This is a genomic window from Paenibacillus sp. FSL R5-0810, assembly GCF_038002285.1.
GTDB classification, from domain to species: domain Bacteria; phylum Bacillota; class Bacilli; order Paenibacillales; family Paenibacillaceae; genus Paenibacillus_AQ; species Paenibacillus_AQ lactis.
This window is the reverse complement of record NZ_JBBOCF010000001.1, coordinates 3,693,328-3,808,670: the sequence shown is the minus strand read 5'-3', so window position 1 is coordinate 3,808,670 and position 115,343 is coordinate 3,693,328. Positions and strand designations below refer to the sequence as shown.

Here is a 115,343-nt window from a genome sequence, read left to right as displayed (position 1 = left end):
TGGATATCCGTTTGATGTCGCACAAGGAATTCGACCAGAAGATGAGCCTGATGTTTGCCGGCAACGATATCCCGGATGTTGTGGGAAATATGCGAGGCGGGCCTACGACGGCCTCCATGTCGGGCTCGGTGGAAGCCGGCGTATTCATGCCGCTTGATGATTTGCTCAAGGAGCATGCGCCGAATCTGATGAAAATGGTGACACCGGAGGCATGGGAGGAGGTGTCGTATAACGGCAGCATTTACGGCATTCCCTCCTGGCTGGAGAACCTGTCGCGCCGCGCTACATTTATCCGTACGGATCTGATGGAGAAGGCTGGCATCAAGGAAGCGCCGAAGACGGTCGAGGAGTACCTGGATATGCTGCGCGCGTTCAAGAAGCTGGGCGTTGAGCATCCGTATCAGTATCGCGAGAATTTCAAATATGCGGATACCTTCCTTGGCGCTTACGATGTGCTGCCGTTTCAATTCATGGAGCTGAACGGCGAGGTGGTGCCGAAGTTTTTCGATGTAGAGAATATGACCAAGGCGCTTCAAACGTACAAGACCATGTATGACGAAGGGCTGATCCCGAAGGACTTTGCCTCGCTCTCGCAGGTTGATTACAGGCGCAACATCAATTCAGGCAAGTCCGGCATGTGGGCTTCCAACGGCGAAGGGCTCATCGGCTTTCGCACGAAGCTGAAGGAAGTGGACCCTTCGATGAAAGTAGATATTTATCCGTCTCCAACCGGGCCGGACGGCAAAGGCGGCCTGGGCTTATACAGCTCGATCTCAACGACGTTTTACATCAACAGCAAGGTCGGCAAGGAAAAAGCGATCGAGATCATTAAGTTTCTGGACTGGATGCTGACAGAGGAAGCGGATATGTTCTTCTCGTTCGGGATCGAAGGCGAGAACTACACGACTGAGAACGGTAAAGTCAACTACACATGGCCGGTAAAGAAGGAGGAAGTGGATGAAGCCGGGTTCCGGGCCAACCAATTGTGGTTTGTGCATGAGCTGACCTACAACAAGAAGCAGACAGCCCTTACGGAAGACGGCCAGGACGTAGTGGCCGCATTCCGCGATGTGCTCAGCAACGAAGGGCGCGGCGGCATTACCTTTACGGCGAACCTGAACAGCTTCTCCAAGTTCCCGGACCTTGCCTCGACGGGAGATACGGGACCGAAATTCATTCTGGACAGCATGGTCAAAATGATCTACGGCAAGCAGCCGATCTCCGATTGGCCGAAGGTGCTGGAGGAATATCGGGCCAAAGGCGGGAACGAGATCATTAAGGAGGCAACGGAGCGCTGGAAGAACAAGGAGAATGTCGTGGATCGCACAAGATGACTCTACTGGCGCGCAGCCTCGGTACCCTGCAAAATAGCCGGCAGGACTTATCAAGCAAAGGCGAATTTTTCTATACAATAAAGCCGATATGTAAGCGTTTCACCTGATGTGGGCTGCGAAAAAAATAGGTATCCGCCGGTCAAGCCGCTTGTCGGCTGACCCAGGAGGGTACCTTCTCGTCCCGCCGGCGAGGTTGTTCATCGGAATCATTCGAATTCTTCTACATACAGGAGGCTGATAATAATGCGGTTGCTTATTGCTGATGATGAACCCGTCATTCGGAGAGGGCTGGTTAAAATGGCGGAATCTTACCGCCTGCGGTTTGACGCGATTGATACGGCCGTAAACGGCGAGCATGCTTTGTCGCGGATCAAGGAGGCCGAGCCGGACGTGCTCTTGACCGATATTCGGATGCCCAGAATGAACGGGCTGGAGCTGTGCCGGGAGCTTCATGAGCAGTACGGGCACATTCAGATCGTCGTCATCTCCGGGTATGGCGAATTTCAGTATGCCCAGCAGTGCTTGGCTTATGGCGTAAAGCATTATCTGCTGAAACCGGTGACGGGGGCGATGCTTCATCAGGCGTTCGATGCGATCATGAAGCATCGTCACAAAGGGATTGTGTCCCTTGCTTCCTATGTCGACTGGATCGAAAATATTGGACAGGAAATTTGGATGCTGCAGACGGAACGGCTGGATCAGCTGTTAAAAGAATGGAGAGAGCAGCTGCTGGCAGCCGGGCTCAGCGTCCAGCAGCTGCAGCAGCTGCTGGATGACGCGGTGGGCATGATCTACCGGCGCTTGGTGTCCAAGGGATACATGGAGCTGACGGCCATCAAGCCGCTGGGTCATGGGGCGGCTCCGGAGCCGCTGCTCCAAGCGTTTGAACTAAGGGTCAAGCAAATGACCGCGGATTTGATCACCCAGCGCTGGGGCAACTTCAAAAATCCGCTGGAGGAGGTGAAGTCCTACATCGATTCGCATCTGTCCGAGGAAATCACCTTGGAGGAAGTGGCTGAAATGGCGGGCTACACGCCCACGTATTTTAGCGCGATGTTCAAGAAGATGACGAACGAAACCTTTGTCCGGTACCGTATCCACAGACGGATGGAGCGGGCAAAGGAGCTGCTGGCGCTGCCGCATATGCGGATCATCGACGTCGCCGCGAATGTAGGCTATGAGGATTACCCCCATTTTACGAAGATGTTTAAGAAAGTGACGGGGCACACCCCGACGGAATACCGGTCCATGCTGGGGTTTAACGGATGAGCAGCAAGCTGTACCGCAAGCTGTTTCTGTACTGCGTGTCCATCATCGTACTGTCCTCACTTCTAATCGGCATTGTCACTTATTCCCGTTCATCGGCAGAACTGGACCAGCAGCTGGACCGGCATATGTCACAAACGGTACAGAATGCGCTGATTCATACGGATATGTACATTAAGTCGTATGACCGGACGATGATTACGCTGCTGACGAACCGGGAATTGAAAAAATTCGTGGATCTGCCGAATCCCGCCGACAACTACGAGTACTATCATATCAGCTCGACGATTAAGGAAATGGTCTTTCGCCCGCAGATGGATCGGGGGCCGGATTTGCTGACCATGTATATTCTCTCCAACGACGGCAATGCCGTCTACAGCTTCAGCTCCGACGTTGCGGAGCCGGTGTTCAGCGCGGAGGAGAAGTCGGCACAGCTTGCGGATCTGCGCAGGCTGACAAAGGATGAGAGCGGGCTGATGATCGATACCGCAAGCATCATTCCGGGAAGAGGCGGCAGCGTGGTTCGGATGACAAGACAGATCAAGGGCCTGTCCTCCATCGCGGAAAAGGGCGTGCTGGCCATGGAGGTACGGTCTCAAGAGCTCTCGACGCTTTGGCAAGGAATCGATCTTGGGGAGCAAGGATACTTCTACATCGCCGATGCCGACGGCCACGTGGTGTACCAGCCGGAGAGCCTGGTGGGCGACGCTTCATCACCTGCACAGGATCCGAAGCTGAGGGACCGGATTATGGATGCGGGCGAGGATTCCTTCCGGTACACGACGGCGGATGGCGAGGAGCGGGTATTCATGGCAAGAATGTCGCCTTATTCGGGCTGGCGTCTGGTCACCTCCATACCGCTGGAAGAGTGGCGCAAGCCCATCGCCAATATCCGCACCACCGTCTGGGGCATCGGCCTTGTCAGCCTGCTTGCAGCGTGCTTGCTCGCTTACCGGTTCGTGCGTTCCATCACCCAGCCGATCCAGACCATCATCCGGGGGATGCGGCAGACGGAGCAGGGCCGCTGGACGCCGCTTGAGCTTCCCGAGCGGGACGATGAATTGACCGAGATGATGCAGCGTTACAATTTGATGGTAACCCGTCTGTCGGAGCTCATCGAGCGGGTGTACGAAAGCGAGCTGCAGCAGCAGAAGATCATTATCGCCAGGCAGCGTGCGGAATTCCAGGCTCTTCAGCTGCAGATCAATCCGCATTTTATGTATAACACGCTGGAGACGATCGTCTGTTACGCAGAGGTCAGAGGCTCGTCCGAAATTACGGAAATGGTATCCTCTCTTGCTTATATGATGCGTTACTCCCTCCTTACGTCTCTGGAGGAGATTACAGTGGCTAATGAGCTGAACCATGTGCTGAGCTACATGACCATCATGAAGCATCGGCATGAACTGGAATTTGACCTGCGGGTGGAGGTGCCGCCTGAGCTGCTGCTATTCAGCATGGTTCGCTTGACGCTGCAGCCGTTGATCGAAAATGCGTTTCAGCACGCGTTTCCGGACGGCATCGACGAGTCGAGCTGGATCACGATTTCAGCAGGCCTGAGCGATGACATCTTCTGGGTCAGCGTGACGGATAACGGCGCAGGTCTGTCCGCTGAGAGGCAGCGTGAAATATTAGACCGGTTCTCCCATGCTCATGAGTGGGACGCTGCGACGGCAGAATCCTCGTCAGCTGCAAGCGGAGACGCGTGGGGCATCGGAGGGATTGGAGGCATCGGGCTGCTCAATGTGCACCGCAGGATCCAGCTTGTGTTCGGTGAACGCTATGGTCTTAGGCTGAGCTCGGAAGGCGGGGGGATGGGCACCACCGTCAAGATGATGATGCCAAGTCCGCAGTCTGCTTAAAGCCGGCTTCTCCTAGGAATCGAAAACAGGTGCGATCACCCATACCTCAACTTCTCTTGCCTTAAGGCTTCCCTCGGTTTCAAGCCGCTTAATCATGGTCGCACAGCTTCCTGCAGCCTCATGCAGCCTCATTGTAACGGATGTAACGCCAACGGCACATGCGGCTCCGTTCGTTTGCGATTGTGTTTTCTTAGGAGAGCATATTTCTTAAAAAAACACCCTGTCTCCGCAAGTTACGGCATGGCGTAACGGGCCGGGCAGCCCTACGATGGAATCATAATCCGCTAAGTGGAGGAAGGAGGAGCGCGTCAATTACGGATCGATCGTCAATCACGACATTAGACGAAGGATGGGGGATGAATGATGAAAAAGGCACGAAAGCGCGATGGATGGGAAAACCGCAGGATTGCCGTCCTGCTGCTGGGCGTTCTGCTGCTCTCCTTGGGAAATTTGCCGGTAAAAGGGGACGCGGCTTTGAATACCGGCGGCGCTCCCGTGAATCTTGCGCTCGACAAGCCGGCCATGGCCAGCTCTGCCGTAAGCGGGCAGGAAGCCGGAAAAGCCGTTGACGGCAGCAGGGATACCTATTGGCAGCCGGCAAGCACGGATCGCGAAGATATGAGCGTGCATATCCAGGTCGAGCTTGGAAGCGGACAGCCGTTGAACCAGGTCATTCTTGATTTGAACCGGGGGGATAACCTGAAGGCTGTGGAAATCGATTACTCGCTGGAAGGGGAGTCATGGAGCCGCGCGTTCACAAAGACCGAGGGCATTCGGGCGGACGGTCAAGAGCGTATTTCATTTGATGCCGTAACGGCATCTCAAGTCCGTATCACGCTGCAGCTGTCGCGGAACCTGAACGTGCAGCTGAAGGAGATGGAGATTTATATGCAGGATGGAAGCTCGGAGATTCCGGTCGATGTAACGGAGCTTGCCTTCGTGAAGGAGGACGGAACTCCATTTGGCAACAATGACGAGCTAAGCTTGGAGATTGGCGGTACCGCTCCTCTCGAGGTCCGAGGAAGAGGGGCGAACGGGGAGTGGGCGGCGCTGCCTCCTCATCAAATCCGGTATCTAGCGGATGGAGCCAGCTCGACGGTTACGCCAGACGGGACTGTGACCGGCCGCAAAGTCGGCGCGACCCGGATCTACGCCGAAGCCAGCGTGGGCGGCAAGACGGTCCGTTCGCCGGATTTATGGTTCGTCGTGAAGGATGAGCACGAATTCGAAGATGCGAAATATGTTGCCTTCACTTCCTTTCGTCATCCGGCATTGACGCAGAGAATCGGCGAGGCGGCGATTCTGGAGGAGACCAAGACCTTGCCGGTCGTCATGATTGCACCGAATCTAAGCGGAAGCGTCTCCGCGAGATGGCTGAGGGACGGCCAATCGAGAGGAAATCTCGGGACGAAAACGCTAATCGCTGGCGAGGATGCCTCCATACAGCTTCCAGGCGGTATGAAAGTGCCGGGAACCTATGAGATTCAAATGACGTTCCATATGTCGGACGGCGGGACGTACTACGACAGCCTGTATTATACCGTCATGCCCAAGAACGGGGTGCCTGACGGGCAGAGCCGGATCGCCTACGTCGGCAAAAACGGACGGATGGTTTACGTTCCCGACTATAAAGGCAATCGGATCATCGACTTCTCTCATGTCGGATACCAAGGGGGCGGCGTAAGGCTGCCGGATGTTCAGGCGGAGGTTGCCGTGGAGCCGACCGGCGGGGACGATACGGCGATGCTGCAGGCGGCGATTGATGAAGTGTCCCGGCTCCCGCGGGATGCGGACGGGTTCCGGGGAGCCGTGCTGCTAAGAAGCGGAACGTATTTCGTCGGCGGAACCCTGCGCATTCAGGCAAGCGGCGTCGTGCTCCGGGGCGAAGGCAAGGACGACAATGGGACGATCATCCGCGGCACGGGGACAGCTGCCCGAAACCTGATCGAGGTCGGCGGTACGGCCGGTCCGTCGATCGTGGAGGGGACGGAGACGGACATCCAGGACTTGTATGTTCCGGCGGGCTCCCGAACGTTTCATGTTCAGGATGCTTCGGGCTATAAGGCGGGGGATTCCGTTATCGTCAGACGGATCGGCAGCGAGCGCTGGATTCATGAAATCGGCATGGATCATATCTTTATGAGGCCGCTCACCGGCGGAACGAAGCAATGGACGCCCTTTAACCTTGATTTTGACCGGGTGATCACCGCAATTGACGGCAACCGGATTACGGTTGACGCACCGCTGGCCAACGCCATCGAGCGTCAGTGGGGCGGCGGCAAGCTCTTCAAAGCGACGGACGAGGAGCGGATCGAACAGGTCGGCATCGAGAACATGCGGGCCGTATCCGATTTTGACCCGAGCAAGACGGACACGAAGATGGATAATGACGTTCTGGATACGCCGTATTATTCGGATGAAGACCACGCCGAGCGCTTTATCATGATGAACAGCGTGAAGAATGCCTGGGTTCGCGAGGTGGAAGGATACCACTTCTCTTATGCCTTGGTGCAGGTCGGCCGGCAGGCCAAATGGGTAACGGTGCAGGACAGCGAAATGTACGACATGGTGAGCATCATCACCGGGGGAAGACGCTACAGCCTCTTCATTCAGGGGCAGTTAAACCTAGTCCAGCGAAACTATACCGAAACCTCCCGGCATGCTTACGTCATTGAGAGCCGCGTACAGGGACCCAATGTAATGTACGATAACAGGGCGACCCGGGAGTACAATACGAGCGAGCCTCATCACCGCTGGTCGACGGGCGGTCTGTACGACAATGTCAGCGCACGGATCAGCGTTCGCGACCGGGCTTGGCTCGGCAGCGGACACGGGTGGGCAGGCGCCAATTACGTCATGTGGAATACCGAGGGCGGGCTCGTCGCTCAGAAGCCGCCGACTGCTCAGAATTACGCAATCGGGCATGTTCCGACGGAGGACGGCTTGAACGTCAGGCCGCTCGTGCCGAACGACTACGACCCGCGTCCGCGGGAGGACGGTTATTGGGAGTCGACGGGTCGGCATGTTGCGCCGCAAAGCTTGTTTATCCAGCAGCTGAAGGATCGTCTCGGCCAGGAAGCGGTGGATCATCTCGCCCGTACGCCGGTGGGAGGCGGTGCTTTGGATGTACCGGAATTACCTTGATCTGATATAGGGGAAGAGGGGATGTTCAGCGATGTCTGGAGTCCCCTTTTCCATAGGAATGGGAGGCATGAATACGTATGGGCAACCAGGGCTCGAACATGGACGGGAGGCAGCGATTCGATGCAGAGGCTAAAGCAAGGATCATGGGGACTGACGAGGCGTCATTATCAGGAGCCGTTGAGCGGCCTCTGCGGTTATGGTATACCTCGCCTGCGGCGGAATGGAATGAGGCGCTGCCGATCGGCAATGGACGGCTCGGAGGGATGGTGTTTGGCAGAACCGGCCTTGAGCGGGTGCAATTGAACGAGGATTCGCTATGGTACGGCGGACCGGGAAGGGGGGGCAACCCGAATGCTATCCCATATTTGGGCGACATCCGGCAATTGCTTCAGGATGGCCGTCAAGCGGAGGCCGAGCATCTGGCCCGGATGGCAATGACCTCTTCGCCGAAATATGAGCAGCCCTATCAGCCGCTGGGCGATCTGCTGCTGAAATTCCTGAACACCGAAGCACCGGCGACGCACTATGAGCGGGAATTGGACTTGCAGCGTTCCATGGCGGCCGTGACCTACACATCGGGGGGAATCACGTACCGCAGGCAGTACTTTGCAAGCGCGCCGGACGGTGTGCTGGTCATCCGTCTGACGGCAGACCGCCCCGGCAGTTTGACCTTTGCCGCAAACCTGATGCGCCGTCCTTTCGACTGCGGCACCCGATCGATTGGGAATGACACCCTGACTATGAAAGGGGAGGCCGGGGCGGACGGCGTCTCCTTCTGCGCCGCTTTGCGCGGAGCCGCTGAAGGGGGGAATATCCGCATCATCGGCGATTTCATGTCCGTTGAAGGTGCGGATGCCGTAACGCTGCTGTTATCCGCTCAGACGACGTTCCGGTGCCGGAAACCGGAAGAGATGTGCCTGCAGCAGCTGGACCATGCGTCTTCGATCCCCTATGAGCGGTTGTTCAGCCGCCACGTGGAGGAATACAGGGAGAAGTTCGGCAGGTTTTCGCTGAAGCTGGAGGTGGACGCCGGCGCGCGGGATTATGCTTCCCTCCCTACCGATCAGCGGCTGAACCTTTTGAAGGAGCGGGTCAGGAGCAGTAACTCGGGGACGAATCCGGAAGGAAACTCAGGCGCAGATCCGGAGGGTAACTCTGGGGCGTATCCGGATGATGACCCTGGACTAATTGAATTATATGTGCAGTACGGCCGGTATTTACTGCTGTCCAGTTCCCGGCCGGGGTCCCTGGCAGCCAATCTCCAAGGGATATGGAACGACAGCTTTACGCCGCCGTGGGAGTCCAAGTACACGATTAACGCGAACATCCAGATGAACTACTGGCCCGCGGAGCTTCTTGGGATGCCGGAGTGCCATGAGCCGCTGTTCGATCTGATTGACCGAATGCTGCCGAACGGCCGGAAGACGGCCCGGGAGATGTACGGCTGCCGCGGCTTTGCGGCCCATCATAATACGAATGTATGGGGGGAGACCAGACCCGAGGGGATCTTGATGACCTGCACCGTGTGGCCGATGGGAGCCGCATGGCTGTGCTTGCACCTGTGGGAGCATGTCCGCTTCGGAGGAGATGCCGATTTTCTCCGCGACCGGGCATACCCCGTCATGAAGGAAGCGGCCATCTTTCTGCTGGACTATATGACGATAGACGGGGAGGGCAGGCGGATTACCGGGCCCTCCGTATCTCCGGAGAACCGCTTCATGCTTCCGGATGGTGCCGTGGGCAGTCTCTGCATGGGCCCATCCATGGACTCGCAGATTGCCCATGCTTTATTGCAAGCCTGTCTGGAGGCCGGGCGGCTGCTTGGGGAGGACACCCGCTTTCTTGACGAGCTTGAAGCAGCGATCCGTAACATCCCGGCTCCGCAAATCGGAAGGCACGGAGGCATCATGGAGTGGCTCGAGGATTATGAAGAGGCGGACCCGGGCCATCGCCATATCTCTCAATTGTTCGCGTTATATCCGGGGGAGCAGATCGACCCGTTTCATACGCCGGAGCTGGCCGAAGCCGCCAAGAGGACGCTTGAGCGGCGGCTTGCGCATGGGGGAGGACATACCGGCTGGAGCCGGGCTTGGATCATCAATTATTATGCGCGGCTATTGAACGGAACGGAAGCGTACGGGCATTTGCTTCAATTGCTTGCCTCTTCGACATTCCCGAATATGCTCGATTGCCATCCGCCTTTTCAAATCGACGGAAATTTTGGGGGAATTGCAGGCGTTGGCGAGATGCTGCTGCAGTCGCATGCAGGCGAGCTGAGGCTGCTGCCGGCGCTCCCGTCTGGATGGAGCAGCGGCGATGTGAAAGGGCTGCGCGCCCGGGGAGGCTGGGTCGTGGATATGCGATGGGAGGATGGGGAGTTATCCGAAGCGAAGGTGTGTGCATCGAGAGCAGGCCGATGCGCGGTGTGGTCCCGCACGCCCCTTGTTCCCGTTCCCGTGGAAGGGTCGGGCACGAACGAGGAGCGCCTCGATGACCCTTCAGGCAGCTATCGTCTTTCGTTTCTCATGAAGGAAGGAGAGTCTTGTATTCTGAGGAGGGACTTCGGAAAGCCCGGCGGTGATCCATCTATGCAAACCGTCCCGATATGAAAGGATGGCGCCAGCGCAAGCAGCAACCAGTAACTATGAATCCAGGCAGGGCAGAGGGGCCAAGCTTCTCTGCTTGTCTACTGCTCGGCGTCTTCTCTATTAGAAACGGCCTATTTAAAAACTCACAGGACAAGTCTCGCCAAGCGGTGGGATTTACGCGTTTTTGCTTGATTTTATCCTAATTGTGCCGCCCATCTGCATACATATGTTGTGTAGAGGAGCGTGAGATGCGATGGATGTGAAGTTGCGAAGATACTATCAACTCAAGCAAAAGCAAAAAGAGCTGGAGCAGGAATTATCGGAGCTGCGCGGGCAAATCATTGAGCATTGCCAGCAGCAGGGGGTCCAGGAGCTGGAGGCGGGGACGTATCGGGCTAAGCTGGTCCTTCAAGACCGGAAGGAGTTCGATGAGCAGAAGCTGTACGAAGCGCTGCCGGATCCGGATGTATGGCGGCTGCTCTCCAAGCCGGATGCGTCCAAGATTGCCGGGCTTATCAAATTGAACGTGATTTCCGAAGACGCCATCAAGGATACCTATGCGGCAAAGCGCATTACGATACTGCAAGTGGAAAAAAAATGAGGAAGGAACAATAAGCATGCACGGAGCCCCGCGATGTCGCGGGGTTATTGCATGTCTGGATACAAGCTTCGAGTAAAAATCGCCTATACCCATTCTCCCCCATCCGCGGCGGCTGCCGCTCCTGTACAATGACATCAAGGAAGGGACGTATGAACGTCCGGGCCTTGAAGGAGCCATGGAAAGGGGTGACGTTGTTGAATACGCATTTCATTCACAATCGGATACAGGAGAGAGGGCTCGGGATTTAGGGATATACGCTCGGTCCTCTCGCGCTGTCATGGGAGGAACGCTTGAGAAGATGATGAGGTTAACGACAATGGTTCGAGGTCTGGCCGGCGATACGGTGGCCCGCGAAATGGCGAAGCGATGGGAGCATGACGAAGGGACGATGAAGCTCTGGAGAGCAAGCACCAATTTCGTGTATGTGCTTGACCGTCAGGGCGTCCGGTATTTTCTGCGTTTTAGTTCGGATGAGGATCGTAGCATGGAACAGCTGACCGCCGAGCTGGATTATATGCGGTTTTTGGCCGAGCGGGGGTACCCGTGCGTACTTCCTGTGCCATCATCCGGCGGAAATATCGTCGAAACGGTACGGACCTCGGAAGGCACATACTACGGTGTCGTATTTAGCGCGGCCATCGGTGCCGTGCTGAACAACGAGACTGTGTCGAAGCGGCAGTGCCGGGATTGGGGGAGGGCGCTTGCACGGCTTCACAGGTTATCTTGTGAATACGAGCCGGGGCTATACCGGCGGAGAGGTCCGGAGCAGATCCTGCAGTGGATCGACGGGGTGCTGAAGCGGCATCCCGAAGAACGGGAGGCGAGGGAAGAGCTGTACCGCATCTGTCTATGGCTGCAGTTCATGCCTGCGTCCAGACAGAGCTTCGGTTTGATCCACTATGATTTCCAACTGGATAACGTATTCTATCAAGCGGATCAGCGCTCGTTTCAAGTTATCGATTTTGACGACTCGATGTATCATTGGTTTGCGATGGATATCGCATCAACGCTGGCGGATACGGAGTGCCGGATCCAGCGGGAGGCATTTCTTGAAGGCTATCGCTCCATCCGGAGCTTGGAGCCGGAAACCGAAGAGGAGCTTCCGAGGTTTCGGCGGTTCGGACGCCTGTATAGCTTCGCCAGAATCCTCCGCGCCTTGGAGCATAGCGATCTCGTTCTTGACGACGCGCCCCCTTGGTATAAGGGGCTTCGGGATAAACTGATTGCCTATTGCGACGACGATCGCGGAAGCTTCAGTGAACCATGGTAAATTGCAGCTCTGTTTCGCTGTGCTTCTCCCGGAGTGCGGTGTAATGCTGACTGTAGCACGATGATCAGCGTCAACTTCGGATTACAATCATGGGGAAGTGAAGGGCGCAACGCAGCGATTATTAGCAAGAGGATAGCCGAGACTTGTTACAGACAGGTCTTGGCTTTGTTCGTTAATAAGGAATCATACATATTAACCGTCTCGTTTCATATTGCTGGAATCCAAATAACGTTTGACTCTCCTCTTGGAGGAGGCTTTAGACTGATAGCTGAAAGGAGGTTAACCGCATGCTGTACACGGTAAAGGAAGTGTCGACATTGTCGGGCGTGACCGTCAAGGCACTGCATCATTACCATAAGATAGGCCTTCTTATGCCCGCCGAAATCAGCGACGCTGGCTACCGATTGTACGGGAAGCGCGAGCTGGAACGACTGCAGGAAATTTTATTCTACCGGGAGCTCGACATTCCGCTGGATAAAATCAAAGAGCTGCTGGACGGCTCGCAGAACCGTCGGACCATCCTGTCGGAGCAGGAAGAGCTGCTTGCAGCTCGCCTGGACCGCCTGGACACGATACTGGACACGCTCAGAAAATCAATGAAAGAACTGGAGGGAGGACAACCGATGAAACCAGAGGAAATGTTTAAAGGCTTTGATAGCGATGAAGCCTGGAAGGAAGCGTTAAAGGAACAGAATGATTACTTGAAGGACGCCTATGACGTTGATTTGCTTCAGGATGAGCAGATCCATGCAGCGGATCTGAACGAGCAAGCGGCTGAGGCCTCCGCATTCATGGCGGCGATGGCCGAGTCGTTAACGTCCGGGGTCAAGCATAACGATGAACGCGTACAGCGCCTGATCGGCAAGCATTTGGCATTCTTGAACGCCCATGGCCATTCGATAACGCCGGCGGATTTTGCGGCGCAGACGAAGTTTTTCCTGCAGGATGACTTCCATCTCCGGATGCTGGAGGAGCAGCAGACCGGTCTTGCGTATTATCTTCATGCAGCCGGGGAGCAATACGCAGCCCTTGCCTAATCGAAGCGGCAGAGATAGCAGAATAGACGAAAAAGCGAAACAAACAAGCGGCAGGAATGCCGTTTGTTTGTTTATTCCAGGATGTTAGGTAGACGCGGAAGAGGGGATCACCGCAACCGATTCCTTTTTCCAGCGTAATAAGAGGAAACCAATACGAAAGAAGGAATATTCCATGTTAATTTCAACAACATCCACCCTTGAAGGTTATCCGGTTCAACGTTATATCGGCGTCGTGACAGGCGAAGTGATTATGGGCGCTAATGTGGTGAGGGATTTTCTGGCCTCGATCACCGACATTGTCGGAGGGCGTTCGGGCGCATATGAGAACAAGCTGCAGGAAGCAAGGGACGCAGCCATCGCCGAAATGAAACAGCAAGCCGATCATATGGGAGCCAATGCGATTTTAGCCGTCGACATTGATTATGAGGTCATTCGCGAAGGCATGCTGATGGTCGCCGTCAGCGGAACGGCCGTAGTTGTTTAGCAGAGAAGATCCCGGGGCGGTTATATAACGATAACGCTGCTCGTTCCCGAGCTGTCTGCGGACAGCCAGCGGTTCGATTTCATTTTGTTCGGGGGCGGCTGCTAGGACAATCGGTGCATCTTTAATATGAAAGGGTTAGGCAGAGGGCTCGAAGCCCGATCTGCCTAACCCTTTTTTATCGTAATCGGTCCTAATCCGACGTTTATCCTGCCCCCATATAGAGCGTTATATCATTTGCGCTTTATTGCTCTAGGTCGTTATTGCTCTGAGTAGCAATTGGCACGGTTGAAACATGGGGAGGTCTTAAAAAATATTAAACTTGCAGTACCTTAATCAGATTCGTGTTGCCGGATTGGCCGATCGGCACGCCGGCGGATAATACAATAATATCGCCTTTTTCAATGTAGCCTGTCTTAATGGCATTCCGGGTTGCGGATTCAAACATTTCGTCCGTTGTCGTAACCTTGTCGCCTTTTACCGGAATGACGCCGGAGAGCAGGCAGATTTTCGCCAGCACTTCCTCGTGCTGCGTGACGGCGATAATCGGCGCCTTCGGCCGGTACTTCGAAATCATCCGCGCGGTAAATCCGCTCTCCGTCGCCGTAATAATGGCTTTCGCATTCAAGACAAGGGAAGAGCTGACCGCTCCCTGGCTGATGACTTCCGTAATGTTAGCCACTTGTTGTCTGGATTTGAAGGCGAATTGATCTTTGTAATCGATCATCGTCTCGGCGCGGCGGGCGACGGCCGCCATGGTGCGCACGGATTCCACCGGGTATTTGCCCGCGGCGGATTCCCCGGACAGCATGACAACGTCCGCGCCTTGAATGACCGCGTTAGCCACGTCACTTACCTCGGAGCGGGTTGGGCGGGGATTGACCTGCATGGATTCGAGCATGTGCGTGGCCACGATAACCGGTTTGCCGGCGAGGTTGCATTTATCGATCATTTCTTTTTGCATCATAGGCACTTCTTCGACTGGCACTTCGACGCCAAGATCTCCCCGGGCAACCATGATGCCGTCCGATGCTTCAATGATGTCATCCAGGTTCTGCATGCCCTCTTCGTTCTCGATCTTGGCGATGATCTGCACATGGTCCGCGCCGCGTTCTTTGAGGATGCGGCGAATCTCGCGAATGTTATCGCCCTGGCGCACGAAAGAGGCGGCAATGATCTCAATCCCGTTCTCCAGTCCGAAGCCGATATGCTTCACGTCCCGCTCGGTGACCCCGGGAAGCGTCGTTTTTATTCCCGGCAGATTGACGCCTTTACGCGGTTTGAGCACGCCGCCGCTAATGATTTTGCAATGGATGTCGTGCCCGTCGATATGCAGAACGTTCAGGTCCACGAGGCCATCATCGATGAGTATGCGGTCTCCCGGCTTGACCACTTGATGAAGCTCTGGATAGTTGACCGAGATGCGGCGGGCGTCACCTAGAATTTCCTCCGTCGTCAGGATGAGCTCCTGACCCGGCTCCAGCAGGCAGGAAGGCTCTTTCAGCTTGCCGATCCGCACTTCCGGTCCTTTAATGTCCATCATGATAGGCACATACTTGTTTAACTCGGACGCGGCCTGACGAACATTCCGGATCCGGGTCACGTGATCTTCCGGCTCCCCGTGGGCCATATTCAAACGGGCAACGGTCATTCCCTCTTGAATCATATTCTTCAACACCTCAATGGAATCGCACGCAGGTCCCATCGTACAAATGATTTTTGTTTTGAGCATGATTATTGGATCCTCCTTTGTATTCGTACTATTTTGTACCCTTCAGTCTGTTTCCGTTATACAAGTTCAATTCAAACTTTCCTAATGATGACATTGTAGCCTGTCTTGTCGAATCATGATAGGAACTATAATACAATGATTAGACTATAGTATCGTATAAGAGGTGGGTTATGGTCACTCCGATAGATGTAAGGCAAATTAACGGCGTCGATTGGTATGAAGAAGCAGACCCGGCGAAGAGAGCATGGCGGTTAAGCCTTGTGACATATGGAACATGCGTGTATTGGCTGAATGGGGATAAGCAGATCATGAAGAAGGGCGAGCTTCTGGTTATTCCGGCGGGCGTTCCGTTTTATGCCAAAAGCATCCCGACCGTAACGCATACGCAAATCGTCGTTGAATGGACGGAAGACGTCTCCCGGGCTTTACCCGTGCTCGTACGGGAAGACGTTTTGAAGCATAAACCGGGCTGTTATGAATTGCTCCTGGAACGTATGAAAGGGATCCATCAGCAGTGGCAGGAGCGCCCATCGTATTATGCCATGATGATAGAAGCATTATTGACAGAAGTATTGATTTATATCAGCCGCGAGCTGGACAGGGGGGCCATTCCGCCCGAAAAGCACTTGCATGCGGAACGGATGAAGTCATATATCGAGCGGCATTACCGTGAGAAAATAACGAAAGAGGAGCTGGGTGATGCCATTGGCAAAACCCCCAATTACGCGGCGGCGCTCTTTAAGAGCGTAACGGGGCAGACGATAAGCCAGTACGTGCACGCTCAGCGGATGAAACGGGCAGCCTATTTGTTAACCGAATCGCAGCTGACGGTACAGGAGATTGCCGTATTTTTAGGATATCAGGACCTCTCCTATTTCTATCGAACCTATAAGCGTGTCATGGGCACCGCTCCGTCGGATTTATTGCATGAGCGTCCACGGACGATATAGGCATTCTTGGGGAAGGACGATGCTTGGCGGATTAGCAGTCCGGTTGGAGGGGGACCGTATAAATTGACGAAAATATTGGTTTACGCTTTTAGCCGCGCGGGTCGCGGCTTTAATTATTATGAACGGAACATAGAAGCTTACGCGGACTTCATGATGCACAACTGTTTAATATCGATGGGTCCGGGTAAGAAATAATCGTTCGATCCATATCAATCCAACCCTGAAGGAGGACGACTTGATGTTTATTCACATGAAAGAACTTCAATACCGCGCAAAACCGGAAAGACCGGATCCGGTATTTGCCCGGAAGCTTCAGGAAGTGCTGGGTGGACAGTATGGCGAGATGTCCGTCATGATGCAGTATCTGTTCCAAGGCTTCAACTGTCGTGCGGAGCAAAAATATCGGGACATGCTGCTTGATATCGGGACAGAGGAGATCGCGCATGTCGAAATGCTGAGCACGATGATCGCTCAGCTGCTGGACGGTGCACCGGCGGATCAAGTCGACGAAGCTGCCAAGGATCCGGCTATTGCCGCCGCGCTCGGCGGTATGAATCCGCAGCATGCGATCGTGTCAGGGCTTGGCGCAATGCCGACGGACAGCAACGGCTATCCGTGGAACAGCAAGTATATTATCGCGAGCGGCAATCTGCTGGCCGATTTCCGGGCGAACCTGAATGCGGAATCCCAAGGGCTGCTTCAGGTCGTGCGACTGTACGAACAGACGACGGATCCTGGCGTCCGGGATATGCTGTCGTTCATGATTGCGCGTGATATTATGCACCAGAATCAATGGCTGGCAGCCATCGAGGAGATCGAAGCGATTGACGGTCCGATCGCACCGGCGTCGTTCCCTCGGGAGCGTGCGGTTACGGAGGCAACCCGGCAATTCATGAACTTCTCCGTAGGCGAGGAGAGCAGCATGGGACGCTGGGCGAACGGGCCGATGCCGGACGGTACGGGCAACTTCGAGTATGTGGCCAACCCTACGGCTTACGGGGAAGCGCCCGTTCTGAAGCCGGCTGCCAAGCACCAGCATTCGACGCCCGGAACCGGGCCATACGTCGTGAACGAAACCGTGAAGAATTAAATAATCGTACGAAGGATATCGAATGTTTCACCCCAGTGGGAATGGTTAAATATGAGACATAGCAGTAATCAATAAAACGACTAGGAGTGATGAAACATGGCTAACAACGATAACAAAATGAGCAGAGAAGAAGCAGGACGCAAAGGCGGAGAAGCAACGGCCAGAAATCACGACAAGGAGTTTTATCAGGAGATCGGCCGCAAGGGCGGCGAGGCCACGTCTAAATCGCATGATAAGGAATTCTATGAGGAAATCGGCCGTAAGGGCGGAGAGTCCCGCGGCAATAATAACGACTGAGGATTTCCTGCTGCGCTAAAGAAGCGTGGAATCAGGAAATGTTGAAGCCACAAGCAGCAGATGAAACCAATACAGCATAAATAAACAGCGGCCGTTCCCGATACGGGGACGGTCGCTGTTCTACGTTTCTTGCATATTTTGCACCGGGTGTGCTTTTGGCCGCAAGCGAGCCACGATGAATTCATGGCTTCTAAGAGCCTTTGCTCAATCGAGGCGATATGTCACAAACGGCTTGCCATGAACAAACGGTTCGCTGATTTCATCCAGGCTTCGCGCAAGTGAATCGTCCATCTTAATGTCCAAGCTCTTCAAATTATCATCAAGCTGCTCGGTCTTCGTTGCGCCGACAATGACGGTGGAAACCGCAGGACGATGGATCAGCCATGCCAGGGACAAAGCGCTTGGAGAGTGCCCATGCTCGGCAGCCAGCTGGGAGACCTGAGTGCCGAGCTTGAGATTGTGATCCTCAAGGAAACGCTGGAAGTTCGGGTCCGTATCCGCCCGGGAACCGGACGGCACCCGGTTGTCCTGATTATATTTCCCCGTAAGAATCCCCCCTGCCAGCGGAAAATACGGGATAATGCCGACGCCTTGATCCAAGCACAGCGGCACAAGCTCCCGTTCAGGCGTGCGGTCGGCCAGCGAATAGCTTACTTGCGTGGATACATACCGGGCATACCCCTTAAGCTCGCTGATGCCGAGGGCCTTCATGATCTCCCATGCCGCGTAATTGGAGGCGCCGATGTAGCGGACCTTGCCCGCAGAGACCATGTCGTCCAAGGCGCGCAGCGTTTCGTCCAGCGGCGTGTGCGGATCGAAGGTGTGGATCTGATAAAGATCGACATAATCGGTCTGGAGCCGCTTTAAGCTGTTGTCCAGCTCCTGCTGGAGATGATAGCGGGAGGAGCCGCGTTCGTTCGGGCCCGTCCCCTTTATCAACCCCGCTTTGGTGGCCAGCACGACATGTTGCCGCTTCCCGGCGAGCGCTTGTCCGATAATTCGCTCCGATTCGGTGCCCGCGTAGATGTTGGCCGTATCGATAAAGTTAATGCCGTGATCGAGAGCATGTTCGATAATGCGGATCGAGGTCTTCTCATCGGCTCGTTTGCCGAACGCATTCGTGCCGAGGCCAAGCTCCGACACCTTAAGCCCGCTGCTGCCAAGACGACGGTAGTTCATCATGATCGACTCCTTTTATGTACGTAAATTGTATAGTTTTTCTTTAGTATAAACAGTTTGGCCGAACGGGTTCAAATCATCGGGAGGGCCATGGGACTGAGGGGTTACCCAAAAAACATTCTTTTTTAGCGGCATAGGAAAAAATATAGATTAACTTCCATGTCATGAAATGGTAATATAGTCATAGGATAAAAGAAGTGGTTTTGTCTATCGGATTCCTACCTAAGAACTGCACGAGAATATGAGAGACTGCTGCTTTTTTCACTATGAATCATGGGACGTGAAATGGTGAAGATTTATTTAAAGAATGATGCGGGGGTCACCAAACGAGTGAAGCTGGGGTTTAGCTGGACAACCCTTTTCTTCGCGTTTCTTCCGGCTTTATTCCGCGGGGATTTGAAATGGGCAGTTATTATGTTTATTATTTCTGCAGTTTTTGGTTCATTTACGCTCGGGCTCGGGGCATGGATTAGCGGAATCGTATTTTCCTTCGTCTACAACAAGATTTATATCAAGGAGCTGTTGGAAAAAGGTTACCGCCCTGCTGATGATTCAGCCCGTACCGCTTTGGAACGCAGCCAAATCATCGCAAGAACGGCGGCGTAGTTACAGTAGAGCAATAAAGCTTGTATTTCCCCTCAAGAAAGAAGGGATACAAGCTTTTTATTTTCGATATCGACCGACTGAAATGTATCTCCCCTCACGGGAACACGCCTATTCTTGCGAACTCTATGGAATTTCGATAGGATAGTTACATACGATTAGAAAGGAGATATCAGATGATGAATGAAGCATTGCTGAATCAACTGGATTTTGCCAGAGCATCGACCCTTGCAGCGGCGAAGGATGTAACGGAGCAGGAGGCCGACATCGTGCCGGAAGGATTCGCGAACAGCATTCGCTGGAATCTGGGACATATCTACACCGTTCATGAACAGTTTGCCTTTGCGACGGCAGGCGAGAAGCCGCATTTGCCGGAGGGATTCGAGGCTTGGTTTGCAACGGGGACCAAACCGGCCGATTGGACCTCCAAGGCCCCTGCACTCTCTGAACTGATTGAGCTTCTGGAAGGCCAAATCAAGCGGATTCGGGATACCTTCCAAGGCCGCATGGACCAATCCTCGGCGCATCCGGTCACCATTGGACCGCTCACGCTTCAAACGGTTGGCGAGTTTCTTTCGTTCAGCTTGTTTCATGAAGGGATGCACACCCAGACCATTAAAGCCTATAAGAAGCTGATTCGAAAATAAGTTATACCGAGAGCGATAGTAGGGCTGCCTGACCGCAGTTGCCAACTATCGTTTTTTTATTTGTAGCTTGCCCCTTTCGTCTTTATAATTGAGGAACGATAGCAAGGGTTTAACGAGTGGAGGCGAATAGGAGTTATGGCGGTTGAAATCGAACGGAAATACCTGCTGGGCGAATACCCTGCAGCTCTTATCGAGAATGGGGCGCTTATCGTCGAGAAGGAGCAGCAAATCGAGCAGACGTATTTGGCGTTGGACGGCGATCAAGAGCTGCGCGTGCGCAAAATCATCGACATGAGGACCGGGGCGGTGGAGTTCACCCATACCTTTAAGAAGGGTTGGGGGCTGGCCAGGGAAGAGGTTGAGTATTCCATTTCGGAAGGGCTGTATGAACAGGTGGTGACGGCGCACGGGGCGATCCCGCTTACCAAGAGGAGAGTCACTGCCCGCTGGGGAGAGCGCATCGTTGAAATCGATGACTACAGCCAAATCGAGCTGCTGGTGCTGGAAGTGGAGTTTCCTTCGCTCGAAGACGCTGAAGCGTTCGTGCCGCCGGCATGGTTTGGCAGGGATATCAGCATGGAGAAGCAGTATAGCAATAAAAAGGTGTGGCGGGATCTGCAGGCACGCTCTGAAGCTTGATACCGGCACAGTCGATGCGGGCCGTTGAAGCGGAGGACCGCTGCGCTTCTCGCTTGGCATTTTTCAGTCGGCGCCCGACGAGGCTCTTTCAACAGGTCAGCTATGACCGGTGTGAAAGGGCCTTTTTTTGCGTTTGGCTGATGCAAAGGAGTGTCGTTTCGTTCAGGGGGAATTCGTGCAATCGATTAGAGTTCACTTCGTATGGCGTCACGCCACTTCTTGATGTTGTCGATCGCCATCGCTTCCCCGCCGATGTAAACATCATTGATCGTGCGCGTCCAGCTTCTCTGGCTGCGGGATCTCTCCTTACTTGAGAGGGGATTCGCTATTTTGCCTACGGTTTGAATCCGTTCGCGGTTTTCCCGTAATATCGTTGCCGCATCCCAATTGTTGTCATAAGCATCTCGAAATAAGTCGACTAACTGGTCGTACCCTGCATCGGTATAATTGGAAGGGTGCTGGATCATATAACAGGAGACAAGCCAGAAATGAAGGGCGTATAATTCCGGACCCTGATGCTCCCAAGCGAGAGGAAAGCCGAATTGTTCATAACAAGAGTACTGATCAAGCTCCATTGCCCCGCATTCCATACACCGTCCGTTCATCATGATGGTTGAATGGTCAACCATGACGTTCCCCTCCCATAACTGTTTTCATGAATATGTATGAATAGGATAAACGATGACGTAACGTTAATGTCCAGAGCGAGAATTGATTTTAAAATAAAAGTTGTAAACGTTTCATTTGTATAATATAATATTATCATGATAAATAATTATTATTTATGCAGTTATGACATTATACAATTACACTCAACAGAAAGGAGAACGTTCCATGAATGAGACCCGGCAGCTGCTCGAAAGCTATTTTCCGATTGCTTCGTTCATCGCGGCAATTATCGGGCCGAAATGCGAGGTGGTCGTGCACGACATCAGTGATCCGGAACGCTCCATCATTTTTATCGAGAACGGGCATATTAGCGGACGCAAGGTCGGTGATGCTTCAACCGACCTCGTATTGAAGATTCTGAAGGCGGAGGCATACCGCGAAGAGCAATTCATTGCAAACTATAAAGCCTCCGGTCCGAGAGGGCAGACTTTCAGGTCGGCAACGTATTTTATTAAAGACCGAAACGGCGGGCTGGTGGGCCTCATGTGTCTGAATATTGATGTTACGCATATGGATGTTGCGGCCGAATGGATCAACAGTATACTGCAAGGCGCTTCACTGACGCCGCCGACATCGATCGATGCTCCGAAAGAAGAGAAGCCGTCAACGGAATACCTGCAAGGAAACGTAGACGATTTGCTTCAGCACATCATCCAGTCTGTTCTTAGCAAAATCAGCATGCCGGCTGATCGGCTATCGTCCCAAGAGAAGATCGATATCGTGAAAGAATTGAATGAACAGGGCGTATTTTTGCTAAAAGGCGGAGTATCCAAAGTCGCCGCAGCCTTATCCATATCCGAGCCTACCGTGTACCGATATCTGCAGAAGCTGAAATAACCGGCTTTAGTCCATCAATCATCATGAATGAAAGAATAACAACCAAGGAAGGTGACATCATGACATTCAACTTCGACCATATTGTCAGCAGGTTTGGTACGAACAGTGCGAAGTGGGACGGAATGGCGCAAAGCTTGGGCAGCGACATGATCGCCCTCTCCGTAGCCGACATGGATGTGCCGGCGCCGCCAGCCGTTGTGGACAAGGTATGCGAGATGGCCCGCCACGGTATTTACGGATACACAGATCCGTTCCCGACTTATTATGAGGCTGTCCGTCAATGGATGGATCAAGCTTATCAATGGAAAGTAGAGAGGGATTGGATCGTCTATTGCCCGAGAATTATTCAAGCTGTTTCGGTATTGATCCAGAAATGTACGGAAGTCGGTGACAGGGTGCTGATCCACTCGCCGGTTTATCAGCCTGTTGCGAAAGCGGTTACGCTTAATGACCGTGTCCTGACCGAGAGTCCGCTGCATCTGGTGAACGGCCGGTATGAGATCGATTTTGCGGACATGGAGCAGCGCATGCGGGAAGGTGTCAAAATGGTTCTGCTCATTTCCCCGCATAATCCGGTAGGACGGGTATGGACAAGGGAGGAGCTGGAGCGCATCGGCAGGCTCTGTATCGAGTATGATGCATTGATAGTCTCCGATGATATCCATGCGGATTTCATTCATCAGGGACATGAGCACACGGTCATCGCCAAGCTGTCGGAAGAGATCGCGGAGCGGTCCGTCATCTGTACGTCGCCCGGCAAAACCTTTAATTTGGCCAGTCTCGAAATCGCTAACATTATAATTCCGAATCGCGATCTGAGGGAGCGGTTTAAGCAGGGATTGCTGCAGGCGGGCATCCACAATCCGACCTTTTTTTCCGTACCTGCGCTCGAAGCAGCCTATACCTCGTGTGAGGAGTGGTTAACGGCACTTCAAGGATACATTAAGGACAATATTGCTTTTACGAAACAATATATCGCCGAGCATATGCCCGAACTAAAGATTATTGAGCCGGAAGGAACTTATTTGCTGTGGATCGACTGTTGGGCCGTCAGCCGACGGGAGAGCGATCTGGTGGATTGGATCCAGGAGAAGGCCCGAGTAAGCGTCAGTTATGGCACATCCTTCGGCTCAGGCGGTGAAGGCTTCATCAGGGTCAATATCGCCGCTCCGCGAGGGATTATTCAAGAAGGCTTAGCGCGGATGGCTTCGGCATATCCGTTAAACCGTTAAAAAACAAACGTTTATTTACATCCAGGGGGAATTGATATGGCTAAGCCGAAAAAGGAACGAGTAATTAAGCAGCCTACCATGTTTCTTGCGCTGCTTCCGATATTTACGATGGTGATTCTGCTGTGTCTTGGTTACGTTTTATTTGAGCTGCCTCCGGAGCCGTTGATTATCACATCGGCCATTGTCGCAGGCATCATCGCGATCAGGCTGGGTTACAGCTATAACGACATATTGGAGTCCATCTCGCAAAAAATAGCGAAGACGATGCCGGCCATTCTTATTCTGATCGTCGTTGGATTCATGATCGGCGCATGGATGGTCGGCGGTACCATTCCGATGATGATATTCTACGGGCTCAAAATCATTGATCCGCAGTTCTTGTTAATTACCGCCTTTCTGGTCACATCCGTCGTATCGGTGTGTACCGGTACATCCTGGGGATCGGCCGGTACGATCGGAGTTGCCTTCATGGGCGTTGGCGCCGGTATGGACGCCAATCTTGCTGCCGTGGCAGGTGCGGTAGTGGCAGGCGCTTATTTCGGGGACAAGCTGTCCCCGCTCTCGGATACGACCAATATCGCGGCACTGTCCACCGGCGTTAACCTGTATGAGCACATCGGCCACTTGCTGTACACGACGCTGCCGTCCTTTTTCGTGGCGGGGATTGTATATGTTGTGACAGGATTGAACACGCATACATCGAGCAGCGGAGTTCCGGAGAAGGTCACCGAGATCATGAATACGCTCACCACGATCTACGACTGGAACTTGCTGCTGATTCTGCCTGTTCTGATCGTGCTATACGGCTCCATTACCAAAAAACCGACAATTCCGGTTATGCTGATATCCTCTTTTGTCGCGATGGCGAACGGCATGATCTTCCACGGATTCACACTGCATGACGTTGTAACCTCTGTGGTAAGCGGATTCGATATCGCGATGGTACACGTGAGCGGCTTTGATCCTCAGGCGGTCATTGCGGACATTCCGCGTCTCATTAACCGGGGAGGCATGAGCTCCATGATGGGAACGCTGCTTATCTGCTTCAGTGCCATTACATTTGCCGGCACGATCTCGCTAACCAAGTCGCTGGAGCTGATTGTCGATAAGCTTCTGAAACTCGTCCATTCCACAGGATCGCTGATTCTGGCTACCATTGCAACGGGTCTGACGATGATCGGGGTAACCAGCAACGGCCAGGTATCCATCTTAATGCCGGGCGAGATGCTGCGTGAGGCGTATATCCGGCGGGGGCTGCATCCGAAAAATCTGGGGCGGACGGTTGAGGATTCTGCCGCCATTACCGAGCCGATCCTGCCATGGACGGCGGCCGGTGCCTATATGGCAGGAACGCTGGGCGTGGCGACGCTGTCCTATCTGCCTTGGGCCGTACTGTGCTGGACCGGCATCATTTTTGCAACGATTTGGGGCTTTACCGGGTTCGGGATCGCGAAGCTGACGCCTGAGCAGCAGGAGGAAATGCTAAAGGAGTATGGGGGCGATCAAGAGCGAAGCCTCAGCAAGCCTAACGCAACCACCGCATCTGCCAATTAAGAATTACCCTGAAGGAAATGCACCAAGTACCATCAAAAAATATAAATGCGTGCTTAGACACGCTAATGAGGAGAGAGACAACATGACAGAACAACAGAGAACAACCATTTCCACAAACCAAGCTCCAGGTGCCATCGGCCCTTATTCGCAAGCCGTCCAATACGGAAATATGCTGTTTACCTCCGGTCAGCTGGGAATGGATGCAGACGGACAATTTGCGCAGACGGCCTCAGAACAAGCGGAACGTTCTTTGCTGAACGTCAAGGCGATTCTGGAAGCTGCCGGCTTCGGGATGGAGCATATCGTCAAGACCACCGTATTTTTAAAGGATATGAACGATTTCCAAGCAGTCAATGAAGTCTATGCTTCGTTCTTCGCGGAGCCTTATCCGGCACGCAGCGCTGTGCAGGTAGCGCGTTTACCTAAGGATGGATTGGTCGAGATTGAAGTGGTGGCGATCAAGTCATAATCGGATTTCTCTTTATATTGACCTCTATATAAGCGGACAAACGGCCGGGCATAATGCCCGGCCGTTGTTCGTATGATCCACCATGATATAGGGGGCCCCGCTATTTATATCTGCCGTACTGCTTGGCATAATAAATGACGCGGTTATACAGGCTCTTGTCCTTCAGCGTCAGGAGCGGGTAGACCTGCGGTCTCGTGTTCACCTCAAGAATCCATGGCCGCCCGCTGGAATCCAGCGCAACATCGAGTCCAAGCTCCTTAAAGCCTTTGTAATGACGGTCAAAATTATGGCCAGTCGCTACGCCGACCCGTTTCAGCTCGGTCTCCATCTGGGAGATGAAGGCGGGGTTGAAGCCGGCGCCCTCCATCGTATGCCGGAACGTGCCGATTTTGCCTCCCTGATTGTAGTTGGTGGCGACTTTGCCGGGACTGCCGACCTTTGTAAACAAGGCAGTTCCGACCCAGCTTCCCTTCTTGGTCTTCTGGACCATCACCCGGATATCGAACGGCTTGCCGTTGCTCTTCGCGAGGCGGATGCCTTTCTGAAGCAAGTAGGAACGGTTGCCGGCAAAACGCTTCAGCTCCTGATACAGCTGATCGATGCCGGAATAATACGTTTTTTTCGTTTTGAACTGCTTCTGATAGCCCCCATCGGTTTTGCGGATCCGAATAATGTTCATGCCGCCGGACCCGTCGGTCGGCTTAAAGAAGACGGTGTTATAGTCGTTCAGCATGGAGGTCAGATTTTTTTTGCTAAAGAGCAGGGTTTGCGGGACATAACGCCGAAAATAGGCGTCCTCTAACAGCCACTTCGTTTTCTTCCATTTGCTTTTGATGGTGCTGCTTTTATAGGGCATATTCTTAGAGGCTCACCTCTCTTTTTTGTTCAGCATATGCCGGGAAAGATGAGCAAGCCTCCACGTTGGCCTTGAGCCAAGCTGTGAGATTGAAAACAATTTTTTATCGGATAAGCGCAAGGTGATAACTAATGTCATGGCAATGAGCAGGAATCCTGCGGAAATGATGAACTAACCGTGCGGGAGTGACCGAACATGATCGAACACGAAAGCAGGAACAAATCATGGACAAGGATGGTAAGGAAAATTATGATGTAAGGTAGTCCCGAATCTATCGGTTCGAATGATTCTATGATGAGTCTATTTTTAAAAGAGGAGAGTGGTCGCTTGCGAGACCCGATTATGGCGTACTGCCTTTCAAAAAAGGGAGCCCTGGAGGATTATCCGTTCGGTCCGCTCCCGGTCGTCATGAAGGTCGGCGGCAAAATGTTCGCTCTGTTAACGATAGCGGACCAGAAGGTCAGTCATATTTCCTTGAAATGCGATCCGGTGATTGCAGCGAACTTACGGGAACAGCATGAAGCCGTCCAGCCTGGATACCATCTGAACAAGAAGCATTGGAATACGGTCACGATCGACGGTTCCTTGAGCGAAGCCGATCTGCAAGACATGATTGATCATTCTTACGACCTGGTGCTGAATACGCTGCCGAAGGCAAAGCGTCTGGCGATTACGCAGCGACTGGTGTCATTGGATGGAGAGGCTACGTAAGCGGTAATCTGCATAGGCGTCGCGCCTGTCGATCGCGCAGCGATTGGATTATCGGACAGCAAGGCAGTTTACGACGGTAGGCTGCATCAGGAGCCCTGCCCGTCGATCGCGCAAGGGTTGGCATTATGGAATTCAAGCCTGCGCACGATGGTAAGCTGCAAGGAGCACCGCCAATCTTCCGACCGGCGGTGCTTGTGTCGGGTTATCCCGCCAATGGAGGCGGTGGTTAGAAAGGTCTCATACCGAGCGTATCCACCTTTTCGCCCGTAATATCGACGCCCATCCGGGCGGTAATATCGCGGTAGTGCCCTGCCCGCCGCTGGACCGGACTTCCTTCGGTTTCACCTAAGTTTGCTTCCAGACCGTTCAAGACGATAATCGTTGTGCCGAAGCCCGGGTCGCCGAGGCCTCTAAATTTATCGAGTGCGGAAGGCTTCCATTTGCCGACCATGACGTCATGGGCCGAAGGCTTCGGATTCTGCGGCGTCATCCAGAATAGAATCGCGGTCATATAACCGATCTTGCCGTCGGCTGCGACAATCTCCGGCTGGTTAAGGAGCACGCTTTTGTCCCCGTAAATGATGGAGCTGAACAGACCGTAGTTGAAATTCCAGCTGAGCATGATCGGTCCGCGGCCGTAATAACGCTTGCCGGGCGTTCCCGGGTACAGCTCGGCTGACGCAGGATCGACGAAGGCGTCCGGATTGGCTCCCGTCCGGCCCGCGATGTTCTCATTCCAGAACAGTCCCCAGCGCAGCGGGCCTCCAGGCGCCGTCGCCCATCCGCCGCCCGTTTCATGCGACAGGTTGGCGAGGAAGGCGGCCAGCTCGCGTTTGCGGTCCTTCTTGAAGCCTTCTTTCAGAAACGTACCGCCATCAATGATAACGGTTTCAATCGGCTTGCTGCGATTCTCCGGAGCGTTAAAGTCTGCCGACCGCAGCACAAGCGTCTCGATCCGGGCCTCCTTGTCCAGCCGTTGGATCTCTTGAGCTGAAGGGGCTCCTTGTCTCGTGCTGATTTTGATCTTCAGATTCGATACGTCCGCGACCGCGGAAATAAGATTGTCATATGAGAAATAATCCGTCTGGTCGGCCTTATAATATTCCTTCCCCTTGGCGACCTGGAACCACGCTTCCGAGCCGAGCCGGTAAGGGAACAGCTGCTCAAAGTCTTCCTCCGACAGCAATGATTGAACAGCGGCGACGGCCTTCTCCGGTGCATAATCCGGATCCAGACCATCCCATTCCTGCATCAGCTCCTTACGGTTTAGAAAACGGTGTTCGCCAACATTCAGCAGGCTGCCCTCTATCACCGGTTCGTGTCCGGAAGGAGCAACCGGCTCGGCTTTCGCGGATTGGCTGGACGGGGAAGCTTCGGGACTTGGCGCGGAATTGGCAGCAAAAGCTTCAAGTGGAGAGATGAGAAGCGCCGTTCCCAGCACGGCGATCATACTGCGTTGAATCATCTTGGTGGATAACGGATATTTCCACACGGTCATACACATTCTCCTTCGTTCCATAATTTGGATTGGGAATCCATTGCCATCATATCTACGGTATGTTGGTTTGTACATAGTCTGTTGCGACTACGAAAGCCAGCCGGAGCGCCGCCTCATCCATAGGCAGATTCATATCCTTGGCGATTGCTATGACGTATGGCAGGGAACATGCTGCGGAATCGGGAGGGATGCCGTCGAAGACGGGCAGCTGCCATTCGCAGTCCCCTCCGTCTTCACGACTAGTTTTTTACCCCAAAAACATTATAATGTTATTATGTCCGCTCCAAATCTATGAATCTATCGCATCGTTTGCGTCATGAGTGTGTTTCGATTCCGATTGTTCTTTTCATTTTCTGCAATTCATATATATTTAAATAAAATAAATAGACATCTTATAGACGAAGAAGGGTAGACGACATGAGTTTATTTGTGCGCGAGAGCGGGTTTTACCGGCGATTTTTCTGGCTGACGCTTGTGATCGGGATGCAGAACCTGATATCGGTAGGAGTGAATTTATCGGATAATATGATGCTTGGCGGTTACAGCGAGACGGCTTTGTCCGGCGTCGCGCTTGCGAACCAGATTCAATTCCTGCTGCATATGCTCGTGATGGGAGCCTGTGAGGGGCTTGTCATCATGTCCTCCAGGTTCTGGGGGGCAAAGCGGATCGATTCGATTAAACAAGCCGCAAGCATCGGCATGCGGATGTCGATTGCGCTCGGCGTCATCATGTGGCTGGTGGTATTCTTCTTCCCGCAAGAGGTACTGTCCCTGTTCACGAAGGACGCGAACGTGATCGCCGCCGGTGTCGAGTATTTGCGGATCATGTGCTTCTCCTACATCTTCTTTGCCGTGACCAGCTCGCTGCTTGCCACGCTGCGGAGCGTGGAGACGGTGAAAATCGGCTTTATCGTGTCGTTATCCACGCTGGTGATTAATATTGTACTGAATTATATTTTGATTTACGGTCACCTGGGCTTTCCCGAATTGGGCGTTCAGGGGTCGGCGATCGCTACGCTGACGGCGCGCATCCTGGAATGTATCATCGTTTGCTTCTATATCAAACGATTCGACCGCAAAATCGGGCTCGCGCTTCGGGATTTCCTGCATATCGACCGGGAGCTGTTCAAGCAGTATATCCGGGTCGGCTCCCCGATTCTGATGTCCAATGCGATCTGGGGACTGGCCATGGCCGTACAAACCGCTATTCTGGGCCATATGGGGGAATCCGCGATCGCGGCCAACTCCATTGCGAACACGATCTTCCAGATGGTCACGGTCATCATCTACGCTTCAGCCAGCGCGACCGCGGTGCTCATTGGGAAGACGATCGGCGAAGGCATGATGGATAAAATCATAGCTTACGCCAAAACGCTGCAGATTTTGTATGTATTCCTTGGCCTCGCGACCGGCGCGGTCCTGTTCCTGCTGAAAGGCCCCGTCCTCGGCTTCTACTCCATCTCCGAAGAGGCGAAGACGCTTGCCGGACACTTCATGACGGTGCTATCGATTACGGTCGTCGGCACCGCCTATCAGATGCCGGCCCTGACAGGGATCGTCCGCAGCGGCGGAGATACGCGCTTCGTGCTGTACAACGACTTCATCTTTATGTGGCTCATCGTGCTGCCGTCCTCGGCGCTCTGCGCTTTCGCGTTCAGCCTGTCGCCGCTGATTGTATTCATTTGCTTGAAATCGGATCAGATTTTGAAGTGTTTTGTGGCGATCGTGAAGGTCAACCGGTTTAAATGGATACGATCCTTCAGCTCATAAGCGATGGAAGGATGCCTAAAGGAAATCGAAAAGTAAAAGGAACCTCGGGTCCACAGACCGCGAAAGGTTCCTTTTTTTATATATGTTACATTCACTCTTCCAGCAGATTTAACGACTGGGCTTTAACCAAAGCCTGCGTTCGGGTGGTCACCCCGAGCTTGCCGTACAGCCTGGATAAATACACCCGGATCGTTCCTTCGGACAGGCCCAGGGCAGCGGCCATTTGTTTATTGGCGGCACCCTGCCGGATCAAGCGCAGCAGATTCATTTCGTTCCGATTCAGCCCTTCCGGAAGAACCGGCATGGCCGGCTTGGCGGTAGAAGGATCCGTTAAGGAAAAATGCTCCATCAGCGTGCGCGCATAGTCAAGGTTCTGCAGGGCTTCCGAGTTCAAGCTATCTTCCTGCCCAGCCTGGTTGGAATACAGCTTCAGAAGCCGGTACATATCCGCACCTTTGTCCAGGAAGGTACGGACATAACCGTTTTGCGCTCCCACATGCAAAGCATGCCCAAGAAGCTGAAGCGACTTCCGTCGCTGACCACGCTGATGCTCCAGCAGCGCTTGAAGGCTCGTGATCTCGATGATGCTGGACCGCTGCTGCTCGCGCTCCGCCTGGGGCTTTAACAGGTCCAGCAGATGAAGCGCTTCGGCTTCCCTGCCCTGTCTGCCTAACAGGCGGATGAAAGCCAGGTATTCGGTTTCCCGGCTATAGGCAGGCCTGTCCTTGACCGAAACGTGAAGGGCGGAAATTTCCTTCCGGGCTTCGGATATCCGCCCTTCCCGGAGATAAAGCAAGCCCCGTACGGCCTTTAACGGAGGGAGCCATAGGTTTGATCTTCCGGAGAGGACAGCGGCCTGCGCTTCATCGAGCGCATAATGGGCAAGATGGAATTTGTCCTCCGCTGCGTACAGCTTGGCTTCGGTAATATGCAGCGGCACAAGCAAACCCATTGTGTCTTCGGCTGGCGGGGCGTTTCGAATGTGAACCAGCAGCTCACGGCATTCGGTAAGGCGATTCCATTCATAATACCCCTCGCACAAAGATTGCTTCACGTATAAATTCATAAGCGAATGATCCCAGCCATGGGATTCGAGCACGCCGGTAAACAGATGGGCAATTTTCTCCGTATCGGCCGATAGTGCACCCTTCATGCCTAGCGGAGTTCGTCTTACGTATGGCTCCCGCCGATTGTAATCGAACTGATAGTATATGGGATTGTCGGGCATCAGGTTATTGAGGAAGCCTTCGCTGAAGGCGAGCCATTTGGCGAAATCCCCGTTCAAAAACACGAGATTGGAGCGCACGAACAATATGCTGCTCTGGAGCTTCTCTCGTCGATCCGAAGGCGCGAGTGCAGCGCACGCTTCTTCAATCCGCGACAGCATGCGCTCGGAGCGAATCAGATCCCCTGTAAGAACCACGATAAAGGCATGCGCCAATGATAATTCGGGTGTCATCGGGTATTGAGGGGGGATTCGGTCAAACCATTTTAGGAGCGTGGCGATTTCGCCCCGTTCAAGCACGCTTTGCATATGCGGCTCCAGCAAATTCACGGCAGCCTCGAAGTCCTGCGCTGCTAACAGATGGTCGATGGCTTCATCCATGGAGCCGATGGCGGCGTAATATTGCCCGGCAAGCCGGTGACGCTTCGCATGCTCACCGTCATACTCACGCTGCAGGAGGTCCAGCAGAAATTGCGAAAACAGATGATGGTAGCGGAACCAGGCATGCTGTTCATCCAGCGGTACCAGGAACAGGTTCAGCTTCTGCAGCTCCTCCAGCATCGGGCGGCTGTCCCTGAAATCCGTTACGGCATTGCAAATCTGCGGATGGAGCTCTGAAAGGACGGCCGTCTGGAGCAGAAAGGAAAACACCTTGGAGGATTGCTTACTCACGACCTCCTGAAACAAGTATTTTGATAGCAGAGACGGATTCCCCCTCATATCATCCATAAAGGGTTCCGGTCCCATGCCGTTCTGAAGGGAAACGGCAGCCAGCTGGAGACCGGCAATCCAGCCTTCCGATTGGCTCCAGACGGTATCCAGCTGCATTGGAGTCAGGAGAGGCTGCTGCCCAGTGTCATCTGCGTGATGAAAAAAACGCTCCGTCTCATCCAATGTAAACTCCAGCTGCTTTATTCCGATATGACGGATCTCATGGTTAATCACGCCCTTGATCGTAGGGAACGGAAGCTCGGTTCGGGAGGAGATGAGGAGATGGAGATGCTCTGGGAGGTAGTCGATCAAGTAGGAAATCCCCTCATGGATGGCCGCATTGTGAATGCTGTGCAGGTCCTCGAGAATGAGATGGAGCGGTTCATGATGCTCGTATAATTCACTGATCAGCGTATCCAGAAAGCTTTCGACCGAGGAGCCCGGCAGCAGATGCGTATGGTCCAGAAGGCGATCTCCCAGCTGCTTGGGAAGCGCCGAGCCGAGAGCTGCGGTGACGTATCGCCAAAAGCGGACGGGGTCGTTATCCCGTTCATCCAGGGACACCCAGGCGCATCGTTTGCCGGCTTCATAAGCCCACTGGGCAAGCAGCGTCGATTTGCCGTATCCGGCAGGGGCGATAATGGTGGTCAGCTGTCCTCCTTGCCCTGCCGTCAACATTCGCAGCAGCCGATCCCGATGGATCAGATGCTTTTTCAGCCCGGGAGGGCTTATTTTCATTTTCAGAATAGGTGGGTCGGTCAGTAGTTTCATAGGATACCCTCACAATATACGAACGTTATTTTTACGGGAATTGAGTCGAGATAACTAGATTATATGAAAAAAAAGATGAAAAGTTAACGTTTGTCAATCGTTTTCCTGCGATAAGTTTGATACCATCCTTGGTGCCGCGGTCCCAATCGGGCTGTGGCTATAAACGCTTAATGAAACGAAGGAGGAGAATATGCTAAGGCGTTCAGTGAAAATCCTGCTGTGCATGGCGATGCTTCTGCTGCAGCTGGATTGGGTCGCGGGATATCGTCATGCGTTTGCGGCACCGGCCGCTGCACCGAAGCTTGTGGCCGGGTACTATCATACCGCTTCGCTCGTAAGCAGCGGTGAAGTTTATTCGTGGGGGTATGGAGACAGGGGACAGCTGGGTAACGGCACCTGGAGTGCCCGCACGACGCCGGTGATGGCGAAGGGGTTGAACCATGTCATCGACGTTCACACCGGCGTTCGCAGCACTATGGCGCTTCGGAGCGACGGTACCGTATGGACCTGGGGATCCAATGAGAATGGGCAATTAGGAATCGGGACGGTAACGGATATGAACGTGCCTGGCCAGGTGAGCGGGCTGAGCGGAATAAAGGCCGTTTCCGGAGGGCTTGGCTATCACAGCATGGCGCTTTCCGAGGACGGGAGCGTATGGACTTGGGGGAAGAATGACAACGGCGAGTTGGGCAATGGAACGACGTTACAACAAAATACTCCGGTTCAGGTCGCCGGTCTGAACGATGTGACGGCGATTGCGGCAGGCGGTTACTTCAGCCTTGCCTTGAAATCCGACGGCACCGTATGGGCTTGGGGAGTAAACGGGGACGGGGAGCTTGGCGATGGGACGACGACGGATCGGTACGTTCCGGTGCAGGTTGCCGGGCTGACTGACGTCATGGCGATCGCCGCCGGAGGCTCCCATAGTTTGGCCGTTACGCAAGACGGCACCGTATGGGCATGGGGAAAAAACACATACGGCACGCTTGGGGATGGCACACGAACCAACCGAACAAGACCCGTGCAAATTAAAAACTTGCAGCATATCGTTGCCGTTGCGGGCGGAGGCTACCACAGCCTTGCCCTGGACCGGACGGGAAACGTATGGAGCTGGGGGGATAACAGTCAGAGGCAGCTTGGCGTGGGCTCGAATGCATCCAGCCTCATTCCGGTCCCGGTGTCAGGCATCGAGCATGTTCGGGAAATTGCGGCAGGCGGTTTTCACAGCGTGGCAATGAAGAAGGATGGAACCGTCTGGGGATGGGGCTTTAACGGCGGAGGACAACTCGGGGACGGGACATCCAGCACCAGGGATACGCCGACGCTGACGAAGGCCGTACTGGATACAACGCCGCCGGATCCAGGCAGCGGGACTCTGAATCCGGACAGTATCACGACGGACTCGGTTGCTTTGCAATGGCCCAAGGCTGTGGACAATATGACGGAGCAGCACGAGCTGCAGTATCTTTTATATTCATCAGGCAGCCCGAATATCGGGGACGTCAGTCAGATGGAGAAGAACGGTAAGCCGGTCGGAAGCTATGCGGCGGATCAAACCGCCCTTGTGGTGAACGGTCTTTCTGAAGGCACGGACTATTATTTTAATGTCATTGCCAAAGATGCTGCCGGCAGAAAAAGCAGCTACCGTATGGTAAAGGTGACAACGAAATGGCCGAACCTTTACTCGTTAACCTATGACGGCAACGGACACACCGCAGGGAATGTTCCGGTAAGCAGCGGTTTGTTTGCCAGAGGAGACGAGACGTTGGTGGCGGATAATACGGGACAGCTGCGCAAGGATGAATTTGTCTTCGAAGGCTGGAACACGGAGCCGGACGGCAGCGGGAGCGATTATCCGGCCGGCAGCAAGCTGACATTCGGTACACAGGATGTCACGCTGTACGCCAAATGGAAGCCGCTCCAGTCCCCGACCGAGCTTAGGGCATTGTCGTATACGCCGTCTCATCATTCTGTCGGAGTGGAAAAAGACGTGCCCCTGCGAGTGGTATTTCAAGAAGAAGTGACAGCTGTCTCGGGCCGATTGATTACGATCAGGCAGAGCCCGGATTCGCATGTTGTGGAGACCATCGATGCGGCCGATGCAGGGAGAGTAACGATTCTCGGCAACACGGCGATTATTGATCCGCTGAACGATTTCGATGAGGGGATGGCTTATTATGTCGAGATCGATCCGGGGGCTTTTACCGGTAATCTTTCAGGTGCCTCCTTTGCCGGGATTCAAGGGGCCGATACATGGAGCTTTACGGTGAAGGAAGCTGCGGTTCCGGCGTACGACGCAAGCCTGCAAGGTTTGCGCTTTGAGTCATCCGAAGGCGAAGTCGGTCTTAGCCCTGCATTCGATCGATATCACTATGATTACAAGGCAGCTGTTCCAAAGGAAACGAATCGGATCACAGTGACGGCGCAGGTGTATGATGCGAGGGCGACGGTTGCGGCCAGCGTGTACGGCGTAGCCGGAGATTTGGTGTTCGGACCGATCGATCTCGTCTCCGGGCAAAAAAGCCCAGACCTTCCCATTGCTGCTGGGAACCATGTCATCGAGGTGGTTATTACGGCGCCCGATGGTCAGCAGCAGAAATATAGAGCGGCGGTGACGGAAGCAGCGTCAACCGGGGGCGGCGGAACTCCTGAAGCTCCTGGAGGCTCGGCGCCAGATTCGGGCCAAGGGCCGGCTTTGCCGAGCCAATCGAACCATGCCGCACCTTCGGAGAATCGCGTGAAGATCAGAGTTACCCTAAACGATGAGTCACAGGAAGGGATGGTTGCTGGTTTGTCCCATGAGATAAATGGACATACCGTCGTATCGATGAAATTGGATACGGCTAAGCTGGAAGCCCGTTTAAAGACAGTGGACTACAAGCCGGTAATCATTATCGCGCTGGATCAGCCTGCGGATCAGGTCTCCCTGGAGGCAAGCGGAGAAGCGATAGATCTGCTTAGCGCCAAGCAGGGAGCCGTTGAAATCCGATCAACGCTGGGCCATTTCCATGTTCCTGCAGCCGTGATGGCATCGTCTCGCTGGCACGAGCCGGACAATCCGAAGCTGCCGTTAGCGGCAGATCAAATGTCGGTGACCTTGAAGATGGCTGCTACCGATGCAGCTAAGGCAGAAGCCGTTAAGAAGGCTCTATCGGAATCAGGGGCTGCTCTGGTCGGTTCCCCAGTCGATTTCGATATAACAGCGAAAGCGAAGGCCCATGATAAGCCGCTTGAGCTGAAGCGATTCCCGCAATATATGGAGCACCGAATCACTTGGACGCAGGGAATGCCGGGCCGCATCACGACAGCTGTCGGAGTGGATGACAACGGGGAATTATACCACATCCCGACACGCGTTGAACCGAGGAAGGATGGCAGCGTTGAGGCCATCATGCACCGTTTGGATGAAGGAACCGTTGCTTTCGTTGCTCATCAAGCGAATGTTGCCGATGTTACGTTTCATTGGTCCAACGATGCGGTGAATGATCTTGCCTCACGCATGATCCTAAGCGGAAAGGGGAGCAGCGAGGATGGAGCTGGAGCGGGCTCAGGTGCAGATCATGCGACGCTCCATTTTGCGCCGAACGCTCAAGTGAACCGTGCCGAATTTGCCGCCATGATCGTGAGGGCTCTCGGCTTGCCTGAGGTGAAGGGTGAAGGCTCCGCGTTCCAGGATGTCCATGCAGGCGACTGGTACAGCGGCGTCATTGCACAAGCTGTGCAGTATGAGCTGATCCAAGGGGATGCGGTCGGCCGTTTCCGGCCAGATCAAGGCATTACGCGTCAAGAGGCTATGGCCGTTATGGCCAGAGCGATGAAGCTGGCAGGATTAACGACTGTAATGAATAAGAAGGAAGCAGATATTGTTCTTGACGGTTACAGAGACCTTCAAGACCTGTCCGATTGGGCCAAACCGGCAGCGGCCGTCCTTGTGAACGAAGGGATCGTCTACGGAGCCGACGATGCGCTTAAGCCGCTTTCGAAGCTGACCCGCGGCGAAGCGGCGGCGATGCTGCAGCGGTTATTGAGGGCGGCGCAGCTCATCGATTGAGATGCCTTTGAAGTAAGCTTGGATTCGGGATCAGTTGTTGTTTCATAGGCTGCTTCATTTTAATGGAAAGGGGATGCCGTGTCAGGCATCCCCTTTAGCATGAGGCCAATATCTAATTCTTCACGAAAGACTTTATCTTTTTGCTCAGTTCAGCTTCATCAAGAATTTGGGTAGGTTTTCCGGAGGATTGTTTAGCAACGAAGCTTTATCTTGAATATCTAGAAGCTCATTTTTAATGAATGCCTGTCTTTCAACTAGTTGATCCCCGATTACTTTATACATGTTTGATTCTTCTCCAGTGATCCAATATAAGTCAGGATACTCTTGTGTTATTGGTCCCACGGCTTTTTTCAGGAATAAAATGTATTCCTCATTCTCATTAAATATAGGGTTATCATTGAACAATATTTCATCGGTACCCTGCTGAATAATCTGGATAGATTCCAGCTCAACCTTCACATCGGATTTCTGAGTTTCTAATATCTGAGCATTAAATACCGTTTTTGGTACAGGCTCATTCAATTCTCCTGACTTTTTTCCTATTCTAACTTTGGCAATTAAATCAGATCGGTTAACTGCCTCTTCAAAAGGAAAAATCTGAATTTGACCATGCACAGATTTCGGTTTTGATGTTGATGTATCGATCCTCTTGTCTGCGGATGTATGGTCCGTCTGTGTAGCGATATTTGTTGAACCTTGTTTACTATTAACTGTACCCGTTGAATAGATCACCCCGCCAATCAATACGGAAAATGCCAAAATTATAGCCAACCATTTATTTTTCATTGAAATGCTTCCTCCTAAATGATGGGGGAGTTGGAGAGTTTTCTCCCTCTTTTCATGAATTATAAAAATCACTACTAAATAATGATCGTTCATATTCTTAATGCATAACAACTCATAAATGTTGCAAATAAAAACCATTTTTTAACTTGTATTTAATTCTCGTATTTAATTAAGAAAGGTTTTAGCTGGGACTAGATGCAATAATTGTGGTGGTCCTCTAAACAAAATCCATGGTCCTATGGTAAAGGAAGAAGTCCAAGTCGTGGTCTATTCTCCAATAAATTGCCTTCCTCTAGTACGGCCGAAGGTCTGGATGTATCTCTGCTTTGTACGATATAGAAATAATAAGGAGCGGTTGAATGCCGGCTGTTTTGAAAATAATGCGCTTTCACCCTGGTTCTATGGTAAAAACGACTGATCAAATGTTGGCATTTTCCGAACATTAATGACATTTTTATTAAGGAATGTTCTGTGATATATGCAGTTTTCGGCCAAATTTTTGCTAAAAAACACATTAAACTACATAAAACGCTAAAATTTTTGTTTTGACATCTGCTTGTCTATACCCTAGGATAATAGTATAAAACGTGCTCACTTAGGAGGATAAGCTCAGGACATGAAGAAGACATGGTCAATTCTATTAACACTCGTACTCTCCGTCGGACTGCTGGCAGGCTGCGGCAGCAATGATAAGTCGACCGACAAAGGCGCTGAAGCTGGCGGTGCTGAAGGGTCTAAAGATAAGAAACGCATTGCGCTCGTTCTTCCTGAGAAGATCGGCGTGAATCCATTCTTTGCCTTGATGGACGAAGGCTTGAAGAAAGCGGCTGCCGATTTCGACGTGGAAGTGAAGACGATCGAATCGACGGATCCGGCCTCGATCGAGCAAAATCTGCGCACCGCCGTGGCAGAGAAATATGACTTGATCATCACAACCACATTCCAGATGGAAGATGCGCTTAAGAAGGTTGCGCCGGAGAATCCGGACGTACCGTTCGCGATCATTGATACCGTTGTCGACTTGCCGAATGTTCGCAGCGTCGGATTCCGCGAGCATGAGGCGGCTTACCTCCTTGGAGCGGCTGCCGGATTGGCAACGAAAACGAACAAGATCGGCAATGTCGTGGCAGATGATATTCCGATTATGCACAAGTATATCAAGGGGTTTGAGGAAGGCGCGAAATCCGTCAACCCGAATGTCGAAATCTTCGTTAACTTCGTCGGCGGATTTGACGATCCGGCGAAAGCGAAAGAGCTTGCGCTCCTGCAAAATTCCAAAGGCGCGGATTTCGTAGCAGGCATGTCCGCCGTCGGCGACCTGGGCGTATTCGAAGCTGCGAAAGAGAAGGGCTTCTACACATCGGGCCAAGATACGGACAACACCGGCACCGATCCCGAGCATGTTGTCTTGGCTCAGCTGAAGGGAACGGACGCCGTTGCGTACGAGACAGTCAAAGACTTTGTGGAAGGCAAATTTTCCTTTGATGTTCGCGAGTATGGCTTGAAGGAAGGCGGCGTAGGCCTCACTTATGTAACGCATGAGAGCAAAACTCCGCTGAACCCGTTCATTGGACAAGACATTGTAGACCAGCTCAAGGTGATTTCTGACGATATAATCGCTGGAAAAATTAAAGTAACGAACGCATTGGAACAAAACTAGTTCTCACCTGGACCGGCTGCGCATAGGGCAGTCGGTCTTTTATTCAGAAGCGAAAGGAAGGCATAACCGACATGCTACTCCAGATGGACAGTATTACGAAAAAGTATGGCGAGTTTAGCGCAAACCGCGGCATTGATTTTTCGCTGCGCGCAGGTGAAGTTCATGCGATTGTCGGAGAGAATGGTGCAGGTAAAACGACGCTGATGCGGATTTTGTACGGGATGGAGCAGCCGACCTCGGGTACGATTCGTCTGAACGGCAAGGAAGTGTCCTTTGCCAGTCCCTTGGATGCCATACAGAGCGGAATCGGCATGGTGCATCAGCATTTCATGCTGTTTCCTTCCTTTACGATCGCGGAGAACATTGTTATCGGCAACGAACCGGGCGCAGGGGCCGTCTTTGACCGGAAGCAGGCCGTGAAGACGGTGGAAGAGCTATGCGAAACATTCGGCATGAAGGTGGATCCGCAGGCGATCGTAAGCAGCACCGCTCCCGGTGTGCAGCAGCGGGTCGAAATTTTAAAGGTGCTCTATCAAGGGGCGGACATCATTATCCTGGACGAGCCGACGGGGGTTCTCACACCGCTGGAGGTCCAGGAGCTTTTGGAGGCTATAAAACAGCTGTCGAAGCAGGGCAAAAGCTTTATTCTGATCAGTCACAAGCTGAATGAAGTGCTTGATGTGGCCGACCGCATTACCGTCCTTCGGGACGGAGCGGTGACGGGCGTGGTGGATAAGCATGCTACCGATGCGCATGAAATCTCCCGGCTGATGGTCGGACGTGAGCTGCTGGAGCTGGATCGCAAGCCGATTACGCCTGGAGATAAGGTGCTGGAGGTAACGGACCTTTCGCTGCGCGGCACAAAGGGCAAGCCGGTGCTGGATGCGGTTAGCCTGAGCGTCCGCGCAGGCGAGATCGTAGGAGTAGCGGGCATATCCGGCAACGGACAATCCGAGCTGCTTCAGCTCATCTCGGGTCTGGCCCAGCCGGACGGCGGCCGGATCGCCGTCGCTGGCAAGGACGTTACGGGCAAGGCACCAAGAGATATTCGGGAGAGCGGTCTTGCGCACATCCCGGAGGACCGTTACGTGTGGGGGGCCAACCGGACGGCCACGGTGATGGATACCGGACTGATGGGTCACCATCGTCGGCTGCAGAAGAGCGGCCTCCTCAAGCTGAAGGACATCCGTGCCCTCGTTTCGGGATGGGTGCAGAAATTCTCGATTAAGACGGGCTCGCTGGAGACGAGCACGCAGTATTTGTCCGGGGGCAATCTGCAGAAGCTGATTGTCGCCCGCGAGCTGGAGCAGGGCACGCCGTTCCTGATCGCGGCGGAGCCTACGCGCGGCGTCGACATTGGCGCCATGGAGACGATTCACGGCGAGCTGTTGAAACGGCGCGAAGAAGGAACGGGAATTTTGCTCGTGTCCTCCGAGCTGACCGAGATTTTGAAGCTCTCTGACCGGATACTGGTTATGTATGAAGGCCGAATTGCAGGCGAGCTGTCCGCGAAGGAAGCGACGGAGGAAAAACTGGGATTGCTGATGGCGGGAGGAACATTGCAATGAACAAATGGACAAAATTAACGCTTCCGCTGCTTCAGCCGGTCGCAGCCATCATCGTGGGTCTATTGGCTGGAGCGATTGCAATTATTATTGCCGGAGGCGACATTTTAGAGACGTATGCGGAAATGTGGAAAGGCGCGTTCGGAGGAATGTATTTCTTCACGAACACCCTCTCGCGGGCGACGCCGATCATTCTGATCGGATTGGGCGCGGCGCTTGCCTTCCGCGCGGGCTTCTTTAACCTTGGAGCGGAAGGTCAGATGGTGTTCGGGGCGCTCTGCGCCGCATTGGTCGGATTGTATATGCCGGGACCGGGCTGGCTCGTATGCGTTGCCGCTCTGCTCGCCGGCATTATCGCAGGCGGATTATGGTCGGTCATGGCCGGGTACTTCGATTCGAGATTCGGCGTGAACCTGCTGATCTCGACGCTGCTGCTCAACTATGTGGCCGTACTGTTTGCCGGCTATTTGGTTGCCTACCCGCTGAAGGACCGCTCAGGCTCAGCGGCGATGGCCCAGTCGGAAATGCTTGACAACAGCGTTTGGCTGCCGAAGCTGATCTCGGGCATGCCCCTCCACGTCGGGTTTGTGCTGGCCGTTCTCGCGGCTTTGATCATTTTCGTGGTGCTGAAGCGTACGGTGGTCGGTTATGAAATCCGGATGCTCGGCGGGAACCCGCTGTTCGCCTTGTTCGGCGGGGTGAAGCGGGGGCCGATGATGATCGGCGCCATGTTTGCAAGCGGCGGTCTTGCGGGTCTCGGCGGTGCTGTCGAGATCTTGGGCTCCCAGTATCGTTATATCGACGGCGCATTATCCACGGCGGATTATGCATGGACAGGCATTATGGCAGCCCTGCTGGCCGGATCGAATCCGATCGGCACGCTGATTGCGGCGATCTTTCTGGCCGCGCTGCAGACCGGCGGCATGGGCGTCGAGCGGAATACGGAAGTGCCGCTTGAGGTGGGGGATATCATCCAAGCCGTTCTGATCCTGTTTATTTCCGCCCGATTCACATATAGCTTCCTGAAGCGCAGAAAGGAGAACAAATCCGATGGAACAGCTGTTTGACCTTGCCCTGATTAACTCGGCGCTCCGGGTGCTGACGCCGATTCTGCTCGCAGCCCTCGGCGGCGCCCTTTGCTCGCGCGTCGGATTGTTCAATGTCGGCCTGGAAGGCTTTATGCTGCTGGGTGCGTTCTCCGCAGTGGTTGGGAATTACTACTTCGGCAACGTGTTTTATGCGATATTGTTTGCGATTGCGATTGTATCGATCTTTTCGTTGATATTTGCCTATTTGAGCATAAACCTGCGGGCGAACGTCATCGTCGTCGGGATCGCCATGAATGCGCTGGCGGCCGGGCTTACCACGTTCAGCCTGCGGGCGATCTTCGATGTAAAGGGCGCCTTTTACGACAACACGATGGTGGGGCTGCCGAAATGGAATATCCCCGTCATTGAGGATATTCCCGTGATCGGGCCGATTTTGGCGGGATTGACGCCGCTTGTGTACTTGTCATTTTTGATTGCGGGTTTGATGTGGTACTATTTTTATCGCACGAAGAGCGGATTCCGCTTCCTGGCTGCGGGTGAAAATCCGCTGGCGGCCAAGAGCGTCGGGATTCGGGTAGCCCGTTATCAATACGGCGCCGTACTGGCTAGCGGCGTGCTGTGCGCGCTTGCGGGTGCGCAGCTGTCGCTTGGACAAGTGACGATGTTTACGGAGGGCATGACCGCCGGTCGCGGCTTCATCGCGCTGGTTGCCACAATGCTGGGCCAATCCGGCCCGCTTGGCGTAACGGCGGCAAGTCTGCTGTTCGGGTTCATGGATGCGCTAAGCATCCGGTTTCAGGGACTGGCGCTGCCGACACATTTCACCCAAATGCTGCCGTATGTCGTGACGATCCTGGCGATGTTCTTCTTCAAGGATAAGAGCTTCCAGAAGGATGCGCTGAAGCAGGGCTCAAGCTCGCGATAAGCTTGATGCCCCGGTGATCTTTCGGAAATGGACCCGAGACTTTGCATAAGGAGATGAGCGGAAGGTGCATAAGAAAGCGGAACGTTTGAAAAAAATGAAGCCGGTCGCGGCCGGCAACCTGACCGAGGAGCAGCGGGTCAAGCTGCCTCCCGGACAGACGCTGACCGAGAAGTTCCCCATATTGCATGAAGGGGAGGTACCGGTTTATGACATGTCTGAGTGGACGCTGCGGGTATTCGGCGAAGTTGAGGAGGAGCGGACATTTTCGTATGAGGATATTTTGTCGATGAAGACGGTAACGCTCCAAACCGATATACACTGCGTCACGCGCTGGTCCAAATTCGATACGGTGTGGGAAGGGGTTCTGTTTCGGGATTTCCTGAAGGAACTGAAGGTCAAGCCGGAAGCCAAGTACGTCATGTTCCATGCGGATCCGGACTATGACACGAACGTGCCGATCGAGGACCTGCTGCGGGACGATGTGCTGCTTGCTTACCGCTTCAACGGAGAGCCGCTGACGGACAAGCATGGCTGGCCGCTGCGCACGGTTGTGCCGCATCGGTATTTCTGGAAAAGCGCGAAGTGGCTGCGCGGCATTGAGTTTATGGCGGAGGACCGGCCGGGCTTCTGGGAACGCAACGGCTTCCATAATGAAGCCGATCCGTTCAAGGAGCAGCGGTTTAGCGGCGAAGCGCTGGATATACCGGAAGACGAATGGACACGTAAGGAGTTTGATTGATATGTTGATGCCGATATTGCAAGTGAACTCTGAGGATATACCCGAATTCGTCGTGGTCTGCGGCGATCCGAAGCGTGCGGAAGTGATCTCCCGCAAGCTGGAAGGCGCGCGCGAGCTGGCGTTCAGCCGCGAATACCGGACCTTCGTGGGGACGTACGAAGGCGTGGAGCTGGCCGTGACGAGTCACGGCGTCGGCTGCCCGGGGGCGGCCGTCTGCTTCGAGGAGCTGATTCGCGCCGGTGCGAAGACGCTGATCCGCGTTGGCACCGCCGGCTCCTACCGGGCGGATACGCCGGCGGGAAGCCTGGTTGTCAGCACCGCGGCCATCCGTACGGACGGGCTGACGAAGCAGCTTGTGCCGGAAGGCTTCCCGGCTGTGGCGGACAGCGCGGTCGCTGAGGCGCTGTACGAATCCGCGCTCTCGTTAGGCGAGGGCGTCGTCCGCAAAGGGATGACGGTGACGCTGGATGTATTCTTTAACGGGGTGGAGGAATTCCCCCATCCGAAATATAAGGCGGCCGGCGCGCTCGGCGTGGAGATGGAAATCTCGGCGCTTTATGTAGTGGCCGCCCTCCGCGGCGTCCGCGCTGGTGCGATCGTGGCGATCGACGGCTTCGCGGACGCGGATCTCGCGGCGGAGTATGATCCGAACACGAATGTCGTGTCGGATGCCGTGGAGCGCGAGATTCATGCGGCCTTGATGGCCGTTGCGAAGCTGGCGAAGCAAGGGTGATGGATAAAAGCCGGTTATTCCCGAGGCGTGGGAATAACCGGCTTTTTGATGGGGGCGCGGGCGGCGCTTTGCGGCGCCCCCGCGGGGCCTGACAAGTCCCGAAAAGGGACTTGCAGCGATGGAAAGCGCGCCCGCGAGGCCAACAAGTCCCGAAAAGGGACTTGCAGCGATGGAAAGCGCGCCCGCGAGGCCAACAAGTCCCAAAAAGGGACTTGCAGCGATGGAAAGCGCGCCCGCGAGGCCAACAAGTCCCGAAAAGGGACTTGCAGCGATGGAAAGCGCGCCCGCGAGGCCAACAAGTCCCGAAAAGGAACTTGCAGCGATGGAAAGCGCGCCCGCGAGGCCAACAAGTCCCGAAAAGGGACTTGCACATCAATCCGGGACACACCTTGCCAGCCCTGGCCCGCTTGTCTAGATTCGCCCCTTATGCTCTAGGCGGTTGAACAATGAAAAACGGTAACTTTTCAATGCCGACCGATCTCGCGTAAGTAAACAATTGTCCCTTGTGGTGGATCTCATGGTCGACCATGTTGCCTAGCCAGACGGAGCCCGGGGCCACAAAGCCGTTAAAATCCAGCGGTTGCTCCAATTGGGCTTCCGTCAGTTCAGCAAAGCCTTTTTCCGTAGCATTGGTTGAGGCTTGAACGATCTCCCGGATATCGCTGATCGATTCGAAGCTTGTCGGGAACGTTGGCGGGGAGAAGGCCCCATGCTTGATCGATTGCAGGAACATATCGGAAGATGCAGCCATGTGGACTATCAATTTCCCTAATGTCATAGCATTCGGCCAAGGCTTATATTCCAGATGCTCGTCCCGTATTTCTTCAAGCAGCTGCTGCAGCACACCCCGATGGCGGAGCCATCGCTTTAACTGTTGTTCAGTTTCCATGTACATAAAAAGTCCCTCCTCATAATCGTCACAGTAGATTCGAACTGCTTCTGGTATTAACCTTGTTTGTCATATGGCCTGACTATGGCGCATGGGTGTAGTGGAGCAATAGTAAGTAAATTCGATAGTATGCATGAATATCCTTTATCTAGGCATGCTTAATAAGCATATAAAAGTGAAATGTCGAAAGGATGATTCCCCATCCTTGCCTGGACCTCGTTTTCTAGTTCAACTTAGCCCAATGGAAAATCATGAAAAATAACTGTTGCAATCGGACATTCTTTCGCATATACTGATTTCAGTTAGTAATTGGTCAATCAATAATAAAAATTAAAAATTAACTTCTGAAAGGAGTGATTCCGTATGCCGCGCGAAGCCTCCGCGAACCGACGTCAGGATATTGTTGCAGCAGCAATCGAGGTGTTTGCAGAGATCGGCTATTATCGTGCGACAACCGCACAGGTTGCCGAACGTGCAGCCATATCGCAGCCTTACGTGTACCGTTTTTTTACCAAGGAATCGCTGCTGGTTGAAGCGCTGGCCGTATCTTGGAAGCGGATTGTTCATGCCTTCCGTCAGGTGATTGATTCGGCACCGTCCCAGGAGCTCGAAGAGGGATTGATCCGTGCTTACGAGGAGATCATGCTTGCTCATCGTAGTGAAATCTTACTGCAGATGCAGGCACAGACGATCTCGGATGCACCTGTTCGAGCAGCGATGCAGCAGGGAATGGGAGAGGTAAAGGAGCTGGTGGAGAATGCCTTCATCCATGCCGGATTTCAGGATGCGGATGTGAGAGTCTCCAATTTCCTTGCAAGGGGAATGCTCTGTAATGCCGCAATGGCCATGGACATGCCGAGCATCATGCCGAAGCGTTAGGGGTTGCCGATGGCAGCGGGAGATGGTAAAGGTGAGTGCAGCCCAGCACTTTACACCATGGAGGCATCAAAGCATCGAGCCGTAAGGTCTGCCATAGTTGCTTGAGAGCAAGCTACATTCGCCGGGAATGCGCGCCCCGAACAGTGAGAGCACCAATCTTGCCTCGCCGCGACTGCCTGCCCCTTACCGGGAGGGGCGCCCCCGGATTGCCGCAACAGCTTATCGGAGAGCACAGCTAACGGCAGGTCACGTCTGCCCCACTGTAGTGTAAGAGCTCTGATTTTCCAGTCATTTGGAGTTAGGCATTATTTTTTTGAACATTAGTAATTGGTCAATCAATAACAAAAAACAAAGGAGATGTTTGATTATGAAAAAGGCGATTGTTCTGGGTGCAACGGGCGGAGTAGGAAATCCGCTGACTGCCGAATTGGTGAGAAGAGGGATCGAAACGATTGCCTTCGGCAGATCGATGACCAAGTTAAATGCACTTGCCGAGGAGATTGGCAGCTCCCCATTGTTGAAGCTCCGGACCGGGGATGCCTTTAAATCGGAGGACATCGTTCATGCGGCCGAAGGGGCGGATGTCATTTTTCACAGCGCGAATATTCCGTATCACGAGATGGAATCACGGCTGCTTCCACTCGGGGAATCCGTAATGCAGGCCGCCCAGTGGATGAACGCAAGAGTAGTTGTCGTGGACGGAATATATCCCTATGGGCGACGCAGAATGGAGAAAGCGACGGAGGAGCACCCGAAAATGCCTCATACCCGAAAAGGCAAGACCAGGCTTGCCTATGAGGAGCTTCTGTTTTCGTCACGTTGGAAACCCCGCACCCGCCCGTTGATCGCCCGGTTACCGGATTATTACGGCCCCTCGGCTCAAGCATCTTATCTATCCGTGACGATGGAGGCTATCGCAGCAGGTAAGCCTACGGCCTTCATCGGAAATATGACGGTTCCCCGCGAATATGTCTACTTGCCGGATGCGGCCCGGATGATTGTGGATATCGCCGTTCAGGAGGAGGCTTACGGGCAAAACTGGCACATTCCCGGTCCTGGCGTCATCTCAGGTCGTGACTTGGTACGCATCGCTCAGGAGGCGAGCGGGAGCCGCAAAGCCGTCATACCGCTGGGACGCATCGGGTTGTCCCTGATCGGCCTGTTCAATCCCGTAATGAAGGAGGTCGTGGAGATGCTGTATCTTACGGAAGAGCCGCTCGTGCTGAGCGGGGAAAAATACGAGCGTCTCATCGGACCGTTATCCTGGACGCCGCATGAAAAAGCGATTAAGGAGACCATTCAGAGGTTGATGAAGAAGCAGGGCGTGTGAACGGATTGTTCAAATAGCAAGCGTACAAGATACGCGCAACGTCTGCCCATTATTTTTTACTAATAGTAATTGGTCAATCAATAATACCTAATAAGGAGGTGATTCGAATGGCCAAACTTCAATTGAAGTTTGTGGACGGCGTACTGGCCGCCATCATTCTGGTGTCAATGCTTAGCTGGTGGGATTAGTAAACGAGCATTAAAGCGCATTGCTACAAATCATTGTTAGGGAGGTTTGGATCTATGAATGAAGGTTTACGTTCGGCCTGGGCATCGAAGCATACGCTTTGGCTCGGAATTGCCGCGGTCTTGTTGGTGCTGTTCTCCATATGGGATTAGCGAAAAAATGCTGGCACGCTGGCCGTGAACTGTGACCCATAAGATGGACACTTTGAAAAAAGTGACTTCTTGTGGGTCATTTGTGTTTTAATCAAGGTATGTGACGAGGAGTGATACGAGAATGGGGAAGTTGAAACGGGTGCTCTTTACCGAGGAGCAAATGAGGAAGCTGGAGGAGAATCCAAACGTACACCATGTGACCGAGGCGGCCATTACATACACACCTGCATTCAAGCTGGAGGCGCTGAAAGCCTACAAGCAGGGGCAGACACCTTCAGAAATCTTTATTCGTGCCGGCTTCGACCTGGACGTTATTGGTCATAAGAAGCCCAAGGACAGCTTAAAACGGTGGCGTGAAACCTTCGAACTGTACGGTGAGGAAGGTTTGGCTACAGAGCGGCGCGGTAAGGGCAGTACAGGGCGCAAGCCAACTGGTCAGTTGTCAGCCGAAGAAGAATTGAAACGGGCTAAGGCCCAGATCAAACTGCTTGAAGCTCAAGTGGACATGCTAAAAAAGCTCGAAGCGCTCGATCGGCAGAAGAAGAAACGCTGACGCCCTCCGAGCGCTATGAGATCATAAATCGCACCATTCGGGCATATGGCCTGAAACGAATGACACGCTATCTATGCGAGCTCGTGGAAGTAAGTCCAAGCGGCTATTACAGGTGGCTGGGGACGGAAGAAGATCGTCAACTTCGTGCTGCCGCCGACGAGCAGGACATCCTTCTCATCAAGCAGCACTTTGACGCGCTCCGCGGCAAAGCAGGTGCGCTTGTGATTAAGATGCGGCTGGAACAGATAAGCGGCGTTGTCATGAACCACAAGAAGATTCGCCGGCTTATGAAAAAGGCAGGCTTGGTAGCCGTAATCCGTCAGGCGAACCCCTACCGCAAGATGGCTAAGGCAACTCAAGAGCACAAGACGTGTCCGAACCTGCTGGAGCGAAAGTTTGACCAAGGCGAACCTGAGAAAGTGTTTCTCACTGACATCACTTATTTGCGCTATGGAAGCGGACACTGGGCATACCTTTCCTGCGTGAAGGACGGGGCGACCAGGCAGATCCTTGCCGACAGCGTGGCAGCAACACTCGAGCTTCCAATTGTCGAGCGGACGCTACAGCGTCTTTTAGAGCGATTAGATGGAAACATTCATCCAGAAGCGATTCTGCACTCCGACCAAGGGATGCACTACACGCATCCTAAAACCCGTCTTCTCATTGCTAAGGCAGGATTTAAGCAGTCGATGTCGCGCAAAGGCAATTGCTGGGACAACGCCCCGATGGAATCATTCTTCGGTCACTTGAAAGACGACGTTGATTTTAGCGATTGCCAAACTATTGATGAAGTGAGGGTGCGAGTGAAGGAGTACATAAGCTACTACAACTCAGAACGATACCAGTGGACATTAAAAAAGATGACCCCCGATGAATTCAGAGGTCATCTGCTTGCTAGCTAAGCTCTAGGCGGTTTATTTCAAACTGTCCACAAATCGGGTCACAGTTCACCGAAAGGGCTGGCGTGTTTTTTTTTTCGGAAATATTTAAAATCCATCCATCAGTTGCAGTCGCTCAAACGTTATATTAACAAGAAAGACGAAAACGGAAGATACGAGGTCGGCTATGGACGTAAATGAGCTGTACGAAAATTTGAAGGAGGATGTCCGGCGCTATGCCCGGTCGGTCGCAAAGCACGCGTACGAAGCCGACGATCTGGTGCAGGACGCCTTCATCAAGGCGATGAAGGAGCCGCAGCTGGCACAGTGGCCGCTCCACAAGCAAAAGGCTTGGTTTTTCAGGGTCATCAAGAATCGTCTGATCGACATTACCCGCCGGGAAAAACGGCTGCTTCCCTGGGATGATGATCTGGATGCCACATTGCTGTCCGTGCCAAACCTCGATATGGAGACCACGGAATGGCTGGGCCGCCTGCCCCAGTCCCAAAGCGATATTGTGTTTAAGCGCTACTGGCTTGGCATGTCCAGTCAGGAGATCGGGGACCAGCTTGGATTGCCAGCCGCGACGATCCGTTACAAGCTGCAGGCCGCCATCAAGAAATTAAGAACCTATTGGGAGGAAGATATGAAATGAGCAGAATCATAGGCAATGTTGGTATGCTGGATCTTACGGAGGCAACCGAGGAAAGCGTAAAAAACATTGAACGGATCGACAATGTGGGCATGGTGCTGTACCGGGCGGAGACCGCCCATCTGCTGGCGCTGCTCACGAACGCCGGCAACATCGGCAAAACGCTGGAAATCCCCAGAGGCTACCGCTTTTTTAAAGGCACTTTGAGATTGAACGCCGAGTATTTTAAGCACAAGCAGCCGGAGAATGTATTTACGTATGGCACGGTGGTCATCGATCGGGATGTCAGCCTTGAAGCTTTTGAGCATAGCGGGCTGCACATGGCAGTGAGGGGCGAGGTGTATGTTCCGAAGCATTTGGAGGGAGCCGTCACCGCATCGCTGCTTAAAATGGAGGGAGCGGAAGCGAGCATCCAAGCCTATCAATCCGAGCTTCGGTTTGAGTCCGGGAAATTCCGTCTGACCAACGCGTATTTGTCTTCGCTCAAGGAGCCCCGGTACTTGGTCGTGAATGGGGTCCTTGAAGTGGAGAAGGACCTGGACATGGAACAATTCGCCGACCGGCTTGAAAAGATCCATGTGAACGGCATCGCGATGATCCATGAGGAGCAGAGCCCCTATTTTTATGACAAAATGCAGTCGATCAACGGTCAGGTAAAAGTAATTCCTGCAGGGTTCGAGCATGTAACGAAAACGCTGAGACTGAACGCCCGAACGATTCGCCGATTCGCCGACCGTAAATTATATACCAAGCACCCCATTGTGCTTGATGCTGACGTGACAAGGGAGGCGTTCAGCCGCGCCATCGCCGGAATTCAATCGTCCTCGATCGTGATCTGCAGCGAAGATATCGAGGATCTGGTCTGGGAACGCTGTCCGGACGTGAATACGGAAATCGTCAGCTATGAGCAGGCATTCGTATTCGTGGAAGGCGAGGAAGCATGGTCGAAGGACCAGTTGCTTGCTTTAAAGGAACCGGCCAGCTTCATTGTAGACGGAACATTGATCCTCGAAGAAGACGTTACGGAGGATGTATTGGAGGCCAAGCTGCGTTCCTTGGATCTGTTCGGGAAAGTGATGATCGCGGAAAAAAGAATTAAAGGTGTTTTATACCCTTACCTTCGGAGCATGAGCGGCAGTATTATAGTGAAGGGGACGGAGGAGAAGTTTGCAGGTATCGGTAATGTCGGAATGTTGTCGCTATAAAAGAAAAGAGGAAGGTAAAATGAATATCAATAATGAAGATATTGCCAACCAGCATGTGAACGATCTCCGCCAGGAACTCGAACGATGCAGGTTGGCTCAACAAACGAAAGCCACCCGTAATGAAGCTGCAGGTGCTGTCGCAGGCGGCGCGAAGACTGCAGGCAAATGGAAGGCTTTGCTGGATACCATCATGATGATGGGAAGACGATTACTATAATTAAAGTGCGTGTTCAAAAAGTCGGTTTTTCAGCACCGAGAAGGTTGGATGAAGGTAGGGACTGAGGAGCGGAGCGTACGTTTTGGGTACGTGAGCACCGGAAGGCCCGGCTGAATTCAAGATTCGATGCCGAGTTACTTCTTGACGCACTTCGTGATCAAAAGACGATTTTTTGAACAACCTCTTAAAGTCATCCATTGGATGGATCGCCGGTGCCGAGAAAGTGGCACCGGCGATTTTTAATTAGGGGGAGGCTGGACGCAGGCAACAGGCAAGGGCTAAGTAACGGCGCGAGCATTGGACTTGGAGGCCTGGCATGCATAGCTACCAGAATCAAGCGTTGCGTTCATTCATTCGCTCATACAGAAAATCAACCACATGCTTGACTTCCATCGTTTCGCTGCAGCCGTGCTGTTCCACGCCCAGCTTCATCTGCAGCAGACAACCCGGATTGCTGGTCAGCAGGTATCTGGCTCCGGTGGCGTTGACGTTCTCCATCTTATGCTCCAGGATTTGACCCGCCATTTCCGGCTGCGTCACATTGTATATGCCTGCCGAGCCGCAGCAGCGGTCCGCTTCCCTCATCTCTTGGAAGCTGACGTTGGCCACCTGGCTTATGAGCTGCCTTGGTGCCGCCCCGCTGCGCATCACATTCCGCAAATGGCAGGAGTCCTGATACGTTACAACGACAGGCTCGGTGGTAGACGCCGCGGAATTGCTGAATGCAGGCAATCTGCCATGCTCCACGAGCAGCTTGCTGATGTCCACGACCCGGCTCGCGAACCAGGAGGCTTGTTCCTTCCAAGCCTCATCCTCATGAAGCAGATGGTCATACTCCACCAACAGGGCACCGCAGCCGCCGGCATTGGATACGATATAATCCACATCCAGCTCCTTGAACACCCTCACGTTGATCCTCGCCATATCTCTTGCCAGCTCCAGCTCGCCGCTGTGAGCATGGAGTGCGCCGCAGCAAACCTGCTCCGGCGGTATAACAACCTCGAAGCCCGCCTCCGACAGCAGCTTCACGGTATTGACGTTGGTGCCGGCGAACATGACATCCATGATGCAGCCTCTGAATAAAGCGACGCGAGCGATCGGAGTGCCTTTAGCCGGATACACCGTTCCCAGCTGTTCGACGACGCCATCGGCGGTGGCGTCCGGCAGAATCCGCTCCATGTCCCGCAGATGCTTGGGGAAGAGGCGCATGACGCCGGTTCCTCTCGCCACGCGCTGCAAGCCGGATTTTTGGTAAAATTTCAGCGTTCTTCCCAGCGTCTTCAGACGTTTGCGGTGCGGGAAGACGCCCTTGAAGAACAGCTTGCGCATTCCCTTCACAGGAATGGAATGCACCGGATGGTCCTCGATCGCGTCTCGGGCCTGCTCAATGAGCTGACCGTATTTCACATCTGCCGGACATACCGGCTCGCAGGCTCGGCAGCCCAGGCAATGGTTCATCTGATCGCGGAAGCGATCATCCGGCTCCATCAGCCCGTCGGCCACGGCCTTCATTAAGGCAATGCGCCCGCGGGGAGATTCGGGCTCTACGCCCGTTTCCCTGAATGTAGGGCAGGCCGGGAGGCAAAACCCGCAGCGCATGCAGTTGGTCAATTGATCGTAATCGAGCTTTTCGAGCAAGGTACGGGCCAGGGGATTGGTATGGTTGATCTGGGGCTTCTTCCCGATATTCGCTTGGCTAGTCATGATGAATTACCACCCTTTTTCGTGATTCTTTGGCAAACACCTTGCCTGGATTCAACAAATTATCGGGATCGAATACCTGCTTGATCCCTTTCATGAGCGAGACGCCGGAAGCGCCGATCTTCCACTCAAGGAATGGTGCCTTCACCATGCCCACGCCGTGCTCGCCGGTAATGGTGCCGCCAAGCTCAAGGGCCGCCGCGAAAATCTCTTCAAAGGCTTGCTCCACCCGGTGAATTTCCTCCGCATCCCGGGCATCGGTCGTTGCCGTAGGATGCAGGTTGCCGTCGCCCGCATGGCCGAAGGTGGCGATCGTCACATTGTATTTGGCCGAAATATCATTGATCTTGCGGACCATATCGGCGATTTTGGACCGGGGAACGGTCGCGTCCTCCAGAATCGTGGTCGGACGAAGCCGCGCCAGCGCCGTAAAGGCGCTTCTTCGCGCTGTCAACAGCCGCTCCGCCTCTTCCCGGGTAGCAGCCACCTGAATGCTGTCGGCTTGCTCGCGCATGCAAATTTGGCGGATCTGCTCAATGTCCCTGGTTACAGTCTCGGGGTCACCGTCCTGCTCGATCAACAGGATCGCCTCCATGTCCAGCGGAAGGCCAAGCTTGGCAAAATCATCGACGACGCGGATCGTCGGATTATCCATGAATTCCAGCGTCGCCGGAATAATCTTGGATTCGATAATGGCGGAAACCGTCCGTGCCGCTCCGTATAGATCGCGGTACATGGCGAGCATCGTCATTTTGCTCTTCGGCGGGGGAATCAGCTTCAAGGTCGCTTCGGTAATAATCGCAAGCGTGCCTTCCGAGCCGACCAGCAGCTTGGTCAAATCATATCCCGCTACATCCTTCATCAGCTTTCCGCCGGTACGAATGATTTCGCCGCTGGCGAGCACGGCCTCGAGCCCGATCACATAATCCTTCGTCGTGCCGTATTTCAAACCGCGCAGACCGCCCGAGCATTCGGCGATATTGCCGCCGATCGTCGAGATGCGCATGCTGCTTGGGTCCGGGGGATAGAACAAGCCCAAGGATTCAATATGTTGAATGAAGTCGGCCGTAATGATCCCGGGCTGAACGGTGGCCGTCAAATTTTCCAGATCCAGCTCCAGAATTCGGTTCATCCGGTGCATCACCATGACGACGCCGCCTTGAATCGGAACGGTTCCTCCGCAGAGATTGGAGCCTGAGCCTCTGGACACGAGCGGGACTTTATAGGCTGATAACGCCTTCATAATGGCGGAAACCTGCTCCGTGTTGGCAGGATAGATTACAGCGTCAGGCAAAGCCTGCAGCATCGGAGTGCCGTCATAGGAATGCGCGATAAGCGCCTCTTGATCATCCCGGAAGTGGGCATCGCCAACGATGGAGCGAAGCTGTGCGGTGAGAGACGGGTCTAACATAAACGAGTTCCCTCCTAATTGATCAGGTCATCTGATGACTTTTGTTTTATTATATGACATGATTATAGTAATGAATAGTACAAAAAATGAGCAGGAGGCAAACGGACCATGCGAACGATCAAAGTGGAGAACCAGAAGGGGCATGAAATTGTGGGGGAGCATCTGCTTCAGCAGATCCGGGAGGGGCATCTCAAGCCGGGCCAGAAGCTCCCCTCCGTCGTTGAATTAGCGGCCGCATATGGCGTAGGAAGATCCACGATCCGTGAGGCGGTCAGCGCCCTCAAGGCCATGGGATGGGTCGATGTGCGTCAGGGAGGCGGAACGTATGTGAAGACGGTTCTTCCGAGCGAGCCCCGAAGCGGCGCCGATTTATTGTTCCAAGGGGCTGAATCTCTTATCGAGCTGCTTGAAGTCCGCAAGGTGCTGGAGTCCGGTACCGCCTCTTTGGCTGCGGAACGAAGGACGGAGCAGGATCTTGACCGAATGCGCGAGGCTCTTTCGCAGATGGAGCATGGGCTGAAGGTGAACGATACGGGGGAAGGCGAGCGCGCGGATGTCGCCTTTCATATGGCAATTGCGGCTGCGTCCGGCAACTCGCTGCTGATTCAGCTGATGGAGTCGCTATCCGACCGTTTAACGGACACCATTCAGAAGTCCAGGGAGCTGTGGTTCTACAAGGAACAATCAACCGCCGCCCGGTTATTGACGGAGCATCAAATGATATTTGATGCGATTGAGCGGCAGGATCAGGAGCAGGCCGGTGCGAGAATCGCAGCACATCTGACCAAGGTGGAGCAGGTGCTTCGATCAGGGCTGGAGTCGGAAAGCGGCAGACTGCCGGATTAACGCGTACATGGCTGAGGGAGGGGGAAGAACTCGATTTTTTTGCTGCCCTTGTACCCAAGGTAACCTGCAATCGACTTAAGGATGAGCCTTACACTTTACTTCGGGTCAGTGCCGCTTGGCACTGGCTTATTTCATTTTATTGTGCAGTCCGGTTTATTGCAGTCCGTTTTTCTACCTATCGTTAAAAAACATTGACTTAACGGAGAGTTGTTCGCTATTATTTTACCTAACGATAGTTAAAAAAAGGTGGGCAACCAATGAAGAAACGTGATATGACTTCACAGCAGTTGATTGAAGCGGCCCTGCATTTATTTGCGCAGCACGGCATCGAGAAGACCAGCCTTGCAATGATCGCAGCGGCGGTAGGCATGACGAAGCCTTCGATTTATTATCATTTTGCTTCAAAGGATGAACTCATCGAGCGGGTCTTCGAATACATGTTCAGTGACTACCATTTCGACCATTACTTCTCGGTTTCAGAGCTGACTGCGGAGAATTTCGCCTTGAAGCTGTACGAGGGCGGGCTGCGTATGTTTCCAGAGGATGAGGAGCATTTTGCCCCGGTCTTCCGATTGTTGAACGAATTCATGCTGACTGCCGGCCGAAACGGACACTATGGCGAGCGAGTTATCGCCATGCAGCGGGAATTTCTGGACGGATTCGAGCAGGTCATGCAGCGGGGAGCCGAGTTAGGCGTTATCGAACCCGAGAACGTGACGGTTAAGGCCCATTTGCTGGCACTTCTCATTGACAATATCACCAGCTACATGATGATGGGCATGAAGCTGCCGTATCAGGAGTTATGGAAGGAAGCCGTCAACAGCGTCTTCCGGAAAGGGGAGGATCGTATTGGATAAACGAACGGAATGGACGGAGCTTGGATTATCGACAGTGGATAAAATGCTGATATGGGCGATTCCGCCGGTGCTTGGGGGCGTGCTCGGCTGGTTCCTTCCTGTCATCGCGGAATGGGCGTCCAGCCTGCCATGGGTGCCATTCCAGGGGCCGCTGGAGCTGGTTGCTTCGCTGCATGGACCGTGGGTTGCGCTGATTACGGCACTGCTCGGGCTCCTTGCAGGCATGTGGCTTTCCCATGCGGCCATACGTGAGAGCCTCCACGTACGAATATCCGACCGGGAACTGCAGCTATCCGTGAATGGTGCAGAGGCTAGTTACGCAAGAGAAGACATATTCGCCGCCTTCCTGGATGGCAAGGAGCTCGTCCTTGTCGGTCAGCAGGGTCAGGAGCTGTATAGACAGAAGATTGAAGGGAAAGCACGGCTGTTCACGGAGGAGTTTCTAAGGCACGGCTACCCGTGGCGGGAAGGAGATCCGTATGCGGATGAATACCGCAGGTGGGTCGCAAATTCCCCGGAATTGACCGCAGCCATGAACGCCCTGTTCGAGGCGAGGGAGAAGGCACTGCGGGACGATGACAAGGATGATGCAGACGATCTGCGTCGGGAGCTCTCAAAGCTCGGGGTAACGGTCCGTGACGAAGGAAAGCGGCAGTACTGGCGTCTGCATGGATCGCGGCTTTAACGACTGTAGCGACCGTAATGGCAGCAACCTGCTCCTCCACTCTCAAACAAATGAACCCCTTCCATCTGACAAAAAGACACCCTACACCGCTCTCGCAAACAATTTTCCCTCTTGAGATAAGACATCCGGCGGTCCTTTCCTTCAAAGAGAAGCTTTACAATGAAAGCGATACCTCGAAAGCGATACCTCACTCGAAGGAGATGTCTTATGAATTTTGATCTGAATATCGTGCCTTTCAGCCGAAGAGAGTCCTTCTTGGCGATCTCCCTCCTGCCCGAGGCTAAGGAGCGGAGAAAGGGGCTTTACCTGCGTACAGTCCGCGGAGGAGACGACAAGTTTGGCGAGGCCTTTCTGATTGAGCTGCTGGACCGGAACAACGAGCCGGTTTCTTTTGACCCTATTGCATCACCCGAAAAACTCAGGCTGGAGACCACGCATTGGGCTGGCCACGCAGATATTTGCATATCCGACTCCCGGACCGTCAGGTTCCGGTCGAAAGGATGCGGCATACGCCTCACCTTTTTTCCCGCCGCATATGATTATGCTTATGAGACGGATCCGGACCGCTGGGAAGTGAACAGCTTTACCCATGGCTGCCGCTTTATGCTGACAAGGCTTGCGGGACGCTTGAGCATGGAGGTTGCGTGGGATGAGATCAAGAGCTCGCGGGTAACCGCCGTATTTTCAGCGGATGAGGAGACCGACACGGCGGAATTTGCCGTGGAAGAGTTCATGACGGTAATGACGCCGCGCTCCGAATGGGAGAGCTTCGACGAGGCGGTGCGGCTCGTTCAGGAGGATTACGGCAGCTGGTTAAACCGCACCTTAACCGTTCAGGAGCATTGGCAGGAGGCCAGAGAGCTCGCCGCCTATATCACCTGGTCCTGCCTGGTTCCCGCCGAAGGCTGCCTGACCCGCCCGGCGATGTATATGTCAAAGAACTGGATGACCAACATTTGGAGCTGGGACAACTGCTTTAATGCAATGGCCTTGGTGCGGCATAACCCGAAGCTGGCGTGGGACCAGTTTATGATCTTTTTCGACCGGCAGGATGAGAGCGGGCTGATTCCGGACTTCGTGAATGATAAATACGAGCTCTGGAACTGCAACAAGCCGCCGATTCACGGCTGGACGCTGTCTTGGATGATGCGGCGCACCGATTTCATACAAGAGGAGCAGCTGCGCGAGGTGTACGGACCGCTCTCCAAATGGACGCAGTGGTGGTTCACGTACCGGGATCATGACGGCGACGGCATTCCCCAGTACAACCACGGCAACGATTCGGGCTGGGATAACAGCACGGCGTTCAATAACGGGATTCCTGTGGAAAGCCCCGACCTCTCGTCCTATCTGATTATTCAGATGGAGGTGCTGGCCGAAATCGCCGGCCTTCTCGGGTTGCCGGAGGAAGCTGCCGCATGGAAGCAGAAAGCGGACGATACGCTTGAGCGCATGCTCTGTCATTTTTGGAGGGATGGAAGGTTCACGGCCTGCCGTTCAGGCACGCATGAGGTGTCGGAAGGCGACAGCCTGCTGCTGTTCGTTCCGATCCTGCTGGGCAAGCGGCTGCCGGAGCATATCCGTGCCGCGCTGCTTGCGGGACTTCGGGATGAGACCCGATTCCTGACCTGGAACGGCTGGGCCACAGAGAGCGTCAGCAGCCGCTATTATAAGCCGGACGGATACTGGCGCGGGCCGATCTGGGCTCCCTCGACGATGCTGCTCGTCGAAGGCGTTGCGGCAGCCGGTGACCGAGAGCTGGCCATGGAGGTGGCGCAGCGGTTCTGCCGGATGCTTAGCAGCAGCGGCATGGCTGAGAACTTTGACGCCCTGACCGGAGCGGGGCTTAGAGACCGGGCTTTTACCTGGACCTCCAGCGTATTTTTGATACTCGGACATGAATACACGCATTAACCGACCTTAGAGAAACACTTCTTCCCGGGCATTTTTTTGCCTTGGGGGGAGGTGCTTTTTCCGTTTCCCCTGTGTTTTCCAGTTGGCGCCTAATTACAAGCCATAGGTTGAGGTTTATAATGAAAGCGGTATCAATGCCGCGGGGCTGTGAATGCCTTCAGGCTTAAAGCTTGTTTTTGAAAAAAAGACGAAAAGACAGCGGGGAGATTATCATGAGCTTTCAGCGGACCAAAAAGGTAGCCGGCCGCATGTTCGCCGGCGCCTATCGTAGCATCCGAACCAAGCTGCTCTCCTGGTTTTTAATCGTAACCCTGATCCCTCTGTTTTCGCTTGGCGCGCTGTCCTACTACCAGTCGGCCCGGATCATCAACTCCCAATTCGGGAAATACGGAGATAATGCCGTCGCCCAGCTGGAGCAGCAAACCAGCTCAACCCTGAGCCGGATGAAGCAGACGGCCGAAACGATTTATTCCTATCTGCTGGATCCGAGCCGCATGGGGATTGGAAACCAGGCACCCACCACCTACCGCGACATTTTGGAGAAGAATGATTTTGAATCCTTGCTGAAATCCCTTCGGACGCAGCTGACGGCCGGCATCTACATTATTACGACCTCGGGTTATTACTACGGGGAGAACAACCTGGATGTCGCCAAGCTTGACCGTATCCCCTTATGGCGGTCGAAGCCGAAGGCGTATGCCGGAACCTATTGGCTCGGCTTTTATCCGCAGGATCATTTCATCAAGAGCAGCGACAGCGGCAACCGAAGCGTCATCGGCCTGGCGGTTCCGATTCACCATCCGGACAAGTCCCAGGACGGCAGCATCATTCTCATCGAAGAGTATGCGGAAGAGCTGCTGCAGATGTTCCGGCAATTCGAGGAGGATACCCATGCCCATCTGCAGATCAGCTCGCCGGACGGTACGGTCATCTACGAGACGGATGCCGCTTACTCGCCCAAAGACAGCGATGTAACCTGGTCACGGACGCTCGCCGTCAATCAATGGACGCTCGAGGCCCGGATTCCGGCGAAAGCCTTCTATCGATCCTCAGGCATCATCCGGGCGAACACGATGACGGTTGCCATCTTGTCCTGCCTGCTCGCTTTCGGCATCGCCTACCTGTTCTCTTCGCGCTTCACCTCAAGGATCAGGACATTGAAGGATTCGATGCAGAAAGTCAGCTTCGGCAAGCTGGACACCCGCACGCCGATCGATGGCCGAGACGAGCTGGGCAGCCTGGATATGAGCTTCAACCGGATGGTTACGGGGATTCAGGAATTGATCGGCGAAGTGGAAAGAAGCGAGCGGCTGAAGAAGGAGGCGGAGCTGCGGGCATTTCACTATCAGATCAATCCCCATCTGCTGTTCAACACGCTCAACTCCATTCAGTGGAAAGCCAGGCTCGAGGGCGCCGAGGACATCCGCCTGATGCTGTATCATCTGACGATGGTGCTCGAGGGAAATCTTGATATCTCCCAGGAGCTGGTCACGCTTCGCAGGGAGCTGCGCATGATCGAGCATTTTCTTAAGGTCCAGGAAATCCGGTACGGGGAAGTATTTCGTTATCGCCTGAAATGTGACGATTCACTGCTTCCGTATTTGATTCCGCGGATGACGCTTCAGCCGTTATTTGAAAATATATTCTTCCACGCCTTCACGGACGGCGAAGGAGAGATCGATATGTCGATCAGGATGGACGGCGACGATCTGGTGCTAATGCTCCGGGATAACGGGGCAGGCATGAAGGAGGAGCAGCTGGCGAGGCTATTCTCGCCTGAAGTAAAACGCAAGGGACGGGGCGGGCTTGGCGTACGCAACGCCGATCAAAAATTCAAGCTGCATTTTGGCCCGCTGTACGGGCTCACGGTGTATTCCGTGAAGGGAGAAGGAACGACAATCACCATACGCTGGCCGAAAAAGGAGGAGTCTGACGATGTTGGAAACAGAGAAAATCAAGGTGCTGATTGCCGATGACGAGAGTATCGTGCGCAAGGGACTCCGCACAACGGTGGCTTGGGACCGCTTCGGGATGGAGGTTGTGGCGGACAGCCCTAACGGCCAGGCAGCCTGGGAAGCTTTCCTGGAGCATCGTCCCCAGGTCGTCATCACGGATATCGTCATGCCGGAGATGGACGGGATCGAGTTGTCCCGCAGGGTCAAGGAAGCAGCGCCGGAGACCAGAATCATTCTGCTCAGCTGCCATCGGGACTTCGAATATGCCCAAGAGGGGATGCGGCTCGGAGCCTCGGCCTATTTGTTGAAGACCGCCTTCGAGGATGAAGAGCTCGAGGCCCTGCTGGGCAAATTTCAGCGGGAGCTGTCTGAGACGGCAGTATCCTTGCAGGATCAGGACGATCAGCTGTCCACGCATCTGTATGCTTGGCTTAATGGGCATAACGACAAATTCCTGGAGGTGCTGCGGAAGCTTTGGAGCGGCAGTTGGCGCATGAAAGGACAGCCTGCCGCGCTTTACCTGGTTAAGTCCGCCGGCTGTGGCAGCTCATGGGAGAGCCTTCTTCAGGAGCATGAAGCCGATGAGCCGAGACTGCACAGCGGCAAACGGATTCGCTACGGGTCGGACAGCTGTTATTGGGTCGTTCCGGATGGGCTAAAGGACGGTATAGAGAGCCTGCTGATCGAGATGAAGAGCCGGTGCGGCAAGCTGACGTGGGATTCGCGGCGAGGCCTTGAGGACCTGGAGGATGTACAGGATGCCTTTCAATCGCTGCATAAGGAAGCCGAATTGGAGCGGGTGTACGGACTTAGCGCGGAGCATTGGCCCGAACCGATTCTGCAAGCCGTTCATCTGCTGCATGCGTTTCCGTCGGCCGAATGGTCGGCGGCGGAGCTGGCCCAGAAGGTGGGATTAAGCCGCAGCCATTTTTCGATTTTGTTCAAAAAAACGGTTGGCGACAGCTTCATCGCTTTCCAATATAAGCGCAAGCTTCGTCTCGCTTACGGATTGCTGCGCGAAACCTCCTTAACCATGCAGGAAATCGCCGAGCGGACAGGTCTTGGGGACAGCAAATATTTCAGCAAATGGTTCAAGCGCTGCACCGGGAAGACGCCAAGCCAATACCGTACCGAACAAAAAGGGGAATCATCGTAAACAAACGAACACCGAGAATGACCATTTCGAACAAAAACACGATAAACTGCGAATCAGCGCACGTTTTGGACCGCTCTTCATCGGGTTATGATGAAAGCGGTTTAATTCATATTACCTCAACTCTTTAGGGGGAATCGACATGATGAAAAGAAGGTCATGGATGGTTATCGTATCCGTGATGGCGTTAACGGCATCCATGCTGGCCGGATGCGGCGGCGGAGGCACCGGTACGGCGAAGGAGCCGGACAATGGCTCGCAAGCCGGGACTACAACGCTTCGGTTCGCAACTTGGGATACCGGCGATGCGCTGAAGATTGAACAGGATATCGCCAAAAAATTCGAGGAATCGCATCCCGGCACGAAGGTCCAGGTAGAGGCCTATGCAGACGGGTTCGATCAAAAGCTGGCAGCCGGCTTCGGCGCTGCAAACCCGCCGGACGTGATGTATATGTGGGATTTCCCGACGTATCATCAGTCGCTGGAGCCGCTGGACGATTACGCGTCCAAGGACAAGGATTTGAACATTGATGATTTTTACCAGGGCTTGTTCAACTACGGCAAGATCGGGGATAAGCTGTACGGAATCCCGGCCGGCTTCACGACGCGGGTCGTGTATTACAACAAGAAGCTGTTCGATGAGGCGGGAATCGCATATCCGAACGACGGATGGACCTGGACTGACTTTCAGGACATTGCCAAGAGGCTGACGGACCCGTCCAAGAAGCAGTACGGCTTCGGCGTACGCGCGGAGAACGACACGTATGACCTGCAAGGCCTGGTATGGAGCAACGGAGGTTCATTCATATCGGAGGACGGCACGACGATTGAAGGCTATATGAACAGCAAAGAGACGGCTGAAGCCATTCAGATGCTGGGTGATATGCTGAAGAACGGTACCGCCGTGCTTGCCGGTGGCAAGGGACAGCAGAGCGGGGAGGACATCTTCAAGGCCGGAAAGATCGCGATGTGGGAGAGCGGAATATGGCCGCTCGAATCGTTCAGGGAAGCCGGAATCGATGTGGGCACCGTCGAGATGCCGGCCTTCCCGGGCAAGCCGGTCAAGGGGGTTCTTGCCGAATCGGCGCTGTCGATTGCGAAGGACTCCAAGCATAAGGATCTGGCCTGGGAGTTCATCAAGTTCTATGTATCCGATGAGGCGATCAAAATGCGCGTGGCTGACCTTCCGGTCCGGGCAAGCGTCGTCAATGAGCTGAAGAAGGATCAGGATCCGCTCTACAAGCCGTATTACACGATGCTGGAGCGTTCGGACAATACGCCGGCCTTCCTGCTCAACCCGAAATGGAACGAAGTCAACCGCCAGCTGTCGGCAGCCGTGGAGTCCGTCATGTTCGGCAGCGATGCACAAGAGGCTCTGAACCAAGCGGTGAAGGACAGCGAACGCTATTTGAAATAAACGATAGAAAGAAGGCTCGCTACTATGGCCCGGATCAATGTGCTTAACCCGCAACGACAGACAGCGGCCCCGAAGCGGCTTGGACGAAAACGATGGGGTGGGGCAGCGCCCTACCTCTTCATTTTTCCATGGATATTCGGCTTCTTGGTCTTCACGCTGGGCCCGCTGTTGTTCTCTCTTGTTATTTCCTTTTTTGACTGGCCGATCGTCGGTCAAGTCACCTTCGTCGGCTTCGACAATTACGTGGAGATGTTCTCGGATGATCCGCTGTTCTGGAAATCCCTGATGATTACGTTGAAATTTGCGGCTTTATTCGTGCCGCTGAACATTATCGTCGCCTTGGGACTGGCGATGCTGCTGAACCAGAAGGTAAAAGGCAGCGCCTTCTTCCGAACCGCCTTCTACCTGCCGTCGGTCATTTCCGGCGTGGCCCTCGCCATGATCTGGTCATGGGTTTACAGCGGGGATTACGGGATCCTGAATTACTTCTTGTCGGTATTCGGCATTGAGGGCCCGGACTGGCTGAACGATACGAAATGGTCCCTGGTCGCGATGGTGATCGCAAGCCTGTGGGGCCAGGGCTCGATGATGCTTATTTTTCTCGCGGGGCTCAAAGGCATCCCGAAGGACTTGTACGAGTCGGCTTCCATTGATGGAGCCGGCAAGATCAGACAGTTTTTCAATGTGACCGTTCCGATGATTACGCCGACGCTGCTGTTCAACCTGATCACGTCCATCATCGCCGCCTTCCAGCAGCTGACGCTGGCGCTCCTGTTAACGGGCGGGGGGCCGCTGAAATCCACCTTTTTCTATGCGATGTACATGTACGAGAATGCGTTCAAATACTTCAAGATGGGCTACTCCGCAGCGAATGCGTGGTTCATGTTCCTGATCGTCCTGACGCTTACGTTCCTTGTGTTCAAGTCCTCGGAGGCTTGGGTGTTCTATGAGGGCGAGATGAAGAAGGCAAAACCGAAGCATGTCAAACGCCGGGCTGCCGGCAGAGAGGGGCATTGACGCATGAGAAAAGTAATCACGTACACGCTGCTTGTATTTTGCTCCCTGCTGTTCATTGCGCCCCTGTTCTGGGCCGTAACGACCGCGCTAAAGTCCCCACAGGAGCTGTATCTGTTTCCACCGAAATGGCTGCCGTCCGTTTGGCGGTTCAGCAATTTCGCGGAGGCCTGGAGCATCCAGCCGTTTAACCTGTTTTTGAAAAATACGGTGATCGTGACGCTGCTGTCCACGCTCGGGCAGCTCATCTCCTGCACGCTGGTGGCGTACGGGTTCGCCCGGTTCCAATTCAAGGGACGCGATGCGCTGTTCCTGATCGTGCTTGCAACCATGATGATCCCCTGGGAAGTGACCATGATCCCGCAGTATATGGAGTTCAACTACCTGGGGTGGATCAATACGCTTAAGCCGCTGATCGTCCCGTCCTGGTTCGGCTCCGCGTATTTCATCTTCCTGCTGCGGCAGTTCATCATGACCTTGCCAAGAGAGCTTGACGAGGCGGCCACGATTGACGGTGCGGGAAAAATGACGGTTCTGGCGAGGATCATCGTGCCGCTCATGGGACCGTCGCTGATCTTAGTTGCGGTGTTTCATATGATGAGCTGCTGGAATGATTACCTGGGCCCGCTCATCTTCTTGAATGATCAGACCAAATATACGTTGACGCTGGGCCTGTCCCAGTTCAGGGGCATGCATGGCGTCGACATGCAGTCCATCATGGCCATTACATGCCTGATCTCCATTCCGCCGCTTGCCGTATTTTTCTTCGCCCAGCGGTATATCGTCGGCGGAATCGCGACGACGGGGATCAAAGGCTAGATCAGATGACAGCAACGATAAAGCAATATGGAAAGGATGGAGAGAATAGCATGAAAGTCAGACCGATTGACCGGGATTGGGATAATCTTGGCGTGCTGGAGCGAAACCGCTCCAAGAGCCGGGCCTATTTCATCCCGTTTACGGATGCCGAGGAAGCGCTCCGCTATGACAGGGGCAGCTCGGCATGGTACAAGTCGCTGAACGGCATGTGGAAATTTCATTATGCGGAGGAGCCGGAGGCGGCTCCTGAAGATTTTTATTTAACCGAGTATAACGTTTCGGATTGGGACGATATTCCCGTACCGGGACATTGGCAGCTGCAGGGCTACGGCCATCCGCATTACACGGATCTGTATTATCCGTTCCCGGTGGATCCGCCGCATGTGCCGGATGCGAACCCGACCGGCAGTTATGTCCGGGAATTTGAGATCCCCGGCGATTGGGACGGCAGGAGGATCAGCGTCAAGTTCGACGGCGTGGACAGTGCGTTTCATGTATGGCTCAACGGGTCGTTTATCGGCTACAGCCAAGGAAGCCGGCTGACCTCCGAGTTCGATCTGACGCCCTATGTGACGACCGGGGTGAACCGGATGGCCGTCCGCGTATATCAGTGGTCCGATGGAAGCTATCTGGAGGATCAGGATATGTGGTGGATGAGCGGCATTTTCAGGGATGTGTACCTGGTCGCGGAGCCTGCAGCTCTTCGCATCGCCGATTTCCGCGTGATCACCGAGCTTGATGCGGAGTACCGGCAAGCCAAGCTGAACGTCCGCCTGGAGCTGGAGGGGACGGAGGACGGCTCGGTCCAGCTGCAGCTGTTGAACGGGAACGGCGCCGAGGTTGGCGCAATCGGGAAGGAAGTCGCCCGCTCCTCCTCGGCGGAGCTTGAAATCGAGGTGATCAACCCGGCCCTGTGGAGTGCGGAGTCCCCGGCTTTATATCATCTGGTCATGACCTTGAAGGATTCGAAAGGGCAGTCTCTGGAGACCATTGCGCAGCGCGTCGGCTTCAGGAGCGTTGAAGTCAAGGAAGGCCAGCTCATGGTGAATGGCCGGCCGATCCTGCTCAAAGGAGTCAACCGCCATGATCATCACCCGGATACCGGCCGGACCGTGACGATGTCAACGATGCTCGAGGACATTCAGATGATGAAGCAGCACAACATCAATGCCGTGCGGACGGCGCATTACCCGAATGACCCGCGGTTCTACGATCTGTGCGACGAGTACGGGCTGTACGTCATGGAAGAGGCTGATCTGGAGACCCACGGCTTCGAGCTGCTCGGCAATATTTCGCGTCTAAGCGATGATCCGGCGTGGAAGGAGGCTTATGTGGACCGTGTCCGCCGGATGGTGGAGCGGGATAAGAACCATCCTTGCGTGCTGTTCTGGTCCCTCGGCAACGAATCCGGCTTCGGCTGCAATTTCCGCGCGATGGCGGACTGGTGCCGGGAGCATGACACCACGAGGCTGATCCATTATGAGGAGGACCGGGAAGCCGAGGTGTGCGATGTGGTGAGCACGATGTATTCCTCCGTTGAGAAGATGGAGGGGTTCGGTCAACTGGAGGGGCATCCCAAGCCGCATATTCTGTGCGAATATGCCCACGCCATGGGCAACGGACCCGGCGGACTGCGCCCTTATTTTGACACCTTTGAAAGGTATCCCCGTCTTGCGGGAGGGTTCGTGTGGGAGTGGATCGACCATGGGTTGACGAGAACGACGGAAGACGGCAGGAAGGATTATGCGTACGGCGGAGATTACGGCGACGTGCCGAATAACGGCAACTTTGTCATCGACGGATTGGTGCGTCCGGACCGAACGCCTTCGCCGGGACTTCTCGAGTATAAGAAGGTGATTGAACCGGTTCGCGTTACCATGCCGCAAGCCGGTACGCTGCTCGTCATGAACCGGTACGATTTCATTACGCTGGAGCATCTGCAGGCCCATTACCGGATCTTGGCCGATGGCGAGCTTGTCCGCAGCGGGGTGCTGGAGCTGCCGCTTATCGAAGCGGGCGAGAGCGCGGAGCTTCGTCTTCCCGTGAGCCTCGAGGAAGCGGCGGCCGTGGTGAATCCTTATGCGGAGCTGTGGCTTGAGGTATCCTTCCATCTGGCTGCGGACTGCCGCTGGGCGGAGCGCGGGCACGAGGTGGCTTGGTCCCAATTCCAGCTGCGGGCAGCAACGGTACCCGAATTCCGGCCTACGGATACGGCTGGACGGGGGGAGCTGCGGATCATTGAAGAGAAGCGCAAGCTCAAGGCGGCGATGGACGGCATCGAGCTGTCGCTGAATTCCTCCCGGCCGGGGTTTGAAAGCTTGTCCGTGAGCGGCAAGCTGCTTACGCTTGACGGTCCGCGGCTGAATTTCTGGCGGCCGCCGATCGACAACGACATGTACGTGCTGGAGGATTGGCGGAAGGCCCATCTGGACCGGCTCACCGAGCGGGTCGACCATTTCGAATGGAAGCGACCGGATTCTGATTCGATTCAAGCCCGCTGGGTCTCCCGAATCGCGCCGCCGGTGTACGATTGGGGGTTCCGTTGCGAAACCGTCTATACGATCACCTCAGGCGGCTTGATCATCATGAATATCAAGGGCGAGCCGATCGGTACGCCGCCATCCATGCTGCCGAAGATCGGGCTGCAAATGAAGCTTGCGGCAGATATGGAGCATGTCCGCTGGTATGGACGGGGTCCGGGCGAAAGCTATCCGGACAGCAAGGAGGCAGGGCGTTTCGGTACGTACCGCAGCACGGTGGAAGGCTTGTTTACGCCGTACATTTATCCGCAAGAGAACGGGAACCGCACGGATGTCCGCTGGATTTCCATCGCGGATGGCGCAGGCCTTGGCCTGCTTGCCGCTTCCGAGTCTGCCCTGAATTTCAGCGCGAGCCGGTATTCCGACTCTGATGTGGAATATGCCAAACATGCCAGCGACCTGATGCCGAGCGAATATATTACGTTCAACCTGGATTACCGCCAGAACGGGCTCGGAAGCAACAGCTGCGGTCCGGCGCAGGCTCCGGAGCATACGGTTAAGCCGGAACCGTTCGAGTTCCGAATTCTGCTGCAGGCATACGCCTCGGAGGATACCGATCCGGGGACGCTCTCCCGGCGGATGCGTTCGGAAGCAAAGCTTTACAGCTGATCCTGGTTTTTGCTCATATTCTTATCGTTTCGGATATTCCGACAGAAGGGGAATCACATGTCCTTTTACATCAAAGACCTGCTGCAGCTGTCTACCGGCGTACGCCGGTTCCTTATAAGCGAAGCCTTGTACGGCATAGGCATCGGTCTTTACACGCTGGTTCTGAATTTGCATTTGCTCTTCCGGGGGCTGAGGGAGGATCAGATCGGCGCGCTGGTATCGATGGGCATTCTGATCATGGGGATCCTCGCCATTCCGGTCTCTCTGCTCGCGAATCGGACGGGAAGAAAAAAACTGCTGGTTACCGGCGTGTTCTTTATCGCCGCAGGAAATGTGCTGTTTGCCGTCAGCGATCAATTGCTCTGGTTCTATGCCGCCCAGATTCTCGTGTCGACCGGGCTGACGCTCGTCGAAACCACGGAGATTCAGCTTCTCTTCCATTATTGCCGTTCCCGCAAGGAGGAAGCCCGCTCCTTCTCCCTGATGTTTGCCGTGTTTACGGCCTTTACGGGTCTCGGCACGCTGGTGGCCGGATATATCGCGGAGGGGGCAGAAGGAAGTCGAGGCTATGAAGCCTCCCTTCTCCTCACCGGGCTGGTTCTCGTGATTCATGGAGCCGTTCGGGCGTTCTGGCTGCCGGCCGAGCGTGTGGGCAGGGAGGAGGAAGCGCCGGGCCGTCCGCTTTCCGAAGGGGCATCCAAGCTAACGGCGCCCATTCTTTCCGGGACCTTATGGCTGTTTGCCGTGTTCATGGCCCTCTTGGGAGGGTGTATCGCGATGACGGGCTCCTTCCTGAATGTGATCGTGAAATTCCGGCTGGACTGGATGGATGATCAAGTATCGCTCATCTTGGCCGTCGGTGCCATTCTGCTCTTTATCTGCTCTCTAATGACGCCTTACGTCATGGAGCGGTTCGGTTATCATACGGCGATCGTTTCCGTATTTATCGTCAATATTCTGCTGTTCGCGGCTTTGTATACGGTACTTCCCGTATGGCTGTTTGTCGTCCTGTTCCTGCTGCGGGGCGGCGGAGTAACGATGCTGTCCAATCTGCTTGACAGCCTGCTGATGTCCGCGTTTAACGAACAGGAACGGAATCTATATGCCGGCATGCGGTCGGTATTTCGGAGCTTGGGATCTTCCGGGGCAACCTTTGTCTCGGGATTGATTCTGGCCAGGCAGGATTATCAGCTTCCCTTCCTTGCCACGGCCGGGGCGCTGCTGATATGCGGTCTGTATTATGTGTTGTGGATACGTCCGGTCTTGTCGAGGCGATTGGGCGGCAGCATAGAAACGTAAAATGTAACCCCGGTTGCTGGCTGGATTTCAGCGCGACCGGGGTGAAGTTTTATGCGGAGATTTCCGGTGGAGGATCCGGAGAGTGTCCGCGGAGACTAGACAGAGGATCCGCAGAGTATCAGCAGAGTATCAGCAGAGTTATCAGCAGAGCATCCGCGGTGCATCCACAGAGTATCCGCAGGGAATCCGCAGTATAACGGCAGAATAACATCAGAATTACACCAGAATACAAGGATAAAGACAGCGCTTTTATTTTCGTACCGAAAAGTCCTCAAATAGGTTGACATGAAAAATTGGAACATGTTTAAATAGAAGAAGTGTTAGCACTCTATGCGATGGAGTGCTAAAATCCTGATTCATAACGGAAAGGGGACCTCTTCTCATGGCGAAAAAACAGTTTAAAGCGGAATCCAAGCGTCTGCTTGAGATGATGATCAATTCCATCTATACGCAGCGCGAAATATTCCTGCGCGAGCTGATCTCGAATGCAAGCGACGCTATCGATAAAATCTACTACAAGGCGCTGACGGACGATCAGCTGGTGTTCAATAAGGACGATTATTTCATTAAGATTACGCCGAACAAAGCGGACCGTACGCTGACCATTACCGATACGGGGATCGGCATGACGAAGGAAGAGCTGGAGAACAACCTCGGCGTCATCGCGAAGAGCGGATCGCTCGCGTTCAAGAACGAAATTGAAGCGAAGGACGGGCATAACATCATCGGCCAGTTCGGTGTCGGTTTCTATTCGGCATTCATGGTCGCCGACGTCGTAACGGTAACCAGCCGGGCGCTTGGCAGCGACGAGGCCTATCAGTGGGAATCCAAAGGCGCGGACGGCTATACGATTACTCCGGCCGAGAAAGATACAGTTGGTACGGAGATTGTGCTCAAGATTAAACCGAACACCGAAGAAAATCAATATGACGAGTTTCTGGAAGAGTACCGCCTGCGGGCGATCATCAAGAAATACTCCGACTTCATCCGTTATCCGATCAAGATGGACGTCAAGACGCAGCGGCCAAAGGAAGGCGCGGACAACGAATTCGAGGAGGTTCAGGAGGAGCAGACCCTCAACAGCATGGTGCCGATCTGGCGCAAGAACAAGGGCGAGCTGACCGACGCGGACTACGAGAACTTCTATAACGAGAAGCGCTACGGCTTCGACAAGCCGCTGAAGCATATCCATGTGAAGGCGGACGGAGCGGTCGTGTACAACGCGATTCTGTTCATCCCTGAGCATACGCCGTTTGATTATTACACGAAGGAATATGAGAAAGGGCTGGAGCTGTACTCGAACGGCGTGCTTATTATGGAAAAATGCGGCGATCTGCTGCCGGATTACTTCAGCTTCGTGAAGGGGATGGTCGATTCGGAGGACCTCTCGCTCAACATCTCCCGCGAAATGCTGCAGCATGACCGTCAGCTGACGCTCATTGCGAAGAACATCAAGAATAAGATCAAGAGCGCGCTGCAGAGCATGCTCAAGGATGAGCGCGAGAAATACGAGAAATTCTATCAGTCATTCGGGCGCGGTCTGAAATTTGGCGTCTATAACGAGTACGGCATGCACAAGGACGATCTGCAGGACCTGCTGCTGTTCACCTCCTCGAAGGAGAAGAAGCTGGTTACCCTGGATGAGTATGTATCCAGAATGCCGGAGGATCAGAAGTATATTTATTATGCCGCAGGCGATTCGATTGACCGCCTCGAGAAGCTGCCGCAGACGGAGATGGTGCTGGATAAGGGCTATGAAATTCTGTACTTCACCGACGATGTGGATGAGTTCGCCATCAAGATGCTGATGAAGTATAAGGAGAAGGAATTCAAATCCGTGTCGAGCGGTGATCTCGGAATTGAATCCGATGCGGACAAGAAGGAGACCGAAGCGGAGGAGAACGACAACAAGGAGCTGTTCACCGCGATGGAAGGCATCCTGGCGGGTAAAGTGAAATCCGTCAAGGCTTCCAAGCGCCTGAAATCCCATCCGGTCTGCTTGTCGGCGGAGGGCGAAGTGTCCATCGAGATGGAGAAAATCCTCAAGGCGATGCCGAACGGGCAGGACGTGAAAGCCGATAAGGTCCTTGAGATCAACACGGGCCACGAGGTGTTCCAAGCCTTGAAGGCGCATAAGGATGATCAGGATAAGCTGGCGCTCTACACCAATCTGCTGTACAACCAGGCGCTGCTCATCGAAGGGCTGCCGATTGCCGATCCGGTAGAGTTTACGAACGACATCTGCAAAATTATGGTGTAACAGCGGCGATCTCCGTTCATGGGGGAAGCTAACAAAATAAAAACGAAAGACCCGATCGGCTGGCGATAACCGCCGGGCTGGCCGGGTCTTTTTCGTTACGGATAATTTTCCTTAGGCGAGATGCTAGCGCAAGTGCAGCTTCGCTGATCGGGGGTCCATATTCGCCTCTCCTGCTTATTCCGCGCGCTCTACCGGTGTTCCGGCTGAGCTTACTAAGACAGCATCGGTTCTGAGCAATCTTTTCACAAACAGCGCAAATATGACAAGCGACACCACGACGGAGACAGAGGCGATCGCGAATAGCAGCGGATACCCGGTTTGCTCCGATATCCAGCCGAGGATAATGGCCCCAAGGCCGATGCCGAGATCAAACGCAGTCATAAAGGAAGCGTTGGCAGCGCCCCGCCGGTCCTCGGGAGCGATTCGCAGGGTTGCCGCTTGCAGTGCAGGCTGCGCCGAGCCGAATCCGATCCCGTAGAGGATGGCGGCGGCGATCAGACCGACGAGGCTATCGGAAAGGCTGAGGAGAAGCAGCGACAGCGCCGTTATAATGAGGGATGGTATGATGACGGCGGCTTCGCCGAAGCGGTCCGACAGCTTTCCGGCCAGTGGACGGATCAAGGTCAGCGCAATGGCATAAACCAGAAAGAAGGTTCCCGGATTGACGCTGATGGATGCAGCGAATAGTGGAAGGAAGGTCGTAATTCCTCCATAAGCCACGGCGAGAAAAAAGATAGCGGCCGTTACCGGCAGAACCGACGGTTCGATCAGCCGAATCCGCCCGGCCGAGGGCTTCGGTTGAAAGGGGACCTTGGTCATAAACGCGAGCACCCATGCAGCTAAGGAAAGTCCGGCGGCAACAAGGAACAGGGTGTGGAAAGAGTCGCCGGAGGCAAGCGCGGTGCCGAGCATCGGACCGATCGCCATCGCAACCGTCATGGCCATGCCGTACCAGCCCATTCCCTCGCCCCGTCGCGAGGCAGGAATCAAATCCGTGATGGCGGTCCCCACGGACGTCGTGGCAAATGCCCAGCTTACACCATGCACCATCCGGAGGGCGAGCAGCAGCAGAATGCCGCCGACCCAGTCATACGAGACCATGGAAATGACGAACAATAACAGTCCCCACACATAAAAGGGCCTTCTACCGTGACGGTCGACGAGAGCTCCCACGAACGGGCGGAAGACGACCGCCGACAAGGTGAACAGCCCTGCAGCAAGGCCTACCTGGGATTCGCTGCCCCCCAAATGCTTGATATACAGCGGCATCGTGGGAAGCAGCAGGTAAAAGCCCGTAAACAGAAACAGCATGCCAACCGTCATTTGAATAAACGGCTTGGTCCATAAACGCTCCACTCTCAATTCCTCCTCCATCATACTTGATTAGGTAAGCTTATTCCGGTTCCGACGCGAGACGCTCGATTTCAGCTCTTACCCATTCGATATCGGCTGATCCGATCCGTTTCCGGTGATCCAGCACGCGCAGGAGCTGCGTCCGCTGTTTCTCGGGCTCCGGTTTATAGAACATCAGCTCTGCCTCGAAATCGCTGACATGCTTGAGATTTGTTTCAAGGTACTTCAAATACTGGTTAAGACATTCGAGCCGGACCGATTTCGGGACATAACGGAAGTACACCATCTTGTATTGGAGCAGTTCTGTTGTATCCGCTCCGTATTCCAGAGGCTTTTCCATCAGCTCTAAAAACCGACTTCTTCCCGCGTCGGTGATTTGATATATTTTGCGAGGCCGTTTACCTGTTGGGACTTCATCCATGGTAAGGTGGATCGAGCCGTTCTCCACCATTCGGGATAGCAGCGGGTACAGCGTACCGGAACTGATCTGCCGATAGGGGCCGCCGGCATTTTTAAGGATTTCCTGAAGCATGTAGCCATGCTTCTCACCCGTCATCAATTCGCCTAACACAAATAGTTCGTACATGAGCACCTCCCAAATATGTCGTATCGATATAAATATATATCGATACGACATATTAATCAAGCCGAAAAGCGGCTCACGATTCTAAATTATAGACAAGACAAGGCTCCTATAACGAAACGGAACATGGCGGCACAGGGAACCCCTGGACCGCCATGTTCCAGCCATTTAGCTGCATGCCTCTTCATTTCGCAGCGCTTAACTAGAGGCATTAAGCTCTGGATGCCTCTCCATTTCAAAGCGCTGACTAGGGCCGCTTGAATTGCGTTACGAGCTGCCCGTGTTCTTCCTCACCGGCTCCTCTTCGCGGCTGTTCATGCGCCCGGTATACTCCAGATGCTGAAATCCCCAACTGCACATATCGGTAAGCACCGTTCCCAGCGTCTTTCCATGCTCCGAGATCGAGTATTCCACTTTAGGCGGAATCTCGGGATAGACCGTTCGCACAACGAGCCCATCCTGCTCCAACTCCCGCAGCTGATTGGTCAGCATGCCCTGGGTGACACCCGGAAGCAGCCGCCGCAGCTCTCCGAAGCGCTTGGTTCCGTCTTGAAGCAGAATAAACAGGATCAGCGGCTTCCACTTTCCGCCGATCAACTGCAGGGTTGTCAATATCCCGGCCGTTTCATGCGGTTGATGCTCAAATCTGTTCATATCCCTTCACTCCCCCCATTTGTTAGCCCCATTGAATCATTCCGCGATCTATAGGTTGAACGATGGAATACCGGTTAAGCCAGCTGAGTGGCAACGCATGCTGACTGTTTAGATCCCTCCCGGCATCGCCGTTCGTTTTAGAAATCTCGATGATTGTAATGTAGCACAATATCCGTTTTAGACCCAGTACGATTCTAAAATGTACTTAGTACGGTTTATCGTACCATGAGGTGGGAAGGGAAGCCGCGAATCATATGGATAGGACAAGAGAAAGGACGGCCCGCCGAGGGCTCGTCTTTTTGTTGTGCGCAAAAAAGTAAAATTCGTTCCAAAATACTCATTTCTATTCCTTATATGCTGCAGACGGCTTTTTTACAATGAAGATACGACATTTCTATCGCCATATTCGAAAAGGGCTTTTTCGAATTACGCTTTGCCAAGCATTAACGCCAGGAGGAGAGAAATATGAAACGAACAAAGAATTCCGTGAGGCTCAGCATGGTCGCGAGGGAGCGAATCGCCGGTTATTTATTTGTGGCTCCTTTAATGTTGGGACTGCTGGTTCTGACGCTCATTCCCGTAATCGGGTCTTTGCTGCTCAGCTTTACGAATTGGAACTTTGTTGCCGGCATGGGTGCCATGAAATTCGCCGGCTTTGATAATTTTGTCAGATTGGTTCATGACAGCGCATTCGTGAAGAGCCTGGTCAACAATCTTATTTTTATCATTACGGTACCGATTACCATGATCATTGCGCTAGTGCTTGCTGTACTCATTGATAAGCATGTATACCTGAAGGATGCCTTCAAGGTTATTTACTTTCTTCCTTATATTTCGAGTATCGTTGCTGTGGCTATGGTCTGGCAGGTCTTATTCCACCCTTCGCTCGGGCCGGTAAACAAGACGCTCATGTCGCTAGGGATCGACAATCCCCCGAAATGGCTTGCGGACATCGACTTTGCACTGCCGTCCTTGATGATGATTCAGGTGTGGATTCTTCTCGGATACAACATCATTATTTACATCGCTGGCTTGCAATCGATTCCGAAGGACCTATACGAAGCGGCTGAGATCGATGGGGCAAATGCATGGGTGAAATTCCGAAGCATCACGCTGCCGTGCATATCGCCAACCACCTTTTTCCTGCTGGTGACCGGGGTCATCGGAACCTTCAAAATTTTCGACCTGATTCAGGTGCTTACCCAGGGAGGTCCAGCTAATTCCACAACCGTCATTGTGTATGAATTGTATGACACGGCCTTCAACCAGCTGAAGACAGGCTACGCTTCAAGCATGGCGATGATTTTATTCCTGATCTGTCTGCTTATTACCGGCGCGCAGATGCTGGCCCAGAAGAAATGGGTCAACTATTAAGACGACTTGGCAAGAAAGGAGTTTGACATGAAAATCAGTATTTCAAAAGCCTTCTGGACCGTCATCATGGCCTTAATCGGCATTCTGTTCATTCTTCCGTTTGTGTGGATGCTGTCCACTTCCTTCAAGCCGGAGGCGGACGTATTCAAATTTCCGATCGAATGGATTCCGAAGCACTGGAATGCAATCGAGAATTTCCGGACCGTATGGAGCGGCCAATTTGTCCGTTACTATTGGAACTCCATCTATATCACGATCGCAACGACGGTCATTAATGTCTTCGTATGCGCGCTGGCAGCCTATGGCTTCTCGAAGCTCCGATTCTGGGGCAGGGACGCGATGTTCGTTTTGGTCCTGGCCTTGTACATGGTGCCGCCGCAGGCCTCCCTGGTACCGCAGTTTCTGTTGTTCAACTGGATGCAGCTGATCGATACCCATGCCGGCCTGATTCTGCTGAACAGCTTCAGCATTATCGGGGCCTTCATGTTAAAGCAATTTTTCATGGGCGTGCATGATGAATACATCGAATCCGGAAAAATGGATGGAGCGGGGTACTTTCGAACTTTTTGGCAAATTGCCCTCCCGCTGATCCGTCCCGGCGTCGCGACGTACGCCATTCTCCGGTTTATCTGGACGTGGAACGATTACCAGTATCCGCTGATCTTCCTAAAGTCCAAAGAGCTGTTTACGATTCAGCTCGGCATTCGGCTGTTCGGGGATCAATACGGCGATGTCTATTCCTTGATGATGGCCGGTGCCGTATCCGCCATACTCCCGCTGCTGATCATTTTCGCCATTGGCCAGAAGCAGGTTATTGAGGGCATCTCCCTTGGGGGAGTGAAAGGATGATAAAGTCAAAATCGTTTGGCTTCCGTAAAAAATGGTGCCTACGCCAGAAGCTTACGCATGATAGGATGGATCCTGTAAGCACTTACAAATGTTGATGACAACCTGAAAAAACCTGTTACTATTAGAGGAGGGTCTATATGAAAATCAAAAAAATACCATCGCTATTGCTAAGTCTGTCTCTTGCCTTGGCGGTTACAGCTTGCGGAGGCGGAGGCGGGGGCAGCACTTCAGAGTCTGGCCAAGCCAAGAACGAATCGGGCAAGGAGGCTGCGCCCGAACAGATCGTACTCAAATTAAGCACGTGGCAGACAGACGCAAAAGCGCAGTGGAGCAAGATCATACCGGAATTCGAGAAGAAGCATCCGAACATTAAGGTGGAGCTGGATCTTCTGAACGAGAAAGGAGACTCGGTTGCTGCCATGCAGAAGCTTGATCTGATGGCGGCCTCAAACGACCAGCTGGACATCGTGGAGCTTCCGTATACGAATTATTCGCAAAGGGCGGATATCGGACTGTTCGAGCCGCTTGATAGCTACATTGAGAAGGACGGCTATAAATACGAGGATGAATATCTGGTAGATACCAAGGTAAATGGCAAAATTTACGCGCTTCCTTCTTCCATGCAGCGGTGGTTCGTGATTATGAACAAGGCCATGCTGGAGGAAGCCGGATTACCGGTCCCTACCGATTGGACTTGGGCGGAATTCGAGGAATATGCGAAGAAGCTGACCAAGGGGGACGGCGCGGAGAAACGCTATGGCGCTTATCTGCATAATTGGCCGGATTACTTCCAGCTGCAGCTCATGAGCAAGCCTTCCGATAATACCTTCCTCAAGAGCGACGGCACATCCAATGCGAAGGATCCCCTGCTGAAGGCGAATCTGGAAATGATGAAACGAATGATGTATGAGGATAAGAGCGTCAACCCGTACGAAGATATCATTTCCCAAAAGCTTGCCTATCGTAATCAATACTTCAACGGACTTGCGGCAATGCTTCCTATGGGAGACTGGATGGTTGCGGAATCCGGGGGAACCGAAGCGATTCCGGCGACATTCGTGACAGCCTTTGCTCCGCTTCCTAAACTCGAAGGGGAAAGCAAGCATTACTCCCCGGTGCAGCCGACATATATGGCAGTGGCTGCAAAGTCCAAGAATAAGGAAGCAGCTTACCAGTTCGTCAGATGGTATACATCCGAAGGGCTCGAAATCGGAGGCAGAGTATTCTCCGGCTGGGCTAAATCCGATACGGATAAGCTTGTGGACACCATTGTCAACTCCTCGATCGATCCTTCGAAGATCGATATAGAATCGTTGAAATACACCATCAACAACACTATACCGGGATCCGCCCCGGTACCTGTTAAATATGCCGATGAGGCGAAGAACGTCGTGATTCCGGAGGCGGAGCTGTACATTCTCAATAATCAGGACCTCGATCAGACGATTGACAGCATCGATCAGAAAATTACCGAGGTCGTAAACAATAATCAAAACTAATCCGTTATAAACGTACGGAAGATGGATGCTTCATTTACTAGAAATATAGATCATGGGCAGGGGAAAACTTCAGGTTTTTCCCTATTCCAATTCAATCCGATTTGAGGCGTCGTTTTTGTGATGATACCAAGGTTCTCGTTACGCAAAAAGCTGATTTGGTCGGCATTGGTATGCTTTCTCCTTCCGCTTGGCGGAATCTACTTACTGACAAACTATTTAACTAAGGATCTGCTGCTCGAACGGGCGGTTGTCAGCTCTGAGGATGCGCTGCGAGCAGTCCAGTCGGATGTGAACGGCGTGCTCGATCAGACGCTGGAGCTGTCGAACATCGTCCTCACGAATACCGAAATCAGGCAGCAGATCACAGCCAGGCAGAATCGCAAGCTTAAGGAAGAGAACCTGGTGAATTACAGCAGGCTCGTTCGGCTGCTTGATGAGCTGTTCCGGCAGCATGACGAATACTATGTCACCATATTAGGAAAAAACGATGTTACATATACCAATTACTCTCACAGCGATTTCGATCCCAAGCAGCTGTATAAGCAGCCGTGGTTTGAACAGCTGAATCAACTTCCGTCCTTCTCAACCTATTGGGTCGGGCTGCAGGAGAACAGCTTCAATCCCCTGCAAAAACAAAGCTCCCACATCATAACCATAGGGCGCCCGATTCGGACGTCGGCCGGCAGTGTCATTGGTTATGTCATTATCAGCGTGAATGAGCGCAAAATTCGAAGCCACCTAATCCAGCGGGCAAATTCGGATCAGGAGATGATGCTGCTAAGCGAGGAGGGGGTGGTCATTTCCCATTCAGACCCTTCCTTGATCGGAAGTCAAGTAGCATGGTGGAACAGGGACGAACAGTCATCGACAGTCGAAATGAACGGTCAGGAATATGTGTATGCCGAGCAGCCGATCCGCGCGAATTCCTGGCGTCTGGTTAGTTTAATCCCGTTATCCTCGGCCGTATCGAAGCACAAACAGATTCTATTAATCAGTTTTGGATTACAGGTGTTTTTCTTTACATTATTTTGTGTGCTGCTAACGGTGCTGATTGCGACATTCACGAAGCCAATCCGGGATTTAAGCCGCTTTATTACCCATATCGGCCGGGGAAGGCTGGATATGCGCTCGGGTATTAGAGGCAATCATGAGGTGTCCCTCCTGGCACGGACGATTGATCATATGCTGGATCGGATCGAATCCATGATCGAGCAGATTACGATTGAACAATCCAAGAAGCGCAAGGCGGAGCTGGAAATGCTGCAGGCACAAATTAATCCGCACTTTATGTTTAACCTCCTGAATTCGATCAGGCTTAACATTCTGATTCGGGGCGATCAGGAAAATGCCGAACTAATCGCTTCGCTGTCTTCACTGCTCAGGATGACCATTAACCGCGATAATGAGTTCATTCCGCTTCGCGAAGAGGTGGAGACCGTCCAGCATTATATCCGGCTCATGAATTTTCGCCATGCGAATCAGGTTCGACTGCGTATTGATTACGAGCCGGGCTGTGAGGGGGCCCTTGTTCCCCGGTTCATGATTCAGCCGTTCATTGAAAACGCGATTATTCATGGATTTGAGCAGTATGCCGGAGACATCTTTATTACGGCGGCACAGGTCCGTGACAATGCTTCGAATCAATTGCGCATATCTGTACGGGACAACGGGGTAGGCATGAATGAATCCAAGCTGCATGAGCTGCGCGCCAAGGTGATGAGCACACAGGAGCCTGCAGCATCTGCCAGGAAAGGGTTTTCCGGAATCGGCGTGCACAATGTGTTTCAGCGGCTGCGCCTAATCTACGGAGCGGACATTCAGCTGGAGATCGACAGCGAGCAGGACTTAGGAACAACCATCACGTTAATATTTCCATTCGAGATGGAGCGAGGTGAACAGGGTGCTGACAGCAATACTGGTGGATGATGATTATCCGGTAGTACGTTACTTGTCTCAAAGTATTTCATGGAAGGATCTTGGTATCGAATTGATCGGCTGTTATTCGAATGGCTTGGAGGCATGGGAGGATGCGCAGCAGCGCCTGCCCGACATCGTCATAACGGATATCGGAATGCCCAAAATGAATGGCTTGGAGATGCTGGAGAAATTCAGCAAGATCAATCCCCGGTTTAGAGCCGTTATCCTATCCTGCCACAATGAGTTTCATTACGCACAGCAAGCCATGAAATTAAAGGTAAGCGATTATATTCTTAAAGAAAGCTTGAAGGTTGAGCAGCTGCAGGATGTGCTTCACAACCTGTCCGTTGATCTGAACGAGGAGAAGAAACAGGCGTCGGAAGTCATAAAGTATATGCAGAAGGATGCGCTGAACCGGTCGGCGCTCAAAGAAAAGCTGCTGAAGGATACGCTGTACCAGCCGTCTTGGACGAAGGAGGCATGGCTCAAGCACGCCCGGTTGAACGGAATTGTCCTGGATGCCAGATATTACTTGCCTGTGATCGTATCTATCGACCGGATATCGGAAGTGTCCCGGGCTCGCAATATGTATGATTACACCATCGCTTTTGCCGTCGAAAATATCCTGCAGGAAGTGCTGGACACCATGCACCGGAGCGTTATTCTTCATCACAATAATTGCGAACTGGTGGTGTGGATCTGCTGCGAGGACCCTGTCAAGGAACAGCAGCTGCTGCATTACTCTTTGCAGAATGCCATAAGCGCCGTCCAACAATATCTGAAAATATCGATCACCTGTCTGCTGGGGAGGGAAGCGTCCGGGCCTACCGAGCTGCGGGCAGTGCTGATGCCTATGATGAAGGAGCTGAACCATCGGTTTTATTTAGAGGAAGCGAGAGTCCATCGTTTCGAGAAATCCTCCTTTGCGGATGGAGATATGTACGCGGAGTATGCTGCATTTTTCTCGAGAATGAATGACGCTCTGGCGCTGAACCGCTCGGAAAGCTTGGAAGGAATGCTTAACGAATGGGCGAAATGGGTGAAGAAGAGCCGGTTTCATCCCGCAGACGTCAAAGAATGGGTGCTTCAGCTTCTCATGGATTTGCAAATGAAGACGAAGGTCACGCTGCAGGTCCAGCAGAGCATTTCCGAAGAGAAGCTGTATGACGCCGTGAACGGCATTCATACGATGGAGCATTTGCTCAGCTGGATCAGGCATTATTTAAAGGAGCTCTCCCGCAAATTAAGCGTATTGTCAATCCAATCGAAACGGCCCGAAGTGATCCGGGCCCAGCAGTACGTCATACAGCATGTGACCGAGAAAGTGACCCTTGAGGAAATCGCGGGATATTTGAATCTGAATGCCAGCTATTTCAGCCGCCTGTTCAAGCGTGAAACCAACCAGAATTTCATCGAATATGTCAATATGGTCAAGCTGGAGAAGGCCAAACAATTATTACAGAAATCCAATAAATCAATTGAAGAAATATCGGATTATTTGGGCTATGCGAATAAGAGCTATTTTATCAAATTGTTCAAACGGGAATACGGAAAGACACCCAGCGAATATATGTCATGGAACTAATCCTGGTCCATGAGTCAGAGAGGAAGCGATAGCTTGCGGCAGAATGGTAGTGCAGCATATAACGCATTTCGTACGAAAGCCGATGTGAGGCAGGCGGTTACGGATATGCTGGAGCCGTTGAAACGGCGATTTACGCCGGGATGCGCCGGTCTTCAGCTTGGAGATACGGCTGCCGAATACAATGAAGCGATTGCTCTTATGGAGGCTTTCGCAAGGCCGTTATGGGGGCTGGTTCCCCATGCCGGCGGGGGAGGCGAATCAGATCTATGGCCTCTATACCTGAAGGGGATCGTTAACGGCACCGATCCGGAACACGAGGAATACTGGGGGGCCTTTGCAACCAAGGACCAGCGAATGGTCGAGCAGGCCGTGCTGGGGCTTGGGCTGGCGCTTGCGCCGCATAAACTTTGGCACCCGCTGAACGAGCGCGAGCAGGAAAACCTGTATGGGTGGTTGAATCAAATTAACTTGGTGGATCGTTCGAATCCGAATAATTGGCTGATGTTCACGGTTCTTGTGAATATCGGGTTCAAGAAGGTAGGAATGCCATATAACCAGGCCATCATGGATGAGTACCTGGATACGATAGAGTCCTATTATCTGGGGGATGGCTGGTATTCCGACGGCAAGACGGATCAGCGGGATTATTACATTCCTTTTGCCATGCATTTCTACACGCTGATCTACGCCAAACTGATGGAAGATGATGATCCGGTGCGCGCCAAGGTTTACCGGGAGCGGGCGAAGATATTTGCCGAGCAGTTCATTTATTGGTTTGCCGCGGATGGAAGCAGCATTCCCTTTGGACGCAGTCAGACCTACCGCTTCGCTCAAGTCTCCTTCTGGTGCGCGCTTGTATATGCCGGCGTCGAGCCGTTTTCGCTGGGGGTCATGAAAGGGATTATTATGCGCCATCTGCGGTGGTGGCTCGCCCAGCCGATCTTTACGACGGACGGTTTGCTTAGCATAGGCTACGCTTACCCTAATCTGATCATGGCAGAGAGCTATAATGCTCCCGGATCTCCTTACTGGGCGTTTAAAACCTTTCTCATTCTGGATTTGCCGGATGACCATCCATTCTGGTCGGTGGAGGAGGAACCCCTCCCCAGCTTGGAGCCGATCTCCGTTCAGCCACACGCTCGCATGATGATTTGCCGTCCGGAGGATGATGGACATGCTGTTGCTCTGGCATCCGGGCAAATGGCGAATTTCACTATGGCACACAGCGCAGCCAAATACTCAAAATTTGCTTACTCCACGCGCTTTGGCTTCAGCGTTCCCAAAGGCTATTACGGCTTGACGGAAGGGGCCTTCGATTCCATGCTTGCCCTGAGTGAGCGGGATGAGCATTATCGTGTGCGGCGTTACTGCGAGGAGTTTCAGGTTGAACAACAGTTTGTGTATTCGAGATGGCTGCCTTGGCACGACGTCGAGGTACGGACATGGCTTATTCCTGCAGGGCTGTGGCATGTGCGGATTCACCGCATTCATACGGGCCGCAGGCTGACGGCGGCCGAAGGCGGATTCCCAGTGGGGAGGATGACCGGCTTGACCGGAAGCGAACCGGACGCCATCCGGACGGCAGCGGATCGAATTGCAGCGATTATGCCTGGAGGCATTAGCGGCATCGTCAATTTGCAAGGATATGACGGCGCGATGATGGTCTATCCGGAAGCCAATACGAATTTGCTGAAGCCGCGAACGATGATCCCTACGCTGATCGCGGAGCTTGAACCGGGGGACAGCTTCCTGATTTCTGCGGTATTCGGCGCTTCGAGCTCTGAAAGGAACGAAAGCGTTCTCAAACATCCGCCAATGGTAGAACAGACGCCTGGAGGAACGATCAAGATCACCGAAGCTCTCTCCAGGAGCGTTATTGTTGAAATCAAGACAGAATAATCGGCAAAGGGGAGAGTAAAATGTGGAAGTTTGCGATTGAGGACGCCCTCGTCAAAATCAAACAGAATATTCAAAAACACCCTGGAAAATTACCACACATCATCGAAGGACAGCGCTATGATTGGGGTGAGAACAACGACTGGATCGAGGGCTTCTATACCGGCATGATGTGGCTCGCCTATGAATTTGGTCAGGATCCGTTCTATAAAGAAGCAGCCGAGTCCTATTTAGCCAACTTCAAGCATCGTCTGGACCATCATATCGAGCTGGACCACCATGATATCGGATTTTTATACTCACTGTCCGCGGTTGCACAGTGGCGTGTAACCGGGAATACAGCTGCGCGCGAGCTTGCGCTCCAAGCAGCCGATGCCTTATTAGCGCGGTGGAGGCCTAAGATCGGAATTATTCAGGCATGGGGGAAAGAGGACGATCCCGAAAATGGGGGGCGGATCATTATCGACTGTCTGCTGAATCTCCCGCTTCTGTTCTGGGCGCATGAGCAGACAGGTGATGCTAAGTATTATGATGTAGCAATGAAGCATGCTCTTAAGAGCCAGAAGTTTCTGGTACGGGGGGACGGTTCTTCCTATCATACCTTCTACTTCGACACCGACAATGGAAATGCGCTCCGTGGAGGCACCCACCAGGGCTACCGGGACGGATCGACGTGGACCCGGGGCCAGGCATGGGGGATTTACGGTTTTGCCCTTGCATACAGATATACGAAGCATGCCGATTTCTTGTCAACGTCAAAGCGCATGGCCCGTTATTTTATCGATCGTCTGCCGGAGGATGCGGTCGTTTACTGGGATTTCGATGTTCCGGTCGAGGATGGCACACCGCGCGACAGCTCGGCCTCGGCGATTACGGCGTCCGGACTGCTTGAGCTGCTGGAGCTGATAGGCGACAGCGATCCGGATCGGGCTCTGTTTGAAGATGCGCTGAATCGCAGCATGAAATCACTCGTTGAGCGCTATGCCACGACCGATTTGCCGGACGCGGAAGGGCTGCTGAAGCATGGCTCCTATCACGTAAGGGGGGACCGGGCCCCGGACGATTATATGATTTGGGGCGATTATTATTATCTGGAAGCCCTTGTCCGGCTTGAGCGTGGAATCAAAGGCTATTGGTATGAAACATAAGATGGCGTTATAAGGTTCTAAACCTCTGACAGCTTTTAGCTGCAGAGGTTTTTTTACGATATGCGAGGGCAAGGCAAAGGGATGAACCAACAAGTAAAAATCGTACGGTATCCGTCAAATATGTTCATTATATCCACGCTTGAAGCCCGACTATAATAAGGGTGGCAATAAAATGAAAGCGATTTCAATTTAAGGAGGAGATTCTGTTGGTAATAAAGAGGCCTGCCAGGACGGGAATGCTGCTCGTCTTCCTGCTGGTTGTGGTCACCGGACTTTCCGTCACCGTGATCTGGAGCCATGCGGCTCAGTCATCAGAGGATCCCGTTGTATTTACGATTAATGATGAACCCGTGACGGCTGAAGAGTTTCGATTTTTTTTGCAGCAGAACAAAGCTTTAACCGTCAGTGATTTCAAACGCAAATATCATGCGGATTACCATGCGGATTTCTGGACCTCCTCCTACCAAGGACAGAATCCACTGGACTACGCCAAACAGAAAACGATCGAGGATTTGAAAAAAATAAAGATCGAGCAAATGCTGATGAAACGGTACGGGATCATCGAAGATTCGTCCTTTGCTTCCTTTTTGAAGCAGCTAGAAGCGGAGAATAAGGACCGGCAGCAGAATATTCGCAATAAGCAGCCGATTTACGGTCTTCAGAAGTATGGGGCCGAGCCATTTTATTCGTATCTCCACAGCATGAACTATCAAGCTCTAATCGATGACCTGGTCAAGAAGAATAAGGCTGCGCTTACGGATGCAGAGCTGAAGCCATTGTATGACGAGATTAAATCGGACGATTTTCATCTAGGCTATTCTTTTGATTACGAAATCATCTCGGCGGAAAGCCCGCAACCGTTGGAACAGCTGTGGGATCAACTCTTAACGCGGCCTGGCAGTGTCCAGGAATCTATCGTTCCATTAGGGCCTTCGAAGGATATCGTCGTTCGGCAGGACACGCTGGACATGGATACAAAGTCCAAAGACGATGATGGGGCACAAGAGCTGCAGGAGATGTTCATGACCATGCAGCCCGGGGAGTTTACCGACATTCTACGTGATCATAACGGCCCGATGATGCTGAGGCTTCTCGAAACCGAGGACAAGGGCTACGTGCCTTATGAGCAAGCGAGAACTTCCTTGGTTCAGCTATATATGGAGAGGCAGCTGGAGCAGCTCGTTGAAGACCAACTGCGTCAAGCAACGATGGAGATCGACGAGGAGGTGCTTAAGACGATTTCGTTCTCGAACTAGATCATTAGAACAGGAACAGGAGGGTATTAAAAAATGAACCTTGGTAAAATAAAGCCGATTAGAAGGCTGTTTGCCGTTTGTCTCAGCATGCTGTTAGGGTTCTCCCTGGCAACAACCGGTCTAACAGGCGGGCAGGCCAATGCTGCCGCTAACCCTAGTGATGAAGCGGTTCATTCCCTAACAGATGGTGCGGTACCTCAAGCAGCTGTCGGAACAACCTATTATGTCAGTGTAGACGGGAATGATGCGGATGACGGAAGGTCGGAAGATCATGCGTGGGCAAGCCTTGAGAAAGTAAACAGCATGAAATTTGCTCCGGGTGACCGTGTCTTATTCAAAGCAGGGGACGTATGGAATGGCTCGCTTAAGCTTCGGGGCATCTCGGGTACCGAAGATGCTCCAATCGTATTCAGCAGCTATGGTGATATCGAGCAACTCGGCCGTCCTGTAATTAACGGAAATGGAACAACCACAACGGAAATTTCAAAGATCATACTTAATTATAAAGGGGTAGCCGACAAGACGATGTCAGCCACCATCGATGTCGTGGACGGAAGCTATCTCGAGTTTTCCAACTTTGAGCTGACCAACTACAACCCGAACGTCGTTTCCCAGCGCGCAGGCATCAATATTCGTACGGCTTCCACCACGGTAACGGAATGGGAGGCGAACCCCCATAAGGGAATCGTCATCAAGAATAACTATATCCATGATGTGGACGGGAATCCGAAGGGGTGGAAGATCGGCAGCGGAGGCATCCTGATCCTTGGCAATATTTCGGATGTTCTGGTTGAAGGCAATATTGTAAAGCGGGTGGATATCGAAGGCATCCGTAACGCCGGGCTGTATAAGGAAGGCGATGTCAAAGCCAACTTCCCAAGGGTTTTTGAAAATATTATTTTCAGAAATAACTACGTGGAAGAGGTTCAAGGCGATGGCTTTGTCATGAGCAATGTCGGCACGAATGGAAGAATGGAGTACAACACCGTAGTCAAGCATTCCGCAAAAAACGTGGGGAATGTCAATTATGCCGGTCTTTGGGTCATCGGCGTCAAGGATATGGTGATGCAATTCAACGAAGTATATGGCGGCATCTACGGGTACAATGACGGTCAAGCCTTTGACGTCGATATGTTCTGTGAGGGGACGTTGTATCAATACAACTACAGTCACAGTAATCGAGGCGGCTTTATTCTTTTTATGGACGGCTCCACCAATTCCGTCGCCCGGTATAATATCAGCGTAAACGATGGCGACGGCAGATATTTGCTGCATTATTTGCCGACAAGGGAAGCGTACGCGCCGCTTATTCATAACAATACGTTCTTCACGGATGCGAATATTTCGACCAAAATCTTTAATGCCTCCGGTAAATACGCCAAATTGTATAATAATATTTTCTATACGAAAGCGGATACGCCGATGGGGGCAAGCACGTTTTCCGGCGGTGAGATCAAGCATAATGTGTTCTATCCCGGGACGAATATCAAAGATACCGACTTTCCTGGTGCAGCTGTAGAAGATAATATCTTCGAAAGCCCGAAATTGGCCAGACCCGGCGAAGAGCCGAAGGATATTATTGATGCAGGAGCCGGTTTTTTCGATGTTGAGCAATTGAATGGATATAAGCTGTTACCGGGATCGCCGGCTATTAATGCAGGGACGGATATTCGGAATCTCACTCCCTCTGTGTGGGCTCCGGCAGATAAGGATTTCTTCAACAACCCGATAACGGATGGCTCCATTGATATCGGCGCTCACGAATCGAACGACGAACCGGATCATCAGGTTCCCGAGGTCTTGCCGGTATCGATGAGTTTAAATTATGAGAAACTGGACCTGTACGCGCAGCAGGCAGGCAAAACGTTAACCGCCCAGTTCGAACCGAAGGACACCTGGTTCAAAGGAGTCAAGTGGTCAAGCAGCGACAGCCAGGTCGCAGCGGTAAGTCCGAATGGGTTCATTACACCCGTTCGTCCCGGTGAAGCCATCATCCGGGCTGAAAGCACGGTTCATCCGGCTATCTATGCTGAGGCCCATGTAACCGTGCATGCTGCATCAAGCATTGAATCATATCAGGTCGCTGCGGATTCACTCGAGTTATCCGAATCCAATCCATCCGTTCAGCTGCGAATGGACGGCATAACCGAGGACGGAGTTGTGATGGAGCATGCGCCTTATTATCGCGTTCGATATGAGGCGGATCCGAAATCGTTCAACATTGATCCGGACACCGGCATTTTGACTGCAATCGGCGACCTTTCCGGCATGGATTCCGTCGAGGTTAAGGCCGAGGTACAGGAATATCAGGATCTTCAATACTCCCAGAGCTTTGAAGCCGGGTGGGGGGACTTCATACCGGAGACCGGAACCGAGATTACGACAGGAGCGATCTCCGATAAAGTCGCCTATCAAGGCGAGCGCAGTGCGTTGTTTGTTACCGGGAACGGCAGCAATGCGATCCAGAAGCTGTTCGGGACCAAGCAGCAAGGAATTGTAACGATCATGATGTACGATGACGGCTCCAAATCCGGAAACACGCGGGTTGTAGCCCATGTCGGCAACGCGAGAACCACTTTGCTCGCAGGAATGGGCGTGCTTTACGATGGCAGTAGCTATGGGTCGCAGGATTATTATTCCGTACGGGCAAGCAGCTCCTCAACCGCTTGGGAGGCAACCCAAGTGAAACGCAGCAAGGGCTGGCATGAGTTGAAATGGGACTACACTTCAGGCACAGATTTAAAGATGTACATTGACGGGCAATTGGTAAAAACGACGAGTGCCATAAAAGATTTTGACCGGATCGTACTCGGCTTCTTATGGGATTCGGCGAATGGCCGTACCTTCGCTTTCGATAACATCAAGTACGCTTTAACCGATGAGAAGATTACGAAGTCTGCGGCTCCGCTTACTTTGTCCGTCAAGCCTAAAGCGGATAAGGCGGCATTAGAGCAGGCCATAACCGTTGCGCAGAGCGTCTATGATTCTGCAGTAGAAGGAGATGAACCGGGCCAGTATCCTGAAGGCTCGAAGCTTCGCTTGTATGAGGCGATCGAAGCTGCCGAACAGGCGCTGAGTAAAGCGGATTTAACGCAAGCGGAGATCGATGCGGCTGTGATCGCACTTCAGGAGGCGGTAAAGGCATTCCAATCCTCGGTGATCGTCGATCCGTCCATACCGGCGGATAAGCGTGAATTGAATGAAGCCATTACGGTTGCGAAAGCGGTCTACGCCGAGGCCGTAGAAGGAAGTGCGCCGGGGGAATATCCGCTGGGAGCAAAGCAGAAGCTCCATTTAGCCATTGAGGCTGCTGAAGCCGTCATGGAACGCCAGGATGTCACGCAAGGAGAAATTCAAGCAGCCGTTACGGCTTTAATTGCGGCTGTCGCCGAATTCAAGGCAAGCGTTAATCCAGGCAGTGAAGCGCCGCCTAGCTGGACGGAAGGGAGACTCGTAGCGGAGAAAGTATCGCCATCGAGCGTCACCCTGCATTGGTCCGGTACCATTAAAGCCGATCAGGTGGATAAGTTTATAATCTATCAAAATGGTGCAGAACGAGTGACCGTGACCGGATCCGTATACCGGTACGAGGCTGCCGGATTAAGTCCGAATACGCCATACACATTCAAGATTGAAGCCGGCGATTCGAATGGACGATGGAGCACCGACGGTCCTGAAATATCCGTAACGACAGCAGCGGCCGTCGTCGATCCGGGCGCTGGAGGCGGCTCTTCGGATGGCGGGCCATCAACGCCTATGCCAGCCCCTTCTGTGCCGAATACGGGCGGACAGGAAGACGGCAGGGATGCGGAGGGAGATGACGGGGAAGAGGTCGTGAAACCAACACCTCCGAAGCCAGGGATAAGCCTTACCGATCTTTATGGACACTGGGCTGAGTCTGCGATCCGGAAAGCTGTTGAGCTAGGGTGGGCTCGGGGATATGCGGATAAGACCTTCCGGCCGAACGCCAACATTACTCGTGCGGAGTTTGCCGTGTTGTTGGGAAGGGCCTTGGATTTGGATCAGCAGGAGGCTTCGGCAGACCTCAAGGATATGAACCGGATTCCTGTCTGGGCTAGACCGTATGTGGCTGGGGCCGTCAAGGCCGGAATCATTCAAGGGTATAGGGATCATACCTTCCGGCCGTCGCAGGAAATTACCCGACTCGAGATGGCTGTCATGATCGCAAGAGCGAAGGGGGTGCCATTGGATTCCACGGCGAGCGTTCCATTTGCCGATGCAGAGCTAATCCCTGCTTGGGCTAAGCCGTATTTGGCTGCAGCTTACGACGCGAAGCTGATTCAAGGAAGAGGAGGCGGCATGTTTGCCCCGCACCAGCCTGCGACCCGGGCTGAATCCGTTCACTTGATCGTTGCTATGCTGAGCGAGTAATAGAGGGGATGCCTAAATGTATTTTGAAGGGGCTAACGGCTAAAACTTTAAATTTTGCATTGTAAAGGGGCTGGCCCATAAGTAAATCCGCTGCTTGATGACAGCCCCACAATCAAAAAGCATATCAAAACAAGGGATGGTGCTGCTTCGGATGTTATCCGTGAGCCGCCATCTTTTGTTTATCGATCATGCGGAGCACCCCGCAAGGTACGAAAAACCTGACCATGTACGAAAAAAGAGCGTACTTTTCAAACATCCCGATCGGAACGATAATGAGGGTGTCTACAACATCAAACCGAATGGAGAGAGAACGCATGAATATATTGGTTGTTGCTGCTCACCCGAATTTGGAGAATTCCCGCGCGAACCGGGCACTGCTTGATGCAATCCAAGGAATCGAAAATGTGCATGTCCACGATCTGTATAAGGAATATCCGAATTGGCATATTGATGTAAAGCGGGAGCAGGAGCTCCTGCTCGGATACGAGCGGATCGTATTCCAGTTTCCGTTCTATTGGTACAGCTGCCCGCCGCTTTTGAAAAAATGGTTCGATGATGTATTGGTACGCGGCTGGGCATACGGGCCGGACGGCAATCATCTGAAGGATAAGGAGTTTATGGTTGCAATAACGGCAGGCGGCTCAGAGAACGGGTTCCGTGCAGGCGGTGACAATCGGTTTACGATTAGTGAGCTGCTGCGGCCGATTCAGGCCACGTTGACGCACTGCAAGGGGGAGTTCCTTCCGCCCTATGCCATGTATGATGCGGACCGGCTAACGCCTCATCAGTTCCGGGAGCAGGCAGAACGTTATGCGGAGCATATCCAGGCCGGGGTCAAGCAGCTGGCGCGCTAAACATTCACTTGCCTGCCGCAACGCCAATGAGGGATGATATGGTAATGGGTCGGCGGGCAGCTTCTTGGACTGCTTACCCGCCGACATTTCCCGCTTCGTGCCCGCGCCGCACGAGCGAAAGGGGACGAAGCGTCTGATTGGGGGAATGACGATGCAGATCGATGAACCGGTCCACCTTGAACCTTATGTCGAGAGCTGGAGGGAATTATACCTTTCGGAGCGTAAGCGCCTGCTGCGTTCCGTCGGCGAGTTAACGAAGGCCATCGAGCATTTCGGAAGCACATCCGTGCCGGGAATGACCGCCAAGCCGATCATCGATATATTGGTGGGTGTAGAGGACCCGTCTGCTGCAGCGGATGAGATCATCCGGCGTCTGAACGGCATCGGATACGAGCATCTGGGCGAAGCCGGTATTCCCGGAAGGCGATATTTTCGCCAAAGAGGCCTCCATTATTACAATGTGCACGTCGTTCAATATCGAGGGGAGCTTTGGAACAACAACCTGCTGCTCCGCGATTATTTGAGGGAGCATCCCGAGGAAGCGCAGCGCTACAGCGACATGAAGGAGCACATTCTTGAACGCGGTGCGCAGACCTTGTTATCCTACTCGGCTCAGAAGCATGCATTTGTGAGCGGACTGCTGGAGCGGGCAGCAGCATGGGCCGGAGCTTAGCGAAAATATTTATCCCTGCTTTATCGGGCCGGGCCCTGCGTCATGGTCTTGCTCTGCTTTCGGAATTCCGACGGGGTAAGGCCATGCACCTTTTTAAACGTTTTGCTGAAGTGGACATAGTCCGAGTACCCGACGCGATATGCGGCCTCCTGCGCGGACAAGCCGCCTTGTGCGAGCAGCTCCTTCGCTTTCTCCATCCGTACCTGCGTTACATACTTGACGAAATTCATATTGGTCTCGTTCTTGAAGGTCCGGCTTAAGTAGGTCACCGACATCCCGAGCGAGTCGGCCACCTCCTGCAAGGACAGATCCTCCGCCGCATAATTCTCCTCGATATAACGCTTGGCTTTCACGATATTGTGATGCGCTCCGAGATTCCGCATGCCTTTTATCCAATAGATGGTCTCGCTTATGATCTTAAGAAGACGCTGTCTACAGGCTTCCTTGTCATCGTCCTGAGCGATGTCCGGGGTGTGCATGCCGTTCCTAAGCTCCCCGTCCGGCAGCTTTAATCCACGCTCCTCCAGCATTAGCAGCAATTCCTGCATAAGCATTCGAACATAGCGCGGCAAACTGACATCTGCCGGTCCGCCTGTTTCGAAATGGGCGATCATGTCGCCGGCGAGCGCCAAGGCTTCGCGCTCCTGCGCCGACCAGAGCAGGTCGACGAGCTGTGCCTTCGACCGCTGCTGGGCAAGCGTCCAAGCGGTCTGACGGGAGAAGCGCTCCACCCGGCGATCCAGCTCTTCGCAGGCCTTCACCAGCGCCGCATGGAACTGGGCAGGATCGACCGGCTTCAGCAGAAAATCGGATACCCCGCAGCGCATCGCCTGCCGGGCATACTCGAAATTGTCGTGACCCGACAGAATCAGGATAAACGTATGCTTGCGGCTCTCTCTAACCCTGCGGATGAATTCCAGTCCATCCATTTCGGGCATGCAAATATCCGTCACGATAATATCGGGCGAGGTCTCTTCCATCAATTTCAGCGCTTCGGCGCCATCCTCCGCTTCAGCCACCACTTCAATCCCAAGACCCGACATCTCCGTCAGTTTTCTTAGACTCAAATGAATCGCATATTCGTCATCGATGATCATCAATTTGTACATGCCGAAGCCTCCTCGTCAGCAGTATAGGGAAGACGGATTTCGAAGATGGTTCCTTCGTCCGGCGCCGAATGGATCAGCTGCAGCCCATATCCGGAGCCGAAGGTAAGCGCGAGCCGTTCATGAACGTTCATAATGCCGATGCCGCTCGTGGCCTCCCCTTGCGTTTCTTCCGCATGGTGATCTCCTCCCGGGTACACCGCGGATTGCAGTGCCCGCTGAATCCGGGCCAGCTTCTCCGGCGGCATGCCGTTGCCTTCATCGCGGATGACGATGACGAAGCAGCTGCTCTCGGCCCTCGCGCTGATGCCAATATACCGGGGCTTCCTGCCGCGATATCCGTGAATGAACACATTCTCGACGATCGGCTGCAGCGTCAGCCTGACGGCCTGGACCCGGGTGACGAGGCGTTCATCGACATCCAGCTCGACTTCAAGCTTGCGGAAGCGGGCTTGCTGAAGCTCCAGATAGGCCTGGATATGCGCAATTTCCTCCCGGAGCAGGACGATGGATCCGGCGTGGCTAATATTGTAACGGAACATATGGGCAAGCGCGCGCGTCATGCGGCTGATCTCCATATGATTGTCCGCGATGGCGTAAGAGTTGATGATTTCCAAGGAATTGTACAGAAAATGCGGGTTGATGTGGGATTGCATCGACCGCAGCGCGGATTCCTTCTGTTTGATGATCAGCTCGCGCTCCTTGAGCTGCGAGGTATGAACCTCCCGGATCAGACGCTTGAGCTCATCCGTCATTCGGTAAAAGCTATGGAAAACGGCGCGCATTTCATTGTTCCGGAATGAATGCGTCTTGGCAGGCAGAACAAAGTCACCCTTCTCCACTCGGGCCATCAGCTTCTGCAGCATCACAAGCGGCCGTGTCAACGACAAGGAAAAGCCCCCAACAAGAGCCAGCGAGATGCCGATGAGTACGGCCGCCGCCGCCAAAGAATAATTCCGCTGCGTGATCAGATTGCCGATCAGGCTGCTCAGCGGAAGATCGGCAACGACGGTCCAGCCGGCCATCCGCGATTGCTCATGGATCACCATCTTTTCTGCCGGAGAGGCCGGATCCTGGTGGCGAAAGAAGGAGGAGCTGCTGCGGCTCTCCAAGCGTCTCAGCAGACTTTCTTCGACCTCGGTTCCGATGAGGCTGGAATCGGGATGATAGATGATTTGCCCTTCGCTTCCCATAATCCAGACGTTGAAGCTGCCCAGGGAATCATTGGTGCAGATCGCTCCGATCTGCTGCAGATTGAGATCAACAACCAGCAGGCCCTTGTACAGAAAGGACGAGTTGTCATAGAGCTTCCGGGCAATCGTCAGGGACGGTGTGGGTCCAACCTTGCTTAGCCCCAGGATCTGAAAGTCGCTCAGCTGATCCATCCGGGAGAGATAGGACAGATTGCGTTTGCGGATATCCGTCATATTGAGCAGTCCGGGAGCCTGTTCGTAATCGGTGATCTGCCGTTTGTTGCTGGCAACCAGCGAGATGCCGATGATATCGGATCGGCCGTAGATCATCTGGGCGAACAGATCGTCTTCGACCTTCTTGGCGAGCTGGAAGTACTGGTAGGGAGTTAAGGGCTGGGCCGACAGAAATTGTTGAATCTGCGGATTATGGATGAAAGGATACGTAGAATTCTCCAGATTGTTGATATAGGAATCCAGCGACACGTTGGTCTGCTCGATGATGCGTTTATTCGTGTCGACGGCAAACTTCTCGATGGCTTCGGTGGAGGACTGGTACCAGAAGCTGCCAAGCAGAAAGAATGGAAGACCGATGAATACAATAATCAATACGAACAGTCGCTGGTTGATGGTCAGATTGCCAAAGGACATCCGCTGCTTGTTCATCTATGGATCCGCCTTCCTTCAGTTATGGAGTGTGGATTGTAAGGAACATTGTAGCAAAAAAACACAAGTTGTAAATAAAAGAACAGCAGTCGGGAGCAAGAATACACAAGTCAGTCAAGAAAGCACATGGGCCGCCGCCGGGATATTCATTACAATGCTAGTAATCCATACGAATATGAAGACAGGGGGTTAATCGATCGTGAAAAAAAGAAAAGGCTTGTACAGCTGGCTTGCCGCTTTGCTGCTTGTAACCGTGTTTGCAAGCGGTTGCAGCGGAGGAAGTCAACAGGATGGCGGAGCAGCCTCTCCTCCCAAGGAAGAAGACGGCGGGAAGCAGGTAGAGATTTTGCTGGGCTACTACTCCAGCGACAGCTCTGACACCAAGATGAAGGAGCTGATCGACCGGTTCGAGGAGCAGCATCCGAATATTAAGGTGAAGACGCAGAGCGCGCCGTACGGCCAGTTCTATCAGAAGCTCGACACCCAGATTGCGGCCGGTCAGGCACCGGACGTATGGCTCTCGGACGGCGTCTATGTGATGAAATACGCGCAGCGCGGCGCGGCTAAAGATCTGACGGACTGGATCGTCCGCGATCTGAAGGCCGAGGAATATTACGGTCTGGATTTCAACAAGGACGCCGAGGGCCGTTATTGGGGCGTGCCCCAGGGCATCCAGGTCGGCGTGCTGTTCTACAACAAGGATCTGTTCGATAAGGCAGGCGTCGATTATCCTTCCGAGGATTGGACCTGGGAGGATCTGAAGGCGACGGCAGCCAAGCTGACGGTCGATGCTGCAGGGAAAACGGCCGAGGATGCCGGCTTCGATCCGGCAAGCGTCAATCAATTCGGCCTGACGTTCTTCAGTATTACCGAGGGCTGGTTCTCGGTAATGAAGTCGTATGGCGGCGGAGTTCTTGACGAGAAGGCCGAGAATTCGATCGTCAACACGCCGGAGAACAAACAGGCTTTTGAATGGATGGTAGACGGCATGCAGCGCGGGATTATTACGGACCCGGTGGATTTGAAGAGCTTCCAGAGCAATACGGCCGTATTTCCGAGCGGATCGGCAGCGATGCGGATCGGCATTTACGCAAGGGTGCAGGCGGCGAACGAGGCAGGGCTGAACTATGACGTGACCCTGCTGCCGAAGGGTCCCGACGGCAAACGGGTATCTCCGGTGATCGCGAACTCCTGGGTCATCAACCAGAAGTCGAGTGACGAGAAAGCGGAAGCCGCCTGGGAATGGATCAAATACTGGGCGACCGAGGACGAGGTGCAGAAGCAGTGGACGGAGCTTGGCGAAGCGGTGCCGGTCAAGAAATCCGTTGCGCAGTCGGATGTGTTCCTGAAAGCGGGCGAGCAGCCGGCGAACCGCAAGGCGTTCCTCGACAGCCTTGAATTCGCGCAGACGCTGGACAATAACGCCGTATGGGAGGAATGGGTCGGCAAATTCAACGAGAACGCGGAGCGGGCATTCCTGGGAGACGCGACGATTGATCAGGCATTGAGCGATGCTGATGCGGCGGTTCAAGCGGTGCTGGACGATTTTTATAAAAAATAATGCAAGATCTGCTCAAGAAAGGCGGGAGCGATTATGGACAACACGCTGATCGATAAGACAAAGCCAAAAGCCGAGCTTCTACCGCACGGCAAACCCGCCCGAAAACGGACCTGGGATCATGAAGGACGATGGGGGCTGCTGATGGCATCCCCCTATATTCTCCACTTCATCGTGTTTGTGGCGGGGCCGCTCGCGGCATCGCTGTACTTCAGCTTCTCCGATTACGACATGCTGAACCCGCCTGAGTGGACGGGGCTCGATAATTTCCGCCGGATGGCGGACGATCCGATGTTCTGGCGTTCGCTGTGGAACACGCTCTATTTCACCGTGCTGTTCGTGCCGCTCCAGACCTTCCTGGCCCTGGTGCTGGCGGTTGCTCTGAATCAGCGCTTGAAGGGGCTGAAGTGGTTCCGCATGGCGCATTTTATACCGGTCATCTCTTCCTGGACCGTCATTCTGTATGTCGCGGACGCGGTTTTCAATCCGCGCTTCGGTCTGGCGAACATGCTGCTGCAGAAGCTGGGCCTCGCCGGTCAAGGCTGGCTGCAGGACCCGAAGCTGACAATCCCGCTCCTCGTGATGATCGCGGTGTGGAAGGGGATCGGCTACATCATGGTCATTTATTTGGCCGGCTTACAGAGCGTTCCAGGCGACTTGTATGAGGCGTCCGAGATCGACGGGGCGGGGGCGCTCCGCAAATTCCGGTACATTACGATTCCTTTGATCTCGCCAACCACCTTCCTTGTCTTGATCATGAGCACGATCTCTACCTTCCAGGCATTTGAGCAGATCTACGTCCTGACGGGAAGAGGGGATATCAGCGCGGCCGGAGGACCGAACCATTCCAGTCTGGTGCTCATGCTGTATCTGTACCGCGAAGGCTTCACGTTTATGCGGATGGGCTATGCTTCCGCGATTGCGTGGGTGCTGTTCATGATCCTGTTCCTGCTGACGCTGATCCAGCTGCGGGGCCAGAAGAAGTGGGTGCATTACGAATGACAAAGGAAATCTTGTGTGTCAATACGGAAGATGCTTCGGCGATTGGTTTGCGGTGGAAGGGTATATTTTACGGAGGGAAAGAAAAGGGTTATGGGGCTTCGAGCCGTGGAGTTCCTTGGTTCGGCCTCCTCGGCGAGGATCGTCAGGCAGTCAGCTGGTGCAGGAAGGAGGGACTCGCATGAAGTATAAGCTGCTAGGACGAAGCATTGCTTACCTGTTGATCGGGATAAGCTCGCTTGTGATGCTGGTGCCGTTCGCGACGGCATTGATGAACTCGCTCAAGACCTATCGGGAATACACGACCGTTCCGCCCCGATGGATCCCCGAAGTATTCCAATGGTCGAACTATGCGGCTGTATTTAAGCTCGGAAATATCGGCGGCTATACGATGAACAGCGTGATCGTGGCGGGCTTGTCGGTTGCGGGGGCGCTGCTGTCGTGCTCGATGGTTGGGTATGCGTTCGCCCGTCTCCGTTTTCCGCTGAAAAGCGCGCTGTTCGTCATGGTGCTCGGCACGATGATGATTCCCGCGGTCGTGATCATCATTCCGCACTTTATGATTTTTAATGAGCTGAACATGCTGGATACGCTGACTCCCTTGTGGGTGATTGAGTGGCTGGCCCAGCCGTTCGGAATATTTCTCATGCGGCAGGCTTTCATGAATATACCTAAAGAGTACGAGGAAGCGGCGAAGATGGAGGGCTGCAATCCGTTTCAGATTTACTGGCGGATCTTTATCCCGATGGCCAGGCCTACGCTGGCGACGCTGGCGATCTTCACCTTCATGGGCAAGTGGAATGAAATTTTGACGCCGGTCATTTACTTGACATCCAATGAGAAATACACGCTGCCGATCGGGATTCTGTCGCTGTCCGGACAATGGACGGGAAATGAGCAGCTGATGATTGCCGCGGCGCTGGTCAGTCTGGTGCCGATTCTGCTGGTGTTCCTGTTCGCGGAAAAATATTTCGTGCAGAATCACAATATGGCCGGAATCAAATAACGGTCCCGCCAGAGGCATTGCCTTTGGCGGCGGCCGCCGGAAGGGAAGGATCTACAATGAGGATAGCCGCGTTCAGCGGTTCGCTGATCGATTACGATTTGAAGGAAGCGATGGCGGTCAGTGCTTCGCTTGGTTTTGACGGCATCGAAATTGCCTGCCGGGAGCCGCATCTGCATCCGGACATGCCGCTTATGCAGGTCCGGGAAATCAAGAGCGCCGCCGAGGATCACGGCCTTGCGATCCCCGCCTTGGCAGGCTACATGGGTCATTTCTCAACAGCTCAAGCTGAGGCTTGCGCAGCGGAATACGACCGCTTCATGGAGCTGCTGGAGCGCTCCGTGCTGCTGGAGTCGGATATGATCCGGGTGTTCCCCGGGGGGCCGAACGCTTTTCTGGCCGAGCCGGAGCACTATGAGAAGGCGGCCTATTGGATCCGGCGCTGCGCGGACGAAGCGAGGAAGGCGGGGAAGCGGATCGCGCTGGAAATCCACAATCTCTCGCTGGTGGAGACAGTAGACGGTGCGCTTCACCTGTCGGATCTGGTCGGCCGGGACAATGTCGGATTCATTCACGATGCAGGCAATATGTACATTACGGATACCGGGTACGGCGAGGAATCGGTCAGGCGGCTCGGAAGCCGGCTGTTCCACGTCCATATCAAGGATGAGAAGCGGATCGCGAGCGCCGGGGCTCCGGGAACGTTTAAAAATTTGACCCGGCACGGAGAGGAAAGCTTTCTGCAGTGCCGTCTCGGCGAAGGCGAGGTCGACCACGGCGGTTTGCTCCGCGGGCTTAAGGAAAGCGGCTATGATGGCTGGCTTACGCTGGAATGCGCGGCTCCGTACCCGCCGATCGAGCGGCTGGCCTGGGATATGAAGATGCTGCGAACATGGCTTCGGGCTGTGGAGGTGTAAGGAATGACGGATCGAATCAAATATGGCATTATCGGATGTCAGCACGCCCACATCGGCATGTTTATCGAAGAGATGCAGCGGCTCGGGTATCCATGTGCCGGTGTTTACGAACCGGATAACACGAAACTGGCCCGCGAGGTGGCAGAAAGGTTCGGCCTTGCGATCACGTCGGATCGCGAGTCTTTGCTGGAGGATGACGATGTCGGCATCATCGGCTGTGCGGCGGTCAATAACGAGAAGATCGATGTGATCGAGCTGTGCGAGAGCTACGGGAAGCATGTGATGATCGACAAGCCGGCGGTAACGAGTCGCGAGGGTCTCCGCCGTCTGCAGGGGGTGATGGAGCGGGGAAGGATTGAGATCGGCATGATGCTCACCGAACGCTTTCGCGCTTCGCTGTATACGGCACGCAGGCTGGTTATGGCCGGGGAGCTGGGGGAGATTGTCCACATCGCGATGCGGAAGCCGCACCGGCTGAACCCCGCTAACCGTCCGGCATGGCATTTTGACAAGGAGAAATCGGGCGGCATCATCAACGACCTCCTCGTTCACGATTTTGATCTGCTGCGCTGGCTGACCGGCAGGGAAGTGGAGGCGGTATCCGGTCATATGGCCAAAAACATCCTGCCGGAGCATCCGAGCTTTTACGACACAGCAGCCGTGCATGCGGTCATGGAGGGCGGGGTCACCGCAGAGCTGTATGCCGATTGGCACACGCCGGCGGGCAGCTGGACCTGGGGGGACGGCCGGATCTTCATCACCGGCACGATCGGCACGGCAGAGATCCGGCTGGAGGGCGATCCGCTGCTGCAGAGCCGGGAAACGGTGCTCCTAACGGATGCGGAACAGCTTCGGCCACTCGAGCTGGAGGCTCCGCCGAAGCTGCTGGCACAGGATTTCCTAGACCGCATACGGGGAGGATCGGGACAGATCTCCCACCGTGATATTTACAAAGCGTCGGAGGGCACGATTGAAGCAGACGAAGCCGCCCGTGTCATCGTCCGAAGCACGCTGGAAACCGGGCACAACCAATATCGATAGAGCGGGGTGTATTCGAATGGAACAAAGACCGATACGATTCGGCATCATTGGCTGTGGAATTATTGCGGATATTCATGCACAGTGCATCGAAAGCACGGATGAAGCGGAGCTGGCAGCCGTGTTCGATACGAAGCCTGAGTCGGCTGCAGCATTCGTGGAGAAATACGGAGGGGACGTCTGTGGGAGCTTAGAGGAGCTGCTGGCCCGCCCCGACGTGGAAGCGGTATGTATCTGCACGCCGAGCGGACTGCATGCGGACCAGACGGTGCTCGCCGCGAAGGCGGGCAAGCACGTGCTGGTGGAGAAGCCGATGGCAATCCGGCTGGAGGATGCCGAGCGTATGATTGAGGCTTGCAATGAGGCCGGGGTGCGGCTTGCGACGGTTTTTCCAAGAAGGATGTCCCCGCAGGCGAATTACGCCCGGCAGCTGATCCAGGAGGGACGTCTTGGCAAGCTCAGCCTGTGCTCGGCCTATGTGATGCTGTATCGGGACCAGGCTTATTATGACAGCGCTGGTTGGCGCGGAACCTGGGCGATGGACGGCGGCGGTGCGATGATGAATCAGGGCATTCACACGGTGGATCTGCTGCAGTGGCTTGCCGGCCCGGTGACTTCCCTATCGGCCAAAGCCAAGGCGGTGCTGCGCAGCATCGAGGTGGAGGATACGGTGACGGCGGCGCTGGAATTTGCCAGCGGAGCCCTGGGCATTCTTGAGATTACGACGACGGCCAGGAACGCCAAGGGACAGCGGCTGGCGATTCGCGGCGAGCGGGGTGAACTGGTGATTGAAGAAGACGATATCGTGTCTCTGCAAATCGATGGCGAGGACGTGACGCTGCCTGAATTTGAGGCTTTCCGCATCATCCCGGACGGGCACCGCATGCAGATCGAAGATCTGGCGAGAGCGATCCGCGAAGGGCGGCAGCCGATCGTGCCGGGAACGGAGGGCATCCATTCGCTGGAGATCATCCTTGGCACCTATGAGGCATCGCGACAGCGTAAAGACATCAGCATCGGAGAGAAGGCACCTGCAATATAGAAGGAACGAACCGGATCAGCTGGAGTATAGGGGAAGACTCAGCATGCCGGGAAATGCATGTTCTGAGCAGGTTCTTGCATGCAGGGGAATTAGCCATAATGGGAGAAGTCTTCCAAGCTAGGGAAGTGCACAGATGAAGGAGGTGGGGATATGCACGATCAATCTTTCGGGCTCGTGAATACGCAGGTGAAGGACCGGCTCAAGGTCCGCATCTATGACAGCCGCGAAGCGATGGGAATGGCGGCGGCGGCCGATATCCGCGCTGCGATGCAGGAATTGCTGGCCGCAAAGGAACGTATCCGGATGGTGTTCGCCGCGGCTCCTTCCCAGAATGAATGCCTGGAGGAGCTGGTCCGTTCCGAGGGGCTGGACTGGAGCCGGGTGACGGCCTTTCATATGGATGAATATATCGGGCTTCCGCAAGCTGCACCGCAGCGGTTCGGCACCTTTTTGTCCGAGAAGCTGTTTGACCGGGTTTCCCCCGGAGCCGTGCATCTGCTCGACGGCTTGAATGATCCGGATACGGAGTGTCAGCGGTATGGCCGCCTCCTGGCTGAAGCGCCGATCGATATCGTGGTTCTCGGCATCGGCGAGAATGGGCATATTGCCTTTAATGATCCGCCGGTTGCCGATTTTGACGATCCGGCGCTCGTGAAGCCTGTCGAGCTGGACGAAGCATGCCGCCTGCAGCAGGTGAATGACGGCTGCTTTGCCAGCCTGGATGATGTCCCCAAGCGGGCGCTTACGCTGACGATACCGGCGCTTATGTCGGGGACGCAGCTGTTTTGCATCGTTCCTGGAGCAAGAAAGCGGCACGCCGTGGGGAGAACGTTAACCGGTGATATTAGCGAGGCTTGCCCGGCCAGTATTCTAAGGCGTCATCCGGACTGCACGCTGTATCTTGACCGGGACGCCTATGGGGAAGGTCTCCATGACTAGTAAGGCGCTTGTCCGCGAAGGCCTTCATTACGCAACCGGCGAACGGATTCGAATTACCATAAGTAGCGAAGGTCGCATTACAGAGATATTTACAGAAGATGGCGTTGGCCGAATAGAAGAGATGTCTGCAGACGGCATAGACAGCAAAATTTCAGGGGCGGCGTCAGCTGAAGCTGGCAGCGATGGCGGCGAGGCTTTGGCCACCTACGGCGAGCATTCGGTTCGCGGCGGCGACGGAGAGGTTTGGATCGCGCCGGGACTGATCGACCTTCAGTTGAACGGCGGGTACGGGATTGACCTTAACTCGCTCCCGCTGACAAGCGAATCCGTCATTCGGCTGACGTGCCGTTTGTGGGAGACGGGGGTAACGACGTATTACCCGACCGTCATTACGAACGGCGACCGGGAGATCGAAGAGCTTGTAAGCGCCATCGATCAAGCCTGCCGGGAGGATGCGCTGACAGGGAAGAGCATCGGCGGAATTCATCTGGAGGGCCCTTTCCTTTCGCCGGAGGAAGGGCCGCGCGGAGCCCATGATGAACGGTATATCAGGCCGCCCGATTGGGAACTGCTGCAGCGGTGGCAGGATGCCTCCGGCTCCCGGATTCGCATCCTGACCCTGTCGCCGGAGTGGCCGGAAGCACCGGAGATGATCCGCCGCTGCGTGCAGAGCGGCATCATCGTTTCCATCGGGCATACGGCGGCTACGCCGGAGCAGATTCGCCAGGCGGCACTGGCCGGAGCAAGCATGTCCACCCACTTTGGCAACGGCGCGCATCTGACGCTGCCGCGGCACCCGAATTATCTGTGGGAGCAGCTGGCATTGGATGAGCTGTGGTGCGGCTTCATAGCCGACGGTTATCATGTGCCGGATTCGGTCATTAAGGTGCTTCTCCGGGCCAAAGCGGGCAAAGCGCTGCTGGTCAGCGATGCCGTCTATTTAAGCGGCATGGCACCCGGAAGCTACCGAACGCATATCGGCGGCGAGGTGGTGCTGACCCCCGAAGGAAGGCTCCATCTGGCACGAAAGCCCGAGCTGCTCGCAGGCTCGGCGATGATGCTGGCCGATGCCGTCGAGCGGCTTGCTGCATCGGGGCTATGCTCTTTTGCTGAAGCCTGGGACATGGCTTCCAACGCGCCGGCCCAAGCCGTCGGACGGAAGAACCTGCACGGGCTTAATGAAGGAGCGCGGGCGGATTTTGTCATGTTGGAGCGGCATGAAGGAAAGATCCGTATTGTCGAGACCGTACTTGGGGGCGTGCCGGTATATCAGGCGAGCTCCTGAAAGCCCGCTGGCGAAAGCCGCCGTTCCAAGCATGAATGGCCGATATTCTAATACAGGGAGCCCTTCCGGGATGGAAGGGCTCCTTGCCGTGATTAACGCTGGGATTGACTTGCAGCCTGCTCAACTGCCGTGTTGATTTGTTCATATAAATCTTCGACGTGCAGTCCCGAGATTTCATCAATGGTTTGTATATCTGTGAAATCACGCCGGAATGTAATCCGGTCCCCCTTGGCGCTCATCGTTTCCTCCACGGCTAGGGCATTATAGTCGAGATGGCTTTCCCCCTCGGTATCCAGGCGTACTTGGAACGGAACGCTTGCAGGGAACAGCACGTCCCTAAGCTGCGACTTTGTCAGGAACAGCACATAATCTTCCTCTAATCGGATTTCATCGAAATAAGGCAGCTGAATTTTAGCTTCAATTACCTGCTCCTCCAGCGGATATTGAACCACCTCATACTTTGGAATCGCAATTTGAATCTGTCCGTCCAAATCGCCTAGCAGCTGCTGCTCTACGTCAAAAGTATAAATCTCGCTAACGTAACCGGGTGCCATTTCCCAGGTCTCGACCGGCTTTATATATCGCCCCCGTACAATGTACTCGGAACGCTCAACGATGCCGGGAATATTCCCATTGACCGCATAGTCACTTTCTACATTAACCTCAAAGGTTTGCGGTTCATAGGCGGGCTGGCTGACAAAAACCAAGGTTACTAGCAGAGAAACGGAAATGGCAGCGATAAGAAGTGCAAACATCGTCTTCCTTCGACTGGATCTGCTCAAAGGCAATTCGCTCCTTAGGGTTCAGCGCGGTTACTGGATATTTCCTTTGCTAAGCTTAAATATATAAGCATCCTTAATGAAAAACAATTACAGCAATCAACGGAAAATATCATAAATAAACGAACTTTTACACTTATACACCCTGCCCATACTTCTCCGTAAGCTCTCTCAGAATATCTCTTATGCTGTCCACGAGCTCCTTGGGCTCCAGCACGACAGCCTCGTTACCCAGCCCGAGGAAAAACTTTGCGAAATAGCGCATTTCGCTTATAGGCACTTCCTGCTCGAGCCGGCCGCTTCCATCGGGATTCACGTCGATCCGGGGAACGGGGCATAATTCGGCCTCACAGCGCTGAACGCCCTCTCTCGTCAGTTCGGCAATCATTCGGACATAGACGGCTTTTTCCGCCGCGAATTCTCTCCAGTTTCCCAGATGAATATGGCGGTGATCCAGCGGTTCTACCCCGCTCTCGTCAAAGGCGGCGGAATGCATGCGGTCGCAGCGGAACAAGCGAAAGTCCCTGCGCATAAAGCAGTAAGCGGGACAGTACCAGAAGCCGTTGCTGGCATAAATGCCGACAGGCTGGATGCTTCGTGCCGACAGGCCGTGCTTGGTCTCATATTGGATGCTGACGACCCGCTGCTCCACGGCTGCATCCAGCAATACCCCCAGGAATGCCGCCTTCTGCTTCCGGGTATGGGTTAGAAAATCGACCCGGTTCTTCATCTCGTCAATCCGGTCACGCACATCGCCCGGCATGTAATAATAAAATTTCTGGAGCGCTGCGGACGACTCGGCTTCGAAGGGAAGGAACAAATAATGGCGAAGGGCGTGGCTGGCAAAAAACATCGCGACCGCTTCTTCCTCGCTAAACGCGATCGGCGGAAGGATGCGTTCTCTTAGCACTTGGTAGCCGCCATGCGGACCTACCTCCGAGTATAGCGGGACGCCAAGCTCGCTAAGCTCTTGCAGGTCCCGCAGGATCGTACGGGCCGAAACACCGAATTGGTCGGCAAGCTCCTTCACCGTAAACTTTCGCATCCGATTGACGGTCATCATCAGTTCGATCAGCCGCTTGGATTTCGACATGGGATCAGCTCCGTTTTTTTGAATGACTATGACAATAGTTGTCACTATTATAGCCTATACTTGTATCATAACCCTAGAGAGAGCAGAATGGAAAATGATACAACATAGCGCGCAGGACGCTACTGAGTAATGATAACCATAACGACCAGCGGTTTCCGGAAAAGCGATGCCACGGTTGCGCCTTCCTGTCGCTGAATCTCTTTCCATTATCATTCAAACTAAAAAGCAGGAGTGAACGCCCATGAGTCAACTGGTTGAAATGAAGCAATTGCTGTTTGAGGAGCTGGAGCATATCGTGAAAACCTCCTCCAATCTCATCATGAAAATTTCGGACAAGGATTGGGATTACCGTCCTGCCTCCAATATGCGATCGCTCCTGGAGCTCGTCCATCATCTGGTGTCGGTTCCCGGAGCCGATCTGTTGATCATGCGGGAGAAGCCTGAAGAAGAGGTGCGCCAGCTTGAAGGGGCCATCGCTGCAGACGGCGGCGACAAGGACAAGCTGATCGCATGGATGAACAAGGGGCTGGCCGACTTGAAATCGTATATGGACGGCCTGTCGGATGATGACTTTTTGCATAAAAAGACGACGCCATTCTACTTGGAGCACGGCTCGGCACAAGCCAAATGGCTGATCGAGGTCGTGACGCATGTCCAGCATCACCGGGCTCAAATGTTCAATTACCTCAAAGCCCAAGGCTATGAAGTGAGCATGTTTGATTTGTATTAATTACACAGCAGCTGTGAAGATGATCTTGGGACACCGTCCATAGGTTCGGGCGGTGTTCTTTTGCATTGGTTCAGACCGGGGAGGTAACAAAAATCCCTCAGAATCCGGCATGCGTCACGCTCTTAACCGGACTCTAAGGGATTTCGTGTTGGAATAAGGATATACAAAAATGCCGATTTCTTTTACTCGTCCTGCGACGAAGCTTTGGATGAAGCGCTCGATCTCAGATATTGGGGCGGATTCACGTCATCGATCAACAATATGCCGTCGTATTGATCCCGGGCGATCAGGCTCTCGGGAATCATGCCCCAGCTGTACGCGAAGCGGGGTTCAAACATCCAGGAGTTTCCGGATTCATGGCTGCGATAGCGAAGATCCATGAAGGTATATGGAGCTCCCGATGCCGCTAGAATCGATTCGACCGATCCAGGCTCCGGCGGCAGCACGCCATGGACGGCACCCGTATTGTCGGCGGTTTTGCCGCTGGCCGGATAAAGACCGATTACATAGCTGTATTTTTTCACCTCGTCCGACAGCATCTCGCCCATCAGTTTAACCGGGTACGGGGAGCCCATCACTTCGGTCTGGGCCTTGCGGATGTGATCGTTATGTCCCCAGACGATGAATTTTTCCGTAGGATATGCCTCGGTGGCAAGCCACATGAGATTATCGTGCATTGCCTGATCCCGCCATTCCATCGTTTTCAGGAAAGGCATATAGTCCCCTTTTTCCAAGGCGGCGGTGGATTCAATGGACAGCTCCACATATTCCTCCGCTACCCGGATTCGGTCGCCTAAAGCTCTCTCCAGAAGGAGGGAAAGCTTCGGATTGTCCGGGTAGAGCTGCTTGATATGGGCCTGATTCGCCTCGGTTTTCAATGCTTCCTGAGCTTCCTTGTACACGCTGATCAGATGTTTTTTCTCTTTGCGGTATGCGGCTGCGTCCGAAGCTACCGAATAGTCGGACAGCTTTTTGTCGGCTTCCGCAAGCCGCTTCGCGAGAGCTTTATCCTTCAGCCATCCTCCGTCAAGGAGGGGGAAATGGAGCTGCATGTCGAACCCGGTCAGAACAAGCGGTTGTTCGCTGTTATGCGACGCTTTGATGTAATCGAACAACGGCAGCGTTTCTTTGGACCACCAGACGCCGAAAATCGAATCTTTCATCGTCTGCTCGGCGCTGCGGCCGCTGACTTTTCCGTATGCGATGGAGGCAGGAGCCAGCCCGCTCTCGAATGCCAATACGTTGTATCCCATCTCCTGATGGAGGAATTGGATCAAGCGCGTCTTGGCGAGATTGAATTCGGCTACGCCGTGGGAGCTCTCACCAAGGAACACGAAACGTTTGTCATGCAGGAGCGGCTTCAGCATTTCCAGATCTTGAAACGAGTCCGGCTTGCCGTCCGAGCCAACCGGCTGAATCGTATCAAGCTTATAAGCATGATCCGCAGCCCAGGCCTCCCATTCGGCAATTTTCTCTTCATGGGTTCGGGCTGGCCGGATTTCCGTCACCTTCCCCTGAATGGTGTCAGGGGCGGCTGCTTGAGCGCTCCCCGCATAAGACGCTGTGCCTCCAAGCAGGACAGTCGCCAGCATTAGCGCGGTAAAAGCTTTTCTTGTCTTATGTAGTGTCATTTCGAAAGAGTTCACTCCTTGGTCTTTGGTTTATTCAAGTCGTTCATTCGGTCGACGGTTCAAAGGGCAGAAGCACGGCAGTTTACGGCTTTAATAGACGCGGCATCCCCTCCTTTCAAAAGTCATGAATGTCTTGACGAATGTACGGGTTTCCCCATAACTCATTCATCCCAGAACAGGTCGTCCAGCGTACGGGACAGCGCCTTGCATATGGCAATGCAGAGGCTGAGTGAAGGGTTGTATTTGCCGAGCTCGATCAATCCGATCGTTTGTCTCGATACCCCGACGATCCGGGCCAATTCTTCCTGCGAGAGATCCTTTTCCACCCGGGCCATTTTCAGCTTGATATTTTTCATGCAAAATCACCTTGTCTCCCTTCTTATGAGTCCAGTTGGTCATTTTGCGATATTTTTCGGCTCACTCGATTCGCGAAATGGTGAATGGCCGTCATCGTTCCGGCAAACAGCGGGATGTAGAAGATTAGCGAAAACAGGAATACGGAAAGGAAATACTTCCAAGCGGTCTGACTGCTGCCATCCCCATATACGACGGCGCTTCGTATCCCTAAGATGAGGGCAAGGATCAAGCCGATGGCCAGTCCGGAAATCGCCGTGCGCCGGCTAAACGACATTTTGTTGCGCTGGTCATGTACCTCCACCTCATCGGAGTATATCCCCATCGCCACGCTTCGGATGCTAAAGTACAAGCTGCCTCCCAGGATGACCAGCATTTCGGTCAGAACGGATCCGCGGTCCGGTAAAAACCAGGTTTTGATTACGGCCGAAACGCTGCAGATCAGCATGATCAGAATATAGGCCTCTTTATAAATGCTGTTTTTCAGGTTGACGATACGTTCGTCATCGACTGCTTTCTTTTTAAACCAATTCATTTGTGTACGGCTCCTTTCTAGTAAAAGACAAGTTCGTGCGTTTATTACTTATCCGTATTCTACAGCTATGGATGTCATTATGCAATATATATATGTCATTTTGTTAAAAATAATAATCATGCATGAGCTTGTATAACGATTTCATCATGATAGCAGAAGCGGAGCCCTCATTTTTTGATCCGTTTTGCTAATTTGTTGTTTAGATTCTATCCGCTCTCCAATTGTGATAGAATTGGCAATAGGGCAATTTTGTCCTATTTAAATTAAGGGAGGCTTCGTTATGATCTATTACATTCGGTTGCGATAATCAGAGGTGCAGATTTAGAGATAGGCCCGGTCCAATTTTTTGAAAATTATGGGACAAGGGTTTATTTTGCTGCACCTTTATTCATCGACTAATCGAATGGAAAGGGTGGAAACGAAATGTCCCGTTATAATTCAGAGGAGGTATTAACCAAAGCAAGTTTGGTTGCTTCCCAAGAGCAGCTGTTTCGCTGTCCGATCTGCAAAAGTTCGATGCGCGTCAACCGGCTGTCCAGCCTGGACTGCAGCAACGGCCATTGCTTCGATATTTCGAAGCATGGATATGTCAATTTGCTGCCGCGTCCTTCGAAGAGCAAGTATGATAAATCATTGTTTGTTTCGCGCAGCATGATCAGTAACAGCGGTTTCTTCGATCCGCTGATCGAATATGTATGTGATCTATTGATCCGCAGGCGGGAATCGCATTCCGAGATTCAGACTTTACTGGATGCCGGGTGCGGCGAAGGCTCCCACCTTCGGTCAATTATTAGCAATTTGGAGGAAAGGCCTGGCCGCAAGCGCTATTTAGGAACCGGTATCGATATTGCCAAAGAAGGGATCCTGCTGGCTTCCAAGGCTTCGCCGGACCTGGTATGGTGCGTAGCCGATCTGGCGCACAGCCCGTTTGCTGACCGTCAGTTTGATGCTATCGTGAATATATTGTCGCCTTCCAACTATGCTGAGTTCGGAAGATTGCTGAAGGAAGATGGCGTGCTGATTAAGGTCATTCCAGGGAAGTCGTATTTGCAGGAGCTTCGTGAGCTGTTATATGGCAGGAAGAGCAGGGAGCGCGATTCGAGCGGCCATACGATCGAGCTGTTCAGCCGTTACTTTGAGCTCATCGAAACCAAAGAAATTCGGTACCGCAAGAGACTGAGCCCCGAGGAGAGCTCTCTTCTGGTACAGATGACGCCATTGGCATGGGGTGCTTCCCCGGAGTTGAAAATGTCGGATAACCTTCCGAGGGAACTGGAAGTCACGGTGGATTTCACCGTGCTCTACGGCAAACCAAAGCCTGTTCCCGCTGCTGAAGAGAGCGTGTGAACAAGCACATTGTAGGGAATATAAACCAGTTTTGCCCCCGTTGCTAAAACGGCAAGGATTTGGCGATAATGAAAGTCGATACGTACATTGAAAAAAGGTAGGTGGGTCCACCATGACACTGCGTTTGAATCCATACATTATCCTGGATGGAAATGCGAAGGAAGCGATCCGTTTTTATGAGCAGGTACTGGGAGCCGAGACCGTGATGATTCAGACATTTGGCGAAATGCCGGCAAACCCTGATTTTCCGCTGCCTGAAAGCGCCAAGGACCGCATATCCCATGCACTGCTGAAGGTGGGCGGCAGCGAGCTCATGTTCTCGGACACGTTCCCGGGCCAGCCCGTACAATCGAGCAATCAGGTTCAGATTTGCATCATCTCGCAATCGGCAGATCATTCGAAGCGAATTTTTGAAGCTTTGCAGGAAGGCGGGAAGGTTGGCATGCCGCTGCAGGAAACGTTCTGGAGCCCGGCATATGGCATATTGACGGACAAGTACGGGGTGACATGGAATATTTCCACGGAATCCTGATTTCCGCAACAAGCATGACGAAGACCCCTTGGCGGTAAGCCAAGGGGTCTTCGTTCGTTTTTCATATCAATTGGGAATCAAGTTAGAAGGAAGGTGCTTTACGCACGCGACCCGTCCCACCTATTTTTCGACCGGTCAAGCGATTCAGGCTGCTGCTAATCAAAGATGGTTAGTTGTAACTAGCTTGCTTCCGATTCATTACTAAAGGACCATAGGACGAAGGATCGGGATGATGGGATCTTAAATGAAGGGAAGACCGTGCCGAACGAAAGGGAGAAGCTGTGTCCTGATGAGGAAAATAGACAGCTCGATATGTCCTTGTCCGAGAAAGCGGTTTCCATGCATCCTAGTCTGAAAGTCAGTGGGTCGTCATGCCTATTGGAAGGCAACTTTCGATTAAGGTACAATAGCCTTTGGTATATATTAGGAAAAGAGGCGATTGTGATGAGATTCATGCGGAAATGGCTGCTCATGGTCTGCGGCCTTTTGCTTGCAGTCTCCAGCATGATGCCGCTGACGGCGCATGCGGCGGACCAGAAATGGATTAATCAGGTATGGAATGATTACAAAGCGTACAATAAGAAAACCGTAAATGCTTATAACAATTACCAGAAGCAAATTGATAAGCAATATAAGCAGTTCTATGATGCTTCCCATGCGTCCTTGGATCAATTGGAGAAGACGCTGCTGGACGATCAGAAGCTATGGAACGAGAAGCTGGAGGCGGATCTCGAGCAGTTGAAGGCGAAGTATGAGGGAAATCGGGATATCCAGGATAAGCTTCGTGAGTATGCCCGGGAGATCAATCCCACCTCGATGAGAAGTTCAATGTGGAAGTATGTCTCGGAGGCGAAACGACATTATATGAGCAGCACATTGTGGAAGCTGGATAAGGAAATGAGCGATACTTATCTGAACAGCATGATGTGGACCTACAAAAAAACGATTACTCCGACCTATTTGAACAGCGCGGCATGGAAAATGTCGAAAAATGTCAATGAAAATTATTTGAATAGTCCGATGTGGAAGCTGAAAAACGGCTCCAACGCGCATTATCTGAATAGCCCGATATGGAAGTATAAAAAAGGACAGATCAGCAAGTCAGCCGCCAAGAGCCAGTACAGCAAGCTGTTTAAGACACAGACTGCTGCCCTGTCCAAGAGCAACGCAGCTCTGAAGCAGCAGATTACGGCTATGGCAAGCGGCACGGAGAAGAAGCTCGGCGAGCTGTATGCGGATTCGGTGAAATCCTTGGAAGCTCAGCGGGAAGAGACGCTGAGCCGAATTTCGAAGCTCCGTGCCGAAATTACGGGTGAGGGCTTTACTTGGGAGCCGCTGCTGATTAAAGAATAACAAGCGTCGAAACATGATCATCCTATAGTAAACGTATAGCCGCTTCCGGCGAGACTGTTAGACAGTCCTTCCGGAGCGGCTTTATTTTATTTTTATCGATTTATCAAAAGGGCCGCTTATAGGCGAAACCACACGTTCATTCATGGGGCCGAATGAATGCTGGTGATGGCCTTTAGTCCTCCCCCCTCATACGTCCCAAGTCATATTTTTTATGAAAATGAAAACAAGAAAATGCAGGATATACTTTGACTTGCAAGCATTTCTCGAATAGTATTATGAATGTAACCTAACAAAAACTAACACAAATAACACGCATAACACACATGGGTTGGTACGGTTCTACAAATATGCTTAAGTAGGTTGATACGATGAAATCAAAAGTAACCATTCAAGAAATTGCGGATTTTACGGGCGTGTCCAAATTTGCGGTGTCCCGTGCGCTATCCGGCAAGTCGGGCGTCAGCCCGCAGACAAGGGAAATGATACTGAAGGCTGCCGGGCAGCTGGGGTATTTCAAGGATCAGCCCGGACATACGGCCGGTCGTTCCGAGCTTCAGGATCCGGAAAACCGTAAATGGGCAGGGGCTGTTCTCGTCCTCTTCCCTAACGTGCGGTACCAAAATCGGGAGTCTCTGTACTGGGGGCCTGTCTTCGACGGGATCTCTACCCGTTTAAATCAACGGGGCCTGGACATTCTGACACTGACCGAGCCGTCTAATGACCATATGTTCTCGCTGTTGAACCCGCAGGGCCTGCTCGGGATTGTCACCGTAGGCTCCGTGTCGACGCAAAATTTGATGGATATCAAAAAATTGAACATTCCCGTCGTTATGGTGGATCATATGGACCCGGCATTTCAGTCGGATACGGTGTTCACCGACAATTTGTACGGCATGCGGCAAATGATGACCAAGCTGGTGAGCCGGGGATACAAGAAGTACCAGTTCATTGGCAACATAAGCGATGCGCCGAGTTTTTACGAGCGGTATCTTGGGTTCACATCCGTGCTGGCCGATTACAAAATCGAGCATCGTCAAATCCCCGAGCTGATCAGTCCCGAGATTGACCAGGATCTGGCAGCAACGTTGAGCAAGGCTTTAGCAGGTCAAGAGCTGCCGGAGGTGTTCGTATGCAATAACGACATCACGGCAATGTTTGCGATGGATATTTTGAAGCAGCGAGGAATCGAGGTTCCGGGGGATGTACAATTCACCGGATTCGACAATACTTATGATCAGCTGCCCATTCTGGCTACGGTCAATATCGACAAGGAATTGCTCGGAATGAGGGCTGTAGATCAATTGTTGTGGCGGATTACGAACCCGGATTCCGGTTACGAGAGGATCCTGATCCAGGCTGACGTCATCGTCAGGGATCTTCAGCAGCCTTCCCGGGGAGAGACCGATTAGATTATAGCTCCATGGGGTGTATACGCATGGCTCCGATGCGGATTGAAGCATCGGGGCCTTTTTATATTCATAACAAACAAATAACATTTTAGGGGAATGGATGGTGGGAAATCAAGTAGGCGGAAAAGATGTCGATTCCTTGTGTTTAAAGGGGTTTTAAGGCGATGACGACATTTTCCAACATACAAAATGAGTTGATTATTAATAACTAGAATAGATTATCATCTAAAAATATTAGGTTTGTTGTTATTTACAAAATAATAAATATTGACGACTAGAAAAACTGATGTTATATTTTTTGGCAAACATAGATAACGGAATGGAGGGGGCATACCGAGGTTCAAGATGTTCCGTTTATCCAGAACCATTGCATCCGGGAACGACATCAAGTTAAATCGTGCTTTAACAAATAAGGGAGGTTTTTTAAAGTGAGAAAAATGAAAGGGCTTTCTTTATTGCTTATCTGCTTGATGTTTGTCATCACTGCCTGCAGCGGCGGAGGCGGCGCCCAGACGGAAGCTCCGAAGACCGAGCCCGCACCGGCTACGGAACAGGCGGGAAGCGAAACGCCGAAGGAAGAAGAGCCGGCGCAGCCGGCGGCCGAGCCGGTTGACCTGGGCGGCCGAGTGATCAAGGTTGCCGCCTGGTGGGACCTGACGCCGGCGGGCAATACGGCCGACGAGAAGGCGCGCCTAGAGAAGATCGCCGAGGTCGAGAAGAAGTACAATGTCAAAATCGAGTTCGTTAACGTGCCCTTCGAGGAATATATGAACAAGTTTACGACGAGCGTGCTGGCCGGCGAGCCGTTTGCCGATATCGTGCAGCTGGAGTACAAGTCGGCTTTGCCTGCGATCATGAAAGGTCAGCTCCTGCCGATCAGCGAATTTACGACCGATCAGAACAACATAAACAATGAGGCGAATCTGCAGATGAAATACCCTGCCATCGGCGGCGGCGAATACGGGTTCGACAACCCGATCTCCCTCGGGCTTGGGCTGCATTATAACCGCGAGCTGTTCAAGAAGCACGGTCTTCCGGATCTTCAGGAGCTGCATGCCAAGGGCGAATGGAACTGGGATAAGTTCATGGAGATTGCCAAACAGGCAACGAAGGATACGAACAATGACGGCAAGACGGACGTGTGGGGCTTCTCGGGCTGGGCAATCGACGCCGTGAAGCATTTCACCGCAGCCAACGGCGGGAAAATCGTCGACGATGCGAACGGCAAAGAAGGCTTGTCCGATCCGAAAACGCTGGAGGCCGCCGAATTCGTTAACCGTCTCTACAACGTCGAGAAGGTGGTCAAGGTGAAGAGCGGCAACAAGACGAACTGGGAAGAAACGAACACGTTCAAGGACGGAGATGTCGCCATGTTCCCGGCTGCGGAATGGATGCTGGGCGACGTGACCTTCGAAGTCGGCATCGTACCGATTCCGAACGGACCGCAAGGCTCGCCGGAGGCGACCTACGCGAATACGGCCGCTTCCGCGAAGTTCATTCCGAAGGGCGTCGAAGATCCGGTCATCGTCTATCAAATCTATGAAGAAACGTTCGACATCCAATCGACGGAGGAATATCCGGGGCAGGACTACCTGGAGGGCATTTACACCAATCAGGAAGATATCGACATGATCCGCGAGCATATTGCGGGAACCGGCGTAATTACGGTTGACGAAGCGTATACGGATTATCCGACGGGTGCATTCATCGAGGACATTATCGTAAACAACCAATCCGTGACGGCGACAGCTGAAAAATACAAGCAGCAGGCGCAGGCCGCCGTCGACAAAATGGGCAAATAAGACGGATGGACGGGGGGCGAAGAGCGGCAGCCTAAGCCTCCCTTCTCCTG

Annotated in this window: 91 protein-coding genes and 1 pseudogene (1 of these 92 running past the window's edge); 72 read left to right on the top strand and 20 right to left on the bottom strand. The window is 53.5% G+C overall.

Annotation, left to right across the window (positions count from 1 at the left end; translation table 11 throughout):
* From MKX76_RS17085 to MKX76_RS17045, 9 genes are all read left to right on the top strand, one after another.
* Nucleotides 1-1,334, top strand: the 3' portion of a protein-coding gene (locus MKX76_RS17085) for an extracellular solute-binding protein (protein WP_028405413.1). Its footprint begins 250 nt before the window's first position; only the last 1,334 of its 1,584 coding nucleotides appear in the window; its start codon lies beyond the left edge, outside the window; its stop codon occupies nucleotides 1,332-1,334.
* A gap of 243 nt (nucleotides 1,335-1,577) precedes the next feature.
* The gene (locus MKX76_RS17080; RefSeq protein ID WP_144878200.1) at nucleotides 1,578-2,603 is read left to right on the top strand and encodes a response regulator; all 1,026 of its coding nucleotides are present in this window, start codon (nucleotides 1,578-1,580) and stop codon (nucleotides 2,601-2,603) included.
* The gene (locus MKX76_RS17075; protein WP_007131239.1) at nucleotides 2,600-4,462 is read left to right on the top strand and encodes a cache domain-containing sensor histidine kinase; all 1,863 of its coding nucleotides are present in this window, start codon (nucleotides 2,600-2,602) and stop codon (nucleotides 4,460-4,462) included. The genes MKX76_RS17080 and MKX76_RS17075 overlap by 4 nt, the downstream gene beginning before the upstream one ends.
* A 360-nt stretch (nucleotides 4,463-4,822) precedes the next feature.
* The gene (locus tag MKX76_RS17070) at nucleotides 4,823-7,606 is read left to right on the top strand and encodes a discoidin domain-containing protein (protein WP_341034277.1); all 2,784 of its coding nucleotides are present in this window, start codon (nucleotides 4,823-4,825) and stop codon (nucleotides 7,604-7,606) included.
* Between the two features lie 77 nt (nucleotides 7,607-7,683).
* Nucleotides 7,684-10,215: a glycoside hydrolase family 95 protein gene (locus MKX76_RS17065; protein WP_341034276.1), complete on the top strand. Its 2,532-nt coding sequence runs from the start codon at nucleotides 7,684-7,686 to the stop codon at nucleotides 10,213-10,215.
* 232 nt (nucleotides 10,216-10,447) lie between these two features.
* Nucleotides 10,448-10,795: a hypothetical protein gene (locus tag MKX76_RS17060; protein ID WP_007131242.1), complete on the top strand. Its 348-nt coding sequence runs from the start codon at nucleotides 10,448-10,450 to the stop codon at nucleotides 10,793-10,795.
* 298 nt (nucleotides 10,796-11,093) lie between these two features.
* Nucleotides 11,094-12,065 (top strand): phosphotransferase enzyme family protein, encoded by a 972-nt coding sequence (locus tag MKX76_RS17055; RefSeq protein WP_040739224.1) that lies wholly within the window; start codon nucleotides 11,094-11,096, stop codon nucleotides 12,063-12,065.
* Nucleotides 12,066-12,352: 287 nt separating this feature from the next.
* Nucleotides 12,353-13,102: a MerR family transcriptional regulator gene (locus tag MKX76_RS17050; RefSeq protein WP_007131244.1), complete on the top strand. Its 750-nt coding sequence runs from the start codon at nucleotides 12,353-12,355 to the stop codon at nucleotides 13,100-13,102.
* 172 nt (nucleotides 13,103-13,274) lie between these two features.
* Nucleotides 13,275-13,586, top strand: coding sequence for a YbjQ family protein (locus MKX76_RS17045; RefSeq protein ID WP_007131245.1), 312 nt, complete (start codon nucleotides 13,275-13,277; stop codon nucleotides 13,584-13,586).
* A 313-nt stretch (nucleotides 13,587-13,899) separates the two neighbouring features.
* Here the strand turns inward: MKX76_RS17045 and pyk are convergent, their stop codons facing one another.
* Nucleotides 13,900-15,315: a pyruvate kinase gene (gene pyk, locus MKX76_RS17040; RefSeq protein ID WP_007131246.1), complete on the bottom strand. Its 1,416-nt coding sequence runs from the start codon at nucleotides 15,313-15,315 to the stop codon at nucleotides 13,900-13,902.
* Between the two features lie 170 nt (nucleotides 15,316-15,485).
* Between pyk and MKX76_RS17035 the strand changes: the two genes are divergently transcribed.
* From MKX76_RS17035 to MKX76_RS17025, 3 genes and pseudogenes are all read left to right on the top strand, one after another.
* Nucleotides 15,486-16,265 (top strand): helix-turn-helix transcriptional regulator, encoded by a 780-nt coding sequence (locus MKX76_RS17035; protein WP_213614771.1) that lies wholly within the window; start codon nucleotides 15,486-15,488, stop codon nucleotides 16,263-16,265.
* A 238-nt stretch (nucleotides 16,266-16,503) separates the two neighbouring features.
* Complete coding sequence (locus MKX76_RS17030) at nucleotides 16,504-17,355, top strand: manganese catalase family protein (protein ID WP_007131248.1); 852 nt, start codon at nucleotides 16,504-16,506, stop codon at nucleotides 17,353-17,355.
* A gap of 96 nt (nucleotides 17,356-17,451) precedes the next feature.
* Nucleotides 17,452-17,649, top strand: a pseudogene (locus MKX76_RS17025) (KGG domain-containing protein); the annotation flags it as partial.
* A 207-nt stretch (nucleotides 17,650-17,856) separates the two neighbouring features.
* On the opposite strand, the gene MKX76_RS17020 reads toward MKX76_RS17025, so the two are convergent.
* Nucleotides 17,857-18,831, bottom strand: a complete 975-nt coding sequence (locus MKX76_RS17020) for an aldo/keto reductase (RefSeq protein ID WP_341035054.1) — start codon at nucleotides 18,829-18,831, stop codon at nucleotides 17,857-17,859.
* Nucleotides 18,832-19,119: 288 nt separating this feature from the next.
* Between MKX76_RS17020 and MKX76_RS17015 the strand changes: the two genes are divergently transcribed.
* The 3 genes from MKX76_RS17015 (at nucleotide 19,120) to MKX76_RS17005 (ending at nucleotide 20,720) form a co-directional block, all read left to right on the top strand.
* Entirely contained in the window at nucleotides 19,120-19,437 is a 318-nt protein-coding gene (locus MKX76_RS17015; RefSeq protein WP_028405404.1) for a hypothetical protein, read from the top strand.
* 173 nt (nucleotides 19,438-19,610) lie between these two features.
* A complete protein-coding gene (locus MKX76_RS17010) occupies nucleotides 19,611-20,081 on the top strand; it encodes a DinB family protein (protein ID WP_244152748.1) in 471 nt (156 codons plus the stop codon).
* A gap of 135 nt (nucleotides 20,082-20,216) precedes the next feature.
* A complete protein-coding gene (locus MKX76_RS17005) occupies nucleotides 20,217-20,720 on the top strand; it encodes a CYTH domain-containing protein (RefSeq protein ID WP_213614769.1) in 504 nt (167 codons plus the stop codon).
* Nucleotides 20,721-20,905: 185 nt separating this feature from the next.
* Here MKX76_RS17005 and MKX76_RS17000 read toward each other — a convergent pair whose 3' ends face one another.
* Nucleotides 20,906-21,349 carry a DUF5946 family protein gene (locus MKX76_RS17000; RefSeq protein WP_341034274.1) on the bottom strand — a complete coding sequence of 148 codons (444 nt, stop codon included), beginning with the start codon at nucleotides 21,347-21,349 and terminating at the stop codon, nucleotides 20,906-20,908.
* A gap of 205 nt (nucleotides 21,350-21,554) precedes the next feature.
* Between MKX76_RS17000 and MKX76_RS16995 the strand changes: the two genes are divergently transcribed.
* From MKX76_RS16995 to MKX76_RS16980, 4 genes are all read left to right on the top strand, one after another.
* Nucleotides 21,555-22,226 carry a helix-turn-helix transcriptional regulator gene (locus tag MKX76_RS16995; RefSeq protein ID WP_144872711.1) on the top strand — a complete coding sequence of 224 codons (672 nt, stop codon included), beginning with the start codon at nucleotides 21,555-21,557 and terminating at the stop codon, nucleotides 22,224-22,226.
* Nucleotides 22,227-22,285: 59 nt separating this feature from the next.
* A complete protein-coding gene (locus tag MKX76_RS16990; RefSeq protein WP_213615016.1) occupies nucleotides 22,286-23,458 on the top strand; it encodes a MalY/PatB family protein in 1,173 nt (390 codons plus the stop codon).
* 36 nt (nucleotides 23,459-23,494) lie between these two features.
* Entirely contained in the window at nucleotides 23,495-25,012 is a 1,518-nt protein-coding gene (gene nhaC, locus MKX76_RS16985) for a Na+/H+ antiporter NhaC (protein WP_213614765.1), read from the top strand.
* 82 nt (nucleotides 25,013-25,094) lie between these two features.
* A complete protein-coding gene (locus MKX76_RS16980; protein WP_007131258.1) occupies nucleotides 25,095-25,481 on the top strand; it encodes a RidA family protein in 387 nt (128 codons plus the stop codon).
* A 100-nt stretch (nucleotides 25,482-25,581) separates the two neighbouring features.
* Here the strand turns inward: MKX76_RS16980 and MKX76_RS16975 are convergent, their stop codons facing one another.
* Nucleotides 25,582-26,337 carry a YheC/YheD family protein gene (locus MKX76_RS16975; protein ID WP_341034272.1) on the bottom strand — a complete coding sequence of 252 codons (756 nt, stop codon included), beginning with the start codon at nucleotides 26,335-26,337 and terminating at the stop codon, nucleotides 25,582-25,584.
* Nucleotides 26,338-26,664: 327 nt separating this feature from the next.
* On the opposite strand from MKX76_RS16975, the gene MKX76_RS16970 reads away from it, so the two are divergent.
* Entirely contained in the window at nucleotides 26,665-27,048 is a 384-nt protein-coding gene (locus tag MKX76_RS16970; protein ID WP_007131260.1) for an MmcQ/YjbR family DNA-binding protein, read from the top strand.
* 226 nt (nucleotides 27,049-27,274) lie between these two features.
* On the opposite strand, the gene MKX76_RS16965 is transcribed toward MKX76_RS16970, so the two are convergent.
* Nucleotides 27,275-28,546 carry a chitinase gene (locus MKX76_RS16965; RefSeq protein ID WP_341034271.1) on the bottom strand — a complete coding sequence of 424 codons (1,272 nt, stop codon included), beginning with the start codon at nucleotides 28,544-28,546 and terminating at the stop codon, nucleotides 27,275-27,277.
* A gap of 417 nt (nucleotides 28,547-28,963) precedes the next feature.
* On the opposite strand from MKX76_RS16965, the gene MKX76_RS16960 reads away from it, so the two are divergent.
* Nucleotides 28,964-30,316, top strand: a complete 1,353-nt coding sequence (locus MKX76_RS16960) for an MATE family efflux transporter (protein WP_341034270.1) — start codon at nucleotides 28,964-28,966, stop codon at nucleotides 30,314-30,316.
* Nucleotides 30,317-30,407: 91 nt separating this feature from the next.
* Here MKX76_RS16960 and MKX76_RS16955 read toward each other — a convergent pair whose 3' ends face one another.
* Nucleotides 30,408-33,023 (bottom strand): LuxR C-terminal-related transcriptional regulator, encoded by a 2,616-nt coding sequence (locus tag MKX76_RS16955; protein ID WP_341034269.1) that lies wholly within the window; start codon nucleotides 33,021-33,023, stop codon nucleotides 30,408-30,410.
* Between the two features lie 190 nt (nucleotides 33,024-33,213).
* Here MKX76_RS16955 and MKX76_RS16950 point away from each other — a divergent pair, with 190 nt between their 5' ends.
* On the top strand, nucleotides 33,214-37,074 hold the full coding sequence (locus MKX76_RS16950; protein WP_028405395.1) for an RCC1 domain-containing protein: 3,861 nt from the start codon (nucleotides 33,214-33,216) through the stop codon (nucleotides 37,072-37,074).
* A gap of 144 nt (nucleotides 37,075-37,218) precedes the next feature.
* Here MKX76_RS16950 and MKX76_RS16945 read toward each other — a convergent pair whose 3' ends face one another.
* On the bottom strand, nucleotides 37,219-37,860 hold the full coding sequence (locus tag MKX76_RS16945; protein ID WP_341034268.1) for a hypothetical protein: 642 nt from the start codon (nucleotides 37,858-37,860) through the stop codon (nucleotides 37,219-37,221).
* A gap of 616 nt (nucleotides 37,861-38,476) precedes the next feature.
* Here MKX76_RS16945 and MKX76_RS16940 point away from each other — a divergent pair.
* The 6 genes from MKX76_RS16940 (at nucleotide 38,477) to MKX76_RS16915 (ending at nucleotide 44,531) form a co-directional block, all read left to right on the top strand.
* Complete coding sequence (locus MKX76_RS16940; protein WP_144871196.1) at nucleotides 38,477-39,520, top strand: BMP family ABC transporter substrate-binding protein; 1,044 nt, start codon at nucleotides 38,477-38,479, stop codon at nucleotides 39,518-39,520.
* A 71-nt stretch (nucleotides 39,521-39,591) separates the two neighbouring features.
* Complete coding sequence (locus MKX76_RS16935) at nucleotides 39,592-41,088, top strand: ATP-binding cassette domain-containing protein (RefSeq protein ID WP_144871198.1); 1,497 nt, start codon at nucleotides 39,592-39,594, stop codon at nucleotides 41,086-41,088.
* On the top strand, nucleotides 41,085-42,152 hold the full coding sequence (locus tag MKX76_RS16930; RefSeq protein ID WP_028405779.1) for an ABC transporter permease: 1,068 nt from the start codon (nucleotides 41,085-41,087) through the stop codon (nucleotides 42,150-42,152). Before MKX76_RS16935 ends, MKX76_RS16930 begins: the two co-directional genes overlap by 4 nt.
* Nucleotides 42,136-43,059, top strand: a complete 924-nt coding sequence (locus tag MKX76_RS16925) for an ABC transporter permease (protein WP_007131269.1) — start codon at nucleotides 42,136-42,138, stop codon at nucleotides 43,057-43,059. Before MKX76_RS16930 ends, MKX76_RS16925 begins: the two co-directional genes overlap by 17 nt.
* Before the next feature lie 64 nt (nucleotides 43,060-43,123).
* Nucleotides 43,124-43,798: a sulfite oxidase-like oxidoreductase gene (locus MKX76_RS16920; protein WP_144871202.1), complete on the top strand. Its 675-nt coding sequence runs from the start codon at nucleotides 43,124-43,126 to the stop codon at nucleotides 43,796-43,798.
* A gap of 1 nt (nucleotide 43,799) precedes the next feature.
* Nucleotides 43,800-44,531: a nucleoside phosphorylase gene (locus MKX76_RS16915; RefSeq protein ID WP_007131271.1), complete on the top strand. Its 732-nt coding sequence runs from the start codon at nucleotides 43,800-43,802 to the stop codon at nucleotides 44,529-44,531.
* 424 nt (nucleotides 44,532-44,955) lie between these two features.
* On the opposite strand, the gene MKX76_RS16910 is transcribed toward MKX76_RS16915, so the two are convergent.
* Entirely contained in the window at nucleotides 44,956-45,426 is a 471-nt protein-coding gene (locus MKX76_RS16910; RefSeq protein ID WP_028405782.1) for a DinB family protein, read from the bottom strand.
* Between the two features lie 357 nt (nucleotides 45,427-45,783).
* On the opposite strand from MKX76_RS16910, the gene MKX76_RS16905 reads away from it, so the two are divergent.
* The 7 genes from MKX76_RS16905 to MKX76_RS16875 all read left to right on the top strand — a co-directional run bounded on the left by MKX76_RS16905 (nucleotide 45,784) and on the right by MKX76_RS16875 (nucleotide 51,472).
* On the top strand, nucleotides 45,784-46,299 hold the full coding sequence (locus MKX76_RS16905) for a TetR/AcrR family transcriptional regulator (protein ID WP_007131493.1): 516 nt from the start codon (nucleotides 45,784-45,786) through the stop codon (nucleotides 46,297-46,299).
* Between the two features lie 367 nt (nucleotides 46,300-46,666).
* Nucleotides 46,667-47,629 carry an NAD-dependent epimerase/dehydratase family protein gene (locus MKX76_RS16900; RefSeq protein ID WP_213616753.1) on the top strand — a complete coding sequence of 321 codons (963 nt, stop codon included), beginning with the start codon at nucleotides 46,667-46,669 and terminating at the stop codon, nucleotides 47,627-47,629.
* A 459-nt stretch (nucleotides 47,630-48,088) separates the two neighbouring features.
* Nucleotides 48,089-48,520: an HTH domain-containing protein gene (locus tag MKX76_RS16895; protein ID WP_007127449.1), complete on the top strand. Its 432-nt coding sequence runs from the start codon at nucleotides 48,089-48,091 to the stop codon at nucleotides 48,518-48,520.
* Nucleotides 48,517-49,422 carry an IS3 family transposase gene (locus tag MKX76_RS16890; RefSeq protein WP_341035036.1) on the top strand — a complete coding sequence of 302 codons (906 nt, stop codon included), beginning with the start codon at nucleotides 48,517-48,519 and terminating at the stop codon, nucleotides 49,420-49,422. The genes MKX76_RS16895 and MKX76_RS16890 overlap by 4 nt, the downstream gene beginning before the upstream one ends.
* Nucleotides 49,423-49,585: 163 nt before the next feature.
* Nucleotides 49,586-50,053 carry a sigma-70 family RNA polymerase sigma factor gene (locus MKX76_RS16885; RefSeq protein WP_144871210.1) on the top strand — a complete coding sequence of 156 codons (468 nt, stop codon included), beginning with the start codon at nucleotides 49,586-49,588 and terminating at the stop codon, nucleotides 50,051-50,053.
* On the top strand, nucleotides 50,050-51,255 hold the full coding sequence (locus tag MKX76_RS16880; protein ID WP_341034266.1) for a hypothetical protein: 1,206 nt from the start codon (nucleotides 50,050-50,052) through the stop codon (nucleotides 51,253-51,255). The genes MKX76_RS16885 and MKX76_RS16880 overlap by 4 nt, the downstream gene beginning before the upstream one ends.
* Before the next feature lie 19 nt (nucleotides 51,256-51,274).
* The gene (locus MKX76_RS16875) at nucleotides 51,275-51,472 is read left to right on the top strand and encodes a hypothetical protein (protein ID WP_007131499.1); all 198 of its coding nucleotides are present in this window, start codon (nucleotides 51,275-51,277) and stop codon (nucleotides 51,470-51,472) included.
* Between the two features lie 333 nt (nucleotides 51,473-51,805).
* On the opposite strand, the gene MKX76_RS16870 is transcribed toward MKX76_RS16875, so the two are convergent.
* Nucleotides 51,806-53,176 (bottom strand): (Fe-S)-binding protein, encoded by a 1,371-nt coding sequence (locus MKX76_RS16870; protein WP_341034264.1) that lies wholly within the window; start codon nucleotides 53,174-53,176, stop codon nucleotides 51,806-51,808.
* Entirely contained in the window at nucleotides 53,169-54,584 is a 1,416-nt protein-coding gene (locus tag MKX76_RS16865; protein WP_341034263.1) for an FAD-binding oxidoreductase, read from the bottom strand. The genes MKX76_RS16870 and MKX76_RS16865 overlap by 8 nt, the downstream gene beginning before the upstream one ends.
* A gap of 108 nt (nucleotides 54,585-54,692) precedes the next feature.
* Here MKX76_RS16865 and MKX76_RS16860 point away from each other — a divergent pair, with 108 nt between their 5' ends.
* The 12 genes from MKX76_RS16860 (at nucleotide 54,693) to htpG (ending at nucleotide 71,952) form a co-directional block, all read left to right on the top strand.
* The gene (locus tag MKX76_RS16860; protein ID WP_028405788.1) at nucleotides 54,693-55,430 is read left to right on the top strand and encodes a FadR/GntR family transcriptional regulator; all 738 of its coding nucleotides are present in this window, start codon (nucleotides 54,693-54,695) and stop codon (nucleotides 55,428-55,430) included.
* A 257-nt stretch (nucleotides 55,431-55,687) separates the two neighbouring features.
* Nucleotides 55,688-56,287 carry a TetR/AcrR family transcriptional regulator gene (locus MKX76_RS16855; protein WP_341034262.1) on the top strand — a complete coding sequence of 200 codons (600 nt, stop codon included), beginning with the start codon at nucleotides 55,688-55,690 and terminating at the stop codon, nucleotides 56,285-56,287.
* Nucleotides 56,280-56,972, top strand: a complete 693-nt coding sequence (locus MKX76_RS16850; protein WP_341034261.1) for a YqeB family protein — start codon at nucleotides 56,280-56,282, stop codon at nucleotides 56,970-56,972. The genes MKX76_RS16855 and MKX76_RS16850 overlap by 8 nt, the downstream gene beginning before the upstream one ends.
* A gap of 207 nt (nucleotides 56,973-57,179) precedes the next feature.
* Nucleotides 57,180-58,886 (top strand): amylo-alpha-1,6-glucosidase, encoded by a 1,707-nt coding sequence (locus tag MKX76_RS16845; RefSeq protein ID WP_341034259.1) that lies wholly within the window; start codon nucleotides 57,180-57,182, stop codon nucleotides 58,884-58,886.
* Between the two features lie 212 nt (nucleotides 58,887-59,098).
* Nucleotides 59,099-60,862 (top strand): cache domain-containing sensor histidine kinase, encoded by a 1,764-nt coding sequence (locus MKX76_RS16840; protein ID WP_213616737.1) that lies wholly within the window; start codon nucleotides 59,099-59,101, stop codon nucleotides 60,860-60,862.
* On the top strand, nucleotides 60,822-61,997 hold the full coding sequence (locus tag MKX76_RS16835; RefSeq protein ID WP_213616735.1) for a response regulator: 1,176 nt from the start codon (nucleotides 60,822-60,824) through the stop codon (nucleotides 61,995-61,997). Before MKX76_RS16840 ends, MKX76_RS16835 begins: the two co-directional genes overlap by 41 nt.
* Nucleotides 61,998-62,136: 139 nt before the next feature.
* A complete protein-coding gene (locus tag MKX76_RS16830) occupies nucleotides 62,137-63,411 on the top strand; it encodes an ABC transporter substrate-binding protein (RefSeq protein WP_051425151.1) in 1,275 nt (424 codons plus the stop codon).
* A gap of 24 nt (nucleotides 63,412-63,435) precedes the next feature.
* Nucleotides 63,436-64,428 (top strand): carbohydrate ABC transporter permease, encoded by a 993-nt coding sequence (locus MKX76_RS16825; protein ID WP_007131509.1) that lies wholly within the window; start codon nucleotides 63,436-63,438, stop codon nucleotides 64,426-64,428.
* A gap of 3 nt (nucleotides 64,429-64,431) precedes the next feature.
* Entirely contained in the window at nucleotides 64,432-65,244 is an 813-nt protein-coding gene (locus MKX76_RS16820) for a carbohydrate ABC transporter permease (RefSeq protein ID WP_007131510.1), read from the top strand.
* Nucleotides 65,245-65,294: 50 nt separating this feature from the next.
* Entirely contained in the window at nucleotides 65,295-68,393 is a 3,099-nt protein-coding gene (locus MKX76_RS16815; protein WP_341034258.1) for a glycoside hydrolase family 2 TIM barrel-domain containing protein, read from the top strand.
* Between the two features lie 57 nt (nucleotides 68,394-68,450).
* Nucleotides 68,451-69,692 carry an MFS transporter gene (locus MKX76_RS16810; protein ID WP_341034257.1) on the top strand — a complete coding sequence of 414 codons (1,242 nt, stop codon included), beginning with the start codon at nucleotides 68,451-68,453 and terminating at the stop codon, nucleotides 69,690-69,692.
* A gap of 382 nt (nucleotides 69,693-70,074) precedes the next feature.
* Nucleotides 70,075-71,952, top strand: coding sequence for a molecular chaperone HtpG (gene htpG, locus MKX76_RS16805; protein WP_341034256.1), 1,878 nt, complete (start codon nucleotides 70,075-70,077; stop codon nucleotides 71,950-71,952).
* A gap of 174 nt (nucleotides 71,953-72,126) precedes the next feature.
* On the opposite strand, the gene MKX76_RS16800 is transcribed toward htpG, so the two are convergent.
* From MKX76_RS16800 to MKX76_RS16790, 3 genes are all read right to left on the bottom strand, one after another.
* Nucleotides 72,127-73,308, bottom strand: coding sequence for an MFS transporter (locus MKX76_RS16800; protein ID WP_007131514.1), 1,182 nt, complete (start codon nucleotides 73,306-73,308; stop codon nucleotides 72,127-72,129).
* A 37-nt stretch (nucleotides 73,309-73,345) separates the two neighbouring features.
* The gene (locus tag MKX76_RS16795; protein ID WP_341034255.1) at nucleotides 73,346-73,891 is read right to left on the bottom strand and encodes a PadR family transcriptional regulator; all 546 of its coding nucleotides are present in this window, start codon (nucleotides 73,889-73,891) and stop codon (nucleotides 73,346-73,348) included.
* Nucleotides 73,892-74,155: 264 nt separating this feature from the next.
* Complete coding sequence (locus MKX76_RS16790) at nucleotides 74,156-74,542, bottom strand: winged helix-turn-helix transcriptional regulator (protein ID WP_007131516.1); 387 nt, start codon at nucleotides 74,540-74,542, stop codon at nucleotides 74,156-74,158.
* A gap of 465 nt (nucleotides 74,543-75,007) precedes the next feature.
* Between MKX76_RS16790 and MKX76_RS16785 the strand changes: the two genes are divergently transcribed.
* From MKX76_RS16785 to MKX76_RS16735, 11 genes are all read left to right on the top strand, one after another.
* A complete protein-coding gene (locus MKX76_RS16785) occupies nucleotides 75,008-75,916 on the top strand; it encodes a carbohydrate ABC transporter permease (protein ID WP_213616727.1) in 909 nt (302 codons plus the stop codon).
* Nucleotides 75,917-75,943: 27 nt separating this feature from the next.
* Complete coding sequence (locus tag MKX76_RS16780; protein ID WP_341034254.1) at nucleotides 75,944-76,765, top strand: carbohydrate ABC transporter permease; 822 nt, start codon at nucleotides 75,944-75,946, stop codon at nucleotides 76,763-76,765.
* A 137-nt stretch (nucleotides 76,766-76,902) separates the two neighbouring features.
* On the top strand, nucleotides 76,903-78,264 hold the full coding sequence (locus MKX76_RS16775; protein WP_210095422.1) for an ABC transporter substrate-binding protein: 1,362 nt from the start codon (nucleotides 76,903-76,905) through the stop codon (nucleotides 78,262-78,264).
* 120 nt (nucleotides 78,265-78,384) lie between these two features.
* Nucleotides 78,385-80,190, top strand: a complete 1,806-nt coding sequence (locus tag MKX76_RS16770; protein ID WP_341035053.1) for a sensor histidine kinase — start codon at nucleotides 78,385-78,387, stop codon at nucleotides 80,188-80,190.
* On the top strand, nucleotides 80,165-81,766 hold the full coding sequence (locus tag MKX76_RS16765; RefSeq protein WP_341034253.1) for a response regulator transcription factor: 1,602 nt from the start codon (nucleotides 80,165-80,167) through the stop codon (nucleotides 81,764-81,766). The genes MKX76_RS16770 and MKX76_RS16765 overlap by 26 nt, the downstream gene beginning before the upstream one ends.
* 33 nt (nucleotides 81,767-81,799) lie before the next feature.
* Nucleotides 81,800-83,665 carry a DUF2264 domain-containing protein gene (locus MKX76_RS16760; RefSeq protein ID WP_341034252.1) on the top strand — a complete coding sequence of 622 codons (1,866 nt, stop codon included), beginning with the start codon at nucleotides 81,800-81,802 and terminating at the stop codon, nucleotides 83,663-83,665.
* 20 nt (nucleotides 83,666-83,685) lie between these two features.
* Nucleotides 83,686-84,810: a glycoside hydrolase family 88 protein gene (locus tag MKX76_RS16755; protein ID WP_341034251.1), complete on the top strand. Its 1,125-nt coding sequence runs from the start codon at nucleotides 83,686-83,688 to the stop codon at nucleotides 84,808-84,810.
* 206 nt (nucleotides 84,811-85,016) lie between these two features.
* Entirely contained in the window at nucleotides 85,017-86,066 is a 1,050-nt protein-coding gene (locus tag MKX76_RS16750) for a peptidylprolyl isomerase (protein ID WP_341034250.1), read from the top strand.
* A 33-nt stretch (nucleotides 86,067-86,099) separates the two neighbouring features.
* Nucleotides 86,100-90,458: an S-layer homology domain-containing protein gene (locus MKX76_RS16745; protein ID WP_341034249.1), complete on the top strand. Its 4,359-nt coding sequence runs from the start codon at nucleotides 86,100-86,102 to the stop codon at nucleotides 90,456-90,458.
* 314 nt (nucleotides 90,459-90,772) lie between these two features.
* Nucleotides 90,773-91,312, top strand: coding sequence for an NAD(P)H-dependent oxidoreductase (locus tag MKX76_RS16740; protein WP_007131528.1), 540 nt, complete (start codon nucleotides 90,773-90,775; stop codon nucleotides 91,310-91,312).
* Between the two features lie 64 nt (nucleotides 91,313-91,376).
* A complete protein-coding gene (locus MKX76_RS16735; RefSeq protein WP_341034248.1) occupies nucleotides 91,377-91,985 on the top strand; it encodes a GrpB family protein in 609 nt (202 codons plus the stop codon).
* 20 nt (nucleotides 91,986-92,005) lie between these two features.
* Here the strand turns inward: MKX76_RS16735 and MKX76_RS16730 are convergent, their stop codons facing one another.
* Together MKX76_RS16730 and MKX76_RS16725 are read right to left on the bottom strand one after the other, a co-directional pair.
* Complete coding sequence (locus MKX76_RS16730; RefSeq protein ID WP_341034247.1) at nucleotides 92,006-93,094, bottom strand: response regulator transcription factor; 1,089 nt, start codon at nucleotides 93,092-93,094, stop codon at nucleotides 92,006-92,008.
* Nucleotides 93,082-94,947, bottom strand: coding sequence for a sensor histidine kinase (locus MKX76_RS16725; protein ID WP_341034245.1), 1,866 nt, complete (start codon nucleotides 94,945-94,947; stop codon nucleotides 93,082-93,084). Before MKX76_RS16725 ends, MKX76_RS16730 begins: the two co-directional genes overlap by 13 nt.
* Before the next feature lie 199 nt (nucleotides 94,948-95,146).
* Between MKX76_RS16725 and MKX76_RS16720 the strand changes: the two genes are divergently transcribed.
* The 8 genes from MKX76_RS16720 to MKX76_RS16685 all read left to right on the top strand — a co-directional run bounded on the left by MKX76_RS16720 (nucleotide 95,147) and on the right by MKX76_RS16685 (nucleotide 103,728).
* Complete coding sequence (locus tag MKX76_RS16720; protein ID WP_213616713.1) at nucleotides 95,147-96,508, top strand: ABC transporter substrate-binding protein; 1,362 nt, start codon at nucleotides 95,147-95,149, stop codon at nucleotides 96,506-96,508.
* A gap of 33 nt (nucleotides 96,509-96,541) precedes the next feature.
* Entirely contained in the window at nucleotides 96,542-97,507 is a 966-nt protein-coding gene (locus MKX76_RS16715; protein WP_007131533.1) for a carbohydrate ABC transporter permease, read from the top strand.
* A gap of 178 nt (nucleotides 97,508-97,685) precedes the next feature.
* Nucleotides 97,686-98,510, top strand: coding sequence for a carbohydrate ABC transporter permease (locus tag MKX76_RS16710; protein ID WP_007131534.1), 825 nt, complete (start codon nucleotides 97,686-97,688; stop codon nucleotides 98,508-98,510).
* Between the two features lie 56 nt (nucleotides 98,511-98,566).
* Nucleotides 98,567-99,424 carry a sugar phosphate isomerase/epimerase family protein gene (locus tag MKX76_RS16705; RefSeq protein WP_251536689.1) on the top strand — a complete coding sequence of 286 codons (858 nt, stop codon included), beginning with the start codon at nucleotides 98,567-98,569 and terminating at the stop codon, nucleotides 99,422-99,424.
* 3 nt (nucleotides 99,425-99,427) lie between these two features.
* Nucleotides 99,428-100,465 carry a Gfo/Idh/MocA family protein gene (locus MKX76_RS16700; protein ID WP_341034242.1) on the top strand — a complete coding sequence of 346 codons (1,038 nt, stop codon included), beginning with the start codon at nucleotides 99,428-99,430 and terminating at the stop codon, nucleotides 100,463-100,465.
* Between the two features lie 16 nt (nucleotides 100,466-100,481).
* Nucleotides 100,482-101,504 (top strand): Gfo/Idh/MocA family protein, encoded by a 1,023-nt coding sequence (locus MKX76_RS16695; protein WP_251536693.1) that lies wholly within the window; start codon nucleotides 100,482-100,484, stop codon nucleotides 101,502-101,504.
* Nucleotides 101,505-101,654: 150 nt separating this feature from the next.
* A complete protein-coding gene (locus MKX76_RS16690) occupies nucleotides 101,655-102,443 on the top strand; it encodes a glucosamine-6-phosphate deaminase (RefSeq protein WP_251536695.1) in 789 nt (262 codons plus the stop codon).
* Complete coding sequence (locus tag MKX76_RS16685) at nucleotides 102,436-103,728, top strand: N-acetylglucosamine-6-phosphate deacetylase (RefSeq protein ID WP_341034241.1); 1,293 nt, start codon at nucleotides 102,436-102,438, stop codon at nucleotides 103,726-103,728. Before MKX76_RS16690 ends, MKX76_RS16685 begins: the two co-directional genes overlap by 8 nt.
* Before the next feature lie 92 nt (nucleotides 103,729-103,820).
* Here MKX76_RS16685 and MKX76_RS16680 read toward each other — a convergent pair whose 3' ends face one another.
* Both MKX76_RS16680 and MKX76_RS16675 read right to left on the bottom strand, forming a co-directional pair.
* Nucleotides 103,821-104,510, bottom strand: a complete 690-nt coding sequence (locus tag MKX76_RS16680) for a hypothetical protein (RefSeq protein WP_341034240.1) — start codon at nucleotides 104,508-104,510, stop codon at nucleotides 103,821-103,823.
* Nucleotides 104,511-104,643: 133 nt separating this feature from the next.
* Entirely contained in the window at nucleotides 104,644-105,600 is a 957-nt protein-coding gene (locus MKX76_RS16675) for a helix-turn-helix transcriptional regulator (RefSeq protein ID WP_341034239.1), read from the bottom strand.
* Nucleotides 105,601-105,841: 241 nt separating this feature from the next.
* On the opposite strand from MKX76_RS16675, the gene MKX76_RS16670 reads away from it, so the two are divergent.
* Nucleotides 105,842-106,330, top strand: a complete 489-nt coding sequence (locus tag MKX76_RS16670; RefSeq protein WP_341034237.1) for a DinB family protein — start codon at nucleotides 105,842-105,844, stop codon at nucleotides 106,328-106,330.
* 182 nt (nucleotides 106,331-106,512) lie between these two features.
* Here MKX76_RS16670 and MKX76_RS16665 read toward each other — a convergent pair whose 3' ends face one another.
* The 3 genes from MKX76_RS16665 to MKX76_RS16655 all read right to left on the bottom strand — a co-directional run bounded on the left by MKX76_RS16665 (nucleotide 106,513) and on the right by MKX76_RS16655 (nucleotide 108,850).
* Complete coding sequence (locus MKX76_RS16665; protein WP_341034236.1) at nucleotides 106,513-107,961, bottom strand: erythromycin esterase family protein; 1,449 nt, start codon at nucleotides 107,959-107,961, stop codon at nucleotides 106,513-106,515.
* Between the two features lie 161 nt (nucleotides 107,962-108,122).
* Nucleotides 108,123-108,317, bottom strand: a complete 195-nt coding sequence (locus MKX76_RS16660) for a helix-turn-helix transcriptional regulator (protein WP_007131544.1) — start codon at nucleotides 108,315-108,317, stop codon at nucleotides 108,123-108,125.
* Nucleotides 108,318-108,340: 23 nt separating this feature from the next.
* Entirely contained in the window at nucleotides 108,341-108,850 is a 510-nt protein-coding gene (locus tag MKX76_RS16655) for a DUF6773 family protein (RefSeq protein WP_007131545.1), read from the bottom strand.
* Nucleotides 108,851-109,273: 423 nt separating this feature from the next.
* Between MKX76_RS16655 and MKX76_RS16650 the strand changes: the two genes are divergently transcribed.
* The 5 genes from MKX76_RS16650 (at nucleotide 109,274) to MKX76_RS16630 (ending at nucleotide 115,293) form a co-directional block, all read left to right on the top strand.
* Complete coding sequence (locus MKX76_RS16650; protein ID WP_341034234.1) at nucleotides 109,274-110,197, top strand: putative RNA methyltransferase; 924 nt, start codon at nucleotides 109,274-109,276, stop codon at nucleotides 110,195-110,197.
* Between the two features lie 112 nt (nucleotides 110,198-110,309).
* Nucleotides 110,310-110,729 carry a VOC family protein gene (locus MKX76_RS16645; protein WP_007131547.1) on the top strand — a complete coding sequence of 140 codons (420 nt, stop codon included), beginning with the start codon at nucleotides 110,310-110,312 and terminating at the stop codon, nucleotides 110,727-110,729.
* A 444-nt stretch (nucleotides 110,730-111,173) separates the two neighbouring features.
* Nucleotides 111,174-112,082: a hypothetical protein gene (locus MKX76_RS16640; protein ID WP_028405814.1), complete on the top strand. Its 909-nt coding sequence runs from the start codon at nucleotides 111,174-111,176 to the stop codon at nucleotides 112,080-112,082.
* A gap of 368 nt (nucleotides 112,083-112,450) precedes the next feature.
* Complete coding sequence (locus tag MKX76_RS16635) at nucleotides 112,451-113,491, top strand: LacI family DNA-binding transcriptional regulator (RefSeq protein WP_007131550.1); 1,041 nt, start codon at nucleotides 112,451-112,453, stop codon at nucleotides 113,489-113,491.
* Nucleotides 113,492-113,919: 428 nt separating this feature from the next.
* Nucleotides 113,920-115,293, top strand: coding sequence for an ABC transporter substrate-binding protein (locus tag MKX76_RS16630; RefSeq protein ID WP_341034233.1), 1,374 nt, complete (start codon nucleotides 113,920-113,922; stop codon nucleotides 115,291-115,293).
* Nucleotides 115,294-115,343: the final 50 nt, after the last annotated feature.

Bases quoted from the DNA above. Each gene is read 5' to 3' on its own strand.
- MKX76_RS17080 (WP_144878200.1), top strand. From the start codon at position 1,578: ATGCGGTTGCTTATTGCTGATGATGAACCCGTCATTCGGAGAGGGCTG.
- MKX76_RS17075 (WP_007131239.1), top strand. From the start codon at position 2,600: ATGAGCAGCAAGCTGTACCGCAAGCTGTTTCTGTACTGCGTGTCCATC.
- MKX76_RS17070 (WP_341034277.1), top strand. From the start codon at position 4,823: ATGATGAAAAAGGCACGAAAGCGCGATGGATGGGAAAACCGCAGGATT.
- MKX76_RS17065 (WP_341034276.1), top strand. From the start codon at position 7,684: ATGGGCAACCAGGGCTCGAACATGGACGGGAGGCAGCGATTCGATGCA.
- MKX76_RS17060 (WP_007131242.1), top strand. From the start codon at position 10,448: ATGGATGTGAAGTTGCGAAGATACTATCAACTCAAGCAAAAGCAAAAA.
- MKX76_RS17055 (WP_040739224.1), top strand. From the start codon at position 11,094: ATGATGAGGTTAACGACAATGGTTCGAGGTCTGGCCGGCGATACGGTG.
- MKX76_RS17050 (WP_007131244.1), top strand. From the start codon at position 12,353: ATGCTGTACACGGTAAAGGAAGTGTCGACATTGTCGGGCGTGACCGTC.
- MKX76_RS17045 (WP_007131245.1), top strand. From the start codon at position 13,275: ATGTTAATTTCAACAACATCCACCCTTGAAGGTTATCCGGTTCAACGT.
- pyk (WP_007131246.1), bottom strand. From the start codon at position 15,315: ATGCTCAAAACAAAAATCATTTGTACGATGGGACCTGCGTGCGATTCC.
- MKX76_RS17035 (WP_213614771.1), top strand. From the start codon at position 15,486: ATGGTCACTCCGATAGATGTAAGGCAAATTAACGGCGTCGATTGGTAT.
- MKX76_RS17030 (WP_007131248.1), top strand. From the start codon at position 16,504: ATGTTTATTCACATGAAAGAACTTCAATACCGCGCAAAACCGGAAAGA.
- MKX76_RS17020 (WP_341035054.1), bottom strand. From the start codon at position 18,831: ATGAACTACCGTCGTCTTGGCAGCAGCGGGCTTAAGGTGTCGGAGCTT.
- MKX76_RS17010 (WP_244152748.1), top strand. From the start codon at position 19,611: ATGATGAATGAAGCATTGCTGAATCAACTGGATTTTGCCAGAGCATCG.
- MKX76_RS17005 (WP_213614769.1), top strand. From the start codon at position 20,217: ATGGCGGTTGAAATCGAACGGAAATACCTGCTGGGCGAATACCCTGCA.
- MKX76_RS17000 (WP_341034274.1), bottom strand. From the start codon at position 21,349: ATGGTTGACCATTCAACCATCATGATGAACGGACGGTGTATGGAATGC.
- MKX76_RS16995 (WP_144872711.1), top strand. From the start codon at position 21,555: ATGAATGAGACCCGGCAGCTGCTCGAAAGCTATTTTCCGATTGCTTCG.
- MKX76_RS16990 (WP_213615016.1), top strand. From the start codon at position 22,286: ATGACATTCAACTTCGACCATATTGTCAGCAGGTTTGGTACGAACAGT.
- nhaC (WP_213614765.1), top strand. From the start codon at position 23,495: ATGGCTAAGCCGAAAAAGGAACGAGTAATTAAGCAGCCTACCATGTTT.
- MKX76_RS16980 (WP_007131258.1), top strand. From the start codon at position 25,095: ATGACAGAACAACAGAGAACAACCATTTCCACAAACCAAGCTCCAGGT.
- MKX76_RS16975 (WP_341034272.1), bottom strand. From the start codon at position 26,337: ATGCCCTATAAAAGCAGCACCATCAAAAGCAAATGGAAGAAAACGAAG.
- MKX76_RS16965 (WP_341034271.1), bottom strand. From the start codon at position 28,546: ATGACCGTGTGGAAATATCCGTTATCCACCAAGATGATTCAACGCAGT.
- MKX76_RS16960 (WP_341034270.1), top strand. From the start codon at position 28,964: ATGAGTTTATTTGTGCGCGAGAGCGGGTTTTACCGGCGATTTTTCTGG.
- MKX76_RS16955 (WP_341034269.1), bottom strand. From the start codon at position 33,023: ATGAAACTACTGACCGACCCACCTATTCTGAAAATGAAAATAAGCCCT.
- MKX76_RS16950 (WP_028405395.1), top strand. From the start codon at position 33,214: ATGCTAAGGCGTTCAGTGAAAATCCTGCTGTGCATGGCGATGCTTCTG.
- MKX76_RS16945 (WP_341034268.1), bottom strand. From the start codon at position 37,860: ATGAAAAATAAATGGTTGGCTATAATTTTGGCATTTTCCGTATTGATT.
- MKX76_RS16940 (WP_144871196.1), top strand. From the start codon at position 38,477: ATGAAGAAGACATGGTCAATTCTATTAACACTCGTACTCTCCGTCGGA.
- MKX76_RS16935 (WP_144871198.1), top strand. From the start codon at position 39,592: ATGCTACTCCAGATGGACAGTATTACGAAAAAGTATGGCGAGTTTAGC.
- MKX76_RS16930 (WP_028405779.1), top strand. From the start codon at position 41,085: ATGAACAAATGGACAAAATTAACGCTTCCGCTGCTTCAGCCGGTCGCA.
- MKX76_RS16925 (WP_007131269.1), top strand. From the start codon at position 42,136: ATGGAACAGCTGTTTGACCTTGCCCTGATTAACTCGGCGCTCCGGGTG.
- MKX76_RS16915 (WP_007131271.1), top strand. From the start codon at position 43,800: ATGTTGATGCCGATATTGCAAGTGAACTCTGAGGATATACCCGAATTC.
- MKX76_RS16910 (WP_028405782.1), bottom strand. From the start codon at position 45,426: ATGTACATGGAAACTGAACAACAGTTAAAGCGATGGCTCCGCCATCGG.
- MKX76_RS16905 (WP_007131493.1), top strand. From the start codon at position 45,784: ATGCCGCGCGAAGCCTCCGCGAACCGACGTCAGGATATTGTTGCAGCA.
- MKX76_RS16900 (WP_213616753.1), top strand. From the start codon at position 46,667: ATGAAAAAGGCGATTGTTCTGGGTGCAACGGGCGGAGTAGGAAATCCG.
- MKX76_RS16895 (WP_007127449.1), top strand. From the start codon at position 48,089: ATGGGGAAGTTGAAACGGGTGCTCTTTACCGAGGAGCAAATGAGGAAG.
- MKX76_RS16885 (WP_144871210.1), top strand. From the start codon at position 49,586: ATGGACGTAAATGAGCTGTACGAAAATTTGAAGGAGGATGTCCGGCGC.
- MKX76_RS16880 (WP_341034266.1), top strand. From the start codon at position 50,050: ATGAGCAGAATCATAGGCAATGTTGGTATGCTGGATCTTACGGAGGCA.
- MKX76_RS16875 (WP_007131499.1), top strand. From the start codon at position 51,275: ATGAATATCAATAATGAAGATATTGCCAACCAGCATGTGAACGATCTC.
- MKX76_RS16870 (WP_341034264.1), bottom strand. From the start codon at position 53,176: ATGACTAGCCAAGCGAATATCGGGAAGAAGCCCCAGATCAACCATACC.
- MKX76_RS16865 (WP_341034263.1), bottom strand. From the start codon at position 54,584: ATGTTAGACCCGTCTCTCACCGCACAGCTTCGCTCCATCGTTGGCGAT.
- MKX76_RS16860 (WP_028405788.1), top strand. From the start codon at position 54,693: ATGCGAACGATCAAAGTGGAGAACCAGAAGGGGCATGAAATTGTGGGG.
- MKX76_RS16855 (WP_341034262.1), top strand. From the start codon at position 55,688: ATGAAGAAACGTGATATGACTTCACAGCAGTTGATTGAAGCGGCCCTG.
- MKX76_RS16845 (WP_341034259.1), top strand. From the start codon at position 57,180: ATGAATTTTGATCTGAATATCGTGCCTTTCAGCCGAAGAGAGTCCTTC.
- MKX76_RS16840 (WP_213616737.1), top strand. From the start codon at position 59,099: ATGAGCTTTCAGCGGACCAAAAAGGTAGCCGGCCGCATGTTCGCCGGC.
- MKX76_RS16835 (WP_213616735.1), top strand. From the start codon at position 60,822: ATGTTGGAAACAGAGAAAATCAAGGTGCTGATTGCCGATGACGAGAGT.
- MKX76_RS16830 (WP_051425151.1), top strand. From the start codon at position 62,137: ATGATGAAAAGAAGGTCATGGATGGTTATCGTATCCGTGATGGCGTTA.
- MKX76_RS16825 (WP_007131509.1), top strand. From the start codon at position 63,436: ATGGCCCGGATCAATGTGCTTAACCCGCAACGACAGACAGCGGCCCCG.
- MKX76_RS16820 (WP_007131510.1), top strand. From the start codon at position 64,432: ATGAGAAAAGTAATCACGTACACGCTGCTTGTATTTTGCTCCCTGCTG.
- MKX76_RS16815 (WP_341034258.1), top strand. From the start codon at position 65,295: ATGAAAGTCAGACCGATTGACCGGGATTGGGATAATCTTGGCGTGCTG.
- MKX76_RS16810 (WP_341034257.1), top strand. From the start codon at position 68,451: ATGTCCTTTTACATCAAAGACCTGCTGCAGCTGTCTACCGGCGTACGC.
- htpG (WP_341034256.1), top strand. From the start codon at position 70,075: ATGGCGAAAAAACAGTTTAAAGCGGAATCCAAGCGTCTGCTTGAGATG.
- MKX76_RS16795 (WP_341034255.1), bottom strand. From the start codon at position 73,891: ATGTACGAACTATTTGTGTTAGGCGAATTGATGACGGGTGAGAAGCAT.
- MKX76_RS16790 (WP_007131516.1), bottom strand. From the start codon at position 74,542: ATGAACAGATTTGAGCATCAACCGCATGAAACGGCCGGGATATTGACA.
- MKX76_RS16785 (WP_213616727.1), top strand. From the start codon at position 75,008: ATGAAACGAACAAAGAATTCCGTGAGGCTCAGCATGGTCGCGAGGGAG.
- MKX76_RS16780 (WP_341034254.1), top strand. From the start codon at position 75,944: ATGAAAATCAGTATTTCAAAAGCCTTCTGGACCGTCATCATGGCCTTA.
- MKX76_RS16775 (WP_210095422.1), top strand. From the start codon at position 76,903: ATGAAAATCAAAAAAATACCATCGCTATTGCTAAGTCTGTCTCTTGCC.
- MKX76_RS16770 (WP_341035053.1), top strand. From the start codon at position 78,385: ATGATACCAAGGTTCTCGTTACGCAAAAAGCTGATTTGGTCGGCATTG.
- MKX76_RS16755 (WP_341034251.1), top strand. From the start codon at position 83,686: ATGTGGAAGTTTGCGATTGAGGACGCCCTCGTCAAAATCAAACAGAAT.
- MKX76_RS16745 (WP_341034249.1), top strand. From the start codon at position 86,100: ATGAACCTTGGTAAAATAAAGCCGATTAGAAGGCTGTTTGCCGTTTGT.
- MKX76_RS16740 (WP_007131528.1), top strand. From the start codon at position 90,773: ATGAATATATTGGTTGTTGCTGCTCACCCGAATTTGGAGAATTCCCGC.
- MKX76_RS16730 (WP_341034247.1), bottom strand. From the start codon at position 93,094: ATGTACAAATTGATGATCATCGATGACGAATATGCGATTCATTTGAGT.
- MKX76_RS16725 (WP_341034245.1), bottom strand. From the start codon at position 94,947: ATGAACAAGCAGCGGATGTCCTTTGGCAATCTGACCATCAACCAGCGA.
- MKX76_RS16715 (WP_007131533.1), top strand. From the start codon at position 96,542: ATGGACAACACGCTGATCGATAAGACAAAGCCAAAAGCCGAGCTTCTA.
- MKX76_RS16710 (WP_007131534.1), top strand. From the start codon at position 97,686: ATGAAGTATAAGCTGCTAGGACGAAGCATTGCTTACCTGTTGATCGGG.
- MKX76_RS16705 (WP_251536689.1), top strand. From the start codon at position 98,567: ATGAGGATAGCCGCGTTCAGCGGTTCGCTGATCGATTACGATTTGAAG.
- MKX76_RS16700 (WP_341034242.1), top strand. From the start codon at position 99,428: ATGACGGATCGAATCAAATATGGCATTATCGGATGTCAGCACGCCCAC.
- MKX76_RS16695 (WP_251536693.1), top strand. From the start codon at position 100,482: ATGGAACAAAGACCGATACGATTCGGCATCATTGGCTGTGGAATTATT.
- MKX76_RS16690 (WP_251536695.1), top strand. From the start codon at position 101,655: ATGCACGATCAATCTTTCGGGCTCGTGAATACGCAGGTGAAGGACCGG.
- MKX76_RS16685 (WP_341034241.1), top strand. From the start codon at position 102,436: ATGACTAGTAAGGCGCTTGTCCGCGAAGGCCTTCATTACGCAACCGGC.
- MKX76_RS16675 (WP_341034239.1), bottom strand. From the start codon at position 105,600: ATGTCGAAATCCAAGCGGCTGATCGAACTGATGATGACCGTCAATCGG.
- MKX76_RS16670 (WP_341034237.1), top strand. From the start codon at position 105,842: ATGAGTCAACTGGTTGAAATGAAGCAATTGCTGTTTGAGGAGCTGGAG.
- MKX76_RS16665 (WP_341034236.1), bottom strand. From the start codon at position 107,961: ATGACACTACATAAGACAAGAAAAGCTTTTACCGCGCTAATGCTGGCG.
- MKX76_RS16660 (WP_007131544.1), bottom strand. From the start codon at position 108,317: ATGAAAAATATCAAGCTGAAAATGGCCCGGGTGGAAAAGGATCTCTCG.
- MKX76_RS16655 (WP_007131545.1), bottom strand. From the start codon at position 108,850: ATGAATTGGTTTAAAAAGAAAGCAGTCGATGACGAACGTATCGTCAAC.
- MKX76_RS16650 (WP_341034234.1), top strand. From the start codon at position 109,274: ATGTCCCGTTATAATTCAGAGGAGGTATTAACCAAAGCAAGTTTGGTT.
- MKX76_RS16645 (WP_007131547.1), top strand. From the start codon at position 110,310: ATGACACTGCGTTTGAATCCATACATTATCCTGGATGGAAATGCGAAG.
- MKX76_RS16640 (WP_028405814.1), top strand. From the start codon at position 111,174: ATGAGATTCATGCGGAAATGGCTGCTCATGGTCTGCGGCCTTTTGCTT.
- MKX76_RS16635 (WP_007131550.1), top strand. From the start codon at position 112,451: ATGAAATCAAAAGTAACCATTCAAGAAATTGCGGATTTTACGGGCGTG.